103 protein-coding genes, 1 tRNA gene and 1 pseudogene (1 of these 105 running past the window's edge) are annotated in these 115,343 nt (G+C 66.3%); 61 read left to right on the top strand and 44 right to left on the bottom strand.

Going from position 1 to position 115,343, the window contains the following annotated elements:
• Positions 1-85 precede the first annotated feature (85 nt).
• Positions 86-469 (top strand): glycine zipper 2TM domain-containing protein, encoded by a 384-nt coding sequence (locus NFE57_RS08600; protein WP_252135156.1) that lies wholly within the window; start codon positions 86-88, stop codon positions 467-469.
• 226 nt (positions 470-695) lie between these two features.
• Here the strand turns inward: NFE57_RS08600 and NFE57_RS08595 are convergent, their stop codons facing one another.
• From NFE57_RS08595 to NFE57_RS08565, 7 genes are all read right to left on the bottom strand, one after another.
• Entirely contained in the window at positions 696-1,394 is a 699-nt protein-coding gene (locus tag NFE57_RS08595) for a head GIN domain-containing protein (RefSeq protein WP_252135155.1), read from the bottom strand.
• 201 nt (positions 1,395-1,595) lie between these two features.
• The gene (locus tag NFE57_RS08590; RefSeq protein WP_252135154.1) at positions 1,596-2,339 is read right to left on the bottom strand and encodes a head GIN domain-containing protein; all 744 of its coding nucleotides are present in this window, start codon (positions 2,337-2,339) and stop codon (positions 1,596-1,598) included.
• 115 nt (positions 2,340-2,454) lie between these two features.
• Entirely contained in the window at positions 2,455-3,000 is a 546-nt protein-coding gene (locus NFE57_RS08585; RefSeq protein ID WP_252135245.1) for a CarD family transcriptional regulator, read from the bottom strand.
• 202 nt (positions 3,001-3,202) lie between these two features.
• On the bottom strand, positions 3,203-3,631 hold the full coding sequence (locus NFE57_RS08580) for a DoxX family protein (protein ID WP_252135153.1): 429 nt from the start codon (positions 3,629-3,631) through the stop codon (positions 3,203-3,205).
• Between the two features lie 40 nt (positions 3,632-3,671).
• Positions 3,672-4,013 (bottom strand): ferredoxin FdxA, encoded by a 342-nt coding sequence (gene fdxA / locus NFE57_RS08575; protein ID WP_252135152.1) that lies wholly within the window; start codon positions 4,011-4,013, stop codon positions 3,672-3,674.
• 63 nt (positions 4,014-4,076) lie between these two features.
• Positions 4,077-4,382: an RNA-binding S4 domain-containing protein gene (locus NFE57_RS08570; protein ID WP_382280059.1), complete on the bottom strand. Its 306-nt coding sequence runs from the start codon at positions 4,380-4,382 to the stop codon at positions 4,077-4,079.
• On the bottom strand, positions 4,375-6,903 hold the full coding sequence (locus NFE57_RS08565) for a helicase-related protein (protein WP_252135151.1): 2,529 nt from the start codon (positions 6,901-6,903) through the stop codon (positions 4,375-4,377). Before NFE57_RS08565 ends, NFE57_RS08570 begins: the two co-directional genes overlap by 8 nt.
• Positions 6,904-7,126: 223 nt before the next feature.
• On the opposite strand from NFE57_RS08565, the gene NFE57_RS16670 reads away from it, so the two are divergent.
• On the top strand, positions 7,127-8,590 hold the full coding sequence (locus tag NFE57_RS16670) for a peptidoglycan DD-metalloendopeptidase family protein (RefSeq protein WP_502802725.1): 1,464 nt from the start codon (positions 7,127-7,129) through the stop codon (positions 8,588-8,590).
• Between the two features lie 3 nt (positions 8,591-8,593).
• On the opposite strand, the gene NFE57_RS08555 is transcribed toward NFE57_RS16670, so the two are convergent.
• Both NFE57_RS08555 and NFE57_RS08550 read right to left on the bottom strand, forming a co-directional pair.
• Positions 8,594-9,289: an RlmE family RNA methyltransferase gene (locus NFE57_RS08555; RefSeq protein WP_252135150.1), complete on the bottom strand. Its 696-nt coding sequence runs from the start codon at positions 9,287-9,289 to the stop codon at positions 8,594-8,596.
• Positions 9,290-9,302: 13 nt separating this feature from the next.
• A complete protein-coding gene (locus tag NFE57_RS08550) occupies positions 9,303-10,274 on the bottom strand; it encodes a Ppx/GppA phosphatase family protein (protein WP_382280124.1) in 972 nt (323 codons plus the stop codon).
• Between the two features lie 262 nt (positions 10,275-10,536).
• Here NFE57_RS08550 and NFE57_RS08545 point away from each other — a divergent pair.
• From NFE57_RS08545 to NFE57_RS08510, 8 genes are all read left to right on the top strand, one after another.
• A tRNA-Gln gene (locus tag NFE57_RS08545) sits at positions 10,537-10,610 on the top strand.
• A 179-nt stretch (positions 10,611-10,789) separates the two neighbouring features.
• Positions 10,790-11,848, top strand: coding sequence for a LacI family DNA-binding transcriptional regulator (locus NFE57_RS08540; RefSeq protein ID WP_252135149.1), 1,059 nt, complete (start codon positions 10,790-10,792; stop codon positions 11,846-11,848).
• A gap of 241 nt (positions 11,849-12,089) precedes the next feature.
• The gene (locus tag NFE57_RS08535; RefSeq protein WP_252135148.1) at positions 12,090-14,981 is read left to right on the top strand and encodes a TonB-dependent receptor; all 2,892 of its coding nucleotides are present in this window, start codon (positions 12,090-12,092) and stop codon (positions 14,979-14,981) included.
• An 85-nt stretch (positions 14,982-15,066) separates the two neighbouring features.
• Positions 15,067-17,058 carry a glycoside hydrolase family 3 protein gene (locus NFE57_RS08530; RefSeq protein WP_252135147.1) on the top strand — a complete coding sequence of 664 codons (1,992 nt, stop codon included), beginning with the start codon at positions 15,067-15,069 and terminating at the stop codon, positions 17,056-17,058.
• Between the two features lie 19 nt (positions 17,059-17,077).
• Entirely contained in the window at positions 17,078-18,580 is a 1,503-nt protein-coding gene (locus NFE57_RS08525) for a tryptophan halogenase family protein (RefSeq protein ID WP_252135146.1), read from the top strand.
• A 113-nt stretch (positions 18,581-18,693) separates the two neighbouring features.
• Complete coding sequence (locus tag NFE57_RS08520) at positions 18,694-19,371, top strand: DUF6445 family protein (protein WP_252135145.1); 678 nt, start codon at positions 18,694-18,696, stop codon at positions 19,369-19,371.
• A gap of 95 nt (positions 19,372-19,466) precedes the next feature.
• Positions 19,467-20,822: a glycoside hydrolase family 30 protein gene (locus tag NFE57_RS08515; protein ID WP_252135144.1), complete on the top strand. Its 1,356-nt coding sequence runs from the start codon at positions 19,467-19,469 to the stop codon at positions 20,820-20,822.
• A gap of 5 nt (positions 20,823-20,827) precedes the next feature.
• The gene (locus tag NFE57_RS08510; RefSeq protein WP_252135143.1) at positions 20,828-22,132 is read left to right on the top strand and encodes an MFS transporter; all 1,305 of its coding nucleotides are present in this window, start codon (positions 20,828-20,830) and stop codon (positions 22,130-22,132) included.
• On the opposite strand, the gene pepN is transcribed toward NFE57_RS08510, so the two are convergent.
• Positions 22,068-24,665, bottom strand: coding sequence for an aminopeptidase N (gene pepN / locus NFE57_RS08505; protein WP_252135242.1), 2,598 nt, complete (start codon positions 24,663-24,665; stop codon positions 22,068-22,070). The two genes, NFE57_RS08510 and pepN, sit on opposite strands and share 65 nt — an antisense overlap.
• 101 nt (positions 24,666-24,766) lie before the next feature.
• On the opposite strand from pepN, the gene NFE57_RS08500 reads away from it, so the two are divergent.
• Positions 24,767-25,606, top strand: a complete 840-nt coding sequence (locus NFE57_RS08500; RefSeq protein ID WP_252135142.1) for a Rossmann-fold NAD(P)-binding domain-containing protein — start codon at positions 24,767-24,769, stop codon at positions 25,604-25,606.
• Here NFE57_RS08500 and NFE57_RS08495 read toward each other — a convergent pair.
• From NFE57_RS08495 to NFE57_RS08485, 3 genes are all read right to left on the bottom strand, one after another.
• Positions 25,516-26,457, bottom strand: coding sequence for a DMT family transporter (locus tag NFE57_RS08495; RefSeq protein ID WP_252135241.1), 942 nt, complete (start codon positions 26,455-26,457; stop codon positions 25,516-25,518). The two genes, NFE57_RS08500 and NFE57_RS08495, sit on opposite strands and share 91 nt — an antisense overlap.
• Before the next feature lie 126 nt (positions 26,458-26,583).
• Positions 26,584-27,612, bottom strand: a complete 1,029-nt coding sequence (locus NFE57_RS08490) for a threonine aldolase family protein (protein WP_252135141.1) — start codon at positions 27,610-27,612, stop codon at positions 26,584-26,586.
• A gap of 73 nt (positions 27,613-27,685) precedes the next feature.
• On the bottom strand, positions 27,686-29,800 hold the full coding sequence (locus NFE57_RS08485; RefSeq protein WP_252135140.1) for a transglycosylase domain-containing protein: 2,115 nt from the start codon (positions 29,798-29,800) through the stop codon (positions 27,686-27,688).
• Positions 29,801-30,012: 212 nt separating this feature from the next.
• On the opposite strand from NFE57_RS08485, the gene NFE57_RS08480 reads away from it, so the two are divergent.
• The gene (locus NFE57_RS08480; RefSeq protein WP_252135139.1) at positions 30,013-30,600 is read left to right on the top strand and encodes an NADPH-dependent FMN reductase; all 588 of its coding nucleotides are present in this window, start codon (positions 30,013-30,015) and stop codon (positions 30,598-30,600) included.
• A 122-nt stretch (positions 30,601-30,722) separates the two neighbouring features.
• A complete protein-coding gene (locus tag NFE57_RS08475; protein WP_252135138.1) occupies positions 30,723-31,430 on the top strand; it encodes a helix-hairpin-helix domain-containing protein in 708 nt (235 codons plus the stop codon).
• A gap of 29 nt (positions 31,431-31,459) precedes the next feature.
• Here NFE57_RS08475 and NFE57_RS08470 read toward each other — a convergent pair whose 3' ends face one another.
• Positions 31,460-31,960 (bottom strand): MarR family winged helix-turn-helix transcriptional regulator, encoded by a 501-nt coding sequence (locus NFE57_RS08470; RefSeq protein ID WP_252135137.1) that lies wholly within the window; start codon positions 31,958-31,960, stop codon positions 31,460-31,462.
• Positions 31,961-32,042: 82 nt separating this feature from the next.
• Here NFE57_RS08470 and hppD point away from each other — a divergent pair, with 82 nt between their 5' ends.
• Positions 32,043-33,101: a 4-hydroxyphenylpyruvate dioxygenase gene (gene hppD, locus NFE57_RS08465; RefSeq protein WP_252135136.1), complete on the top strand. Its 1,059-nt coding sequence runs from the start codon at positions 32,043-32,045 to the stop codon at positions 33,099-33,101.
• A 161-nt stretch (positions 33,102-33,262) separates the two neighbouring features.
• Entirely contained in the window at positions 33,263-34,543 is a 1,281-nt protein-coding gene (gene hmgA / locus NFE57_RS08460; RefSeq protein ID WP_252135135.1) for a homogentisate 1,2-dioxygenase, read from the top strand.
• A gap of 180 nt (positions 34,544-34,723) precedes the next feature.
• On the opposite strand, the gene purD is transcribed toward hmgA, so the two are convergent.
• The gene (purD, locus tag NFE57_RS08455) at positions 34,724-35,995 is read right to left on the bottom strand and encodes a phosphoribosylamine--glycine ligase (RefSeq protein ID WP_252135134.1); all 1,272 of its coding nucleotides are present in this window, start codon (positions 35,993-35,995) and stop codon (positions 34,724-34,726) included.
• On the opposite strand from purD, the gene xseA reads away from it, so the two are divergent.
• From xseA to NFE57_RS08425, 6 genes are all read left to right on the top strand, one after another.
• On the top strand, positions 35,994-37,376 hold the full coding sequence (xseA, locus tag NFE57_RS08450; protein WP_353653889.1) for an exodeoxyribonuclease VII large subunit: 1,383 nt from the start codon (positions 35,994-35,996) through the stop codon (positions 37,374-37,376). The genes purD and xseA overlap by 2 nt on opposite strands.
• A gap of 34 nt (positions 37,377-37,410) precedes the next feature.
• On the top strand, positions 37,411-37,611 hold the full coding sequence (locus tag NFE57_RS08445) for a DUF2093 domain-containing protein (protein WP_119035761.1): 201 nt from the start codon (positions 37,411-37,413) through the stop codon (positions 37,609-37,611).
• Positions 37,608-38,504, top strand: a complete 897-nt coding sequence (locus NFE57_RS08440; protein ID WP_252135132.1) for a M23 family metallopeptidase — start codon at positions 37,608-37,610, stop codon at positions 38,502-38,504. The genes NFE57_RS08445 and NFE57_RS08440 overlap by 4 nt, the downstream gene beginning before the upstream one ends.
• A 287-nt stretch (positions 38,505-38,791) precedes the next feature.
• On the top strand, positions 38,792-41,845 hold the full coding sequence (locus tag NFE57_RS08435) for a TonB-dependent receptor domain-containing protein (RefSeq protein WP_252135131.1): 3,054 nt from the start codon (positions 38,792-38,794) through the stop codon (positions 41,843-41,845).
• A 292-nt stretch (positions 41,846-42,137) separates the two neighbouring features.
• Complete coding sequence (locus NFE57_RS08430) at positions 42,138-45,242, top strand: TonB-dependent receptor (RefSeq protein WP_252135130.1); 3,105 nt, start codon at positions 42,138-42,140, stop codon at positions 45,240-45,242.
• 74 nt (positions 45,243-45,316) lie between these two features.
• On the top strand, positions 45,317-46,747 hold the full coding sequence (locus NFE57_RS08425; protein WP_252135129.1) for a tetratricopeptide repeat-containing sulfotransferase family protein: 1,431 nt from the start codon (positions 45,317-45,319) through the stop codon (positions 46,745-46,747).
• 94 nt (positions 46,748-46,841) lie between these two features.
• Here the strand turns inward: NFE57_RS08425 and clpB are convergent, their stop codons facing one another.
• Complete coding sequence (gene clpB, locus NFE57_RS08420; RefSeq protein WP_252135128.1) at positions 46,842-49,421, bottom strand: ATP-dependent chaperone ClpB; 2,580 nt, start codon at positions 49,419-49,421, stop codon at positions 46,842-46,844.
• A 75-nt stretch (positions 49,422-49,496) separates the two neighbouring features.
• Positions 49,497-51,146, bottom strand: a complete 1,650-nt coding sequence (locus tag NFE57_RS08415) for a M28 family metallopeptidase (RefSeq protein WP_252135127.1) — start codon at positions 51,144-51,146, stop codon at positions 49,497-49,499.
• 159 nt (positions 51,147-51,305) lie between these two features.
• Between NFE57_RS08415 and NFE57_RS08410 the strand changes: the two genes are divergently transcribed.
• Both NFE57_RS08410 and NFE57_RS08405 read left to right on the top strand, forming a co-directional pair.
• Positions 51,306-54,161 (top strand): M16 family metallopeptidase, encoded by a 2,856-nt coding sequence (locus tag NFE57_RS08410; protein WP_252135126.1) that lies wholly within the window; start codon positions 51,306-51,308, stop codon positions 54,159-54,161.
• An 18-nt stretch (positions 54,162-54,179) separates the two neighbouring features.
• Positions 54,180-54,482, top strand: coding sequence for a hypothetical protein (locus NFE57_RS08405; protein ID WP_252135125.1), 303 nt, complete (start codon positions 54,180-54,182; stop codon positions 54,480-54,482).
• Between the two features lie 70 nt (positions 54,483-54,552).
• Here NFE57_RS08405 and hisN read toward each other — a convergent pair whose 3' ends face one another.
• On the bottom strand, positions 54,553-55,338 hold the full coding sequence (gene hisN / locus NFE57_RS08400) for a histidinol-phosphatase (protein ID WP_252135124.1): 786 nt from the start codon (positions 55,336-55,338) through the stop codon (positions 54,553-54,555).
• A 188-nt stretch (positions 55,339-55,526) separates the two neighbouring features.
• Here hisN and NFE57_RS08395 point away from each other — a divergent pair, with 188 nt between their 5' ends.
• Together NFE57_RS08395 and NFE57_RS08390 are read left to right on the top strand one after the other, a co-directional pair.
• Positions 55,527-56,084, top strand: coding sequence for a peroxiredoxin (locus NFE57_RS08395; protein WP_252135123.1), 558 nt, complete (start codon positions 55,527-55,529; stop codon positions 56,082-56,084).
• A 60-nt stretch (positions 56,085-56,144) separates the two neighbouring features.
• Positions 56,145-57,224 carry a GGDEF domain-containing protein gene (locus NFE57_RS08390; RefSeq protein ID WP_252135122.1) on the top strand — a complete coding sequence of 360 codons (1,080 nt, stop codon included), beginning with the start codon at positions 56,145-56,147 and terminating at the stop codon, positions 57,222-57,224.
• A 488-nt stretch (positions 57,225-57,712) separates the two neighbouring features.
• Here the strand turns inward: NFE57_RS08390 and NFE57_RS08385 are convergent, their stop codons facing one another.
• Positions 57,713-58,354 carry a YbhB/YbcL family Raf kinase inhibitor-like protein gene (locus tag NFE57_RS08385; protein WP_252135121.1) on the bottom strand — a complete coding sequence of 214 codons (642 nt, stop codon included), beginning with the start codon at positions 58,352-58,354 and terminating at the stop codon, positions 57,713-57,715.
• 211 nt (positions 58,355-58,565) lie between these two features.
• Positions 58,566-59,123 carry a hypothetical protein gene (locus tag NFE57_RS08380; protein ID WP_252135120.1) on the bottom strand — a complete coding sequence of 186 codons (558 nt, stop codon included), beginning with the start codon at positions 59,121-59,123 and terminating at the stop codon, positions 58,566-58,568.
• A gap of 129 nt (positions 59,124-59,252) precedes the next feature.
• On the opposite strand from NFE57_RS08380, the gene ung reads away from it, so the two are divergent.
• The 4 genes from ung (at position 59,253) to murA (ending at position 62,665) form a co-directional block, all read left to right on the top strand.
• On the top strand, positions 59,253-59,960 hold the full coding sequence (gene ung / locus NFE57_RS08375) for a uracil-DNA glycosylase (protein WP_252135119.1): 708 nt from the start codon (positions 59,253-59,255) through the stop codon (positions 59,958-59,960).
• 320 nt (positions 59,961-60,280) lie between these two features.
• On the top strand, positions 60,281-60,718 hold the full coding sequence (locus tag NFE57_RS08370) for a phasin family protein (protein ID WP_252135118.1): 438 nt from the start codon (positions 60,281-60,283) through the stop codon (positions 60,716-60,718).
• A 264-nt stretch (positions 60,719-60,982) separates the two neighbouring features.
• Positions 60,983-61,318 carry an ATP-dependent Clp protease adapter ClpS gene (gene clpS / locus NFE57_RS08365; protein ID WP_252135240.1) on the top strand — a complete coding sequence of 112 codons (336 nt, stop codon included), beginning with the start codon at positions 60,983-60,985 and terminating at the stop codon, positions 61,316-61,318.
• 63 nt (positions 61,319-61,381) lie between these two features.
• Positions 61,382-62,665, top strand: coding sequence for a UDP-N-acetylglucosamine 1-carboxyvinyltransferase (gene murA, locus NFE57_RS08360; RefSeq protein WP_252135117.1), 1,284 nt, complete (start codon positions 61,382-61,384; stop codon positions 62,663-62,665).
• A gap of 183 nt (positions 62,666-62,848) precedes the next feature.
• On the opposite strand, the gene NFE57_RS08355 is transcribed toward murA, so the two are convergent.
• The 7 genes from NFE57_RS08355 to NFE57_RS08325 all read right to left on the bottom strand — a co-directional run bounded on the left by NFE57_RS08355 (position 62,849) and on the right by NFE57_RS08325 (position 67,558).
• Positions 62,849-63,637 carry a DUF2189 domain-containing protein gene (locus NFE57_RS08355; protein WP_252135116.1) on the bottom strand — a complete coding sequence of 263 codons (789 nt, stop codon included), beginning with the start codon at positions 63,635-63,637 and terminating at the stop codon, positions 62,849-62,851.
• Between the two features lie 82 nt (positions 63,638-63,719).
• A complete protein-coding gene (locus NFE57_RS08350) occupies positions 63,720-64,361 on the bottom strand; it encodes a MarC family protein (RefSeq protein WP_252135115.1) in 642 nt (213 codons plus the stop codon).
• Positions 64,358-65,236 (bottom strand): bifunctional methylenetetrahydrofolate dehydrogenase/methenyltetrahydrofolate cyclohydrolase FolD, encoded by an 879-nt coding sequence (folD, locus tag NFE57_RS08345; protein WP_252135114.1) that lies wholly within the window; start codon positions 65,234-65,236, stop codon positions 64,358-64,360. Before folD ends, NFE57_RS08350 begins: the two co-directional genes overlap by 4 nt.
• Complete coding sequence (locus tag NFE57_RS08340; protein WP_252135113.1) at positions 65,233-65,535, bottom strand: DUF167 domain-containing protein; 303 nt, start codon at positions 65,533-65,535, stop codon at positions 65,233-65,235. The genes folD and NFE57_RS08340 overlap by 4 nt, the downstream gene beginning before the upstream one ends.
• A complete protein-coding gene (locus tag NFE57_RS08335) occupies positions 65,532-65,837 on the bottom strand; it encodes a YggT family protein (protein WP_252135112.1) in 306 nt (101 codons plus the stop codon). Before NFE57_RS08335 ends, NFE57_RS08340 begins: the two co-directional genes overlap by 4 nt.
• Before the next feature lie 80 nt (positions 65,838-65,917).
• Positions 65,918-66,817: an acetylglutamate kinase gene (argB, locus tag NFE57_RS08330; RefSeq protein WP_252135111.1), complete on the bottom strand. Its 900-nt coding sequence runs from the start codon at positions 66,815-66,817 to the stop codon at positions 65,918-65,920.
• Between the two features lie 51 nt (positions 66,818-66,868).
• A complete protein-coding gene (locus NFE57_RS08325) occupies positions 66,869-67,558 on the bottom strand; it encodes a queuosine precursor transporter (protein WP_252135110.1) in 690 nt (229 codons plus the stop codon).
• Between the two features lie 173 nt (positions 67,559-67,731).
• On the opposite strand from NFE57_RS08325, the gene NFE57_RS08320 reads away from it, so the two are divergent.
• Both NFE57_RS08320 and NFE57_RS08315 read left to right on the top strand, forming a co-directional pair.
• Positions 67,732-68,994: a NupC/NupG family nucleoside CNT transporter gene (locus NFE57_RS08320; protein ID WP_252135109.1), complete on the top strand. Its 1,263-nt coding sequence runs from the start codon at positions 67,732-67,734 to the stop codon at positions 68,992-68,994.
• A 4-nt stretch (positions 68,995-68,998) separates the two neighbouring features.
• Positions 68,999-69,349: a DUF3147 family protein gene (locus NFE57_RS08315; RefSeq protein ID WP_252135108.1), complete on the top strand. Its 351-nt coding sequence runs from the start codon at positions 68,999-69,001 to the stop codon at positions 69,347-69,349.
• Positions 69,350-69,353: 4 nt separating this feature from the next.
• Here the strand turns inward: NFE57_RS08315 and NFE57_RS08310 are convergent, their stop codons facing one another.
• A complete protein-coding gene (locus tag NFE57_RS08310) occupies positions 69,354-70,223 on the bottom strand; it encodes a 3-hydroxyacyl-CoA dehydrogenase NAD-binding domain-containing protein (protein ID WP_252135107.1) in 870 nt (289 codons plus the stop codon).
• Between the two features lie 123 nt (positions 70,224-70,346).
• Here NFE57_RS08310 and NFE57_RS08305 point away from each other — a divergent pair, with 123 nt between their 5' ends.
• The gene (locus NFE57_RS08305) at positions 70,347-71,462 is read left to right on the top strand and encodes a DUF1176 domain-containing protein (RefSeq protein ID WP_252135106.1); all 1,116 of its coding nucleotides are present in this window, start codon (positions 70,347-70,349) and stop codon (positions 71,460-71,462) included.
• Between the two features lie 199 nt (positions 71,463-71,661).
• Here NFE57_RS08305 and egtD read toward each other — a convergent pair whose 3' ends face one another.
• The 8 genes from egtD to pabB form a co-directional block, all read right to left on the bottom strand.
• Entirely contained in the window at positions 71,662-72,642 is a 981-nt protein-coding gene (gene egtD, locus NFE57_RS08300) for an L-histidine N(alpha)-methyltransferase (RefSeq protein ID WP_252135105.1), read from the bottom strand.
• Positions 72,639-73,892 carry an ergothioneine biosynthesis protein EgtB gene (egtB, locus tag NFE57_RS08295; protein WP_252135104.1) on the bottom strand — a complete coding sequence of 418 codons (1,254 nt, stop codon included), beginning with the start codon at positions 73,890-73,892 and terminating at the stop codon, positions 72,639-72,641. Before egtB ends, egtD begins: the two co-directional genes overlap by 4 nt.
• A 26-nt stretch (positions 73,893-73,918) precedes the next feature.
• Positions 73,919-74,485 carry a cob(I)yrinic acid a,c-diamide adenosyltransferase gene (locus NFE57_RS08290; RefSeq protein WP_252135239.1) on the bottom strand — a complete coding sequence of 189 codons (567 nt, stop codon included), beginning with the start codon at positions 74,483-74,485 and terminating at the stop codon, positions 73,919-73,921.
• A 111-nt stretch (positions 74,486-74,596) separates the two neighbouring features.
• Positions 74,597-74,824, bottom strand: a complete 228-nt coding sequence (locus tag NFE57_RS08285) for a twin transmembrane helix small protein (RefSeq protein ID WP_252135103.1) — start codon at positions 74,822-74,824, stop codon at positions 74,597-74,599.
• Between the two features lie 80 nt (positions 74,825-74,904).
• Positions 74,905-75,564, bottom strand: a complete 660-nt coding sequence (gene msrA, locus NFE57_RS08280; RefSeq protein WP_252135102.1) for a peptide-methionine (S)-S-oxide reductase MsrA — start codon at positions 75,562-75,564, stop codon at positions 74,905-74,907.
• 87 nt (positions 75,565-75,651) lie between these two features.
• Complete coding sequence (locus NFE57_RS08275) at positions 75,652-75,789, bottom strand: hypothetical protein (RefSeq protein ID WP_252135101.1); 138 nt, start codon at positions 75,787-75,789, stop codon at positions 75,652-75,654.
• A 276-nt stretch (positions 75,790-76,065) separates the two neighbouring features.
• Positions 76,066-77,268 carry a pyridoxal phosphate-dependent aminotransferase gene (locus NFE57_RS08270; protein ID WP_252135100.1) on the bottom strand — a complete coding sequence of 401 codons (1,203 nt, stop codon included), beginning with the start codon at positions 77,266-77,268 and terminating at the stop codon, positions 76,066-76,068.
• A gap of 33 nt (positions 77,269-77,301) precedes the next feature.
• Positions 77,302-79,068 carry an aminodeoxychorismate synthase component I gene (gene pabB / locus NFE57_RS08265; protein WP_252135099.1) on the bottom strand — a complete coding sequence of 589 codons (1,767 nt, stop codon included), beginning with the start codon at positions 79,066-79,068 and terminating at the stop codon, positions 77,302-77,304.
• An 82-nt stretch (positions 79,069-79,150) separates the two neighbouring features.
• Here pabB and NFE57_RS08260 point away from each other — a divergent pair, with 82 nt between their 5' ends.
• A complete protein-coding gene (locus tag NFE57_RS08260; RefSeq protein ID WP_252135238.1) occupies positions 79,151-79,810 on the top strand; it encodes an MBL fold metallo-hydrolase in 660 nt (219 codons plus the stop codon).
• Between the two features lie 108 nt (positions 79,811-79,918).
• Here the strand turns inward: NFE57_RS08260 and NFE57_RS08255 are convergent, their stop codons facing one another.
• Positions 79,919-80,356: an MAPEG family protein gene (locus NFE57_RS08255; RefSeq protein ID WP_252135098.1), complete on the bottom strand. Its 438-nt coding sequence runs from the start codon at positions 80,354-80,356 to the stop codon at positions 79,919-79,921.
• 205 nt (positions 80,357-80,561) lie between these two features.
• Here NFE57_RS08255 and rpmF point away from each other — a divergent pair, with 205 nt between their 5' ends.
• The 6 genes and pseudogenes from rpmF to NFE57_RS08225 form a co-directional block, all read left to right on the top strand.
• Positions 80,562-80,741, top strand: coding sequence for a 50S ribosomal protein L32 (gene rpmF / locus NFE57_RS08250; protein ID WP_252135097.1), 180 nt, complete (start codon positions 80,562-80,564; stop codon positions 80,739-80,741).
• A 36-nt stretch (positions 80,742-80,777) separates the two neighbouring features.
• A complete protein-coding gene (gene plsX / locus NFE57_RS08245; protein WP_252135096.1) occupies positions 80,778-81,809 on the top strand; it encodes a phosphate acyltransferase PlsX in 1,032 nt (343 codons plus the stop codon).
• Positions 81,806-82,777, top strand: coding sequence for a beta-ketoacyl-ACP synthase III (locus NFE57_RS08240; RefSeq protein WP_286207742.1), 972 nt, complete (start codon positions 81,806-81,808; stop codon positions 82,775-82,777). The genes plsX and NFE57_RS08240 overlap by 4 nt, the downstream gene beginning before the upstream one ends.
• Positions 82,778-82,875: 98 nt before the next feature.
• Positions 82,876-83,175 carry an integration host factor subunit alpha gene (locus NFE57_RS08235; protein ID WP_252135095.1) on the top strand — a complete coding sequence of 100 codons (300 nt, stop codon included), beginning with the start codon at positions 82,876-82,878 and terminating at the stop codon, positions 83,173-83,175.
• The gene (locus NFE57_RS08230; RefSeq protein WP_252135094.1) at positions 83,172-83,546 is read left to right on the top strand and encodes a MerR family transcriptional regulator; all 375 of its coding nucleotides are present in this window, start codon (positions 83,172-83,174) and stop codon (positions 83,544-83,546) included. The genes NFE57_RS08235 and NFE57_RS08230 overlap by 4 nt, the downstream gene beginning before the upstream one ends.
• 177 nt (positions 83,547-83,723) lie before the next feature.
• A pseudogene (locus tag NFE57_RS08225) lies at positions 83,724-84,086 on the top strand (integrase core domain-containing protein); the annotation flags it as partial.
• Between the two features lie 78 nt (positions 84,087-84,164).
• Here the strand turns inward: NFE57_RS08225 and NFE57_RS08220 are convergent.
• A complete protein-coding gene (locus tag NFE57_RS08220; RefSeq protein ID WP_252135093.1) occupies positions 84,165-85,316 on the bottom strand; it encodes a hypothetical protein in 1,152 nt (383 codons plus the stop codon).
• A gap of 382 nt (positions 85,317-85,698) precedes the next feature.
• Here NFE57_RS08220 and rpoB point away from each other — a divergent pair, with 382 nt between their 5' ends.
• Positions 85,699-89,850 (top strand): DNA-directed RNA polymerase subunit beta, encoded by a 4,152-nt coding sequence (gene rpoB / locus NFE57_RS08215; protein WP_252135092.1) that lies wholly within the window; start codon positions 85,699-85,701, stop codon positions 89,848-89,850.
• A 94-nt stretch (positions 89,851-89,944) separates the two neighbouring features.
• Positions 89,945-94,222 (top strand): DNA-directed RNA polymerase subunit beta', encoded by a 4,278-nt coding sequence (rpoC, locus tag NFE57_RS08210; protein ID WP_252135091.1) that lies wholly within the window; start codon positions 89,945-89,947, stop codon positions 94,220-94,222.
• 195 nt (positions 94,223-94,417) lie between these two features.
• On the opposite strand, the gene NFE57_RS08205 is transcribed toward rpoC, so the two are convergent.
• From NFE57_RS08205 to modA, 3 genes are all read right to left on the bottom strand, one after another.
• Positions 94,418-95,041, bottom strand: a complete 624-nt coding sequence (locus NFE57_RS08205) for an ATP-binding cassette domain-containing protein (RefSeq protein WP_252135090.1) — start codon at positions 95,039-95,041, stop codon at positions 94,418-94,420.
• Entirely contained in the window at positions 95,031-95,723 is a 693-nt protein-coding gene (gene modB / locus NFE57_RS08200; protein WP_252135089.1) for a molybdate ABC transporter permease subunit, read from the bottom strand. The genes NFE57_RS08205 and modB overlap by 11 nt, the downstream gene beginning before the upstream one ends.
• A 142-nt stretch (positions 95,724-95,865) precedes the next feature.
• A complete protein-coding gene (gene modA / locus NFE57_RS08195) occupies positions 95,866-96,633 on the bottom strand; it encodes a molybdate ABC transporter substrate-binding protein (RefSeq protein ID WP_382280012.1) in 768 nt (255 codons plus the stop codon).
• Between the two features lie 305 nt (positions 96,634-96,938).
• Between modA and ruvA the strand changes: the two genes are divergently transcribed.
• From ruvA to NFE57_RS08125, 15 genes are all read left to right on the top strand, one after another.
• The gene (ruvA, locus tag NFE57_RS08190; RefSeq protein ID WP_252135088.1) at positions 96,939-97,532 is read left to right on the top strand and encodes a Holliday junction branch migration protein RuvA; all 594 of its coding nucleotides are present in this window, start codon (positions 96,939-96,941) and stop codon (positions 97,530-97,532) included.
• A gap of 112 nt (positions 97,533-97,644) precedes the next feature.
• Positions 97,645-98,679: a Holliday junction branch migration DNA helicase RuvB gene (ruvB, locus tag NFE57_RS08185; protein WP_252135087.1), complete on the top strand. Its 1,035-nt coding sequence runs from the start codon at positions 97,645-97,647 to the stop codon at positions 98,677-98,679.
• Positions 98,680-98,734: 55 nt separating this feature from the next.
• The gene (locus NFE57_RS08180; protein ID WP_252135235.1) at positions 98,735-99,202 is read left to right on the top strand and encodes a YbgC/FadM family acyl-CoA thioesterase; all 468 of its coding nucleotides are present in this window, start codon (positions 98,735-98,737) and stop codon (positions 99,200-99,202) included.
• Complete coding sequence (gene tolQ, locus NFE57_RS08175; protein ID WP_252135086.1) at positions 99,199-99,891, top strand: protein TolQ; 693 nt, start codon at positions 99,199-99,201, stop codon at positions 99,889-99,891. The genes NFE57_RS08180 and tolQ overlap by 4 nt, the downstream gene beginning before the upstream one ends.
• A gap of 3 nt (positions 99,892-99,894) precedes the next feature.
• Complete coding sequence (gene tolR / locus NFE57_RS08170; protein WP_252135085.1) at positions 99,895-100,338, top strand: protein TolR; 444 nt, start codon at positions 99,895-99,897, stop codon at positions 100,336-100,338.
• A 16-nt stretch (positions 100,339-100,354) separates the two neighbouring features.
• A complete protein-coding gene (gene tolA, locus NFE57_RS08165) occupies positions 100,355-101,236 on the top strand; it encodes a cell envelope integrity protein TolA (RefSeq protein WP_252135084.1) in 882 nt (293 codons plus the stop codon).
• Positions 101,237-101,249: 13 nt separating this feature from the next.
• Positions 101,250-102,641 carry a Tol-Pal system beta propeller repeat protein TolB gene (gene tolB, locus NFE57_RS08160; protein ID WP_252135083.1) on the top strand — a complete coding sequence of 464 codons (1,392 nt, stop codon included), beginning with the start codon at positions 101,250-101,252 and terminating at the stop codon, positions 102,639-102,641.
• An 83-nt stretch (positions 102,642-102,724) separates the two neighbouring features.
• Positions 102,725-103,249, top strand: coding sequence for a peptidoglycan-associated lipoprotein Pal (pal, locus tag NFE57_RS08155; protein ID WP_252135082.1), 525 nt, complete (start codon positions 102,725-102,727; stop codon positions 103,247-103,249).
• Between the two features lie 147 nt (positions 103,250-103,396).
• Positions 103,397-104,293, top strand: coding sequence for an SPFH domain-containing protein (locus NFE57_RS08150; protein WP_252135081.1), 897 nt, complete (start codon positions 103,397-103,399; stop codon positions 104,291-104,293).
• A gap of 6 nt (positions 104,294-104,299) precedes the next feature.
• Complete coding sequence (locus tag NFE57_RS08145) at positions 104,300-104,509, top strand: type II toxin-antitoxin system antitoxin (RefSeq protein WP_252135080.1); 210 nt, start codon at positions 104,300-104,302, stop codon at positions 104,507-104,509.
• Positions 104,506-104,769, top strand: a complete 264-nt coding sequence (locus NFE57_RS08140) for a hypothetical protein (RefSeq protein ID WP_252135079.1) — start codon at positions 104,506-104,508, stop codon at positions 104,767-104,769. The genes NFE57_RS08145 and NFE57_RS08140 overlap by 4 nt, the downstream gene beginning before the upstream one ends.
• A 71-nt stretch (positions 104,770-104,840) precedes the next feature.
• Entirely contained in the window at positions 104,841-106,058 is a 1,218-nt protein-coding gene (locus NFE57_RS08135; RefSeq protein ID WP_252135078.1) for a M20 metallopeptidase family protein, read from the top strand.
• A gap of 107 nt (positions 106,059-106,165) precedes the next feature.
• On the top strand, positions 106,166-106,921 hold the full coding sequence (locus tag NFE57_RS08130) for a DMT family transporter (RefSeq protein ID WP_353653885.1): 756 nt from the start codon (positions 106,166-106,168) through the stop codon (positions 106,919-106,921).
• A 21-nt stretch (positions 106,922-106,942) separates the two neighbouring features.
• Positions 106,943-107,065 carry a hypothetical protein gene (locus tag NFE57_RS16765; RefSeq protein WP_353653883.1) on the top strand — a complete coding sequence of 41 codons (123 nt, stop codon included), beginning with the start codon at positions 106,943-106,945 and terminating at the stop codon, positions 107,063-107,065.
• On the top strand, positions 107,062-107,544 hold the full coding sequence (locus NFE57_RS08125; RefSeq protein ID WP_252135077.1) for a GNAT family N-acetyltransferase: 483 nt from the start codon (positions 107,062-107,064) through the stop codon (positions 107,542-107,544). Before NFE57_RS16765 ends, NFE57_RS08125 begins: the two co-directional genes overlap by 4 nt.
• Before the next feature lie 21 nt (positions 107,545-107,565).
• On the opposite strand, the gene ppa is transcribed toward NFE57_RS08125, so the two are convergent.
• On the bottom strand, positions 107,566-108,105 hold the full coding sequence (gene ppa / locus NFE57_RS08120) for an inorganic diphosphatase (RefSeq protein ID WP_252135076.1): 540 nt from the start codon (positions 108,103-108,105) through the stop codon (positions 107,566-107,568).
• Between the two features lie 83 nt (positions 108,106-108,188).
• On the bottom strand, positions 108,189-110,111 hold the full coding sequence (locus NFE57_RS08115) for a M61 family metallopeptidase (protein ID WP_252135075.1): 1,923 nt from the start codon (positions 110,109-110,111) through the stop codon (positions 108,189-108,191).
• Positions 110,112-110,318: 207 nt separating this feature from the next.
• Here NFE57_RS08115 and hisS point away from each other — a divergent pair, with 207 nt between their 5' ends.
• The 5 genes from hisS (at position 110,319) to NFE57_RS08090 (ending at position 115,182) form a co-directional block, all read left to right on the top strand.
• The gene (gene hisS, locus NFE57_RS08110; protein ID WP_252135074.1) at positions 110,319-111,650 is read left to right on the top strand and encodes a histidine--tRNA ligase; all 1,332 of its coding nucleotides are present in this window, start codon (positions 110,319-110,321) and stop codon (positions 111,648-111,650) included.
• Positions 111,647-112,720 (top strand): peptide chain release factor 1, encoded by a 1,074-nt coding sequence (prfA, locus tag NFE57_RS08105; RefSeq protein WP_252135073.1) that lies wholly within the window; start codon positions 111,647-111,649, stop codon positions 112,718-112,720. The genes hisS and prfA overlap by 4 nt, the downstream gene beginning before the upstream one ends.
• On the top strand, positions 112,713-113,564 hold the full coding sequence (gene prmC / locus NFE57_RS08100; RefSeq protein ID WP_286207741.1) for a peptide chain release factor N(5)-glutamine methyltransferase: 852 nt from the start codon (positions 112,713-112,715) through the stop codon (positions 113,562-113,564). Before prfA ends, prmC begins: the two co-directional genes overlap by 8 nt.
• A 257-nt stretch (positions 113,565-113,821) precedes the next feature.
• Positions 113,822-114,571, top strand: a complete 750-nt coding sequence (locus tag NFE57_RS08095; RefSeq protein WP_252135071.1) for a DUF4167 domain-containing protein — start codon at positions 113,822-113,824, stop codon at positions 114,569-114,571.
• Between the two features lie 182 nt (positions 114,572-114,753).
• Entirely contained in the window at positions 114,754-115,182 is a 429-nt protein-coding gene (locus NFE57_RS08090; RefSeq protein WP_252135070.1) for a CBS domain-containing protein, read from the top strand.
• Here NFE57_RS08090 and NFE57_RS08085 read toward each other — a convergent pair.
• Positions 115,170-115,343 carry the final stretch of a lipopolysaccharide biosynthesis protein gene (locus NFE57_RS08085; RefSeq protein ID WP_252135069.1) on the bottom strand. Its footprint extends 1,263 nt past the window's final position, so 174 of the gene's 1,437 nt are visible here — the last part of the coding sequence; its start codon lies beyond the right edge, outside the window; the stop codon is at positions 115,170-115,172. The genes NFE57_RS08090 and NFE57_RS08085 overlap by 13 nt on opposite strands.

The following is a 115,343-nucleotide window of genomic DNA, read 5'->3' as shown; positions in this document are numbered from 1 at the left end:
TAACGCGGGCATTCAGGACCGGCTCAAGCCCGAGCAGCGATAACCGCGCCATCGCCTGGGACACGATGATGCAAGGAGAACAACAATGCTGAAGAAGCTCAAGATCATGTCGCTGGCTGGCGCGGCCATCGTGATGGGGGCGATGACGCTGGTGCCCGCGACGCCTGCGGAGGCGCAGTCGCGCCATTCCCAGTATCGCGGCCATGATTACGATCAGCGCTATCGCGGCCACAATTATCGCAACCACGACCGGCGCGATTATCGCCGCCACGCCAGCCGCCGCGCGTATCAGCGGTGCGACAAGGGCGACGGCGGAACGGTGATCGGTGCGATCGCGGGCGGGCTGCTCGGCCATGAGGTCGTGGGCCGTCGCGGCGACAAGACTCTCGGCACCGTGCTCGGCGCCGGCGCCGGCGCGCTCGCCGGCCGCGCGATCGATCGTGCCGATAACCCCCGGTACTGCCGTTAAGCGCCGATAATCCCGGATACTGCCGCGAAGCGGCAGCCGCCTTCCCTCTCGTAGCGTAACGAGGGCAGGGGCCGGTTTCCGAAAGGAGGCCGGCCCCTGATTCGTCGGGTCGCCGCCGTGGCCGCGCCCGTGGCGGTACGCGAAGCGTAGCGACCCACCGGCCGGCGGGTCGGCCGAGCCGAACCCGTCCGACGGCGGCTTTATCGTCGTTTGTTGCTGCGTCCGCTTACTGCGTCCCGCACACCACCGGCGCATGCCCCTGTGCGGGGCGAACGGTACATGCGGGCTTGCCGTCGACGACGACCCGGCCCACCCCGGTCGCGGTGACGTCGGCGGTGTAGCGCGCGGCGACATGCGCCTCGCCCGCGCCGTCGGTGCGGATCACGAGATCGTCGACCGCAAGCCCTGCGGCGTCGATCGCAGCCGGGCCGTTGCTGGTGAGGCGCGCTTTCGCGGCAACGCCCGAGAGCGTCAGCGCGCCGGTGCCGATCACGCGCGCATCGAGCTGGCGCGCGTCGAGCCCGGTGGCGGCAATGGACCCGGAACCGGTGACCGTCAGATCGAGCGCCTGGCCCTTCATCCTCTCGATCGACAGCCGCCCGCCGCCGTTGACGAACACGCTGCGCAGCGACGGTGTCGCCAGCGTGACGACGGGTACCGATGCCGCGGCCGCACCGCGCTCGCCCCAGCCGTTGGGGCTCATCGAGACCAAGAGCGTGTTGCCGTCGACACGGACGTCGACCTGGTCGATCAGCCCGCGCTCTCCTTCCGCGCGGGCGCGGGGCGACCCGCCGACCGCCAGCCGAACCTCGAACGGCCCGCTGACGCGCACGCGATCGAAGCTGCCGATCGTATAGCTGCGCTCGGCCGCGGGGGCCGGCGCGGCGGCGGCAAGCAGGATCAGGGCGAGAAGGGCGTGGCGCATGGCATGGGCATCGCACCTTCGCGCCGCGCCGCGCAAGCGCGTTTCGGAAATCGTATCGAGCGCGGCGCGTAACTCAGATCCGTTCGCCCTGAGCTTGTCGAAGGGCCGTTCTTTCTTTCCACGACGCCGAAAGAGAGATGGTGCTTCGACAAGCTCAGCACGAACGGATTGGATGGCGATCTTGATTTTCAGCGTGATGCTCTAACCGCAGCGCACGTTGCCCGAGCCCATTTTGGTGATCTCGCATTTGGCGCCGCCCCCGATCTCGACGTCACCAGACCCCATCACCGATACCTTGGCGGTGCCGCTGACATTGGTCTCGATATCGCCCGAGCCCCGCACCGAGATATCGGCGGTCGCGGCGGTGAGCCGCTTGGCGTCGATATCGCCCGATCCGGCGATGTGCATCTTCGCCTCGCCGGTGGTGCCGGCGGCGGTGATGTTGCCCGAGCCGGCGATCGAGAATTGGCTCGCCCGGGCGTTGATGGCGCCGATCGTCATATCGCCCGAGCCCGCGGTCGAGGCGGCGAACGTGTCGGCCTCGACCCGATCGACCGCGAGGTCGCCCGAGCCCGTGATCGACGCGCCACGGATCGCGGGCATCGTCACCATCACCTTGACCGCGCGGCCCTTGTCCCCGCCCCAGGAGACGCTGTTGCCGCGGCGCCCGATCTTGAGCGTGTCGCCGTCGCGGGCGATCTCGAGCCGGTCGAGCAGATCGGACGGCCCGGTCGCCCGGACCGTAAAGGTGCCGCCGACACGGACATCGACATCGTCCGATCCACGCAGATCGACCTGATCGAAGCCGGTGATGGCATAATTGCGTGCGGTGCCGTTATCCTGCGCGGCGATCGATTCGCCCCCGGCCGTGACATTGTCATTGGCATCCGATGGGCCCGAGCAGGCGATCAGCGGAAGCATGGCGAGAAGCGGCAGCAGGCGCATGGGGTCTCTCCGATGGTTGTGTATTGTACACATAATACACCAGAAAAGCGCGCGCAAACAAAAAGGGCGACCCCCGAAGGGGCCGCCCTGTCTGGTGTGGATGCGACCGAACGCCTCAGGCGTCGGCGGCTTCCTGTTCCTTGGCTTTGTTGTGGATCGCGGCGGCCTTGCGCAGAATGTCGAGGATCTTTTCCTGCGCGGTCGGCTCGTCGACCTCTTCCATCGCGGCGAGTTCGCGCGCGAGGCGGCTGGTCGCGCCTTCGAAAATCTGACGCTCCGAATAGCTCTGCTCGGGCTGGTCATCCGCGCGGAACAGATCGCGGACCACTTCGGCGATCGATACGAGATCGCCCGAATTGATCTTCGCTTCATATTCCTGCGCGCGGCGCGACCACATCGTACGCTTGACGCGCGGCTTGCCCTTGAGCGTGTCGAGCGCTTCCTTGAGCGTCTTGTCGCTCGAAAGCTTGCGCATGCCGATGCTCTCGGCCTTGTTGGTGGGCACCCGCAGCGTCATCTTCTCTTTTTCGAAGCGGAGCACATAGAGTTCGAGCTGCATGCCGGCGATTTCCTGGCGCTGCAGCTCAACCACACGGCCGACACCGTGCTTGGGGTAAACGACATAATCTCCGACATCGAACGACAGCGCCTTGGCGACCATATTGTGCAAGCCTTTCCATGGATTCGACCCCGCACGGGGCAGCCCATCGGCACGAAGCCGGTCGGCGCGGGCGGGGGAAGGGTGAGCGTCTCCAGGCGGAGCGCGGCACAGACCGCCTCCGGTGACTCATTATATAACACACTCGCAATATAATTACCAGTGGAACGTCTATACGAACACGACCCCCGTCATGTTCCGCGCCTCAATCGTCTGCAACCGGCGGTGTCACATTCTTGCTGCGCGCAGCATCGAGGCTCCAAGGCCCCGGTCCGGCGAAGACGAGATAGAGGAAGACGAAGCAATAGAGCACCGCCGCATCGCCGCCATTGTTGACCGGGAAGAAGTTCTGCGGGGCATGGACGGTCCAATAGGCGACGGCCATTGTCCCCGACGCGACGAACGCGGCGGGGCGCGTGAACAGGCCGAGCGCGATCAGCAGCCCGGCCGCGATCTCGATGGCGCCCGCATAGGCGCTCATATTGTCGAGCGAGAGCCCCGAGCCCGCCCGATCGCCGCCGGGAAAGCCCAGGAATTTCTGCGTGCCGTGTTCGAGGAAGATCAGCCCGCTCACGATCCGCAGGATCGCGTGGGCCACGGGTTCCCAGCGTGTGGGCAGCGTCGGTGACGGCATCTTCACTCTCCCCCTTAGGCGAGGGTGAGCCCCTCGCGGCTTAGTCGCCGGCGCCGGGCTCGGGCGAGAAATACTTCTCGAACTTGCCCTCTTCGCCCTTGTGTTCGTCGGCGTCGGCCGGCGTCTGGTCGGCCTTGCGCGAGACGTTGGGCCATTGCGCGGAGAAAGTGTTGTTGAGTTCGAGCCATTTTTCAAGCCCGCTTTCGGTATCGGGCAGGATCGCCTCGGCCGGGCATTCGGGCTCGCACACACCGCAATCAATGCATTCGCTGGGATTGATCACCAGCATGTTCTCGCCTTCGTAGAAACAATCGACCGGGCACACCTCGACGCAATCCATATATTTGCAGCGGATGCAGGCGTCGGTGACGACGTAGGTCATTGCCGGAATACTCCTCAGGAAGGCCCCATTTTACGTTGCTGCTATGCCGCTGGCCAGCGCGCGTCAATGACCCGGCGCTTGCTGCGAGACGTTCGCAGGCGTGAGGTCTTCGTAGCACGTCCGGGCTTCGGATGCAGGCCCGCGTCGCGCGGGCAGCGCCACCACGCGGACCACGCGAATTTCCCCACGCGGAGTCGGGAAGGTCAGGATATTGCCGATGCGCACGGGCGCTGCGGCGCGCGCGACCGGCCGCCCGTCGAGCCGCAGATGCCCGCTCGCGGCGATCGCACCGGCGACCGAGCGGGTCCTGGCGATGCGCACGAACCACAAGAAGCGATCGAGCCGCATGGCCAGTGCCGCGTCAGCCACCGAGCCTGCCCCAGTCGGCGAGCACGGCGAAGGCGTTGTCGGGGCGCGGCTGGACGCGTGGGCGCGGGGCGACGCGCGGCCGCCCGTGCCATGCCCAGCGCGCCGTGCCGTCCTTGGCGGGCGCAGTGCGAAAACCGAGCTGCGCCATCAGCTTGGCAAAGGTCGCCGCGGTCACCCCCATCGAGGTCGCCAGCGCCGGATCGGGTGCGAAGGGTGTGCGGCCGGTGCGGGCATCGTGCGCCGCGCGCGCGATACGCTCGACCAGATCGACGCGCACCGCCTGCGCGCCGATCGTGCGGAACCCGGCGATTTCGGCACGCGGCAGCACCGTCGCGCCGGCGGGCGGCAGCGCTGCCGATAGCGTGCCGTCACGCGCCGCAAGCAACGCTTGCCGCCAGCGCGCACCTGCCGGCTTGAGCAACCGCGTGTCGAACAGGTCGAGCGTGCCGAGCGTGATACCGGCGCTGCGCAGCCGCTTGCGTTCGGGTGGGGCCAGCGCCTCGATCGCGTCGGCGATCGGCATGCGTGGCGCGATCCCACCCGCCTCGGCAAGCGCCGCCGCGACGACGCGCAACCCCGGCGAGGCCGCGGCATCGCTTGCCAGCGCTTCGAGCCGGGGCAGCACGCCCGCGCGGCGGGCGACCTGCGCGTTGACCCAGCCTTCGAGCCGCGCGCGCACCGCGTCCGCCAACGGCCGGTCGAGGCAATCGAGCGCGCGATCGAGCATGACGCGCGGCCGCGTCAGCGCGGTGCCGGGCGCCAGCGTCGCGACCGTGATCCCATTCCAATCGATCGCCGGGGGATCGGCGATCAGCGCCAGCGCGGTATCGGGCGCGTCGGCCAGCGCCTGCCCGCGGCGCGCTCGCTCGCCCGTCAGCCGTTTCTCGGCCGCGGCGAGCAACAGCTTCTTGTCGGCATGGCGCGCATCGGGCGCGACGACGAAACGGAAGCCATCGAGCCGCCCGATCGGATGGTCCTCGACCAGCACCTCACCGGTCGCATCGACCACCACCGGCAGCGCAGAAACATCGGCGCCGATCTGACGCATCAGGATCGTGGTGCGCTTGTCGACGAAACGCTGCGTGAGCGACGCATGCAGCGCATCGGACAGCCGTTCCTCGATCGCGCGGGTACGCTCGGCCCAACGCGCCGGATCGGCCAGCCAGTCGGCGCGCTGCGCGATATAGGCCCAGCTGCGCGCGCTCGCGATCCGCCCCGCCAGCGTTTCGACATCGCCCTGCACATTGTCGAGCCGGGCGATCTCGGCGGCGAACCATTCGTGCGGAATATGGCCGCTGCCTTCGGAAAGATGGGTGAACAGCCGGGCGATGAAGCGCGCATGCGGCTCGACGCCGACTTTGCGGAAATCGGGCACGCCGCACGCCGCCCACAGCCGCGCGGTCATCGCCGGTGCGCGAGCGCGATCGCGCACCCACGCCTCGTCGGCGAGCCGCTTGAGGATCGTCAGATCGAGCGCTTCGGGCGCGGCGCGCAGCCGGATGTGGCTGGGGCTGGCCTCGAGGCTCGCGATCAGCGCGTCGATGCTCGCCATGTCGGGGCTGCCTTCACGCCAGTACACCGTCTCGAGCCTGGGGAAATGATGCCCCTCGATCGCGGCGATTTCCTCGGGGGTGAAGGCACCCGGCCCCTCGGTAGCAATGCTTCCGAAGCTGCCGTCGCGTTGATGCCGCCCCGCGCGCCCCGCGATCTGCGCCATCTCGGGCACGGTCAGCCGGCGCTGGCGGTGGCCGTCGAACTTGCGCAGGCTGGCGAAGGCGACATGCGCGACATCCATGTTGAGCCCCATGCCGATCGCGTCGGTCGCGACCAGATAATCGACCTCGCCGGCCTGGAACATCGCGACCTGCGCGTTGCGCGTGCGCGGCGACAGCGCGCCCATTACCACCGCCGCGCCGCCGCGCAGCCGCCGCAGCATCTCGGCGACGGCGTAGACTTCCTCGGCCGAGAAGGCGACGATCGCCGAGCGCTTGGGCAGCCGTGAGATCTTGGTCGCGCCGGCATAAGAGAGCGTCGAGAAGCGCGGCCGGTTGATGATCTCGGCTTCGGGGACGAGCGATCGCACGATCGGGCGCAGCGCTTCCGAGCCGAGGATCATCGTCTCGTCGCGGCCGCGCGCATGGAGCAGCCGATCGGTGAAGACATGCCCGCGCTCGGGACCGGCGGCGAGTTGCGCCTCATCGAGCGCGACGAACCCGACGTCGCTGGTGTTTGGGTTGGCGCTCCCGGCCTGCCGGCCTTCGCGCAACGGCATCGATTCCGCGGTGCACAGGAACCAGCGCGCCTGCGGCGGAACGATCTTCTCCTCGCCGGTGATGAGCGCGACCTGATGCGCGCCCTTGATCGCGACGACGCGATCGTACACCTCGCGGGCGAGCAGCCGCAGCGGAAAGCCGATCATGCCGCTCGAATGCGCACACATCCGCTCGATCGCGAGATGGGTCTTGCCGGTATTGGTCGGCCCGAGCACCGCAGTGATCGCGCCGGAAGAGATACGCGTCATGATCCGCGCAATGTCGGGCGGAGCCTTTCAAAGCGCAACCGATAATCCGCGCGCGCGGCTGATTGCGGTGCATTCGGCGCGGTCCAGCCTTGTGCGACAACGGTTCGCCGCACCGCGGACTCGCCCCGGCTCGGGTTAATTTGACTTTAGGACATCGGCGCCACAACCCTCGCACCGGGTGCCGGGGGTTTTTGCGCGGCATATCGCATAGGGGCAGCGCGCCTTGTTTCTGCGCAGCGATTCAGATTTGGTGGGCGGCGGCGGCGCAGCGGCGCTGACCTATGCCATGCCCGCGCGCGGTGGCATTGCGGCGGTCGCCGATCGCTTGCGTGACATCGACTGGACCCCTGATCTCGGCGCGCGGATCGGGAGCCTCGACTGGTGTCGCGGCGCCGCGACCTGCCTCGCGCTGTGCACCGTCACCTGGATGCTCGGCCCCAGCCTCAACGCACCGATCATCGGCGCCGCGCCGCCGCCGCTCACTGGGCAGCAATGGGATGAGGCGCGCGCGCAATCGATCGCGCCGCTCGCCTGGGGGGCGGCGACCGGGCGGCGGATGGCGGCGACCGATCTGGTCATGCCGCTGGCCGCGACCCCCGAACGCCCGATCGTCGAACTGACCGCGACCATCGGCAGTGGCGACAGTTTCGGCGGCGTGCTCCAGCGCGCCGGTGTCGGCCGCACCGAAGCCGCGCAGGCGGCCGATCTGGTCGCGCGGGCGATCAGCCTCGGCGATCTCAAACCCGGCACGCGGATCGAGCTCACGCTCGGCCGCCGCCCGACCAAATCGGTGCCGCGTCCGCTCGAACACCTCGCCTTTCGCGCCCGCTTCGATCTCGCGCTGGCGGTCAAGCGCGTCGACGGCGCGCTGACGCTCGACAGGCAGCCGATCGCGATCGACCGCACCCCGCTGCGGGTACGCGGCCGGGTGGGGTCGAGCCTGTACCGGTCGGCGCGTGCCGCGGGCGTTCCGGCGTCGATCGTCGAGACCTATATCAAGGCGCTCGCGACGCGGGTCTCGGTCGGGCGCGATATCGGCGCCGACGACAGGTTCGACCTGATCGTCGAGCGCGAACGGGCGGCAACCGGCGAACAACGGCTGGGGGCGCTCGCCTTTGCCGGGCTCGACCGGCGCGGCAAGGATGTCGCGCTGGTCCGCTGGACGGTCGACGGCCGCGACCAGTGGCTCGACAGCGACGGCAAGGGCGCCCACACCACGCGCGCGGGCGGCTTGCCGGTTGCGGGCCGCATCACCTCGAGCTTCGGCCCGCGCCGGCATCCGATCCTCGGCTATACCAGGATGCACGCCGGCATCGACATCGGCGCGCGCTACGGTGCGCCGATCCACGCGGCCACCGATGGCGTCGTCACCTTCGCCGGGCGCAACGGCGGCTATGGCAATTTCGTGCGGCTGAAGCATAGCGGCGGGCTGACCACGGCTTATGGGCATATGAGCCGGATCACGGTGCGCGTCGGCGCGCATGTCCGCGCCGGGCAGGAAATCGGCAAGGTCGGCTCGACCGGCCTTTCGACCGGCCCGCACGTCCATTACGAAGTGCTCAGGAACGGTCGCCCGGTCAACCCGAACACGCTGTCGATCGCGAGCGTCACGCAGCTTTCGGGGAGCGCGCTTCGGGCGTTCAAGGCGCGGGTCTCGGCGTTGCGCGCGACGGTGCCCGACGCCTGATCGTCAGGCCGCGGGATCGTCGGCGGTGTCCGTGACAGGGCGTCCCTTGAAGCCTTGCGCGACGACATACCATTCGGACGATTCCTTGCGGCTCGCGGGCGGCTTGGCGTGCTTGACGGTGGTGAAGTTGCGCTTGAGCTCGGCGACGAGGCTGCTGTCCGCGCCCCCCGCCAGCACCTTGGCGACGAACGCCCCGCCCGGCCGCAGCACATCCGCAGCGAACCACGCGCCCGCCTCGACCAGTGCCATCGTGCGAAGGTGATCGGTCTGCTGGTGGCCGACGGTATTGGCCGCCATGTCCGACAGCACCAGATCGGGGGGGCCGCCGAGCGCCTCGGTGAGCAGGTCGGGCGCGCGGTGGTCCATGAAATCGAGTTGCAGGATGGTGACGCCGTCGATCGGATCGACGGGCAGCAGGTCGATCCCCACCACCGTGGCCTCGGGGCGCTTGCGCCGCACGACCTGGCTCCAGCCGCCCGGCGCGATGCCGAGGTCGATCACGCGCCGGACGCCCTTGAGCATCCCGAAGCGCTCGTCGAGTTCGATCAGCTTATACGCGGCGCGGCTGCGATAGCCTTCCGCCCTGGCGCGGCGGACATAGGGATCGTTGAGCTGGCGTTCGAGCCAGCGCGTCGATTGCGCGGTGCGCCCGCGCGCGGTTTTCACGCGCTGATGCCCGCCGGGGCCGCCTCGGCTCATGTCATGTCCTTCATCAAGAGTCGTTGCGCATCAGGCGGCGCAAGATGCCTTCGCGAATCCCCCGATCGGCGACGCCGAGCCGCTCGGCCGGCCACAGATCGAGCACCGCTTCGAGAATCGCGCAGCCCGCCACCACCAGATCGGCGCGATCATAGCCGATGCACGCGACGGTGGCGCGTTCATCGAGCGACATACCCGACAGATCGGCGCTGATCTGCCGCATCGCCTCGGCGGGGACGATCAGCCCGTCGATTGCCGAGCGATCGTAACGATCGAGTTTCAGGAACACGCTTGCCAGCGTCGTCACCGTCCCGCTGGTGCCGAGCAGGCGCCGCGAGGTGCCATGCCCATCGGGCAGGCGCGCGGCGAACGGCGCCATCGATTCGGCGACGATCGCACGCATCCGGGCATAGGCGGCGAGCCGGGCGGCCGCGCTGTCGGCCTCGCCGAAATGTTCGGTCAGCGAGACGACGCCCCATGGCGCCGAATGCCAGTCGATCACGCGCGGCATCGGCTCGCTGGTGTCGATCAACACCAATTCGGTCGAGCCGCCGCCGATATCGAACACCAGCGCGGCGCCGTCCCCGGGCTCGATCAGGACATAGCAGCCGAGCATCGCGAGCCGCGCTTCCTCTTCGGGGGAGATGATGTCGAGCAGGATTCCGGTTTCGGCCTCGACGCGCGCGATGAATTCGGCGCCGTTGGCGGCACGGCGGCAGGCCTCCGTTGCCACCGATCGCGCCAAGGTGACGCGGCGGTGGCGCAATTTGTCCGCGCACACCGCGAGCGCGGCGATCGTGCGATCGATCGCGGCGTCGCTGATCCGGCCGGTGCTCGCGAGACCCTCGCCCAGGCGAACGATTCGCGAAAAGGCATCGATGACGGTGAAGCCATCGCCCTGCGCCCGCGCGATCAGCAGGCGGCAATTGTTGGTGCCGAGGTCCAGCGCAGCATAATGCTGCGGGCGCGCGCCATTGGTGCGCATCGGTCTGCCGGACGAGCGGGACGTGCCGCCCCGCTGGTACGGCATGTTGGCGGGTCGATCACCCATGCCGTCACTCACTTCTTATGTTCTTCCGTCGCGGCGCAAGGCGCGCCGTTCGGTGCTTGACGCCGAGGGTAGCGGAACCGCGCCCACCCGGCAAGCGAGCGCCGTGCGTGAAACCCATCGGATGCCGACCATCGCACGACGTGGCCGACTGGGCCCTTGACCCCAGGAAAACCGCCGCCTATTTCGCGCGGCCTGTTGCCCCGTCGTCTAACGGCAAGACTACGGACTCTGACTCCGTCAATCGTGGTTCGAATCCACGCGGGGCATCCAGCCAGCGTTGGATCAGGATGGAAGCGACTCGCGAAGCTCGTTCGCGGCGCCATCGCCTGTGCCGAGCCAACAGCGCCGGACGAAATGTGGCTTTATGCGCGCGCTGCGATATAGCGCGAGTCACGCGAGCGATGGCCCTACCGCGCGCGCATCCGTAGATGCATAGTGTTGATTGGTTGATGGACATAGCACCGAAGCGCAAGCCAACGATCGACGATGTCGCAGCGCTGTCGAGGGTCGCGCGGGTCACCGTCTCGCGCGTCATCAACGGCGAACCTGGCGTTCGCGCCGCGACGCGGCAACGCGTCCTCGATGCGATTGCCCAACTCGGCTACAAGGTCAATGTCCAGGCACGCAACCTTGCCGCGGGCAACAGCCGGCAAATCATGCTGGTCCACGAATCGGATGTCGATGCCGAGCCGAATAGTTATTATTTCTCCGGGCTGGAACTGGGCGCGCTGACGGGCTGTGCACGCCACGGTTATCAGCTCGCTGTACAGGCGATCGACCCGCACAAGGACGGCGGACGACGGCAGATTCAGGAGCAGATCGATAGCGGCCGGTGCGACGGACTGATCCTCACGCCCCCATTCTCAGACCGTTACGATCTCGTCGAAGCGCTGATCGAATTGCACTGTCCGGTTATCTGCATCGCGGCCGGCGCTGCGGTTCGCGCGATCGCCGCGTCGATCGGAATCGACGACGAGCGTGCCGGCTACGATATGGCGCGCCATCTGCTTGCCCTTGGCCACCGGCGGATCGGCTATATTCACGGGATCGAGGGCCATGAGTCCGCCGAAGGCCGCTACGCCGGGTTTGCCCGGGCGCTGCGCGAAATGGGGATATCCCCCGACCCGGAGAGCGTCGCGCGGGGAAACTTCACGTTTCGCTCGGGGATCGACGGCGCCGAGCATATTCTGGCGGGCAGCGGCGTCACCGCGATCATGTGCGCCAATGACGATATGGCCGCGGGCGCGCTGCTGACGTGTCACAAGCGCGGGCTTGCCATACCGGGGGACGTGTCGGTGGTGGGTTTCGATGACACGCCTGTGTCGGATATCGTCTGGCCGCCGCTTACGACGGTACATCAGCCGATCAAGGAAGTGGGCAGGCAGGCCGCGATCGCGCTCATCAAGCACATCGAGGTCGGCGCGGGCGCTGCCGGTTACCGCTACGATTTCATCGCGCATCGGATCGTCGAGCGTCAGTCAGCCGGGCCGCCGAGCCGCCAAGGGTGACGTCTCGCCGGGCCGCGGCATTGCCTTCTTGTCGTGCGCCAAAGGCCAGGTGTGGCGCGGATGCATCGGTTGCGCGCGTCGTTGCGCCGAGGTGCTTTCATGGTTGCGTTGCGGTGCATCCACCTCTATCAATGGAAGCGCTTCCATTGCGATCCTTGGCGCGTAAAGAAGGGTGCACGGAGCCAACGAGTTGGAAAGACAAGCGGTTCTTGGGGGGAGCCGCTCATGGGAGGGGGGTTCGATGGAGAATCGATTCAAACGCGGCGATGCGGACGGCCTTGGTGTCGCGAGCAGATTGTGCCTGACGGCATCCATGCTCGCGCTCGGCGCCACATTGCCGGTGATGGCGTTCGCGCAGGCAGTTCCATCGGCGCAACCCGATACATCGAGTGACGGCCAACAGCCGGATCAGGCGCAGGCTAGCGATCAATCGAATGCGATCGTCGTTACGGGCATTCGCGCGGGTATCCGCGATTCGATCGACATCAAGCGTAATGCGATCTCGATCGTCGAGGCGGTGTCGGCCGAGGACATCGGCAAGCTGCCCGACGTCTCGATCGCCGAATCGATCGCGCGGCTTCCCGGCCTTGCTGCGCAGCGCGTCAACGGCCGCGCGCAGGTCATCTCGATCCGCGGGCTCGCGCCCGATTTCACCACGACGCTGCTCAACGGGCGCCAACAGGCGAGTTCGGGTGACAACCGCGCGGTCGAATTCGACCAATATCCGTCCGAATTGCTCTCCAGCGTGGTCGTCTACAAGACGCCCGACGCCGGCATCGCGGGCATGGGCCTGTCAGGCTCGGCGGACCTGCGCACGGTGCGGCCGCTCGAATTCGGCAAGCGCGCGATCGCGCTCAACCTGCGCGGCGAGATGACCGAGGGCGGCCGGCTCAACCACGACGTCCGCAACTGGGGCTGGCGCGGCAGCGCGAGCTATATCGATCAGCTCGCGAACGACACGATCGGCATCGCGATCGGCTATGCACATCTCGATCAGCCGTCGAAGAACATGCACTACAAGGCCTATGGCTACGAGGCGTTCGGCTTTGCTGTCAGCCCGGACAGCGCCGACGATGCGTTGATCCTCAACGGGCAGGAAGCGTTCGCGACCTCGCGGCTCAACAAGCGCGATGCCGTGATCGGAATCCTCGAATGGAAGCCGTCGGATGCCGTCCACTCGACACTCGACCTCTATTATTCGCATTTCGACCAGAAGGAGACGATGCGCGGTGCGCAATGGTTCTCCAACCCTTATGCCGACGGGCTGACCTTCACCGACGTCTCAAGGGTGGAAAATGGCGGATCGCCGTTCGCCGATGCCGGCACCGCGCACAATGTCGCGCCGATCTTGCGCAACGATTACAACACCCGCACCGACAAGCTCTTTTCGGCGGGGTTGAACAACGAATTCCAGCTCGACGACCGGACCCGGTTCGTCGCCGATCTGTCCTATTCGACCAACGACCGGCGTGAGCAGATTCTGGAAACCTATGCCGGTTACGGCCTCGGCGTTGGCGGGGTTACCCCGGCGACGCCCGATGTCGGCCGGACCTTTGACGATTTCGGCTTCCAGGTCCCCGACGATGGTTTCCCGACCTATTCGAAGGGTCTCGATTACGCCGACGCGACGCAGGTGTCGCTTGGCGATCGCGCGCCCTGGGGCGGATGGGGGCATGATGGCGCGATCCGCTTCCCCGTCGTCAAGGAGAACGTCTGGGCGCTCGATCTGAGCCTCGAGCACAATCTCGACGGCGTCATCAGTGCGATCTCGGCGGGGGTCAATTTCACGCATCGCGACAAGCGCAAGCGCGTCGACGACAATGACGTGTTCCTCAAGAACGGCCGCCAGCAGGTGCTCGTCGATCCGCAATATCTGGTCGATCCGACATCGCTCGATTACGTCGGCTTCGGCGATGTGCTGAGCATCGATCTCGATCGGGCGTTCGACCAATATTATGTCACCGCGCCGATCCGCGACTCCAATTATTTCGACAAGAACTGGGATATCGAGGAGGAGGTCATCACCTTCTTCACGAAGGCCGATATCAATTGGGGCAATCTGCGCGGCAATGTCGGCGTGCAGGTCGTCAGCCAGACGCAGAAATCGACGGGTGTCGTCATCAACGGGCTCGAACCGGGCCAGCCAATCGTCCCGACCAAGGTGTTCAAGCGCGACCAATATGTCGACGTGCTGCCCAGCCTCAACCTCATCTACGATCTCGGCCACGGCCACCGGCTGCGCTTCTCGGCGTCGAAAACGATGGCGCGGCCGCGCATGGACGATCTGCGCGCGAACGTGACGCCCGGCTTCGATGCGATGGTGTGTAGCGCGCAACCCTGCGCACCAGGCACCGTGGTCCATCCCTGGTCGGGCAGCGGCGGCAACCCGCACCTCAAGCCCTGGCGTGCCGAGGCGCTCGACGTCGCCTATGAATGGTACATCAATCCGACGACCTATCTGTCGGTCGCGGGCTTCTACAAGCATCTCAAGACGTACATCTACACCCAGACGCTGCCGTTCGACTTCACGGGTATTCCGCTGCCCGACACGGCATCGGCGATCCCGCCCGGCGTGATCATCGACCCGATCGGCCAGCTCAGCCTGCCGGCCAACGGGAAGGGCGGCAATCTCAAGGGGCTTGAGTTCAGCGGCGCGATCGATTTCGGGACGTTGTGGAAACCCATTGCGGGGCTCGGTTTCCAGGGCAGCCTGTCGCTCACCGAATCGAACCTCAATCCCACCTCGGGCACCGATCCGGTGAAGATCCCCGGCCTGTCGGACGTCGTCTACAACCTCACCGGCTATTACGAACGCGGCGGCTTCCAGGCGCGGATCAGCCAGCGCTATCGCTCGAAGTTCAAGGGCGAGGTGGTGCAATTGTTCGCGACGCGCGGTTTCACCGAGATCCTGCCCGACAAGCAGGTCGACGCGCAGATCGGCTATACCATCCAGAGCGGCACGCTCGAGGGGCTGGGCATCCTGCTTCAGGTCACCAACCTCACCGATTCGCCGTATCGGACGCGGCTGGGGCTCGACAGCGGCGGGACGCACACCGCCGACGGCAAGTCGCTTCTCGAAACCTACGAAAAGTACGGTCGCGAGTATCTGCTCGGGGTGAACTACCGCTTCTGATCGTGCCAATCGGAGCGCCGAATGCGCCGGCGGCTTTCACCGCCGCCGGCGGCTCGGTCGCGCGGGCGATAAGGGATGGGATGAGATGATGAGACGCGCCCTGCTGGTTTCGGCCGTGTCGATGCTATGGCTCGCGGGGTGCGCGCCGCTCGCCGGGCCGGGCCATATGGCGATGCCGACGGCTACGTCGAGCGCCGACTGGCCCGCGCACCACAGCCCGATCGGGCTCGATCCGGCGATCGAAAAGCGCGTGGCGACGATCGTGGCCGGGATGACGCTCGAACAGAAGATCGGCCAGATGACGCAGGCCGATATCCGCTCGATCACGCCTGCGGACGTGAAACGCTATTATGTCGGCGCGGTGCTCAACGGCGGCGGCGCCTGGCCCGGCATGAACAAACATGCGACGCCCGCCGAGTGGGTCGCGTTGTCGGACGCCTATTACACGGCGTCGATGGCGACCGATATGAAGGTGCCCGTGCCGGTGCTCTGGGGCACCGATGCCGTCCACGGCCACAACAATGTGATCGGCGCCACGCTGTTTCCGCACAATATCGGGCTCGGCGCGGCGCACGATCCCGAGTTGATCGCCCGGATCGGCCATGCCACCGCGAAGGCGGTGCGCGCGACCGGTATCAATTGGGCGTTCGCGCCGACGGTGGCGGTAGCCGAGAACCAGCGCTGGGGCCGCAGCTACGAAAGCTGGTCGAGCGATCCAGCCCTCGTCGCGCGCTATGCGGCGGCGGCGGTGCATGGGCTCCAGGGCGATCTCGCGGGCGACGAGCATGTCATCGCGACGGCCAAGCATTTCCTTGGCGATGGCGCCACCTGGCACGGGATCGACCAGGGCGAGAGCCGTATCCCGCGCAAGCAGATGATCGCCGAACAGGCCGCCGGCTATTATGCCGCGCTCGACGCGGGCGTGCAGGCGGTGATGGTCTCGTACAGCAGCTGGAACGACATCGCCGCGGGCACGGATTACGGCAAGATGCACGCCAGCCACACGTTGCTGACCGATGTCCTCAAGAGCCGGCTCGGCTTCGACGGCATCGTCGTCTCCGATTGGAACGCGATCGAACAGGTGCCGGGCTGCACCGTCGATCACTGCCCGCAGGCGATCAATGCCGGGATCGACATGGTGATGGTTTCCGACAAATGGCAGCCGTTCATCGCCAATACCGTCGCCGATGTGCGTGCGGGGCGGATCGCGATGGCGCGCATCGACGATGCGGTGACACGCATCCTGCGCGTCAAGCTGCGCACGGGGCTGTTCGATCGCGCGCCCTCGGCCGGCCGGTACAGCGGCAAGGCCGATGCGCTTCAGGCACGCGCATTGGCACGCGAGGCGGTGCGCAAATCGGCGGTGCTGCTCAAGAACGATGGCGCCGTGTTGCCGCTCGCGCGCAAGGGGCGGCTGCTCGTCGTCGGCAAAAGTGCGGACAGCTTCGCCGATCAGTCGGGGGGGTGGTCGATCACTTGGCAAGGCACCGACACCACCAATGCCGATTTCACGACCGGCGAGACGCTGCTGGGTGCGTTGCGCGCAGCCTGGGGCGCGGATAACGTCGTTTATTCGCCCGACGGCAGCGGGGTCGATCCGTCGCAATTCGCCGCGGTCGTCGCGGTCATCGGCGAACATCCCTATGCCGAATATACCGGCGACATCCGCTATCCCGCGACGATGCAGCACAGCGCGCGCTATCCCGAGGATCTCGCGGTGCTCCGGCGGGTCTCGGGCAAGGGCGCGCCGGTGGTGTCGGTCTTCTATTCGGGGCGTACCGTCTACGCGAACGACCTCATCAACCTCTCCGACGCGTTCGTCGCGGCCTTCCTTCCGGGCAGCGAGGGGGGCGGCATTGCCGATCTGATCCTGCGCAAGGCCGATGGCGCGATCGACGCGAATTTCAGCGGGCGGCTCTCGTTCGCCTGGCCCGGCTCGGCGTGCTCGATCGGTGACGGGCCAGGCATGGCGGTTCAGTTTCCGCGCGGCTATGGTTTGCGTTATGGAGAGGGGCGGCGCACCGGCGTGCTGCCGTTCGCCGCCGCGCCGGATGGCTGCGCGACGGCGGCGCATTGACGCCGGCGGTGGGGCGGTGATGAAGCAGCTCGAACGGATATTGATCGTCGGCGGCGGCTCCGCGGGATGGATGGCGGCAGCGTTGCTGTCGAAGCTGTTCCAGGGCCTGTATACGATCGAGCTTATCGAATCGGAGGAGATCGGCACCGTCGGCGTCGGCGAAGCGACGATCCCGGCGATCAGGAAGTATAACGAGCTGCTGGGCCTCGACGAACACGAGTTCCTGAAACAGACGCAGGGCACCTACAAGCTCGGGGTCCAGTTCAACGGCTGGCTCGGCGACGGCACGAGCTACATGCACGGCTTCGGCGTCATCGGCCAGGATCTCGAATGGCTGCGCTGCCACCAATTCTGGCTCAAGATGAACAGCCTCGGCCGGGCGCAGGATTTCGCGGGCTTCTCGATCAACACCGCCGCCGCGCTTCAGAACAAGTTCCTGCGTGCCAGCCCCGATCATCCCGAATCGCCGCTCGCGCATATCGCGCACGCCTATCAGTTCGACGCGACCAGCTATGCCCGCTTCCTGAAAGGCTATGCTCAGCAACGCGGCGTCATCCGGCGCGAAGGGCGGATCGTCGATGTGACGCTGCGCAGCGATGGTTTCGTCGATTCGGTGACGATGGCCGACGGCACGGTCGTCACGGCGGATTTCTTCATCGATTGCTCGGGGTTTCGCGGGCTCATCATCGAACAGGCGATGCAGACCGGTTTCGACGATTGGTCGCACTGGCTGCCGTGCGATCGCGCGATCGCGGTGGCAAGCGGACGCGCCCGCAATTTCACGCCCTATACGATGGCGACCGCCCGGCCCGCCGGCTGGCAGTGGCGGATTCCGCTCCAGCATCGCACGGGCAACGGCCATGTCTATTCCAGCCAATATATGGACGATGACGAGGCCGAGCGGATCCTGCTTGCCAATCTCGACGAGCCGCAGCGCGGCGACCCCAAGCGGCTGCGCTTCAAGGCGGGCAAAAGACGCAAGGCGTGGAACCGCAACTGCCTTGCGCTCGGGCTTGCCGGCGGGTTCATCGAACCGCTCGAATCGACGAGCCTCCACCTCGTCCAGTCGGCGCTGATCCGGCTCGTCCGGCTGCTGCCCGACGCCGGTTTCGATGCCGCCGGCGTCGATGAGTTCAATCGCCAGTCGGACTTTGAATATGAACGCATCCGCGATTTCATCGTCCTCCATTACAAGGCGACGAAGCGCGACGACACGCCGTTCTGGCGCTATTGCCGCGACATGGAGGTGCCCGCGACGCTCCAGCGCAAGATCGATCTGTTCGCCGCCAACGGGCGCATCTTCCGCGAGGATGAGGAATTGTTCGCCGAGGAAAGCTGGATTCAGGTGTTTCTCGGACAAGGCATCGTTCCGCGCGGTTACGACCCGCTGGTCGACATCAAGAGCGAGGAGGAGATCGCGCGCTATCTCGGCAATATCGAGCAGGTAATCGGCAAATGTGTCGCGGTGATGCCGAGCCACGAGGAATATATCGCACGCATGTGCCCCGCAGCGCCGGGCTGAAGAGCGATGGCGGCCGCCAGCCGGTTCTCTCCTTTGCGGAAGCGTTTGGGCATCGCCGGTGCGGATCGAGTCTATGGTGGTGCGCTGGCGGCGCCCGTCGATAGCGCTCCGGCATGACGGCGTCGAAAACCCATGTCGAGGCGATCGGCAAAGAAGGTCAACCGATCGTCATCATCGATGGCTTTGCGCCGCATCCCGATCGCCTCGTCGCGGCGAGCCGGACGCTCGATTTCGCTCCCTACGGAACCTTCTATCCGGGGGTGCGGGCGCCGGTGCAGCAAGGCTATTTCGAGGGGCTCGATATTGTGCTCCCGCCGATTCTGCGCAACGTGTTCGGCGCGACCGAGCATGTCGCGTTCCGCCGGGCGCTGTATTCGCTCGTGACCACGCCGCCGCACGCGCTCAGCCTTGCGCAGCGGATCCCGCATATCGACGACGTCGAGGAGGGGATGATCGCGATCCTGCACTATCTCGGCCACGAGGATCTTGGCGGGACGAGCTTTTACCGCCATCGCAGCACCGGCTTCGAGACGATCAATGCCATGCGCCATCGTCGCTACCTCGACGCGTTGCGCGACGATTTTGCGCGTCTGGGTGAGCCCGCCGCCGCCTATATCGATGGCGATACGCCGATATTCGAACGCATCGCCACCGTCCGCCCGCGCTACAATCGTGCGGTGATATACCGCAGCAGCCTGCTTCATTGTGCCAGCCTGCCCAACGACGTGACGCTTTCCGCCGACATCGACTCGGGCCGCCTGACGGTTGCCAGCTTTCTCATCGCGCGATGATGCGCTCCACCAAGCGAGGAAACGACATGCCCATCCGACCGATCCTCTTTTGTGCGGCGTTGCTTCTCGCGGGCTGCGCGACGGTGAAGCCTCCTATGGCGACCGACAGCGTCTCGGTGTGGCTGACCACGCCCGATCAGGCGGCGTTGCTTGCTGCGCAGCCGCCGCTCGAATGGCAGGAGGGGGCCGCGACCGGGGCGGGGGTGACAGTCGATGCCACGACCCGTTTCCAGCCGATCGTCGGTTTCGGGGCGGCGATCAGCGATGCCTCGGCCTATCTCATCCAGCGCAAGCTTGATCCCGCGCAGCGTGCCGCGCTGCTCGGCGACTTGTTCGGCCCTGCCCCCGGTCTGTCGCTGTCGTTCACCCGCCTCACGATCGGTGCCTCCGATTTCTCGAGTCACCATTATAGCTATGACGATATGCCAAAGGGCGAGACCGATCCGGCGCTTGCCCATTTTTCGATCGCGCCCGCACGCGTCGATGTGCTGCCGACCGCACGTGCCGCGCTGGCGATCAACCCCGACCTCAAGGTGATGGCGACGCCGTGGAGCCCGCCGGGGTGGATGAAGACGACCGATTCGCTCATCACCGGGACGCTCCGCGAACAGGCATATGGTCCGTTTGCCGCCTATCTTGCCCGTACGGTGCAAGCCTTCGCGGCCGAAGGCGTGCCGGTCGATTATCTCAGCCTCCAGAACGAGCCCGATTTCGAGCCCGATAGCTATCCGGGCATGCGACTGAGCGCGGCGCAGCGCGCCGAGATCGTGGCCGATCATGTCGGCCCGACATTCGCTGCGATGGGGCTGAAAACCCGGATTCTCGAATGGGATCACAATTGGGATCAGCCGCAGCAGCCGACCGAGATGCTCGCGCATCCAGGTGCCGCGCGCTACGTCGATGGGGTCGCCTGGCATTGCTACAACGGCACGGTCGACGCGCAGAGCGTCGTGCATGATCGCTTCCCCGACAAGGCGGTGTTTTTCACCGAATGCTCAGGCGGCGAATGGTCGCCGGGTTGGGCCGAGGCATGGCCGTGGATGATGCGCAACCTCATCATCGGCACGACGCGGCACTGGGCGCGCGGCGTCTTGTTGTGGAACCTCGCGCTCGACGAAAAATACGGGCCGCATCTCGGCGGTTGCGGCGATTGCCGCGGCGTCGTCACCATCGACAGCAAGAGCGGGGCGGTCACGCGAAACCCCGAATATTATGCGCTCGGTCATGTCAGCCGCTTCGTGCGCCCCGGTGCCCGCCGCATCGCCTCGACAAGCACCGATCCCGACATCGAAAGCGTCGCCTTCGTCAATCCAGACGGCGCCCGCGTGCTTGTGGTGTTCAATGGCGGTGCGGCACCTGAGACCGTCTCGATCGTCGTTGGCGGCCGCCATGCGCCCTATCGCCTGGCGGCGAACGCCGCCGCTACCTTCGTGTGGCGCGGCGCACGGTAACGATCATGCGCCGGCGCAACATGGCGGCGTTTGCGACGGTCACCACGCTGTTCTTTGCGTGGGGGTTCATTTCGTCGAACAACGATCCGCTGCTGGTATCGCTGCGCCTGATTTTTGACCTCAGCTATACCGAGGCCTTCGTCACGCAGATCGTCTTTTCGGTGGCGTTCGGGCTGATGTCGCTGCCGGCGGCGGCGATCAGCAACCGGATCGGGCCGGTCAACACCGTTCTGGCGGCGCTGGTGACGATGATCGCGGGCTGCCTGCTGCTGTGGCCGGCGGCGGTGGCGGATGCCTATATCCCCATCCTCGCGGCACTTTTCGTGCTTGCGATCGGGATTACCGTGCTTCAGGTCGCGAGCAATCCGCTCGCCGCCGCGCTCGGCAGCGCCGAATCGAGCCATTTCCGGCTCACGCTCGCGCAGGCGCTCAATTCGCTGGGGGTCGTCGTGGGCGCCAATTACGGCGCGCGGCTGTTGCTCGGCCGGGAAGCGGCACGCCATACGCAACCGGGGACGTTCGATGCCGCCAGCCGTGCGCGCGGGCTTGGCGATATCGTCGAGGCTTATGCCTTCATCGCGATGGCGCTGGCGGTGCTGTTCATCTTCATCTGGTGCCAGCGGCACAGGATCGAGATGGCGATAACCGGCGGCGGCGTCGCACGATCCGAAGGGTCGGTTCTGGGGGCGTTCAAATCGCGCTGGGCGGTGTTCGGCGCGATCACGATCGGCCTTTATGTCGGCGCGGAAGTATCGGTTGGCGGCATCATGATCAACTTCCTCGGCCAATCGTCCACGCTGGGCCTGCCGTTTGCGCAAGGCGCGCGCTACCTTGCCTATTTCTATTGGGGCGGCGCGCTCGTGGGGCGCTTCGTCGGCAGCTATGCGCTCACGCGGGTGCCCGCCGCGCGGCTGCTCGCGGGCTGCGGGCTGGCGGCGGCCGGCCTGTGCGGGCTCGTGGTCCTCGCGACGGGGCCGATCGCCGGATATGCCGCACTTGCGATCGGGCTCTTCAATTCGATCATGTTTCCAACGATCTTCTCGTTGACGCTCGAACGCGCCGCCGTGTCGCGATCATCGGTGTCGGGGTTGTTGTTTCTCGCGACATCGGCCGGCGCGGTGTTGCCGATCCTCGTCGGGATGATGGCCGACACGGCGGGGCTGGGCCTTGCTTTCGCCGTTCCGCTGGTCGGCTATGCGTTGATCACGGCCTTTGCGGTCACCGCTGGCGCGGGCGGAAACCGTCTCAGGTGTCGAGGCTCTTCACTGCCTGTTCCAGCACATCCTTCGACAGGCCCGGCGTCGCGATGATCCGTTCGAGCTCGGCGCGCATCAATTGGGCGCGGGGCTCGTCGACACGCCGCCAGCGGCCGAGCGGGGGGAGCAGCCGGGCTCCGGTCTGCGGGTTGAGCTTGTCGAGCGCGATCAACTGGTCGGCGATGAAGCGATAGCCGCGCCCCGAACCATGGTGGAACGCCCGTTGGTTGACTGCGAACGCGCCGAGCAGCGCGCGCGCGCGATTGGGATTGGCGAGGGTGAAATCGGGGTGGCGCGCCAGATCCTCGACCATCGCCACGGTGTCGTCGCGCGTCGACAGCGCCTGGGTCGAAAACCATTTGTCGAGCACCAGCGCGTTCTGAGAATAGCGGTTGTAGAAGATGTCGAGCGCGGCGACGCGCGCGTCCGACGTGCCACCCGCAAGCGTCGTCAGCGCGGCCTGCCGGTCGGTCATATTGTCGGTCCCCTCGAACTGCGCGAAGGCGAGCGCGGCGCCCGCCTGCGGATCGGCGGCGGCGATATAATCGAGCGCGACGTTGCGCAGCCGGCGGCGGCCCTTGGCGGCGGGGGTGTAGACATAATGTGCGGCGGCATGGTCGGCATAGGCCGCGCGCCACAGCGGCTCGAGCGCGGTGCCGAGATCGCGGCGCAGCGCGGCGCGCGCGCGGAACACCGCCTCGGGATCGACGACCGCAAGCTGGTCGCCGATGAAATTTTCCGACGGCAGCAACACCGCCTCGCCGACAAAGGCGGGCTCAAGCGTGGCATCGGCCAGCGTCTGGCGGACCGCCGCGATCACCGAGTCGTGATCGGCGCGGCCGTGGCGCACGGCGGCGACCAGCGTGTCGAGCATGAGTTGCTGCATCGCTTCGTAGCGTGCGAACGGATCGTCATCATGCGCCGACAGCAACGCGAGATCGGCGGCACTGCGGCTCGATTCGACGATGACGGGGGCGGAGAAACCGCGGTTGATCGACAGGACAGGGCGCTCGGCAAGCGCCTCGAACACGATCTCCGCGGCGGGTGAATCGAGCAGGATCAACCGTTCGTCGGTGAGCGGCTGGCCGGTCTCGGCGCCGAACAGCCGGAGCCGGAGCGGTAGCACCATCGCCTGTTTGTCGGGCTGGCCGGGGGTCGCGGGGACGTGCTGCTGCAAGGCGAGCGTCGCGCGACCGCCGTCGGGCGCAGGGGCAAGCTCGGCGACGACCCGCGGGGTGCCTGCCTGACGGTACCAGAGCCGGAATTGCGCGAGATCGACACCGCCCGCCTGCTCCATGCAATCGACGAAATCGTCGCAGGTCGCCGCGGTGCCGTCGAACCGGTCGAAATAGAGATCGGTCGCGGCGCGAAAGCGCTCGGGGCCGAGGATCGTCGCCATCATGCGGATGACTTCGGCGCCCTTGTTGTAGATCGTCGCGGTGTAGAAATTGGCGATCTCAAGATAGGCGTCGGGGCGGATCGGGTGCGCGAGCGGCCCTGCATCCTCGGGGAATTGCGCCGCGCGCAACACGCGCACATCCTCGATCCGCTTGACCGCCGCCGAGCCCTGATCGGCCGAGAAGCTCTGGTCGCGATAGACGGTGAAGCCTTCCTTCAGCGAGAGCTGGAACCAGTCGCGGCAGGTGACGCGGTTGCCCGACCAATTGTGAAAATATTCGTGCGCGACGACGCCCGCGATCGCATCGTAATCCTGGTCGGTCGCGGTATCGGGATCGGCGAGGATGTAGCGCGAGTTGAAGATGTTGAGACCCTTGTTCTCCATCGCGCCGAAGTTGAAATCGTCGACCGCGACGATGTTGAAGGCGTCGAGATCATAGTTGCGGCCATAGACGGCTTCGTCCCACGCCATCGCGGCCTGGAGCGCGTCGAGCGCATGGCCGGTCTTGGGCAGATCGGCCTCGCGCACCCAGATCGCGAGCGCGACCTCGCGGCCCGACTGCGTGGTGAAGGTGGCGCGGTTGGGCACGAGATCGCCCGCCACCAGCGCGAACAGATACGATGGCTTGGGGAAGGGATCGTGCCATTCGGCCCAGTGCCGGCCGTCCTCCAGATCGCCCGAGGCGATCGGATCGCCATTGGCGAGCAGCACCGGATAGCGCGCCTTGTCCGCCGTCATCCGCACCGTGTAGCGTGCGAGCACGTCGGGCCGATCGGGGAAATAGGTGATGCGGCGGAAACCTTCGGCCTCGCATTGCGTGCACAGCAGCCCTCCGCTCGCATAGAGCCCCATCAATTGCGTGTTGCGCGCGGGCGCGATCACGACCTCGGTTTCGATCGTGTGGGCGTCTCCCTCCAGCGGGACGACCAGCGTCGCGCCGTCGAGCCGCCAATCGTTGATCGCGACGCCATCGACCGTCACCGACAGCGGCACCTGCCCGGCGCCGTCGAGCTTCAGCGGGCGATCGTGCGCGCCCGCGCGCGTCACCGTCAGCGTAGCGCGCACACGCGTTTCGGCCGCGTCGAGATCGAAATCGAGGGCCAGTTCAGGGACGTGCCAATCGGGCGGCTGATAGGCCTCGCGGCGGGTGACGGCGGGCAAAGCGGGCGTGTTCTGGGTGTCGAGCATCATGGTTACCTACATGGTGACGCCTGCCGGGCGCCATCCTTTTTGGTGGGCACCGCGCACGCGTTTCGACAAGCCCGGGGCAAACGGGGTAGGAGCGTGGCATGCCTCGCCTTATGATCTTCGGCTTCGGCTATACCGCCGCCCACCTCGCCGCGCGGCTGCGCGCACGGGGCTGGCAGGTGATCGGCACGACGCGCGATGGGCGCGGCGATACGATCGCGTTCGGGGATGAGGATCGCGTGCGTGCCGAGATCGCGGCGGCGACGCATCTGCTGTCGTCGGTGCCGCCTGCGGGGGGCGGTGATCCGGTGCTCCTCCTTTATGGTGCCGCGCTGCACGCGCATCGCGGCTGGTGCGGCTATCTTTCCTCGACCGGCGTGTACGGCGATGCCGGCGGCGCATGGGTCGACGAGAGTGCGGCCATCGGCACCGGACGACGCAGCGCGCGGGCCGAGGCCGATGCGGCGTGGCTCGCGCTGGGTGCGCGCGTGTTCCGGCTGCCGGGCATTTACGGCCCCGGCCGGTCGCCGCTCGATCGGGTGCGTGCAGGCACAGCGCATCGCGTGGACGCGCCCGGCCAGGTGTTCAGCCGCATCCATGTCGAGGACATCGCGCGCGGTGTGATCGCGGGGGTCGATGCGCCGGCGGGCGCCTATAACCTCGCCGACGATCTGCCCGCGCCGCAAAACGATGTGTTGGCCTTCGCCGCGCGGTTGCTCGGCGTCGCGCCGCCCGATGTCGTTCCGCTCGACCGATTGTCGCCGGCGGCGCGGGGTTTCTATGCCGAGAACCGCCGCGTCGCGACGGGCAAGGCGAAACGCGTGCTCGGCTGGGCGCCCGTCTTTGTCGATTACCGTGCGGGCCTGCGCGCTCTCAACGCGACCACCAGCCCGATCAGCGTCAGTACGCCGCCGCCGAGCGCGAGCGGGGTCCAGCGATAGCCCTCGAAGGCGGTTGAGAACAGCATCGCGATCACCGGGATGAGCACGCTCGAATAGGCCGCCTTGACGGGACCGATCACGCGGATGATGCCGAAATAGAGCTTGAAGGCGAACGCGGTCGCGAGCACGCCGAGATAGAGGATGCCCACGATATAGCCGAGCCGCAGCTCGATCACCGGCGGCCCCGCCATCGTCCACGCCAGCGCGCCGTCCAGCGCCGCGCCGATCAGCATCGCCATCGCGAGCATCGCCACCATCGGATAGGCACGCGCGGTTTCGGTCGCCTGCAGCACGTTGGCGACCGAGGCGCCGAACAGCGCCACCATGGTGAAGCCGATCCCGATCAGCGCTTCGTCGACCCCGCTGGGATCGACGCGGGCTTCGTGGAGGAACAGCAGCGTGACCCCCGCCATCGCGATCCCCGATCCGATCAGCAATTGGCGCCCCAGCCGTTGGCCGAGAAACACCCGGCCCATGATCGCATTGGGGACGATCAGCAGCGCGAACAGCACCGCGACCAGCCCCGAGGTGATATGCTCCTCGGCGCGGTAGACGAAATTGTAGTTGATGCAGAACTGGCTGAGCGCCAGCGCGATCGCGAAACCCCAGCCGCGCGCATCGAAATCGAACCGTTCGCCGCGGATCAGCGCCCAGACCAGCATCGTCAGCCCGGCAGCGATAAAGCGATAGGTGACCGACCAACTCGCCGGCACGACCGCGAGCTGATCGGCGATCACGATCCACGTCGCGCCCCACAAAAGCGTGACGATGCCGAACGGAATCAGGATCGCGAGCCGGGTCGATTGGGGACGTGCGGGGGCTGCCGGCGTGGGGGTGGGGGCGGGCGGCACCGGTTCGCGATCGGTTCGATCCAGGCGGAACACTGATTTTCCTTTGCTCGGCCCGCGGGGCGCGGTGCACCGGTCGGGAGGATGGGATGTAGGGTGTCGTGTCGCTTTCGCGAACCACCCTTCTCCTTATGCGGTCACAAGCTGGGGTGATGGGCCGAGCGCGGTGATCGCCTGCGCCAGCGGCCGGATCGCGGCGTCGCTCTGGTCCCACGACACCACCAGCCGCACCTCGCCCGGCGCCCAATCGTAGAAATCGAACCCCAGCGCGCGCAGGCTGGCGGCCTCGGCGGGGGTCATCCGCAGGAACACCTCATTGGCCTCGACCGGATAGACGAGGCGATCGGGCGCGGCGGCGGCGAGCAGTGCCGCGCCGGCATTGGCGGCGGCGGCATTGGCGCGCCACACATCGCCATCGAGCATCGCGAGGATCTGCGCGGCGAGATAGCGACCCTTCGATAAGAGCAGCCCCGCGCGCTTGCGGCGATAGAGCGTCGCTTCGGCGAGCGCGGTATCGAAGAAGATCAGCGCCTCGGCCGACATGCCGCCATTCTTGACGAAGCCGAACGACAAGGCCGTAACGCCCGCGCGCCACGTCAGCTCGGCGGGCGTGCAGCCGAGATGCGCGAGCGCGTTCGCAAAACGCGCGCCATCCATGTGCAGCCCGAGCCCGTGCCGGGTGCACAGCGCGCCGATCGCAGCGACCTCGGCGGGAGTATAGGCCAGCCCGTATTCGGTCGCGTTGGTGATCGAGACGGCGTGCGGCTGCGCCTGATGAACGTCGTCGCGCACGCCATCGAGCGCGGCCTTGATCGTCGCGGGGGTCAGCTTGGCGCCGGGGCCATCGGCGAGCCGCAGCTTGGCGCCGTGGGTGTAGAATTCGGGCGCGCCGCATTCGTCATTCTCGATATGCGCGTCGCGGTGGCAGATGACGCTGCCGTGCGGCGGGCACAACGCCGCGAGCGCGAGGCAATTGGCCGCGGTACCGCTGGGCACCCACAAGGCGCGGACCTGGGTGTCGAACAGCGCCGAAAAGCGGTCGTCGAGCTGCGCGCTCCAGCGGTCGCCGTCATAGGCGGTGTCGAGCGTGTTGGCCGCCGCCATCGCGGCGAGCACCGGCGGGCAGACGGGGGCGGCGTTGTCGGAGAAGAAACGCATGGCCGGGGATGTGCGGCCACGCGGCGCGCGCGTCAACCGGTCGCCACGTGCACCGGGGACGGACGCCCGAAAATTATTGTGCTGGCCCCGTGCCTTCCTCGGGCCGCCGCGCGCGGTCGCGCACCGGTGGCGGCGGGGGCGGGGTGGGCGTCAGCTCGATCCGCCCGTCCCCGCCGATCGAAAGGTTGAGCCCGACGTCGCCGATCTGGCCCTGAATTTGCGCGGTAGGCGGCACGAGATCGATCGTCGCGTCGATCAGATTGCCGACCGGGTCTTGCTCTTCCTCGGCGAGCACCGGCGCGGGGGGTGCGGCCGGCCGGCCGACGCCAAGCGCGTCGCCCATGAAGTCGCGCCAGATGCCCGCCGGCACGCCGCCGCCATGCAGCCCCGGATTGGGCGAATTATCGTCATTGCCCACCCACACGCCGGTGACGAGCCCGTCGGCAAAGCCCACGAACCAGGCATCGCGATTGTCCTGCGTGGTGCCCGTCTTGCCGAAGGTGTCGACCGCGAGCTGCGCGTTGCGGCTGGTACCGTGATCGACCGAGGCTCGCAGCAATGTAAGCATCTGGCGCCGGGTTTTTTCGGGCAGCTCGCTCTGCCCGCCGGTCAGCCGTTCGATCCAGCCCTTCGCCCGCGTATCGGCGATGCCGCGCGCCGATACCGGATAGGCGCCCGCGGCGATCGCGGCGAACGCCGAGGTCAGTTCGAGCACCGAGACATTGGCGGTGCCGAGCGCGATCGTCGCCTCGTTGGGGATCGGGGTCGAGATACCGAGATCGCGCGCCGCGCGGATCACGTTCCTGACGCCCACGTCCTGCGTCAGCCGCGCGGCGGCGACGTTGGAGGAGATCGCGAACGCGGTGCGCAAGGGAATCTCGCCGCGATATTTGCCGTTGTCGTTCTTGGGCGACCAGTCGGCGATCGTGATCGGCTCGTCGGCGACCAAGCTATCGGGCGTCATCCCGTAACGCAGCGCGGCGAGGTAGACGAATAGCTTGAAGGTCGATCCCGGCTGGCGGCGCGCCTGCGTGGCGCGGTTGAACGGGCTGTCGGCATAGGATTTGCCGCCGACCATCGCGACCACGCTGCCGTCGGGCTTCATCGCCACCAGCGCGACCTGCGCCTGGCGCAGCCCGGCGCGGCGCACCGCGCGTTCGGCGGCGCGTTGCAGCCGCATGTCGAGCGTGGTGCGCACCGTCATCTCGGCGCGGACCTCGCCGGCATTGTCGCGCGCGGCGGGCAGCACCCAATCGGCGAAATAGGTGCCGTTGGGAAGCTGGGGGGTCTTTTCGACGCTGAGCACCGCGGGCCTCGCGGCCTGCGCCTCGGCAGGGGTGATGAACCCGGCGGCCTCCATCGCGCCCACCACCAGTTTCTGCCGCGCGCGCGCGCCGGCGAGGTTGCCGGTGGGGGCCAGCCGCGACGGCGCCTTGACCAGCCCCGCGAGCATCGCCGCCTGCGCGATCGTCAGATCCTTGGCGTCGCGGCTGAAATAATGGTGCGCGGCGGCGTCGAGCCCGTAGACATTGTCGCCGAAATAGACGTTCGACAGATAGCGCGACAGGATCTCGTTCTTGGTCAGCCACGCCTCGAGCCAGAACGAGATCAGCGCCTCGCGCAGCTTGCGCCCGGCGTTGCGATCCGAATCGAGAAAGGCGTTCTTGGCGAGCTGCTGGGTGATCGTGCTGCCGCCCTCGACCACGCCGCCAGCCATGAAATTGTGGATCGCCGCGCGCGCGATGCCGCGCGGGTCGATCCCCCAATGGCTGTAGAAGCGCCGGTCCTCGATCGCAAGAAAGGCCTCGCTGACGTGCGGCGGCAAGGCCTCGGCATCGACCGGGTCGCCGATGATCGACCCGCGCCGTGCGATCGGGGTGCCGTCCTCCGCCAGCAGCGTGATCGAGGGCGGGGTGGGCGGTTCGAGCGATTTGGAAAGCGGCGCGGTGATCGCGAGCCAGGCGATCAGCAGCACGAGCACGATGATGCCGACGCCCAGCCCACGCATGATCCACCGGCCCCAGCGGATACGGCGCGGGCGCGCGGCGATATCGTCCGCGGCGTCATCGACATCGGCGTCGAACGGCCAGAAATCGGGATCGGCAAACGCGGCGGGATCGGCCTCGCGATCGGCTTCAAGCGCCTCGCCGGGGCGTCGGGGATAGGGCGGATAAGGATCGTCGCGCATGTCGGGTCGGTACAGTCCCCACCATCAGGCGGATAGCTGTATTACTATGCTAAAACAGCGTTTGCAATCCGCGTATCGGCCTGAAAGCCGATCCTGTACAGCATCGCGACGGCCGCGCCACCGAAATCGCGGCGGCTGGGGATCGCCGCCATTGAGGCGCGGCGCCGGGCGGGCTATCGCGGTCGCCGTCGCTGCGCACCCGAAGGACCATGATGCCCGATCATACCGCCTCCACCCGCCCGCTCGTCGTCGGCATCGGCGGGGTGATCGGCGGGACTTCCTCGACCGAGCGCGCGCTGGCGATCGCGCTCGACGCGGCGGCTGAGGAGGGGTTTCGCACCCGGATGTTCGGCGGTGAGGATATGGCGCGGTTGCCGCTCTACAACCCGCGCGCAACGACGCGGACCGACGACGAGCGCGCGTTCGTCGATGCGGTGCGCGATGCCTCGGCGATGATCATCGCCAGCCCCGGCTATCACGGCAGCATCTCGGGCGTGGTCAAGAACGCGCTCGATCTGCTTCAGGAAACCGCGCGCGACGAACGCCCCTATCTCGCCGACATGCCGGTCGGGCTGATCACCACCGCGCACGGCTGGCAGGCGACCGGCAGCACGATCGCGGCGTTGCGCTCGATCGTCCATGCGCTGCGCGGGTGGCCGACGCCGTTCGCCGCCGCGATCAACGTGCGCGCGACCTCGTTCGGCGATGACGGCGTGTGCAGCGATCCGGCGGTGCACGAGCAATTGGTGCTGATCGGGCGGCAGGTCGCGCGCTTCGCCCCGCTTGCGGGGGCGCGCTGACCCGGCGCCGCGCGTCGGCGCGAAATCGGATGCGGCGGCGCTGAAATCCGCCGATTGGGTTGGCACGCGCGCCCACACGCGGCTATGCTCGGGCGTTTCACACACCAAAGACGGGATCGGTCATGGATAACGGTATCGGCGCGCCTGACGCGATCGGCGCGATCACCGCGACGCAATTCGTGCTGGTCGCCGTGTTCGTGCTCGTGCTGCTGGTGGCGGTCGCCATCTGGCTGGGGGCGAAGCGCCGCCGTGCCGAGCGTCGCGCGCAGGAAGAAGCCCATGCGCGCCGCGAGGCCGCCGCCGCGCCGCCGTCGGTCGCGGAGACGCCCCGCGTCCGCGCGGTGCCGCCAGTGGCGCCCCCGCCACCCCCGCTCGGGGCCGACGAACCGATCCCGGCAAGCGCGCCGCTGGCGGCCAACCCCGCCGCGCAAGCCGCCGATGGGCGGGTCGTGCCGGCTGCCGAGGTCGAACCCGAGCCCGAACCCGAACCTGCGTCGGTTGCGACGCCCGAGCCGAAGCCCGTTCCCGCGCCAGCACCTGCACCGGCACCAGCGCCAGAGCCCGCCGCTGCGCCAGCCGAGGATCTGGCGGCGGTGCCGGTGACGACGATCAAGGGGCTTGGCCCCAAGGTTGCCGAGCGGCTGGCCGAGCACGGCATCACCCGCGTCGATCAACTCGCGGCGCTGTCCGAGGCGGAGGCGACCGCGCTCGATGCGCGGCTGGGCAATTTCACCGGGCGGATGAAGCGCGACCGCTGGCTCGAACAGGCGCGCCTGCTCGCCGCGGGCGATCGCGCCGCGTTCGAGGCGACCTTCGGCAAATTGGGATAAAGGCCCCGGCCCGCGCGGGCGGCAGCCGGTCAGGCGGTCGCCGCCTCGCGGGCCTTGCGCTGTTCCTCTTCCTCGGCGAGTTCGAGCGCGATGGCGTCGATCCGCCGCAGCATCGCGACGAAGCGCTCGCTCTCCTCGGGCGCGAAATGCGCGAAGATCCGTTGCTCGATCCCGAGCGCCTTGGGGGCAATCGTGGCGTGGAGCGTGCGCCCCGCTTCGGTCAGCACGAGATGATGCGAGCGGCGGTCGCCTTCGTTGGCGAGCCGGTCGAGCAGCCCACGGTTGACGAGCGCGATCGCGGCGCGGCTCACCGTCACCTTGTCCATCCGCGTGCGCTGGCAAATCTCGCCCTGCGTGATCCCGCCGGTTTCGGCGATCACCGCGACCAGCCGCCATTCGGGGATCGTGAGCCCGAACAGCGCATCATAGGTGCGCGCGATCAGGTCGCTCACCAGATTCGAGGTGAACGACATCCGATAGGGGATGAAATGATCGAGGGCGAGCGCCCGGCTGCCGCCTTTGAGAGACATGGCGGCGACCCTAGCGGTTGACACTCATTTATCAATCGCCGAGAATTAGTATCAACAGATACTATTTTTCGGGAAGCGATCCATGACCCCCCCTGCCAATCCGCTCGGCCTCGACGGCTTCGAATTCTGCGAATTCACCTCGCCCGATCCCGATACGCTCGCGCAGCAATTCGAGGCGCTGGGCTTCGTCGTCAGCCACAAACACCCCACCAAAAATGTCGTCCGCTACAAACAGGGCCATATCAATCTGCTGCTCAACCGCGAGCAGAGCGGCCACGCGGCCGATTTCCGTGCCGAGCACGGCCCCTCGGCGACCAGCATGGCGTTTCGCGTCGCCGATCCCCAGGCAGCCTATGCCCATGCGATCGCGGCAGGCGCGACCGCGGTCGATGCCGGGCGCGGCATTCTCGGCGATGGGGCGTGCGCGATCGAGGGGATCGGCGGTTCGTATCTCTATCTGGTGAAGGCGGGGGCGGATCTGTACGCCGATTGGCACGAAGTGCTCGGCTGGCAGGAGGCCGAAGCCGAGAATGCGGTCGGGCTCGAATTGCTCGATCACCTGACGCACAATGTGCGGCGCGGCGAGATGCGCACCTGGTCGAGCTTTTACGCCAAATTGTTCGGCTTCGAGGAACAGAAATATTTCGACATCAAGGGTAAGGCGACGGGGCTGTTCAGCCAGGCGATGATCGCCCCCGACGGCGCGATCCGTATCCCGCTGAACGAAAGCCAGGACGAGAATTCGCAGATCGAGGAATTCCTGCGCGATTACAAGGGCGAGGGTATCCAGCATCTCGCGCTCACCACCGCCGATATCTACACGACGGTCGAGAAGCTGCGCGCGCGCGGGGTAAAATTGCAGGACACGATCGAGACCTATTACGAACTGGTCGACAAGCGCGTCCCCGGGCACGGCGAGGATCTCGAACGGCTGCGCAAGAACCGCATCCTGATCGACGGCAATGTCGGCGACGAGGGCATTCTGCTCCAGATCTTCACCGAAAATATGATCGGCCCGATCTTCTTCGAGATCATCCAGCGCAAGGGCAATGAAGGCTTTGGCAACGGCAATTTTCAGGCGCTGTTCGAGAGTATCGAACTCGATCAGATCCGGCGCGGGGTGGTCTCGGTCGACGGGTGAATCGTGTCCCCTTTGAGGAACGTCCCAATGATGCCATTCCTCGTCATGCCGGACCTGTTCCGGCATCCAACCTTCCACGAGCGCCCGCGCTTGAGGCACGTTGGACCCCGGAACAAGTCCGGGGTGACGGACGGTTTTGTGCGGGGCCTAGGGAGCAAGTGATGAGCGACTATATCCCCGGCTTCGGCAACCATATCTCGACCGAGGCGGTGGCCGGCGCGCTGCCGATCGGGCAGAACGCGCCGCAGCGCCCCGCGTTCGGCCTCTATACCGAGCAATTGTCGGGCACCGCCTTCACCGCGCCGCGCCATGAGAACCGCCGCTCATGGCTCTATCGGATGCGTCCGACCGCCGAGCATCCGCCATACACGCGCTATACCGGCGCCCCCGATTTCGCGCCCGGCACGATCGACACGCCGCTCGCGCCCAATCGCCTGCGCTGGGACCCGCTGGCACTGCCCGAAGGCGGCGTCGATCTGATCGACGGCATGACGACGATGATGGCCAATCGCGACCCCGCCAGCCTCGAGGGCGTCGCGCTCCACGTCTATGCCGCGACCCGCGACATGACGGCACGCGTGTTCGTCGATGCCGACGGCGAATTGCTGTTCATCCCCGAGCACGGCCGGCTCGAATTGCTGACCGAGCTTGGCCGGATCGCGGTCGCCCCCGGCCAGATCGCGCTGATCCCGCGCGGGGTGCGCTTTCGCGCCTTGCTCCCCGATGGCGCGGCGCGCGGCTATGTCGCCGAGAATTACGGCAGCCTGTTCCGCCTCCCCGATCTCGGGCCGATCGGCGCCAACGGGTTGGCCAATCCGCGCGATTTCGAAACCCCGGTCGCGTGGTTCGAGGATCGCGACGCGCCCACCGAGGTGATCCAGAAATTCCTCGGGCGCTTGTGGACCACGACGCTCGATCATTCGCCGCTCGATGTGGTCGCGTGGCACGGCAATCTCGCGCCGTGGCGCTACGATCTCGATCGGTTCAACACGATCAACACCGTCAGCTTCGATCATCCCGATCCGTCGATCTTCACCGTTCTCACCTCGCCCAGCGGCGTGCCGGGGCGCGCCAATGCCGATTTCGTGATCTTCCCGCCGCGCTGGATGGTTGCCGAACACAGCTTCCGCCCGCCGTGGTTCCACCGCAATGTGATGTCGGAGGCGATGGGACTGATCCGTGGCGCCTATGATGCCAAGGCCGAAGGCTTCGCGCCGGGCGGGATATCGCTCCACAATATGATGTCGGGCCATGGCCCCGATGTCGCGAGCTGGCGCGCGGCGAGCGAGGCCGATCTTGCGCCGCACAAGATCGAGGGCACGATGGCATTCATGGTCGAAAGCTGCTGGCCCTACGCACCGACGCGCTTTGCGCTCGATCGCGCCCAACCCGATTACGACGCCGCCTGGGCCGATTTCCCCAAGGCCAGGCTGCCGGGGTGAACGGCTGACCTTCGATCATCACGGCGATGGAGATAGCGAGACGCACGCTTTCCGTTCGCCCTGAGCTTGTCGAAGGGCCGTTCTTTCTTTTTTACGGCGTCGCAAGAAGGGCGGTGCTTCGACAGGCTCAGCACGAACGGTGTGGGGAAAGCGCAACATCGCGCTGGCGATCGAGCGCCGTCATCCCTGCCGTTCGAGTTCGCGCCAGCCGATGTCGCGGCGGCAGAAGCCGTCGGGAAAGTCGATCGCATCGACGCCCGCATAGGCCGCGTCGCGCGCCTGTTGCAGCGTGTCGCCGGTCGCCGTCACCGCGAGCACGCGCCCGCCCGCAGCGACGAGCGCGCCGTCCTCGGCGGCCCGCGTGCCGGCCTGGAAAACGCGCGCGCCGGTCGCCTCGGCCGCGTCGATCCCGGCGATCGCGCCGTCCTTTCTGGGCGTGCCGGGATAGCCCTCGGCGGCGATCACCACGGTCATCGCGTGCCGATCGGAGAAGCGCGGCGCGGGGTGATCGGCCAGCCTGCCCTCGGCCGCCGCGAGCATCAGATCGAGCAGATCGTCCTCGAGCCGCATCATCAGCACCTGCGCCTCGGGATCGCCGAAGCGGGCATTATATTCGATCAGCTTGGGCCCCTCGGCGGTCAGCATCAGCCCGGCATAGAGCACGCCCGTGAACGGGCAGCCCTGCCGCACCATTCCAGCGAGCGTCGGCCGCACGATCTCCTCGATTGCGCGCGCCTCGAGGTCGGGGGTCAGCACCGGGGCGGGGCTGTACGCGCCCATCCCGCCGGTATTGGGGCCGGTATCGCCCTCGCCGACGCGTTTATGGTCCTGCGCCGATCCGAACGGCATCACCGTGACGCCGTCGGTAAGGATGAACAGGCTGGCTTCCTCGCCTTCGAGGAATTCCTCGATCACCGCTTCGCCGCCGACGCGGCCGCCCGCGATCAATGCGTCGATCGCGGCCTCGGCCTCCTCGCGGGTCTCGGCGATCGTCACGCCCTTGCCCGCGGCGAGCCCGTCGGCCTTGATGACCACCGGCAGCGCGAAATCGTCGAGCGCCGCGCGCGCGCCGTCACGCGACGTGACGCGCTCGAACCGCGCGGTGGGAATGCCCTCGCGCGCGCACAATTCCTTGGTGAAGCCCTTCGATCCTTCGAGCCGCGCGGCATCGCGGCCGGGGCCGAACACCGCGATCCCCATCGTGCGGATATTGTCGGCCAGGCCATCGACCAGCGGCGCCTCGGGGCCGATCACGACCAGCCCGATCGAATGACGCAGGCAGAAATCGATCACCCCGCGGTGGTCGGCGGGGTCGATCGCGGCTAGGTCGGCATGCTGCGCGATTCCCGGATTGCCGGGCGCGGCGTAGAGCTTTTCGAGCCCCGGCGATTGTGCCAGCCGCCAGGCAAGCGCATGTTCGCGGCCACCGGCGCCGAGCAACAGGACATTCATGAGCGATTTTTCCCGAGACGAAGAGACAGCAAGGCTCGTAGCCGACGAGCGGCCCGGGGACAACGCCGCGCCGATGAGCGTGGCGGCGCTGTCGGGCGCGCTCAAGCGGCTGGTCGAGGGCGAATTCAGCCATGTCCGGCTGCGCGGCGAGATCTCGGGCTACAAACGCGCCGCCTCGGGCCACGCCTATCTCAGCCTCAAGGATGAGAGCGCGGTGATCGACGGCGTGATGTGGAAGGGGCAGGCCGCGCGGCTGGCGTTCGCCCCGCAGGACGGGATCGAGGTGATCGTCACCGGCCGGGTCACGACCTATCCGGGGCGCTCCAAATACCAGATCGTCATCGAGACGATGGAGCTGGCGGGCGAAGGCGCGCTGATGGCGCTGTTCGAGAAGCTGAAGGCACAGCTCGACGCCGAAGGGCTGTTCGCCAAATCGCGCGCGCGCCGCCCGCTGCCGTTCCTGCCCAAGGTGATCGGCGTCGTCACCTCGCCCACCGGCGCGGTGATCCGCGACATCCTCCACCGGCTCGACGATCGCTGCCCGAGCCACGTCGTGCTGTGGCCGGTGCAGGTGCAGGGGCCCGGCGCGGCGGCGCAGATCGCCGGCGCGATCCGGGGGTTCGATGCGCTGGAGGCGGGCGGCCCGGTGCCGCGCCCCGATCTGCTGATCGTCGGGCGCGGCGGCGGCTCGATCGAGGATCTGTGGGCGTTCAACGAGGAAGTCGTGGTGCGCGCGATCGCCGCGTGCGGCATCCCGATCATCTCGGCGGTCGGGCACGAAACCGATACCGGCCTTTCGGATTACGCCGCCGATCTGCGCGCGCCGACCCCGACTGCCGCTGCCGAACTCGCGGTGCCGGTGCGCGCCGACCTGGCGGCGACGCTGACCACGCTGGGCTTGCGTGCCGAACGCTGCGCGCGGCGTTATGCCGAGCGCGGGCGCGAGCGGCTCGAGGCGCTGGTGCGGCTGCTGCCCAAGCGCGATGCGCTGCTCGGGCCGCAGCGCCAGCGGCTCGACGAGGCGGCCGGGCGGCTCGCGCGCGGGCTCGAACATCGGCTGACGCGCGCGCGCGGCCAGCTCGATCGCACCACCGGCGCGCTGCGGCCTGCGATGCTCGACCAACGGCTGGCGAGCGCGCGCGACCGGTTGAACCGTACCGGGCGGCTGCTCGAATCGCTCGATCCCGATGCCCCGCTCAAGCGCGGCTATGCCCGCGTATCGGCGCGGGTGAACGACGCGGTCGTCGGCTCGACCACCGCGGCGCGCGCAGCGGGCGCCGTAACGTTGCACTTCGCCGATGGCACGGTCGACGCGCGGGTTGAGCGCGGCGGCGCCAAATCCTATGCTGCAGCAAAGCCCGACCAGCCGTCTTTGCTGTGACCATGCGGGCGCATTGCCAAGCCGAGGATTGTCCATGTTGATGTCGAACACCGCCCGCGCCGCCCGGCTCCATTATATGGCCAACGGCTTTCGCGTGCTGAGCCCGGGCGATCATGTCGTCTGCGCGGTGTCCGGCGCGGCGATCCCGCTCGACGATCTGCGCTATTGGAGCGTCGCGAAGCAGGAACCCTACGCCTCCGCCGAAATCGCGACTCAGGCCGCCATCGCGGCATGATCCGCGCGGTCCGGCCGGGCGCGCTCGTCGCGCTCGCGGCGCTGGCGAGCTGCGTCGGCCCGCCCGCAGCCATGTCGCCGCCGAAACCGAGCCCGCCGCCGCCGCCCGCACTCGTGCCGCTGCAGCCTGCCACCTTCGAGATTGAGGGCGCGGTCGAACAGGGCGGGGCGCTGGTCGGCACCGCGCCGGTGGGCACCGCCAGCCTTACCTTCGATGGCACGGCGATCCCGATGGCGCCCGATCGCACGTTCCTGGTCGCTTTCGATCGCGATCATGGCCCCAGCGCGCTGCTGGTCGCGACGCTGTCGGACGGTCGCCGGGTCAGCAAGGCGCTTACGGTGGCGCCGCGCGGCTGGGATATCTCGCGGCTGGGCAGTCTGCCCAAATATCCCGTGCCCAGCGCCACCTTCCAGCGGCTGCGCCCGACCGAACTCGCGCAGATCGCCGCCGCGCGCGCGACCGATCATGCGAGCGACGGGTGGCGGCAGCGCTTCATCTGGCCCGCGACGGGGCGCATCTCGACCAATTTCGGATCACAGCGCATCTACCAGGGCGGCGAGAAGGGCGCGTACCATTCGGGCACCGATGTCGCGGTGCCCAGCGGCACGCCGATCGTCGCCCCCGCCGACGGCGTGGTGATCCTCGCCACCGATCAGCCCTTCACGCTCGAAGGCTATTTGCTGATGATCGACCACGGCATGGGGCTCAACAGCGCGTTCCTGCATCTGTCGGCAATCACCGTGAAGGTGGGCGATCGCGTCCGCCAGGGGCAGGTGATCGCGCGCTCGGGCGCCAGTGGTCGCGCGACCGGGCCGCATCTCCATTGGGGCCTCAAATGGCGCGACGCCCGACTCGATCCGGCGCTGCTCACGGGGCCGATGCCCGGCGGCTGAACCGCGCGGTCGACCGCCGGAAGGCACACCGCTTGCAAACTTTTCTATCGCAATTAGGTTCCGCTACTTGCGGCGAAACGGTGTGAACACAAGACATTACGCTTGCGAAACCGTATTAGTGTTGCATGTCGGTGACACTCTGGTGCCGAACAGCAAAGGAGGCCCCGGCACGATATTTACACGCTCATTTTACGAGCGCAGGCCACGCACAACGTGCCGCCCCGCGTTCAAACGACGGGGGCGATCTGGGGGGTGCACGCATGGTGCAATAAACAGGGAGACCCCTAGTGCTTCGATCGTCTCGTCATCGCGCGACATGCTTCTATTCAGGCGTTGCGCCGATCGGTCTGGTGCTTGCCTCGCTGGCGAGCCCGGCTTTTGCTCAGGACAACCAAACCACTACCCAGGCCACCACGCCGCCTGCCGCCGACACGAGCGCGCAAGAGGCTGAAGAAGCGCCGGTTCAGGACATCATCGTTACAGGATCGATCCTCAAGACCGATGCGGCAACGCCCTCGCCCGTCACTACCATCACCGTCGAGAATCTCGATCGGCGCGGGATCAGTACGACGCAGGATGCGCTCCAGTCGCTGGCGGCGAACAACGGCCCGGCACTGACCAATTCCTTTTCGGCCAACGGCGCGTTTGCGGGCGGTGCCTCGGCGATTTCGCTGCGCGGCCTGAGCACCAATTCGACGCTGGTGCTGTTCGATGGCATGCGCGCGGCTTATTATCCGCTCGCTGACGACGGCACCCGCAATTTCGTCGATCTCAACACGATCCCCGACGACATTATCGATCAGGTGCAGGTCGTGCGCGACGGCGCGTCGTCGACCTATGGCGCCGATGCGATCGCGGGTGTGGTCAACATCATCACCAAGCGCTCGTTCAAGGGGATCACGGGCCGCGCCGAAGGCGGCATCTCCGATCGTGGCGACGCCAGCCAATACCGGCTGAGCCTGACGGCCGGCGTCGGCGATATCGATAAGCAGGGCTATAACGCCTATCTCAGCGGCTTTTATTACCGCAGCGAGCAATTGTTCAATCGTCAGCGACCCTATCCGTACAATTCGGACGATTTGCGCAACGTCTGCAACGAGGGCACGTGCGGGCCGAACAATGTTATCGACGGGCTCGACGGCGACGGCAATTATCCGGGTTTCAGCGCGAACACGACCAATACCGGCAGCACGCTCTACGCCGCGCCGTTCGATCCTGCGACCGGGCTCGCGGTGGGCCGGTATCAGATGCTCAATGCGACGGCCGGTTGTCCGCGCGGATCGGCTTATGATCTGACGCCGGGCGATCTGACCGACAATCCGTTGGCGCCGACCACCGTATGCCAGGAGGATCTGACGCAGAATTACGGCGTGATCACACCTGAGATCGAACGGTTCGGCTTTTCGGGCCGCGTCACCGCGAAGGTCGGCGATAGCGGCGAAGCCTATGGCGAGTTCAATTTTCTCCAGACCGACGTGTCGTATGACGGCCTGCCGACGACGATCCGTGGCAACGCCCCGGCGCCGTTCTATTTCCCGCGCTACAGCACCTCGTCGAACATCGCTTATTATGGCGGTAACACGATTCTGCAATTGCCGGTCTATGTCTGTCCGCGCGAAACGCAGGGCGCGTGCACCGCGGCCAACGGCACGCTCAATCCGAACAATCCCTTCGCCGCCCAGGGGCAGACCGCGGCGGTGATCGGGCGCCTGCCCAATATGACCGAACACGATGAATCGCGCACCCGCGCCTATCGCGTCGCGGCAGGCATCAAGGGCGATCTGTCGGATCGGTGGCGCTACAATTTCAACGCCACCGCGATGCACATGGATCTGCGGCGCAAGAGCGACGGCTATGTCTACATCCAGCATCTGCTCGATGTGATCGCCGACGGCAGCTACAATTTCCTTGATCCTGCGGCGAATACCCAGGGCGTACTCGATTATCTCGCGCCTACCGCACTGGCGACCTCGACGTCGGATCTCGTCCAGGCCGAAGGCACGGTGACGGGAGACCTGCTCCAGTTGCCGGGCGGGCCGCTCCAGTTCGGCGCCGGCGTTTCGGTGCGCTACGAGGCGGTCGATTCACCGAGCATCAACTCGGATATCAACGGCGGCACCGAACGTTATTATCGGCTCAACGGCTTCGCCACCAAGGGGCATCGCACGGTCTATTCGGCCTTCGCCGAACTGAACGCGCCAATCCTCGATCCGGTCTCGATCAACGTGTCGGGCCGATATGATCGTTATTCGGGCGGGATGGACAATTTCTCTCCGAAGATCGGCGTCAAATTCACCCCGATCCACCAGGTCGTGCTGCGCGGCACCTATTCGCGCGGCTTCCGGGTGCCGAGCTTCGGCGAGGCGGACGCGACCTTCCCGACGACGGGCTATGTCACCGCGTCGCGCGGGATCTATCCCGATTCGTATCTCGCGCAATATGGTTGTTCGAGCGAGCCCAATGATTACAACACCAACTGTCCGACCTATGTCCGCACGGCGACCTACGGTCTGACCACGCTCGGCAATCCCGATCTCAAGCCCGAGAAATCGCGTAGCTGGACGGTGGGGGCGCTGATCGAGCCGATCCCCGGCGTGTCGTTTACGGTCGATTATTACAACATCAAGAAGACCGGGGCGATCAGCGCTCCCAATTTCGCTCCCGCGATCGCGGCCTATTATTCGGGGCAGGCGATTCCCGCCGGCTACACGGTCATCCCCGATGCGGCGGATACCAACACGCCGAATGCCTTGCCCCGGATCGCGTTCGTCCAGGCCGCTTTCATCAACGCCAACACGATCAAGTCCCAGGGTCTCGATTTTTCGGCCAGCGTCGATCTGCCGATCACCGATGGTTTCCGGATCAGCAGCCAGGCCGAGGCGAGCTACATCCTCAAGCTCTCGACCACCTTCCCTGACGGAACGGTCGAGCGCTACGATGGCACGCTGGGCAATTTCAACCTGACCTCGGGCTCGGGAACGCCCAAATGGCACGGCTATTGGCTGACCACGCTCGATTTCACCGGTTTCCAGCTCAGCGGTACCGCGAACTATTTCGGCGGCTATGATCTGTCGGCGATGGATCAGGGCGGCGCCTACAAGGATTGCGGCCTCAGCGACGGCAGCGTTCCGTGTCGTGTTGCCGATTACGTGACCTTCGATCTCACCGCGCAAATCCCGATTACCGACAAATTCACCTTCTACACGACGGTGCTCAATGTGTTCGATGATCTGCCGCCGCTCGATCCGGTTACCTATGGTGCGCATCTCTATAATCCGGTTCAGGGAGGTACCGGAATCCTGGGGCGCTACATCAAGGCTGGCGCGAAGTTCAGCTTCTGATCTGGATGCGCGGGGCGGCTCCACAGGTCGCCCCGAGTATCGTCCAAGTAACAAAATTACGTCCGAGGCCCATCGTTCTGGCCTCGTCTAACACGACTGTGGCTTTTCCGTTACAGACCCAAGCAAAGTCCGGGCCTAAAGCTGAATGCTGCCTTTACAGCACGGCGGAACCGCTCCATCCATCGCAGCCATGTCTCTGGGAACCGCAAAAATGCGGATAAGGGGGCTTGGCACACACCGGGGGGTCTTCGCCGACAGGTGAAGCGTGTCCGGTCAAGCGAGGGATCTATCTGTGACCACCATCACCACGCACAACACGCGGAAGAAACTCCGCGCCGGTTCGGCTCTGCACGCGCTTGCGCTGCTCGGGGCGGGCTTTGCTGTCACTGGGGCGTTCAGCGCGCCCGCTGCCGCGCAAGATTATACCACCGGTGCGCTGGTCGGCACGGTCGTCAATCCGGATGGCAGCCGTGCGAACGCGGGCACTGTCAGCGTCACGTCGCAAACCCAGGGTTTCACCCGCAACGCTACAGTGTCGGCCGATGGTACATTTCGTATCCCGGCGCTGCCGGCGGGCACGTATAATGTTAAGGTTTCGGTCGCGGGGCAGCCGGATTTGGAAGATGACGGGATCGTCATTAATCCCGGCGCCAACAATACCTATACCTTTGCTGTCGGCAGCGCGTCCGGTGAGAATAACGAAATTCTCGTACTTGGAACGGCTGTCCGCGGGAATGACTTTGGAAGCAACACCGGAGGTCTAACGATCAGCGACGTCTCCGAGTTGTTGAACACGACGCCGATCGCTCGCAATCAGACCGCATTGATCTTGCTGTCACCGGGTGTTAACCAAGGTGATACGGTGTTCGGTAATCTCGCGTCGATCGGTGGCGCGACGGTGGCCGAGAACGCCTATTATGTTAACGGCCTTAATGTTACCAATTTCCGTAATTTTGTAGGATCGAACAACCCTCCCATCGAGTTTTACCAGTCACTTGATGTGAAGCTGTTCGGCTATAGTGCCGAATACGGTCGGGCACTTGGCGGCTTCACCACGACGGTGACGAAATCGGGTTCGAATGATTTTAGTGCCGGCGCGGTTGTGGCATATAGCCCCGATGGCGTGCGGAGCGATTCTCCAGATACTTATTCTGCTTATAATCAGACCGATTTCTCGGAAGATTTGGAAGCGAATTTCTATTTAAGTGGTCCTATCATTAAGGACCGCCTGTTCTTCTATGGGCTGTACAATCCGAATTATACGAAAACGGCGGATAGCAGCATCACTGGAGGCCTTCGCACTACCGCCACCAATTCTTCTCCTTTCTATGGCGGGAAGTTGGACTTCCTGATCGCTGACGGTCATCGGCTCGAAGGGACATTTTTCCGCAATCATTCCAAGACTACGCGTCGGTATAACCGTTTCGATCCTACCACTTTTGAAGTTGGCGACTCGATTGGTACGGCGGTTTCCGAGTCGGGTGGTAATAACTTCGTTGGAAGTTACACCGGTCAGTTTACCGATTGGCTGACTCTATCGGCGTCTTATGGTCAAAGCCACGACGATCAGGCCGGATATACTGTTCCGGAAACCTCTTACGTTGCCAGCACGCGGACAGGTACGTCAACAATCGCTCATGGGACAACAACAGCGAACTATACGGACAAGGATGTTCGCAAATTTTTCCGGGCGGACGGTGATATATATGCGACCCTTCTTGGATCGCACCACTTCCGTTTCGGCTACGAGCAAGAGAATCTTACGTCGACGACTGATACTCGTTACGCTGGAGGCTATCGGTACAATCTGACAGCGAACTATGTGCAGCGTTATTATTACGAAAATGTTGGCACATGGCATTCGAAAAACCAGTCATTCTATATCCAGGATAGCTGGTCGCTGATGAACGATCGTCTCAATTTGCAGCTCGGTGTGCGTAACGATCGGTTCTCTAATGATGCGTTGAATGGCGACACCTACTTCAAGTCCGGTAGCCAGTGGGGGCCGCGTCTTGGGGCATCGTTCGACGTATTCGGGGATAAGCGTACGGCAATCCGGGCGTCATGGGGGCGCTATTTCCTGCCCGTCGCGAGCAATACAAACATCCGCCTGGGTGGCGCGGAGCTCTATTATCAGCAGCGCTTCGCGTATCCTACGGGAGTCAGCTCCGCGGTATTTGACCAGTACGGTCTTGTATCAGGTCTGACGTTCGACAACCTTGGCAATATTCAAGGCCTGACAACGCCTATCGGTTCCAGCACTGACCCCTGTCCGACCGTGGGGCCGGATGCGGGTACCAATACCTGCTATTCGACCACGTCGGACGGGATTCTGGGGCCGACGGATACGCTGGTGTCGTCGTCGTTGCAGCCCAGCTACAGTGACGAATGGACGGTGGGCATTCAGCAGCGGTTGGGGGATTGGGACCTCAGCGTCACCTATATCAATCGTCGTCTCGGACGTACGCTTGATGACGTGGCCATTGATGCGGCTGTCCTGAAATATTGTGATGCCAAGGGTATCGCCGGATGCGATTCGGTTTTCTCTGGGTTCCACCAGTACGTTCTGGCCAACCCGGGTTCGGACATCACCGTGCGCCTTGATGGTGACTGCTCGATTGCGGGCCAGTGCGATGTCGTCACGCTGGCGGCGGCCGATCTCGGCTATCCGAAGGCCGTTCGCAATTATGACTCGGTCCAATTCCAGTTCAGCAAGGCGTATAGGGATGGTTGGGCGCTGGGTGGTTCGTATTCGTTCACCCGCTTGCGTGGTAACTATGAAGGAGCCGTCAAGACCGAGATTGGTCAGGACGATGCCGGCTTGACGCAGGATTTCGATCAGCCCGGCTTGCTTGATGGCGCTACTGGTGTTCTCGCTAATCAGCGCGCCCATGCCTTCAAACTGTTTGGCACGTTTGAAGTGGCAAACGGGTTCCGTCTGGGGTTCAACGCGCTCCTCGAAAGTCCCCGTAAATTCTCGTGTTATGGGACGCATCCGACAGATTTCTTCGCGGCGATCTATCAAAACGCGAGCTATTATTGCCGCAACGCCGAGTTCTCGGGCAATACGTCGATTGTCACCAACCATCCGGGAAATGCTCTCGGACAGAATGGTATCGTTCGTTACCTGGTCCCGCGCGGCACGGCATTTAAGAGCGATTGGCGCAGGCAGATTGATGTTAACGTTCAGTATGATATCAAGGATCTGCCCGGTAGCTTTGTCAGCATGGATGTGTTCAATCTGTTCAACTTCCAGTCGAAGCTGGACTACAACGAATTCGGCGAAAATGCCGATGGTACGGTGAACGCCAATTATGGTGATCCGATTTCGTATCAGACGCCGCGTTATGTGCGCTTCACCATCGGTGTCCGTCTCGGTGGGAAGGCTAGAGACTGATTGATTGAATATCGGCGTAGAGCCAATAGGAGGACGGCACCTGCGGGTGCCGTCCTTTTTATTAGGAAGCGTTGATGATCGATGTTCCAACCGCGCTCGCTGGCCTCAAATCGGCACTGGATCGTCGCGATCGTCGAGAGGTGAATGCGGCGGCTCGAAACTTGATCCAGGCGCAAGCGCCGATCGGCAGCCAGTGGCGCGGCATTGCGATGGTACTGCTCGAGAATGGTGAAATGGCTGATGCACGGCGTGCCGCGGACCTGTTGGTCCGCGCGGCGGGTGGCAGTACGGTCGCACGCTTCGTTCAGGCGGCAGTCTACGCTCGTTCGGGGCGGGTGGCGGACGCGCATGCGATGCTGCGAAGTCTACCGGACGATGTTCCTGATCCGCTGGGGAATGCCTATACGCGTGGCACACTAGCGACGAACGTCGGGGCCATTGAGGAAGCGCGGGAGCAACTGATGCGCGCGATCACGCTGGCTCCAAAATCCGGACAGAGCTGGCTGGCGTTGGCGATGCTCGGAGGTATGCCTCCCGAGACGGGCTGGCTTATGGCAAGTTTGCGCGACACCATGGTCGACGCAGACCCAGGGGAGCGGGGCGCCTATTTTTTTGCGCTTGGCAAATTTATGGAGGAGCAGCGTGAGTATGACGACGCTTTCCATTGCTATGCTGCGGGGGCGGCTACCGAAGCAAAAGTGCGTGGTACCGACTTTGCTCTTGCAGACCAGACCGGACGGGAATGGAAGAATGTGGCGATCGAGAAGATCGCTCGTTTCTCACCCCCTGCCGGGCGTCCGATTTTCGTTACGGGCTTGCCGCGATCGGGCACAACACTGGTCGAGCAGATTTTGACGGCGCATAGTCTGGTCGATGGGGGCGAGGAGCTGAACCTTTTCCGTCACTTGATTGCAGAGATCGGTGGCGATCATACAAAAGCTGTTGCGCGCATGACGCCTGAAAAAAGTGATGGGCTTGTGCGTCTTTACGAACATCTCATGGCACAGCGATTTCCTGGACAGGGTCGCGTTATTGATAAGAGTTTGCTTGCAAGCCGCTATATGGGCTTGCTGACGGGCCTATTTCCGTCAGCACCGATCATCTGGCTGCGTCGAGACCCTCTCGACAATGCATGGTCAATGTTTCGAACCTACTTTCGTACTGGCCTCGGCTGGACGTTCGACCTCAAGAAAATTGCGGCGCAAATGCGGTTGGAGGATGCTCTGTTCGTACATTGGGTGCGCTTGCGGCCGCATCAGATCTTGCGGGTTGACTATGCAGAACTCGTGACGGCCCCGGAGCAAGTGATACCGCGTATCGTTGCTCATTGCGGCCTCAATTTAGAGGCGGCGCAACTGGAGCCGCACCGAAGTGTACGGCCGGTGGTTACTGCAAGTGCGGCCCAGGTTCGGCAACCGATCAATGAGACTGGACTCGGTGTTGCTGATCCTTATCGTCATCACCTTCAGCCTTTCATCGACGCATATTTCGAATCCGCCTCCTAGAACGAAGCCCGGCTATTCGAACCGGGCTATGTCCTTTCGCTTTGATGGCCGTGGTTTCGGAGGCGCAGGGTGTTCGAGTACGCTCGAAATCGGTCTACGTAACCCGCAACGCCAGCTTCCCGTCGCCCTCGTCGACATGTACCGCGGCACCGTCCTTGACGTCGCCGCGCAGGATGAGGTCGGCGAGCGGGTCTTGCAGGTAGCGCTGGACCGCGCGTTTGAGCGGGCGTGCGCCATAGACCGGATCATAGCCCACGCGGCCCAGCCACGCGCGCGCGGCATCGGTGAGCTGAATCGTGATCTTGCGATCGGCGAGCAGCTTGCCGACGCGGCCGATCTGGATGTCGACGATCGGGCCCATATGCGCCTGCCCCAAGCGGTGGAACAGGATGATCTCGTCGAGCCGGTTGAGGAATTCGGGCCGGAAATGGTTGCGCACCACCTCCATCACCTGTGGCTCGACATCCTCGACCGACTGATCGTCGGCCATCGTCGACAGATATTGGCTGCCCAGATTCGAGGTCAGGATGATGAGCGTGTTCGAGAAATCGACCGTGCGGCCCTGTCCATCGGTCAGCCGGCCGTCGTCGAGCACCTGGAGCAGCACGTTGAACACGTCGCCATGCGCCTTCTCGACCTCGTCGAACAACACCACCTGATACGGGCGGCGGCGTACCGCTTCGGTTAGAACGCCGCCTTCCTCGTAACCGACATAGCCCGGCGGCGCGCCGATCAGGCGCGCGACGGCGTGCTTCTCCATGAACTCGCTCATGTCGATCCGCACCATCGCATTGTCGTCGTCGAACAGGAATCCGGCGAGCGCCTTGGTCAGTTCGGTCTTGCCAACCCCGGTCGGCCCGAGGAACAGGAACGAGCCCAGCGGGCGGTTGGGGTCTTGCAGCCCCGCGCGCGCGCGGCGCACCGCGGTCGAGACCGCGCGCACCGCATCAGCCTGGCCGATCACGCGCTTGCCGAGCGCCTCTTCCATCGCGAGCAGTTTCTCGCGCTCGCCCTTCATCATCCGATCGACCGGAATCCCGGTCCAGCGGCTGACCACCGCGGCGATATCGTCGTCGGTCACTTCCTCGCGCAGCATCGCGCCCTTGGTCGCCCCCTCGGCCTCGGCGAGTTGCTTCTGAAGCTGGGGGATGGTGCCGTAAGACAGCTCGCCCGCGCGCGCGAGATCGCCGCCGCGCTGCGCCTGATCGAGTTCGAGCCGCGCTGCGTCCAGTCGTTCCTTGAGCTTGGCCGCGCCTGCGATCTTGTCCTTCTCGGCCTGCCAGAGCGTGGTCAGTTCGGCCGATTGCTGCTCGAGATTGGCCAGCTCGGCCTCGAGGCGTTCGAGCCGGTCCTGCGATGCCTGATCGCTCTCGCGCTTCAGTGCCTCGCGCTCGATCTTCAACTGGATGATCCGGCGGTCGAGGGTTTCGATTTCCTCGGGCTTGCTCTCGACTTCCATGCGGATGCGGCTCGCGGCCTCGTCCATCAGGTCGATCGCCTTGTCGGGCAGGAAGCGATCGGTGATGTAGCGGTTGGAGAGCGTCGCCGCGCTCACGATCGCGCCGTCGGTGATCCGCACGCCGTGGTGCAGTTCGTATTTCTCCTTGAGGCCGCGCAGGATCGAGATCGTGTCCTCGACCGTGGGCTCGCCGACGAATACCGGCTGGAAGCGCCGCTGGAGCGCGGGGTCTTTCTCGACATGCTTGCGATATTCGTCGAGCGTGGTCGCGCCGACGCAGTGCAGTTCGCCACGCGCGAGCGCCGGCTTGAGCAGGTTCGACGCATCCATCGCGCCTTCGGATTTGCCCGCGCCGATCAGCGTGTGCATCTCGTCGATGAACAGGATGATGCTGCCGTCGCCCGCCCGCACCTCGTCGAGCACGCCCTTGAGCCGTTCCTCGAACTCGCCGCGATATTTGGCGCCCGCGATCAGCGAGCCCATGTCGAGCGCCATCAACTGGCGGTCCTTCAGCGTATCGGGCACGTCGCCATTGGCGATCCGCAGCGCCAGTCCCTCGGCGATCGCGGTCTTGCCGACGCCGGGTTCGCCGATCAGCACCGGGTTGTTCTTGGTGCGGCGCGCGAGGATCTGGATCGTGCGGCGGATTTCCTCATCGCGGCCGATGACGGGATCGAGCTTGCCGCTGCGCGCATCCTCGGTCAGGTCGCGCGCGAATTTCTTGAGCGCGTCGTAGCGATCCTCGGCCGACGCGGTGTCGGCGGTGCGCCCGCCGCGCAAGTCGTTGATCGCGGCGTTGAGCGCCTCCGGGGTCGCGCCCGCGGCCTTCAATGCCTTGCCCGCCGCGGTGTTGAGCGACAGCGCGAGCGCGACCAGCAGCCGTTCGACGGTGACGTAGCTGTCGCCGGCTTTCTGCGCGATCTGCTCGGCGGAATCGAGCACGCGCACCGCATCGTTATTGAGCCCCGGCGATTGCTGCGCCCCCGATCCCGACACCGCCGGGATTTTGGAGAGCGCCAGATCGATCTCGCTCACCGCCTTGCGCGGATCGCCGCCCGCCGCCTGGATCAGTCCCGCCGCCATGCCGGAATCGTCTTCGAGCAGCGCCTTCAACAGATGTTCGGCCGTGATCTGCTGATGGTTCATGCGGATCGCGACGGTCTGCGCCGATTGCAGGAAGCCCTTGGCGCGGTCGGTGAATTTCTCGAGGTTCATGCCTTACCCCTTATGGTCGGTCACCGTTCAGATAGTGTTGCCCATATGCAACACAAGGCTTGGGCGGCGCCGGGGCTATTTTTGCGCCGGCTCCGCCTTCGCCGCCTCAGGCGCGAACAGATTGCCGAAATAATCGCCCTTGTACCAAAGCGGCGGGGTGTCGGCATCGGCCATCGCGCGCGTGATGCGGTAATTGGCCTCGGCGAAGCGCGCGCCCGCCTGCCAGTCGATCGGCTGGTTCAGATCGTCGCCGGGATGGTGGTAATTGCCGCCGAGGAAGCTCTCCCACGCCTCCTTGCCGCCATTGCCGTACCCGGTGGCGAGGAACACCGCGGGCACGCCCTGCTTCACGAACATATAATGGTCCGATCGCGTGAAAATCCCCTGTTCGGGCATCGGATCGGCGATCAGCGTCACCCCCATCGGCGCGACGGCCTCGGCGACCAGCGGCCCCAGTGTCGAATGGTCGGCGCCGAACGCGATCACGTCCTTGAACGGGTAGAGCAGCAGCGGCATGTCGAGATCGACATTGCCGACGATCCCGGTCGCCGGAACGGTCGGATGCCGCGCATAATAATCGGCGCCCAGCAGCCCCTTTTCTTCCCCCGTCGAGGCGAGGAACACGATCGAGCGGCGCGGCTTCTCGTCCGATTGCGCGAATGCGCGCGCGACCTCGAGCATCGTCGCGATGCCCGCGGCATTGTCGAGCGCCCCGTTGTTGATCCGATCCTTGTCGGGGGCGTCGCCGGGCTTGGCATCGGCAATTCCGATATGGTCGAGATGCGCCGACAGCACGACATATTGGTTCTTGAGCGTGGGATCGCTGCCCGGCAGCATCGCTGCCACATTGGGGCTGGTGATGGTTTCGACGCTACTGCTCGATTGCAGCCGTGCGCTGGTCTTGAGCGCGAACCCCCTGGGGCGTGCGCCGGGCTTGTCGGCGGCCTTGAGCACCGCATCGAGCGATTGCCGCGCGCCCGCGAAGATCGCCTGCGCGGCCGAGGTGTTGAGCGTGCCCTGTCCGCGGATGCGCGGCGCCGCGACGAACGGCACGCCGTCGCGCGATACCCAGGTGTAACGCGCGCCCTCGGCATAATGGCGCATCATCGACCAGGGGCGGATCTTCTGCATCTTGAGCGTCGGCAGCGTCAGGAACCCGATCGCGCCGCGCGCCTCGGCGGTTTCGGCCTTGGACGAATTGAGATGTGCGCCCTCTTCGCTGCCGATCCCGTCGGGATAGCCCGACAGCGCGACGACGATCTTGCCGGTCACGTCGAGCCCGCGATAATCGTCGATCCCCACCGCCTTGTCGGCGATGCCATAGCCCACGAATACCAGCGGCGCGGACAGGTCGACCGCACGCTCAAGCGCGTTGGGGGTGATGATGACATCGTCGCCTTGCGCAAACATATGTGCCGGGGCGGGGCCGGTGATGGTGAGCGAGGCGGGGGTCGCGCCGGGGCTCGTCTTCTGGAAGGTGATCCGCTGATACCAGTCGCCATCGTCGCCCGCCGGGGTCAGCCCGATCGCATCGAACTCGCTGGCGACGTAGCGCGCGGCGATGTCGTACCCGCGGCTGCCGATGTCGCGGCCCTCAAGCAGATCGTCGGCGAGGAATGCGACATGCGCGCGCACACTTGCCGGGGAGAAGACCGGATCGGCGGGGGCGTGCGCAAACGCGGCGCCGGCGGTGCAGGCGAGCAACAGGACGACAAAGCGATTCATGGAGCATCCTCGATAAAAGCAAGGGCGTGATGCGCCGGGTGTAGCGGTCACGTCATACAGTGCAAGCGTTGAACCGGGCGGGCGCGCCGATCGGCGGTTGCGCCCCGATCGCGAGGTGCTACACCTCGCTATATCACTATCGCGGGAATGATCTTTTTCATGAAAACCAGTCTCTTCCTGTGCGGGGCCGCGCTGTGTGCGCTCACGCTGCCCGCCACGGCCGCGCCGGTTGCCCCCGCGCAAACCGCGCCCGCCGTCGATGCCGCGGCGCCGGTTTCGGCGCTCGTCGCCCAGGTCGACATCCCCTATGAAAGTTTCACCCTCGCCAACGGGCTGCACGTCATCGTCCATACCGATCGCAAGGCGCCGATCGTCGCGGTGTCGGTGTGGTACGACGTCGGCTCGAAGAACGAACCGCAGGGCAAGACCGGTTTCGCGCATCTGTTCGAGCATCTGATGTTCAACGGCTCGGAAAATGCGCCGGGCGATTTCTTCAAGCCGCTGAAGGAAGTCGGCGCGATCGATGCCAACGGTACCACCAGCTTCGATCGCACCAATTATTTCGAGACGGTGCCCACCCCCGCGCTCGATCGCGCGCTGTTCCTCGAAAGCGATCGGATGGGGCATCTCACCGGCGCGATCACGCAGGCCGTGCTCGACGAGCAGCGCGGCGTCGTCCAGAACGAGAAGCGTCAGCGCGACAACCAGCCCTACGGGCTGTTCCGCTACAAGCAGGTCGAAGGGCTGTTCCCCGCAGACCATCCCTATGGCCACACCACGATCGGCTCGATGGCCGATCTCGACGCGGCGAGCCTCGCCGACGTCAAGCAATGGTTCCACGATCATTACGGGCCCAACAATGCGGTGCTCGTGCTCGCCGGCGATATCGACGTCGCCACCGCGCGCGCCAAGGTCGAGAAATATTTCGGCGATATTCCGCGCGGGCCGCAGAATGTGCACCCGAGCGCCCCGATCCCCACGCTGCCCGCGCGCAAGGACGAGGTGATGAAGGATCGCGTCGCGGCGACGATGCTCACGCGGATGTGGGCGGTGCCCGGCGTGACCAGCGACGATATGGCGCCGCTCGATGTCGCTGCCGGGGTGCTCGGCGGGCTCGATTCGTCGCGGCTGACCGACGCGCTGGTGCGCAAGGAAAAGCTCGCGGTGCAGGTCGGCGCCTATAACCAGTCGCTCGCGCAGCTCGGCATTTTCGTGATCCAGGTGATCGTGCGGCCCGGCGCCGATGTGGCGGCGACGAGCAAACGGCTCGATCAGATCGTCGCCGATTTCCTCAAGACCGGCCCGACCGAAGACGAGGTCAGGCGCGTCGTCACGCAGCAGGTGTCGGAGACGATTGCGGGGCTCGAATCGGTCGGCGGGTTCGGCGGCAAGGCGGTCGCGCTGGCGCAGGGCGCGCTCTATGCGAACGATCCCGGTGCCTACAAAAAGGATCTCGAAAAGCTGGCTGCGCAAACCCCCGCGACCGTCCGGGCGGCCGCCGCCAAATGGCTGGCACGCCCGGCTTATGCGCTGACGATCGCACCCGGCGCGCGCGACGCCTATCAGGAGGCGACCGCCCCCGCCAAGATCGCGGCCGAGACCGCCGCCAAGGCCGATAGCGATCAGCAAACGGTCAAGGGGACGCGCGGGGCGCTGCCCCATGTCGGCACGGTCGCCGATCTGGTGTTCCCGACCGTCGAGCACGCCAAACTCGCGAACGGGATTCCGCTGGTCTACGCACATCGCGAGGCGGTGCCGATCACGCTGGCGACGATCAGCTTCGATGCCGGCATGGCGGCCGATCCGGCGCAAGCGCTCGGCACGCAGGCGCTGACGCTGGGGATGATGGACGAAGGCACCACGAGCCTCGACGCCACAAGGCTCGCCGAAGCGCAGGAGCGGCTCGGCGCCGACATCTCGACCGGCGCGGGCGCCGATCGCACCTATGTCGGCATCTACACCCCGACCGCCAACCTCGCCCCCGCGCTCGACCTGTTCGCCGACGTCGTCCAGAATCCGGCCTTCGCTCCGGCCGAGGTCGAACGCGTCAAAGGCCAGCAACTGGCGGCGATCGCGCAGGAAATGACGAGCCCGCAAGGGTTGGCCGCCCGCGCGCTGCCGCCGCTCGTGTTCGGCGCGGCGAACCCCTATGCCAAGCAGCAGGGTGCGGGTGACCCCGCCGCGGTTGGCAAGCTGACGCGCGACGATCTGGTCGCCTTCCAGCAGGCATGGCTGCGGCCCGACAAGGCGACGATCTTCGTCGTCAGTTCGGCGCCGCTCGCGACCGTCAAGGCGGCGCTCGACCGGCGTTTCGGCCGCTGGACGATGCCCGGCGCGCCGGGGACGAAGGATTTCACTTCGCCGGCCACGCAAGCCGCGCCGAAAATCGTGCTGATCGATCGGCCCGATTCGCCGCAATCGCTGATCCGCGCGGGTGAACTGACCGGGCTCAAGGGCACCGACGACATGCTCGCTTATAACGCCGCCAACGATACGCTGGGCGGCAATTTCCTGTCGCGGATCAACATGGATCTGCGCGAGGCGAAGGGCTGGTCCTACGGTGCGAGCGGTACCTTCCAGACGCTCGAACATGCCGCGCCCTATATCATCAACGCGCCCGTGCAGGCCGACAAGACCGGCCCCGCGATCGCAGCGCTGCAAACCGAGCTGAAGGGCTTCCTCACCGATCGCGGGGTCACGCAGGCCGAGTTCGATCGCACCGTGACGGGAACGATTCGCGAGCTGGCGGGCGGCTTCGAAACATCGAGCGACGTGCTGCGTGCGATGCAGAATATCGAATTGTACGACCGGCCCGACGATTATTATGCGACCCTGGCCGAGCGCTTCCGTGCGCTCAGTGTCGGGCAGCTTGACGCTGCGGCACGCAGGGTTCTCGATCCGGACAGGTTCGTCTGGGTCGTGGTCGGCGATGCCGCCAAGGTTCGGCCGCAGCTTGACAGCCTCGGTCTGCCGGTTGAGGTCGTCAAGGCACCGGCCGCGCCCGGCGGCCAGTAAGAGCAGGAGAAACCTTCAATGGCGGACGTCGATGGCACCTGGGATTGCGTCACCAAATCGCCTTTGGGCGATCAGAAATCGACGCTCACCGTCAAGAGCGACGGTGGCACCTTCACCGGCACCAATACGGGGAGCCTCGGATCGGCCGACATCACCGACGGCACGGTGAACGGCAATACGATCGCGTGGACGATGAACATGACCGTGCCGATGCCGATGACGCTCGATTGCGAAGCGACCATCGACGGCGACACGCTGACCGGCACGGTCGGCGCGGGCGCGTTCGGCAGCTTCCCGATGACGGGCACGCGCGTTAGCTGACGCGCGCATTATCGGCGACCAACACAAGGCCCGCCCCGGTTACGGTGGCGGGCCTTTTCGTATCTGTGTGTCAGCCGTGGCCGCGACAGGCGAGCATGTCGATGATCTCGTCGACCCGTGCCGGATCACCCACGGCGATCACTTCGCCCTTGCTGGCGGCGGTCAGCGGATCGCCCTGCCAGTCGCACATCCGCCCGCCCGCGCCCTCGACGATCGGTGCCAGCGCTGCAAAGTCGTGGAGCTTGAGCCCCGCTTCGACCACCACGTCGAGCCAGCCGCTCGCGACGCAGGCGTAATTGTAGCAATCGCCGCCCAGCACGGTGCTGCGGACCGCCGCATCGAGATGCTCGAAGGCGTGGAGCTGGCCATCGTCGAACAGCGCCGGCGAGGTGGTGGCGAGCAGCGCATCGCCCAGCGTGGCGCACGCCCGCGTTGTGGCAGGGGCATCGTTGAACGTCGTCGCGCGGCCCACCGCCCCGGTCCAGCGTTCGCGCGCGATCGGCTGGTCGATCACTCCGATCATCGGCCAGCCATCGGCCACCAGCGCGATCAGCGTGCCGAAGATCGGGCGGCCCGAGATGAACGAGCGCGTGCCGTCGATCGGATCGAGTACCCATTGCCGCCCGCTGGTGCCCGCGCGAACGCCATATTCCTCACCGACGATCCCGTCGGCGGGGCGCTCGGCCTCGATCAGCGCGCGCATCGCTGCTTCGCCGGCGCGATCGGCCAGCGTCACGGGCGACGCGTCGTCCTTGATCTCGAGCCCGTGGGGCGCGCGAAAATAGGGGCGGATCGCCACCGCGGCCGCATCGGCAAGGCGGTGGGCGAAGGCGATATCATCATCGGCTACACGCATCGGGCTGCCCTAGGCAGGGGGCGTCCAAACGGCAATGGGCATCGGCGGTCGAGGCACTCGCGCGATGGGGATCGCGCCGGATGACGCCGCGCTGCGGCATGTCGCTTCTATCCAATCGCTTTGGGGGGTGATTGAACAAGACGGGCACGAAGCGTATTGAGATCGGGGGCCTGCCGGGAGAAGAACCGATGCGTTTTACCGTTGCAGCACTGGCCGCATTGCTGGTCGCGTTTCCCGCCGGCGCCGCGCTCGATCCGGGGGCGCGTGCCCCCGATTTCACGACTCGCGGCGCAATCGCGGGTGAGGTCGTCACCATCCACCTTGCCGATCAGCTCAAGAAGGGGCCGGTCGTGCTGTACTTTTTCCCGGCCGCGTTCACGTCGGGGTGCAACGCCGAGGCGCATGCCTTTGCCGAGCGGATCGGTGATTTCACCGCCGCCGGCGCGACGGTGATCGGCATGTCGGCGGATGATGTCGAGACGCTCGCCAAATTCTCGACCCAGAAATGCGCGGGCAAGTTTGCGGTCGCCAGCGCCGGGCCGCGCGTCGTGGCGGGCTATGATGTCGATATCGGCAAAAAGGTCGCGATCAACGGTGCGGCGCCGCGCCAGATCACCAGCCGGACGAGTTATGTGATCGCGCCCGACGGCAGGATTATCTACGCGCATTCCGAATCCGCGCCGGACGGGCATATCAGCGGGACGCTCGCGGCGGTGAAGGCGTGGCGGGCGGCACATCCGCGGTAAGATTCTTTTTATTTCAATGATGTATCGGTAGTTGATTGTCCTGACGCCTGGGGGGTGGGAATGGCATCGCATGTGTCGGGGAGCGGCCGGCAGCAACCGGCGGACGGCGCGGTGGGGCGCGCCACGCCCGCCGAGATGTCGCGCGATTTGTACAGGCGGATCGGGGCGTTTCTCGACAACCACCGGCTCGGTGCCGATCCGGTCACCTACAGTTTCGTCTATCGGGTGCTGAACGAGCCGCAGGGGCCGCTCGCGCGCGCGGTGGCCGGGCTCGTCGACGGCGGTGTCCGGCTGACCGTGGCCGATATCGCCTCGCTCGGCGGATCGGTGGGCGGATCGGTGGGCGGGGCGCCCCCGGCGGCGCCCGCCGGCGACGAATGGGTGGCGCGCGCGCAACTGCAGATCGAAGGCGTCGAACATATCGTCCGCACCGTGCAGGCGGAGGCGAATGCCTTCGCCACCACGATTGCCGCCGGCGCCGATGCGCTCAGCGAGGTACGCGATGTCAGCCCGGTCACCGAAATCGTCGCGGTCGCGCGCGCGATGGTTGCGCGGACGCGCGCCGCCGAAGCGCGGCTCGACGACGCGACGCGCGAGGCGCAGGTGCTGCGCTGTGCGCTCGAGGAGGCGCGCGCCGATGCCCAGCGCGATCCGTTGACGGCTTTGCCCAACCGGCGGGCGCTCGAGGAACATTATCGGCCCCCCGGTGAGACCGGGCCGGCGCTTTGCCTCGCGATGTGCGACATCGATCATTTCAAGCAGGTCAACGACCGGTTCGGCCACGCGGTCGGCGATCGCGTATTGCGGGCGATCGCCACCGCGCTCAGCGCTGTGTGTGTCGATCATCTCGTGACACGTTATGGCGGCGAGGAATTCGCGGTGTTGTTCACCGGCGTGTCGCTCGCCGAGGCAGAGGCGCTGCTCGATCGCGCCCGCGCCAGCGTTGCCGGCAAGCGCTATCTGCTGCGCGAAAGCGATGCGCCGCTGGGCGCGATCACCTTTTCCGCCGGGCTCACGCTCGCCGGTGCCGGGGAGGCGCTGGGCACCGTGCTGGGTCGCGCGGACCGGCTGCTTTATGCCGCCAAGGCCGCGGGCCGCAATCGCGTCCACGCTGCGGCAACCGAGATTGCCAACAGATAGCGAATTTCACACCGCATATCTGGCGCGCTGCGCCAATGTGGCGCGATGCCGAATCTCGTGCGACGTAATTTCAATAACTTATGAAGTTGGCACACCCCTTGCGATGAACAGGGCATGATCGATCGGCCTTTCCGATCGAGCCCAGGCAAGGAGTATTATCATGATGTTTCGTCTCGAATCCGCGCAACGCTTCGCCATCTCGCTGGTCGGTGCGTTCGTCTTCGCCGCGCTGATGATCGGCGCTGCCGTGCCCGTCGTGCCGATCGCCTGAATCGGAACGCTTTTCCGGACGTGTTCAAATGCGTAGTTTTCTGATCGCTTTCGCCTCGTTTGCGGCGACAACCCTGCTGATCGCCGGTTGCGCCGCCGGGATCACCGGTCTGGCCTAGCGTGATTTCGAGCCAGATGGAATCATCTGGCGACTCGGCAATCGCGGCAAACAAAAGATCATCCAGAGTCGGTCCGATTCTGTTGGAACCGGACCGACGTTAGCCGCGCCCCGCCGAGGCCAGCCCCGTCACCGCGGGCGACGTGCCGATCGGCCGCGGTTCGCCGCGCGAATAGGTGCCGATCAACAAGCCCGCCGCCAGCACGTGCCCGCGCATCGCCTTGACGAGCGCGGCACGGCGCGGGGTTTCGCCGGGATCGGGGGTATCGTCGTCGAGCGCGAAGAGCTGGAACGCATAACGGTGCTCGCCGTGCCCGGTCGGCGGATCGGGCGGCAGCCAGCCCTCCCCAAAGAACGAATGCCGGCCGACATCGCGGCCATCGGCTTCGCCCGCGCCGTCGGCGGTGATCGCGCCCTCGGCGATCCGGTGTTCGTCGGGCGGCAGATCCCAGACGATCGCATGGACGAGCGGCGCCGGCGTCGGCGCGTCGGCATCTTCGACGATCAGCGCGATCGCCGCGGTCGCGGGCGGCAGCGCGCCCCAGACGAGCGGCGGCGACACCCCCGCACCATCGGCGGTGAAGCGTGGCGGTAGCCGGCCTTCATTGGCGAAGGCCGGGCTCATCAGGTCGATCGTCGCCAATTCCACCCCGTCGCTGAGCTGGACGATCGCGAGCTTGTCCGCGCCCGCGCGCATCCCCCGCATCGCCGTACCAAGCCAACGGGGAACATGTTCGAGCATCGGTCGGCACTCCACAGACACCAGTGGAGGCCAGTGAAGCACACCCGCGCGCGGGCTCCAAGCCGCCGGCGCGCGCTCGGCATCCGCGACCTCGAAACACTCAGTTGGTCAGAGTGATTTCGAGCCAGATGGAATCATCTGGCGACTCGGAAATAACGGCAATCAAAAGATAATCCAGGGGCGATCCGGTTCCTTTAGAACCGGATCGACGCTAGGAGGGCGGGCCGAGATCGAGCACGAAGATCGGCCCGAATTCGAGTGTCTGCTTGCCCGAGGCGAGGTGCATCGACACCGCCAGCTCGCCGGCGGCGTAATCGCGATCGGCGACGCCTTGCAGATGATACATCGTCCAGTCGGGCGTGATGTCGACCGCACCGCCGAAAATCCCGGTATAGGGTGCCCTGGCGAGCTGGACGCCGTTGTTGGGCAGATGCGCGCCGCCGCCGGCGGCCTCGCTTCTGGCGGCGCGCGCATAGAAAGCGAGTACCAGCCGATCACCCTTCGCCACCGGTCTGTCGATCGGGTCGGAAAGCGAGATCGACCACGGCTGCGCGCTGCCACCGGGAATCTGGACGCGCAGCGCATGGCCTCCCTGCACCTTCTTGTCGGCCACCACGCGTGCGGGTTCGGGCGCGTTATAGACCTGGAAAGCCTGCGGGTTCGGGTTGTTGATGATCTTGTCGGCGATGTCGCCGGCCTGGTCCTGCGCCGGCAGCGCCACCGCGATCAATGCGACGGGCGCCGCCAGCATGGCGAACGTGACGTTCATGGGCACCCCCTCGGTCCGGCGCGTTCTCGCGACGCTGCCGAAGCAGGCAGGCTATGGCGGTGTAGCGCGACGGTCAAGCAGTGCGCCCTGCGTTGACACGACCCGCGCCTTTCGGACATGCCCCTGAACGTGACGGAACGTGGCATCAACCTTCATCCGAGCTGGCTCGCGCCGCTCGCGAGCGAGTTCGACCAGCCGTATATGGCGGCGCTCCGGCAGTTTCTCGTCGCCGAGAAGGCGGCGGGCAAGCACATCTTTCCGCGCGGGTCCGAATGGTTCCGCGCGCTCGACCTGACCCCGATCGAGCGCGTCCGCGTCGTCATCATCGGTCAGGACCCGTATCACGGCCCCGGCCAGGCGCATGGCCTGTGCTTTTCGGTCAAGCCCGGCGTCCGCGTGCCGCCCAGCCTCGTCAACATCTACAAGGAGCTCGAGGCCGATCTCGGCATCGCCCGTGCGCGCCATGGCTTTCTGGAACATTGGGCCGAACAGGGCGTGCTGCTGCTCAATGCGGTGCTGACGGTCGAGGCCGGCCGCGCCGCCTCGCATCAGGGGCGCGGCTGGGAACGCTTCACCGATACGGTGATCCGGCTGGTCAACGCGCGCGAGACGCCGGTCGCGTTCCTGCTCTGGGGGGCATATGCGCAGAAAAAGGCGGCGTTCGTCGATTCGGTGGATAAAGGCGGCCGCCATCTGGTGCTCAAGGCGCCGCACCCGTCGCCGCTATCGGCGCATAATGGCTTCTTCGGCTCGCGCCCGTTTTCCAAGATCAATGCCTTCCTGGAAGCGACCGGTCAGCCGCCGATCGACTGGGCACTGCCCGAAAGCGTCGGTTGAACTGAGGCGGGGCCGGTACGGCCCCCGCGCGCGATCAAGATCCCTCGCGCCTTGTTGCGACGCACAATTTTCGCTTGAAAAGTGTTTCCGGCATGCTTATTGTGCAATGCAGCAATCGATGAGAAGGAGGCCCGATGGCCCGCAAGGATCCCTCGTCCAGGCAGACCACAGGTGCACCCCGTCCGGCCGCAAAGCGTGCGTCGGCGCCCAATAAGCGCCCCGTGCCCGCGCCGGCGACATCGCTCCCCACGGTTGCCGCGACGACTAACGAATCATCTGTATTCCCCGCGACCGCGGCCGCTCACAAGGAAACCGAACCGATGGAAAACACCGTGAAGAACGCCACCGCCCAGGCCCAGACCCTGTTCGCCGATTTCAACGATCGCGCCAAGGCAGCGGTCGAGAAGAGCACGAAGCTGTTCGAAGAGGTCAATGATTTCACCAAGGGCAATATCGAGGCGATCGTCGAATCGTCGAAGATTGCCGCCAAGGGCTTCGAGGCGATCGGCCAGGACAGCGCCGAATATGGCCGCAAGTCGTTCGAGGACGCTACCGCCACGCTGAAGCAGTTCGCCGCCGTCAAGTCGCCGGCCGAATTCTTCAAGCTCCAGAGCGATTATCTCCGCTCGGCGTTCGATGCGGTGGTGGCCGAAACCTCGAAGAAGACCGAGGCCGTGCTCAAGCTGGCGGGCGACGTTGCCCAGCCGCTGTCGAGCCGCGCCGCGGTTGCCGCCGAGAAGATCAAGCTCGGCGCCTGATCCGTCTCCCGATATCGGGCTCGGCTTACGCTGAGCCCGATCGCGGCTCCGGCCCGTTCGCTTGCTCATCGCCCGCGTAATGTTTGGGCCGGTGGTGTGGGTGAACGGGCCGGGGACGCTTCAGGGCGGCTGCCGAATCGGCGGTCGCCCTTTTCGTCGGGAATGACGAAAGAGGGTGAACGTCGCCCACTGCCCCTTGCCCTTCCGCCTCGGCTTGCCATATTTTCAGCCTGCATGATCGACCATTCCAACACCCCCCGGGCGATGGCGTCGCCGCCCGACGATGACCATGACGAGGACGGCGGCTCAGGCACCGGCCTTGCCACGCGCACGCTCACGCGGACGCGCCAGCCGACGCCGTATCGCGTGTTGATGCTCAACGACGATTACACGCCGATGGAATTCGTCGTTCTGTGCCTCCAGCGCTTCTTCCGCATGTCGATCGAGGAAGCGACGCGGGTGATGCTCCACGTCCACCAGCGCGGGGTGGGGGTGTGCGGCGTGTTCACCTATGAGGTCGCCGAGACCAAGGTTGGCCAGGTGATGGATTTCGCGCGCGAGAACCAGCACCCGCTGCAATGCACGCTCGAAAAGGCGTGATGCGCGCCTGAGGCGTCCATCACGGTCATTGCCGCTGGGCGGGACAGGCTCTAAAGCCCGCCAATGGACCGCATCCTTATCCGCGGAGGCCATCGCCTCCAGGGCCGCCTCCCGATTTCGGGTGCCAAGAACGCCGCGCTGACGCTGATGCCGTGCGCGCTGCTTACCGAGGAACCGGTGACGCTGCGCAATCTGCCGCGCCTCGCCGATGTCGACAGTTTCGGGCATCTGCTCAACCAGCTCGGCGCCTCGACCCATACCGAGGGCGCGCGGCCCGAGGATTTCGGCCGGGTGATGACGATCCGCGCGGCGCGCCTCACCGCGACCCACGCGCCCTATGACATCGTGCGCAAGATGCGCGCCTCGATCCTCGTCCTCGGCCCGCTGATCGGGCGCGCGGGTGAGGCGACGGTGTCGCTTCCCGGCGGCTGCGCGATCGGCAACCGTCCGATCGACCTCCATTTGAAAGCGCTCGCGGAATTGGGCGCCGAAATCGAGGTCACCGCGGGCTATGTCAAGGCGATCGCACCCGGCGGGCGGCTCGCGGGCGGCTGCGTCACCTTCCCCGTGGTGTCGGTCGGCGCGACCGAGAATGCGCTGATGGCGGCTGTCGCTGCCCGGGGCGGCAGCCGCATCGAAAATGCGGCGCGCGAGCCCGAGATCGTCGATCTGTGTAAAATGCTCGTCGCGATGGGTGCCTCGATCGACGGGATCGGTTCCGAAACGCTCGAGATCGAGGGCCGCGACCGGCTCTACGGCACGACCTACAGCGTGATGCCCGATCGTATCGAGGCGGGCAGCTATGCCTGCGCGGCGGCGATCACCGGCGGCAGCCTCGATCTGATCGGCGCGCATGCCGCCGATATGCGCGCGACGCTCCAGACGCTCACCGAGGCGGGCGTCACCGTCACCGAGCACAAGAACGGCATCCTTGTCGAAGCGGCGGGCGGGCTCGGCCCGCTGACGCTCTCGACCGCGCCTTATCCGGGTTTCGCGACCGACATGCAGGCGCAGTTCATGGCGATGCTGTGCAAGGCCGACGGCGCGAGCGTGCTCACCGAGACGATCTTCGAGAATCGCTATATGCACGTGCCCGAACTTGCGCGCATGGGCGCCGATATTCAGGTCCGCGGCCGCACCGCCGTGGTGCGCGGGGTGGATAAACTGGTCGGCGCGCCGGTGATGGCGACCGATCTGCGTGCCTCGATGAGCCTGATCCTCGCCGGGCTCGCGGCCGAGGGCGAGACGCACGTCCAGCGCGTCTATCACCTCGATCGCGGTTACGAACGGCTTGAGGAAAAGCTCTCCGCGGTGGGCGCGGATATCGAGCGCGTCTCCGACGGCTGAGGATTTATAGCCGTTGTTTCAGGGCCCTCTGAAACAGCGGCGGCACCGGCCCGCTCCCCCGCCCCACCTCCCAAGACATTATGCTGAATGGGAGGCGGGGCGGGGTGCACCCCACAAAGTATTACTTTGTGGGGACCCGGTGGGGGAGCGGGCCGGTGCCGCTTCCACGTCAGTGGAATCGGTTCACCGCTCCACCAGCCGCGTATAAAGGTGCCAGGTCGCGTAGCCGAGCACCGGCAGCACCACCGCCAGCCCGATGAACACCGGAATCGCGCCGATCACGAGCAGCGCGACGACGATCAGCCCCCAGCGGGTGATCGTGCCGGCATTGGCCCGCGTTGCCCGCAGCGACACGGCGATCGCGCTGTCGGCTTCGACCGCCTTGTCGACCACCATCGGCGCCGCGACCAGCGTCGTCGCGATCGTGACCGCGGCGAGAACGGCGCCCGCGACATTGCCCAGAACGATCATCGTCCAGCCTTCGCGCGTGGTGAACAGCGCGGTGAGGAAGCTGCCGATATCGGCCGGCGCCAGCGCGCCCAGCGTCAGATCGTAGACCAGCCACGCGACCCCGAGCCAGATCAGGAAAAGCATGACGAGCCAGATCGTCAGCTCGACGATCCCGCGCCGTCGTTCGCGGAGCGGATCGAGGAAGTGCGTCCAGTTCGCCTCGCGCCCTTCCTCGCGGCGGCGCGCGAGTTCGTAAAAGCCCGATGAGACGATCGGCCCGAGGATCGAGAGCCCGGCGACGAGCGGAAAGAACAACGGCAGCAGCCGCGAATCGAACGTGATCGCCGCCGCGATCAACCCGATCAGCGGATAGAGCAAGGCCGCGAACAGGATGTCGCCGCGCATCGATCGGAAATCGTTCCAGCCTTCACGCAGCGCCCAGCGCAGGTCGTCGCCGTCGATCTGGTGGATGCGCGTCTCCGCCGCATCGGGGGCGGGGGTCGATTGAGCGAGCGTCGTCATTGGTGCCTCTCCCGAAGCCCAGCCCTCCCGCACCGGCGATCATATACTCTTTTGCCCGCCGAGGCGAGGGCGGCCGCCCGCGTCAGGCGTTGCCGAAGCTTGCGATCAGGCCGTCGATGACGAATTGTGCCGCCAGCGCGGCCAGCAACACGCCCAGCAGTCGCGTGATGACCGCCTCGATTTTCGCGCCAAGGATGCGCATCAGCGGCCCAGCCAGCAGCAGCGCGGCGAGCGTGAGCAGCAGGATCACGCCCATCGCGGAGAGGATCACCAGCGTGTGCGGGATACCCTGCCCCTGCGACATCAGCAGCATCACGCTCGCGATCGATCCCGGCCCGGCGATCATCGGCATCGCCATCGGGAAGATCGAGACGTCCTCCACCTCGGGGGTATCGATGATCTTCTGCGCGCGATCCTCGCGGCGCTGGGTGCGCTTCTCGAACACCATTTCGAGCGCGATCAGGAACAGCATGATCCCGCCCGCGATGCGGAAACTATCAAGGCTGATGCCGAGCGCGCGCAGGATATCGTGCCCGAACAGCGCGAACACGACCAGGATCAGCGCCGCGACGCCGACCGCGCGGATCGCCATCGCGCGCCGGTGCGCTGCGCTCGCGCCCGCGGTCAGCCCGGCATAGATCGGCGCGCAGCCCGGCGGATCGATAACGACGAAGAAGGTGATCAGCGCCGAGACGAACAATTCGGTGAGCGCCGCGATGCTCATCCCAGCGCGTGCCGGTCATAGGCGATGCCCTCGCGCCGGCACGCCGAGACCAGCGTGTTGCGCATCAGGCACGCGATCGTCATCGGGCCGACCCCGCCCGGCACCGGGGTGATCGCGGCCGCATGGCTCGCGGCGCCGTCGAAATCGACATCGCCCACCAGCCCGTCCTCGGTGCGGTTGATGCCGACATCGATCACGACCGCGCCCGGCTTGATCCACTCGCCCTTGACGAGCTGGGCCACGCCGACCGCGGCGACGACGATATCGGCGCGGTGGATCACGCCGGCGAGGTCGCGGGTGCGCGAATGCGCGACCGTGACGGTGCAGCTTTCCTTCACCAGCAGCGCCGCCATCGGCTTGCCGACGATGTTCGACCGGCCGACGACCACCGCATCCTTGCCCGCGAGATCGCCGAGCTGGTGCTTGAGCAGTATCAGGCAGCCCAGCGGCGTGCACGGCACGAAACCCTCAAGCCCGGTCGCGAGCCGCCCGGCATTGACCGGGTGGAAGCCGTCGACATCCTTGTCGGGATCGATCCGCGTGATGATCGCGCGGTCGTCGATGTGCTTGGGCAGCGGCAATTGGACGAGGATGCCGTCGACCGCGGGATCGGCGTTGAGCGTATCGACCAGTGCGATCAGCTCGGCCTGGCTGGCGGTCGCGGGCAGGCGGTGCTCGAACCCCTGCATCCCCGCCGCTGCGGTCGCCTTGCCCTTGGAGTGGACATAGACCGACGAGGCCGGGTCTTCGCCGACGAGCACCACCGCAAGCCCCGGCTTGCGCCCGGTCTTGGCGGTGAACGCCGCTGCCTGTTCGCCCACGCGCGCGCGCAAGCCCAGCGCGAATGCCTTTCCGTCGATGATCTCTGCCGTCATGTCTGCGCCCCATAAAGGCTCGCGGCGATTCCCGCCAGCGTGTCGGGATCGCCCGTGATCGCCAGCCGCTTGAGCCGCCCGGTGTCGCCGCCGATCAGCGCCACGTCGCGCTTGGCGACCTTGAACGCCTTGGCGACGAACGCGATCAGCCGTTCGTTGGCGGCGCCGTCCACCGGCGGGGCGGCGATGCGGACGCCGAAATGGTCGGGCCCGTGCGTGCCCCAGCCGTCACGCGATGCGCGCGGGGTGGCGCGCACCGCCAGCGCGATTCCCGCTTCGGTCGCGCGCCAGCCGCTCAATAGGTGACGGGCGCGATCAGCGACATCGCGAGATTGGGCAGCACCACCGCCTGCAGGATGTAGATGATCAGCAGCACGACCAGCGGCGACAGATCGAGCGCGCCGAAATCGGGCATGATCTTGCGGATCGGGCGATACAGCGGGTCGGTCATCTTTTCGAGCGCGTACCACACCGAGCGGACGAGCTCGTTGTGGAGGTTGATGACGTTGAACCCGATCAGCCAGGACATGATCGCCTGGACGATGATGATCCACCACAGGATGTTGAGCAGAATCGTCAGGATCTGAAAGACGGCGATCAAGCGGGCCTCCGCAGGCATGAGGAAAGGGGAGTGGTTACAGGAAAGCGGCGCGGGGCAACAACCCCTGTCCGCCCCAACGCCTATTTCCCGATCAGGGTACCCGCGCCGCGGCGGGTGAAGATTTCGAGCAGCATCCCGTGCGGGATCCGCCCGTCGAGGATGACGGCGGCCTCGACCCCCGCCTCGACCGCGGCGACGCAGGTATCGACCTTGGGGATCATCCCGCCCGAGATCGTGCCGTCGGCCTTGAGCGCGGCGATCTTCGCCTCGTCGAGATCGGTCAGCAATTCGCCCGCTTTGTCGAGCACGCCGGCGACGTCGGTCAGCAGGAAGAAGCGCTTGGCCCCCAGCGCGCCCGCGATCGCGCCCGCCATCGTGTCGGCGTTGATATTGTAGGTCGCGCCGTCCGCGCCCAGCGCCACCGGCGCCACCACGGGAATGAAATTGTCCGCCGCGAGATTGGTCAGGATGCGCGGATCGACCTGCACCGGATCGCCGACGAAGCCCAGATCGACATGGCGTTCGATCCCCGAATTGGGGTCGGGCTCGGTGCGCCGCACCTTCTCGGCGATGACGAGGTTGGCGTCCTTGCCCGACAGCCCCACCGCGCGCCCGCCCAGCGCCGCGATCCAGCCGACGATCTCCTTGTTGATCTTGCCGGCGAGCACCATTTCGGCGACCTCGGCAGTGGCGGCGTCGGTGACGCGGAGACCGCCGACGAAGTGCGATTCGACCCCCAGCCGCTTGAGCATCGCGCCGATCTGCGGCCCGCCGCCATGAACCACGACCGGGTTGATCCCGACCGCCTTCAACAGCACCACGTCCTCGGCGAAATCGCGCTGCGCCTCGGGATCGCCCATCGCGTGGCCGCCATATTTGACGACGAAGGTCTCGCCCGCATAGCGCTGGAGATAGGGCAGCGCCTCGGTGAGCGTTTCGGCCTTGGCGAGCAAGGCGGGGGAGGGCGTATGATCGGTCATGCGCGCTCCCATAGCGTGGCGGTCACGCCAGCGAAAGCATCCGCGCTTGCGTCACGCTTCGACCCGAGGAGAACCATCGAGCCGCCGTCCGATCGCGACGAACAGATAGATCACCGGCGGCACCAGCACCGCGGAGAGCACCACCTTGGCGAGCATCTGCCCGGCGAGCAATTCGCCGATCGGGAACACGCCCGCAAAGGCAATCGTGACGAACAGCAACGTGTCGACGATCTGGCTGAGGATGCTGGCGAGCGCGGCGCGCAGCCACAGCAGCCGGCTGCCCTCGTGCCCCTTGAGCGCCGAGAAGATCGTGACGTTGAGCGTCTGCGAAATCCCATAGGCGACGATCCCGCCGGTCCAGATGCGCCAGGTGCCGCCCAGAATGCGCTGGATGGCGTCGCGATTCTCGGGCTGCATCGCCGGCGATGCGGGCAGCGCGTGGACGATCACCGACAGGATGATCGATACGATCAGCGGCACGAAGCCGATCAGCACCAGCCGGTTGGCGAGGGTGCGCCCGTGCAGCTCGGCGACCGCGCTCGAGGTGACGACGAGCAGCAGGAACGCGAAGATCCCCGCTTCCACCGCCAGCGGGCCGATGCCGAACAGGTTGCCCAGTTCGGATACCGGCCCCAGCGATACCTGCTTGTTGCCGAGCACGCCTGCGATGCAGACCATCCCGCCGTAGAAGATCGAGAAAGCGAAAAGCGATCGTGGGATCGCGGGCGCGGATTGGCTCATGGCGCGCGATGCTAGTCAAAAGAATCGCGATGCAAAAGCACCTTGTACGCCGCGGGGAAACGGGGGAGGCGAGCACACGATAGGTCTAGCGTCGCGCCGAACGTCGTGTCATCGTTGCCGTCGCGCAGCCGGGGGCCGCGTGCTCCTGATCGTAAGCGCGGAACTGCCATCGCATGACACGAATCCTGATCGGCATCGCCGGCATCCTGCTCATCCTCGGGATCGCCGTCGCGCTCTCCACCGATCGCCGCGCGATCCGCCTGCGCGTCGTCGGCGCCGCGTTCGCGCTCCAGGTCGGGATCGCGGTGCTGGTGCTCTACGTGCCGTGGGGCAAATCGGTGCTCGCCTTTCTGTCGGGCGGGGTCTCCAATCTGCTCGGCTATGCCAAGGCCGGGGTCGATTTCATCTTCGGCCCGCTCGCGAGCCCCGACATCGGCGGCAACAGCTTCGCGATCGCCGCGCTGCCGGTCATCATCTTCTTCGCGAGCCTCGTCTCGATCCTCTATTATCTCGGGATCATGCAGCTCGTCGTGCGCTGGATCGGCGGCGGGATCGAGAAAGTGATCGGCGTCTCCAAGGTCGAATCCTTGTGCGCGGCGGCCAACATCTTCGTCGGCCAAAGCGAATCGCCGCTCGTCATTCGGCCCTATCTGGCCGGCCTCACGCCAGCGCAATTGTTCACGGTGATGACCAGCGGCATGGCCGGGGTCGCGGGGACGATCCTCGCGGCCTATGCCTCGATGGGCATCCGCATCGATTATCTGCTTGCCGCCTCGTTCATGGCGGCGCCCGGCGGCATCCTGATGGCCAAGCTCATCATGCCCGATACGCCCGCCGATACCGATGGCGAGCTGCCGCTGGGCGACCATCCCGAGGATGAAAAAATCGCGCTGGCCGATGCGACGCACGATGAGGAAAAGCCCGCCAACATCATCATGGCCGCCGCGCAAGGGGCGCAGACCGGGGTCAAGCTCGCGGTCGCGGTCGGCGCGATGGTGCTTGCCTTCGTCGCGCTGGTCGCGCTCGCCAACGGGCTGCTCACCGGGGTGGGCAATCTGGTGGGGCTGCCGGGGCTGACCTTTCAGGGGCTGCTCGGCATGGTGTTCAAGCCGGTCATGTTCCTGCTCAACATCCCCTGGCACGAAGCGGGCGCGGCGGGCGGCTTCTTCGGCGAGAAGATCGTGCTCAACGAATTCGTCGCCTATATCGATCTCGGGCAGGTGCAGGATACACTCAGCCCGCGCACCGTCGCGGTCGTCACCTTTGCGCTGTGCGGCTTCGCCAATTTCTCGTCGATCGCGATCCAGATGGCGGTGACCGGCGGGCTCGCCCCCAACCAGCGCCCGATGATCGCCAAGCTCGGCATCCGCGCGCTGATCGCGGGCAGCCTCGCCAATCTGATGTCGGCCGCGCTCGCGGGGCTATTGATCGCGTGATGTCGTGCTGTTCCTGATCGTCAAGGCATTGGTATCGGGCGTGATCATCGCGCTCGTCTCGGAAATTGCGAAACGGCAGCCGGCGTTCGGCGCCCTGATTGCCTCGCTGCCGCTGGTGTCGATTCTGGGCATGATCTGGCTGTGGCGCGCGCGGCCCGACGCCGAGAACATGGCCCAGCACGCCGCCGCAACCTTCTGGTACGTGTTGCCGTCGTTGCCGATGTTCCTGCTGATACCGGCCTTGTTGCGGCACGGCGTACCGTTCTGGATCGCGCTGCTCGCCGGCTGCGTCCTCACCATCGCGCTTTACGCGGCGATGATGTGGGTCGGCCCCCGGTTCGGGCTGCGGCTCTAGATACTCACCGCGTCGGCACCGGGGTATCGCCCGCATAATCGTAGAAGCCCCGCTTGGTCTTGCGGCCGTACCAGCCCGCCTCGACATATTTGACGAGCAGCGGCGCGGGGCGGAATTTGGGGTCGCCGGTGCCGTGGAACAGCACTTTGGTGATCTCCAGACAGGTGTCGAGCCCGATGAAATCGGCGAGCGTGAACGGCCCCATCGGATGGTTGAGCCCCAATTGGCACGCGGCGTCGATATCGGCGATCGTCGCCACGCCCTCGCCGAGCGCGAAGCACGCTTCGTTGAGCATCGGCATCAGCACGCGGTTGACGATGAAGCCGGGCGCGTCGTTGGCGTGGACGACGCGCTTGCCGAGCGCGGCGGCATAGGTCTCGACGATCTTGACGGTGTCGTCGGCGGTGGCGAGCCCGCGGATCACCTCGATCAGCCCCATCAGCGGCACGGGGTTGAAGAAATGCACGCCGATGAAGCGCCTGGGATCGGGCGAGGCCTGCGCGAGCCGCGTGATCGGGATCGACGAGGTGTTCGATGCCAGCACCGCCTGATGCCCGAGTACCTTGCCGACATCGGCGAAGATCGCGCGCTTGATTTCTTCGCGCTCGGTCGCCGCCTCGATCACCAGCCCGCAGGTCGACATGCCGGTGACGCCGTCGATCGGCTCGATCCGGGCGAGCGTCGCGTCGCGCGCCTGCGCGTCGATCTTTTCCTTCTCGACCAGCCGGCCAAGCTGCTTCGCGATCCCGGCCTTGCCCGCCTCGGCGCGGTCCTTCGAGATGTCGGTCAGGAGCACATGATACCCCGCCTGTGCGGAAACCTGCGCGATCCCCGCGCCCATCTGCCCCGCGCCGATTACGCCGACTGCCTGCATCTCGCTGTTCCCCTGATCCAAAAACTTCCCTGCTGGAGGCGCTCTAGAGTTTATTCCACTGGCGTGGAAGCGGCGCCGGCGCCGCCCCTGTTTCAGCGACACTGAAACAGATAAGACGAGATCATGAAATCGATCGCCGCGCTTGCTCTCCTGTCCGCTCTCGCCGCCTGTTCGGGTTCCACGCCCGGCAACGAGGCCATGCCGACGGCCAAGGCCGACACCGGCGCCGCCGCCGCGCCGTCGCCCGCCGATGCGCCCGATAGCCACGCCCCACCGCGTCCCGCCGCGCCGCGCACCTTCGCCGACTGGACGGTCGCGTGCGACAATGGCGGCGAATGCTCGATGGCCTCGCTCTCGCCCGAGGATGGCGATTTCTACGCGGTCAACCTCGCGCTGACCCGCGAGGCCGGGCCCGACGGCACGATCGCGGTCGCGCTCATGGTCAATCAGGATGGCGTGATCCCGGCCAGGCTCGTGGTCGATAATACCCCGGTGGGCGATGCGTTCCCGGCGGTGAAAGACGGCAGCACGATCGTGACCGGCAATGCCGCCACCGCGATCGCTTATGCGCTGGCCAACGGCAAGCAACTCACGGTGCGCGATTCGCACGGTGCGGTGCTCGCCACGCTCTCGCTCGCGGGGGCGTCGGCGAGTTTGCGCTATATCGATGCCGAGCAGCATCGCGCGGGCACCGTCACCGCGATCGTCGCCAAGGGCAACCAGCCCGCGAGCGCGGTGCCCGCGGCGCCTGCGCTGCCGGTGATCGTCGCGCCGCCCGTCGCCACCGGCAGTGCGCAGATCGGCGCGACGATGGCGGCCGACCTGAAACAGCGCGCGGGCTGCGACGGTACGCTGGTCGCCGATATCGAACCCGAAGCGCACCCGCTCGGCGACGGCGCGACGCTGGTGCTCGTGCCGTGCAGCCGCGGCGCCTATAATTTCAGCTCGGTCATGTTCGTGCTCAAGGACGGCAAGCCTGCCCCCGCCCGGATCGATGCCGCCTCGGGTTTTTCGGAAACCGATGCGCCCGCCGACCTGCCCGAGGTCGTCAACCCCAGCGTCTCGGGCGGCGTGGTGTCGAGCTACGCCAGAGGGCGTGGTCTGGGTGATTGCGGGGTCGAACAGGATTTCGTCTGGGATGGCCGCATGTTCCGCCTCGCGCAGGAAGCGGCGATGGGCGAATGTCGCGGCAACCCCAATTTGCTGACGACCTGGCGTACGCAGGTGGTGCGGCGGTAGGAGTCTGTTTGAGAAATCGCGGAAGAGCGATTTCCGAGGCGGCACCGGCCCGCTCCCCCACCCCACCTCCCATTCAGTATACTGCCGTTGGGAGGTGGGGTGGGGGTGTTACCCCACAAAGTATTACTTTGTGGGGACCCCGTGGGGGAGCGGGCCGGTGCCGCCGCAATGCGCCGGAAGGCGCATTGCCAAACGCGCCCTAAGGCGCTTTCCTGCGGGGCCGCGCCTCGGCGAGCAGCAATGCGAAGCGATCGTCGGCGTCGGTCCATTCGGCCACCGGGGTCCATTCACCCGCGAGCAGCAGCATCCGTGCGTCGCGGGGGCCGTATTTGTGGCTGTTCTCGGTGTGGATCGTCTCGCCTGCCGTCATCGCGAAATCATGCCCGTCGATCGTGAAATTGACGTCGCGCGTCGCCTCGAGGTGCATCTCGATCCGGGTCAGCGTCTCGTTCCAGATCGCACGGTGGCGGAAGGCATCGACCGGAATCGTGCCCCCAAGCTCGCGGTTGATCCGGTCGAGCAAATTGAGGTTGAACGCCGCGGTGATCCCGGCCGCGTCGTCATAGGCGGGCACCAGCACGTCCTCGCCTTTCACCCGATCCATCCCGATCAGCAGCAACGCGTCGTCGCCAAGCGATTCGCGCATCGCGCGCAACAGATCGACCGAGGTGCGCGGCACGAGGTTGCCGATCGTCGAGCCGGGAAAGAAGCCGAGCTTGGGCAGGGCGCGGATCGCGCGCGGCAGCGTGATCGGCTCCATGAAATCGGCCTCGACCGGGATCACCGGCACCGCAGGGAATTCCTTCGCGAGCGTGGCTGCCGAATCGCGCAGGAAATCGCCCGAAATGTCGATCGGCACATAGGCCGCGGGCGCGATCGCGCGCAGCAGCAGCGGGGTCTTGGCCGACGATCCCGATCCGAACTCGACCACCGCGCGGCCCGGCCCCACTTTGGCGGCAATGTCGGGCCCGCTCGCGGTGAGAATGCCCGTTTCGGTGCGGGTCGGATAATATTCGGGCAGGTCGGTGATCGCCTCGAACAATTCCGAGCCGCGCCGGTCGTACAGCCAGCGCGCCGGCACCGCGCGCTGCGGCGCCGCCAGCCCCGCGAGCACATCGGCGCGGAACGCCGGATCGGCTGCAATCGTCTCGTGGTCCGCGATCGTGCGTTGCTCCGTCAAAGGTCCTTGGCCAGCCGCACCCCGGTGAATTGCCAGCGCTGATGCGGATAGAAGAAGTTGCGATAGCTCGCGCGGACGTGTCCGCGCGGGGTCGCGCATGAGCCGCCCTTGAGCACGAACTGCCCGCTCATGAACTTGCCGTTATATTCGCCGACCGCGCCCGGCGCGGGGCGAAAGCCGGGATAGGGGCGATAGGCGCTGCCGGTCCATTCCCAGACGTCACCGAAAAAGCCGGGTGCGGCCCCGGCGCGCGGTGCGACCGGCCCGACGGTATCGAGTTGGTTGCCGCTTGCCGGATCATGCCCTCCGGCGGCGGCCTCCCATTCGGCCTCGGTCGGCAATCGCGCACCGGCCCAGCTTGCATAGGCATCGGCCTCGTAGAAGCTGACATGCGTCACCGGCGCGGCGGGGTCGATGGGGTGCCGCCCGTCGAGCCCGAAGCGCGTCCAGCCGTCGCCGTGTCGTTCCCAATAAAGCGGTGCGGTGATCGCGTCGCGCTGCACCCATGCCCAGCCGTCGGACAGCCAGTGGCGTGGCTCGGCATAGCCACCGTCGGCGATGAACGCGCGCCACTCGCCGTTGGTGATCGTGCGGTCGGCAAGCGCATGGGGGTGGAGCAAGGCTTTATGGCGCGGTCCCTCGCAGTCGAAGGCGAACCCGTCGCCGTCATGCCCGATCTCAACCACGCCCTGGGCGCCGTCGATCCAGCGGATCGCGTCCGGCATCGGCACCGGATGCTGGCGCGTCGCCGGCCACAGCGCCGGTTCGATCGGGTTGCGACTGAACAGATGAAGGATGTCGGTCAGCAGCAATTCCTGATGCTGCTGCTCGTGATGGCAGCCCAGCGTCACCAGATCGCGCGCCTCGGCCCCGAGCCCCGGCAGCGCGGCGAGCAGCGCCGCATCGACATGGGTGCGATAGGCGAGCACCTCGTCGAGGCTGGGGCGGGTCACCATGCCCCGGCGGTCGCGCGCATGGCGCTGCCCCTCGGCTTCGTAATAGCTGTTGAACAGGAACGGAAAGCGCGCGTCGTACGGCGCATAGCCCGGCACGCCATCGCGCAGCACGAAGGTCTCGAAAAACCACGTGGTATGCGCGAGGTGCCATTTGGCAGGCGAGGCATCGGGCATCGACTGGACGGTGGCGTCCGCATCCGACAGCGGCCCGACCAGCGCGCGGCTGAGCGCGCGAATCGCCGCGAACCGGGTCGCAAGCGAAGGGGGGGCGGCGGAGGGAACTGGGTCGATCATCGTCTCGCGAGCAGGTGATCCTTGCTTTAGCGCGTCGCGCCGGGTTGCCAGAGAACGTCCTCGGTGCCCGCTTTGTTCATCACCCGCGCCGCGACGAACAGCCAGTCGGACAGCCGGTTGAGATAGGCGAGCGCCTGCGGGTTGATCGGCATCGCCGTCACCGCGGCGCGTTCGGCCCGGCGCGTGGTCGCGCGCGCGACGTGGAGCGCGGCCGCCGCGGCGGTGCCGCCGGGCAGGATGAAACTGGTCAGCGGCGCGAGCGCACCGTTCATCGCATCGATCTCGGTCTCGAGCCGCGCGACTTGCGAGGGGATGATCCGCAAGACCATTTCCGACGGTGTAAAATCCTCGCCCGGCGTGGCGAGATCGGCACCGAGGTCGAACAGGTCGCTCTGGATACGGATCAGCCCCGCGACGAGATCCGGCGCGCTGTCGGCCATCGCCACGATCGCAACGCCGATCGCGCTGTTGGTTTCGTCGACATCGCCGATCGCGATCATGCGCGGATCGTTCTTGGCGCGGCGCGAGCCATCGACCAGCCCCGTGGTCCCGTCATCGCCCTTGCGCGTGTAAATCTTGTTGAGCTTGACCAGTGCGACCACCCCTTTTCGCTACTGTAGTGGCCCGCGCTGCCGCCTGGCCACCCCTGCCATCTTGTGGCCGGGTGGGGGAGCGGGCCGGTGCGGTATACCTGCCAAAAACGCTCAGGTACGCCCGGCGGCGAAGAGGATCACCACGACGATCATGATCGCCAGCGCCTGAAAAAAGATACGAAACTGCATCATCCGGTTCGATTTCAGGCTCGACGGGCTCGGCTGGGTGCCGTCGAGGTCAGCCTGACTCGTCTTGAGGAAGGCGACAATGCCGCGGATGAGCGCGACCACCGTCGCGATCATCGCGGCGATAAGAAGGATGACGAGAAAGATGTTCATCGCGGCGATTTAGGCCTTCTTGGCCGCGCCCGCAACGGCGTTTGATCCACGGCGGTGAAGCGCGCTGCGTAGGCGCAGCACTACACCGCCAGCTTCGGAAACGCGGCGCGGAAGGCGGCGACCTTGGGCTTGTCCCAGCGCACGATATACGGGTTGGTCGGGTTCCGGCGGAAGAAATCCTGATGAACCGCCTCGGCCGGATAGAAGCCGCCGGTCTCGAGTCGCGTCACGATCGGCGCCTTGAACGCGTGCGCGCGCGTCAGTTGCGCGATGTAGGCCGCCGCCACCTTGTGCTGCTGTGGCGTCTGCGCGAAGATCGCCGAGCGATAGCTCGGGCCGCGATCGGGGCCCTGGCGGTTCAATTGCGTGGGGTCGTGCGCGACCGAGAAATAGACGCGCAGCAACGTGCCGTAGCTCACCTGCGCGGGATCGTAGATGATCCTGATCGCCTCGGCGTGGCCGGTCGCTTCGGTGCTCACCGCGCCATAATGCGCGGTCGCCTTGCTGCCCCCGGCATAACCGCTGACCACCGAGGTCACGCCTTTCACCTGTTCGAACACCGCTTCCATGCCCCAGAAACAGCCGCCCGCAAGCACCGCGGTCTGGAGATGTGGGGTGCGTGGCACATCGAGCGCGGGCGCAGGGATCGCCACCGCGTGTTCGGCGGCGGCGGGAACAAGCGGCAGTGCGATGGCGGCGAGGCCGCCCAGTCCCGCGAGCACGATCAAGCGGCGCAGCATGGGAACCCTCCTGCGGCGCGCGACTCGGCGCTCCGCTGGCCTGACGAGCCCCTATTCTAGCACATTTGCGGAGGCGTTATGCGCGCTTCAGCGCGCGGCGGGGGCCGCCGCTTCGGTGGGCGCGCTCGCGGGGTTGGCGAGGTGCAGCCCGGCCAGCCCAACCGCGCCCAGCGCGAACCCGCCAAGAAACTGCCAGAGGAAGCCCGATTTCAGGATGGTTCGCATCGTTCTTACCTTTTCTATCCATCCTGCGTCGCGCGGGTGCCCGCGAACGCGCCGGTGGCAAAGACCATCGCGAATCGGAGAATCCGACTCGCGATACTGGCAACCGGTGTGTCGCCCGGCGGCTTAACGCACGCTGGGCGATCCGTTCATCTGAGTGTCTGATCCGAAAATTCCGCCGAAGGCGGATTTTCGGATGGTTCGGTACCGGCCCGTTCCTCCACGGGGTCCCCACAAAGTATTACTTTGGGGGGGAGCGGGCCGGTGCCGGACTTCGAATCAGACTCTGAGCGCTGCGCACGCCGTCTGGATGCGCTCGCACGCTTCGAGCAGCAGCGCGTCCGAGGTCGCGTAGCTGATCCGCATCGCCGGCGAGAGGCCGAACGCGATACCGGGCACCACCGCCACCTTGGCCTCTTCGAGCAGATATTCGACGAACGTCGAATCGCTGTCGATCGTCACTCCCTTGGGAGTCGTCTTGCCGATCAGCTGCGACAGTTCGGGATAGACGTAGAACGCGCCTTCGGGCGTCGGGCAGGTGACGCCGTCGGCCTGGTTGAGCATCGACACGACGAGATCGCGACGCCCCTGGAACGCCTGCGCGCGCTCCTTGAGGAAGCTCTGGTCGCCGTTGAGCGCCGCCACCGCCGCCGCCTGCGCGATCGAGCACGGGTTCGAGGTCGACTGGCTCTGGAGCTTCGCCATCGCCTTGATCAGCCACGGCGCGCCGCCGGCGAAGCCGATCCGCCAGCCGGTCATCGCATAGGCCTTGGAACAGCCGTTGACCGTCAGCGTGCGCTCGTACAGCGCCGGGCAGACTTGCGCGATCGTCGCGAATTCGAACCCGTCATAGACGATATGCTCGTACATGTCGTCGGCGAACACCCACACCTGCGGGTGGCGCTCGATCACTTCGCCCAGCGCCTTCAGTTCGGCGGCGGTATAGCCCGCGCCGGTCGGGTTCGACGGAGAGTTGAGGATCACCCATTTGGTCCTGGGGCCGATCGCGGCTTCGAGCGCTTCGGGGGCCAGCTTGTAGCCTTGGTCGGCGCCCGCCGCGACGAATTTGGGCACGCCGCCGGCAAATTGCACGACATCGGGATAGCTCACCCAATAGGGCGCGGGGATCACCACCTCGTCGCCCGGATCGAGCGTCGCGACCATCGCGTTGAACAATGTGTGCTTGCCGCCGACGTTCACGCTGATCTGGCTGGCCTCATAGGCAAGCCCGTTGTCGCGCTTGAACTTGTCGGCGATCGCCTGCTTCAATTCGGCTGTGCCGTCGACATTGGTGTATTTGGTGCGCCCCGCGCGGATCGCCTCGATCGCGGCGTCCTTGATGAAATCGGGGGTGTCGAAATCGGGCTCGCCGGCGCCAAGACCGATCACATCGACCCCGGCGCGCTTCAGTTCGAGCACCTTGCTGGTGATCGCAAGCGTGGGCGACGGCTTGATGCGGCCGAGCGCGGCGGAAGTCTGCATGGCGTGAATGTCCCCTACAATAAGGCGGGGGCGCTATAGCCTTGCCTCGTTCGCAACTGCAACCGCCGGAATGAGCCCGCGCAGCGCATTGCCGATAAAGAAGCCGCCTTCGAGGTCGGCCGGGGTCAGATCGCCCTCGATCGCGCGCCCGGTATCGATCAGCTCGGCGCGCAGCACGCCGGGCAGCAGCCCGCGCGCCAGCGGCGGCGTGACGAGCGTGTCGCCGCGCGCGACGAACAGGCTGGAAAAGCTGCCTTCGGTGAGGAAGCCGTGCGCATCGACGAACGCGACTTCGAACGTGCCCGCGTTGGTGCGTGGCCTGTCATAGGCCGCGCGGTCGCTGGTCTTGTGGCGGCAGCGCACGTCGGTTGCCGCGAACGGCGCGGGAACGATGCCGACCGCGACCGGCCCGGCGGGTGCGGCGGGCAGGCGCGAGATCTGGATCGCGATCGCGCCGCTGGGGGCGAGCAACAGCCGGATACGCCGCGCCTCGCGCAGCCGGAAGGTTGCAGCCTGCAATTCGTTGCGTGTCGCATGGCGATCGAAGGTGATTCCGAATGCCTGCGCGCTTGCCTTCAATCGTTCGAGATGCCGGTCGAGCAGCGCGATCCCCGCGTGCGGATCGAACGCCATCGTCTCGATCAGGTCGAACCGGCGCTGGCCGGCCGTGACGAACGCGCCCTTGGCGAGGCATTCGGCCCATTCCTCGGCGGCATTCGAATCGGCGACCACCCCCGATCCCAGCCCCAACCGTGCGGTTGCGCCGCCGGGCACCATGTCGAGCGTGCGGATCGCGACGTTGAAGATCGCGTCGCCGTCAGCGCCGATCCGGCCGATCGCGCCGGTATAGGCGCCGCGGGGGCTCGCTTCGATCTCGGCGATCACTTCGCTGGCGCGGATCTTGGGTGCCCCGGTGATCGATCCGCACGGGAACAGCGCCGCGATCACGTCGACCGCGTCGCGCCCCTCGGCAAGGTCGGCGGCGACGTCGGACACCATCTGGTGGATCGTCGGATAGGTTTCGACCGCGAACAGCCGTGGTGCTTTGACGCTCCCCGGCCGCGCGACGCGGGTCAGGTCGTTGCGCAGCAGATCGACGATCATCAGGTTTTCGGCGCGCTGCTTGGGGTCGGCGGCGAGGCGTTCGGTGATCGCACGATCCTCGGCCTCGCTATCGCCGCGTATCGCGGTGCCCTTCATCGGCCGCGCCAGCAACCTGCCCGCATCGAGCCGGAAGAAGAGTTCGGGCGACAGCGACAGCAGCAACGTGTCGCCGGTATGCACCACCGCGCCATAGGGGGCCCGCGCCTGCGCGCGCAGCCGCGCATAGAGCGCCAGCGGATCGCCCAGAATCGCCACCTCGGCAGCGAAGGTGAGGTTGGCCTGATACAGATCGCCGGCGCGGATATAATCGAGCACGCGCGCGAATCGTGCCGCATAATCGGCGTCGCTGATCGTCGGCCGCGGCGCCGCGCACCACGCTGCCGCCGGATCGGGGAGCAGGCCGGCCACCCGATCGGCCGCGATCGCCTCGGCCCGCTCGAACAGCCCGAACCAGAGCAAAAGGCGATCGTCGCCGACCGCCGCGATCCGCGGCTCGATCCCGCTGCCCGCGCCATAAGCGAGATAGCCCGCCGCGTGCAGCCCGTCGCCCCGCGCCGCGCGCAGCGCCTCCAGCGCGGGGCGAATATCGGCGAGCTGGCGTGCCGCGATCACCCTCACGGGCGCGCGATATAGCGTCGCGCCGCCATCGGCAGCGTCGTCGAGCAGGACGAACGGAGGGGGGGCGTCGGCGAGCATCGTCGGTCCAGATGCACGCCAAGGGTGGGGTCGGGCAAGTCTCGTGCTTGGCATGATCGTCGCGCGTGCCTATTTCCCGGCGATGTCCCAGCCTCCGCTTCGCGCCGCGATCATCCCCGTCACCCCGCTCCAGCAGAATTGCACATTGCTGTGGTGCACCGAAACGATGAAGGGCGCCTTCGTCGATCCCGGCGGTGATCTGCCCAAGCTCAAGGCGGCGGCCGAGCAGCACGGCGTCACGGTCGAGAAGATCCTGCTCACCCACGGCCATATCGATCATTGCGGCGAGGCCAAGCCGCTCGCCGACGATCTCGGCGTGGCGATCGAAGGGCCGCAGGAGGAGGACCGCTTCTGGATCGCGCGGCTCGACGAGGACGGCCGCAATTACGGGATTCGCGGCGTCCCCTTCGAGCCCGCCCGCTGGTTGAACGACGGCGATCAGGTGACCGTCGGCAATCTCACGCTCGACGTCTATCACACCCCCGGCCACACGCCGGGCCATGTCATTTTCCACCACGCGCCCTCGAAGCTGGCGCTGGTCGGCGACGTGCTGTTCGCGGGCTCGATCGGCCGCACCGATTTCCCGCTCGGCAACCACCAGACATTGCTGCGCACCGTGGTCGAAAAGCTCTGGCCGCTGGGCGACGACACCGCGTTCATCCCCGGCCACGGCCCGTCGAGCAACTTCGCGCACGAACGCCGCCACAATCCCTTCGTCAGCGACGCGGCGATCGCGCGATAGGATTTTTGCGCGCGCCGTTCGTGCTGAGCTTGTCGAGGCACCGTATCTTTCCCCAGCGCGTGAGGAGAGCGGCCCTTCGCCAAGCTCAGGGCGAACGGAAGGGCAGGGTCACCCCCGCAGCGATTCGATCGGCAGCTCGATCTGCGTGCGCGGGGCGTCGTGGAAGGGCAGCAGCACCGCGTAAATGCCGAGCACCACGAGCAGCAGCATCGTGACGATCGTGCCGACCATCCGGCCGTAGCGCAGGCCTTCCATCCCCAGCGCATGCCCGACCCGTGCGATCAGGAACACCGCCGAGACCGCCCACAGCCAGATCGACGATCCCTGCGCAAACTCGATCAGGCCGATCAGGATGATGATAAAGGGCGCGTTCTCGACGAAATTGGCCTGCGCGCGCATCCGGGTCGCCAGCGCCAGATTGCCGCCGTCGCCGATGCTGACCGCGGCGGTGCGACGGACCGTGCCGATCCGCCAGGCGAGCCAGGCGTTGATCAGCGCCGCGCCGCCCGCGGTCACCAATGTCACCGGCAAGATGATCAGGGCCATGCCGTTTTCCCTCCCCATGTTGTCGCCCAGGGGGATCGCATGGCGCCGCGCGGCTTGCAACGCTGTTCAAAATCGGTATAGCGCCACGCTTCGCGATGCGTCTGGCCGTGGTGCCTTACCGCGGCCTTTCGGGGCCGTTGGTTGCTTCATGCCACGTTCGGGCCTATCGCGCCCCGGTAGCATTTACACGAAATAAGGTGCCGAAATGGCCGTCCCCAAGAGAAAGACCTCTCCTTCGAAGCGCGGCATGCGCCGTGCGCACGATTCGCTGACGCCGCACGCGTACCAGGAATGCCCGAATTGTGGCGAACTCAAGCGGCCGCACAATCTGTGTGGCGCCTGCGGCCATTATAACGGCCGCGAGATTCTGTCGGTCGAAGGCTAAGCGGCCTTTCCACGCCAACACAGGAGACCAGCGCGCGTGTCGACCAACTCCCGGATTGCCGTCGATGCGATGGGCGGCGACGAGGGGCTGGCGGTGATGCTCGCTGGTGTTGCGCGTGCGCGTCGCCGATTCGAAGGCATGAAGTTCATCCTCGTCGGTGACGAGGAGAAGATTCGTGCCGGTCTCGAGAATCACCCCAATCTGACGGCGCATTCGGAAATCGTCCATGCGCCCGACATGATCGGGTCGAGCGAGCGCCCGAGCCAGGCGATCCGCCGCGCCAAGACCACGTCGATGGGAATCGCCATCGATATGGTGAAGCAGGGCCGCGCGGGCGCTGCCGTCTCGTCGGGCAATACCGGCGCGCTGATGGCGATGGCCAAGCTCAGCCTGCGCACCATGCCGGGGATCGATCGCCCCGCGCTCGCCGCGATGCTGCCGACGCTGGGCGACAATGATGTCGTGGTGCTCGATCTCGGCGCCAACACCGAATGCGATGCGCGCAATCTTGTCCAGTTCGCGGTGATGGGCGCGGCCTATGCGCGCACCGCGATGGATCTCGCGCGGCCGCGCGTCGCGCTGCTCAACATCGGCACCGAGGATCAAAAGGGCACCGACACGATCCGCGATGCCGCCGCCGTGCTGCGCGGCGCCGATCATCTGCCGCTCAATTTCACCGGCTTCATCGAAGGCGACCGGCTGTCGCGCGGCGAAGTCGACGTGATCGTGTGCGACGGCTTTTCGGGCAATATCGCACTCAAGACCGCCGAAGGCACCGCGCGCTTCGTTGCCGATCTGCTGCGCCGCGCGTTCAGCAGTTCGACGCGCTCGAAAATCGGTTTCCTGATCTCGAAGCCCGCGACCGATCTGCTGCGCAACCGGCTCGATCCCAACAGCCATAATGGTGCGGTGTTCCTCGGGCTCAACGGGCTGGTCGTCAAAAGCCACGGCGGCGCGACCGAGTTGGGCGTCGCCACCGCGATCGGTGCGGCGGCCAAGATGGTGCGCGACGATCTCGCCCGTCGCATTCTCGAGGATCTCGGCAATATCCGGGCGGAGGCGGCATGACATTGCGCTCGGTCATCATCGGTACCGGCTCGGCGCTGCCCGCGCGGCGCGTCTCGAACGCCGAGCTTGCCGAAACCGTCGATACGTCGGACGAATGGATCGTCGAGCGGACGGGGATTCGATTCCGACACATCGCCGGCCCCGACGAAACCACGGCAACGCTCGCCGCCGATGCCGCCAAGGCGGCGCTCGCGGCGTCGGGGGTTGCCGCACACGATATCGATCTGATCGTGCTCGCCACCGCGACCCCCGATCAGACCTTTCCGTCGTCGGCGACCAAGGTCCAGGCGATGCTCGGCATCGCCGATTGTGTCGCGTTCGATGTCGCGGCGGTGTGCTCGGGCTTTCTCTATGCGATCCAGGTTGCCGATTCGATGCTGCGCGCCGGGGTTCACCGCCGTGCGCTGGTGATCGGTGCCGAAACCTTCAGCCGGATTCTCGATTGGGAAGATCGCGGCACCTGCGTGCTGTTCGGTGACGGCGCGGGCGCGATCGTGCTCGAGGCGCAGGATACCGGCGATGCGGACGGACGCGGTATTTTGACCACCCGGCTCCATGCCGATGGCCGCTACAACGACATGCTTTATGTCGATGGCGGCCCCTCGACCACGGGGACGGTCGGCAAGCTCCGCATGAAGGGGCGCGAAGTGTTCCGGCACGCGGTGGTCAACCTTGCCGCGGTGATGGAGGAATCGCTCGCCGCCGCCGGGCTCGGCGCTGCCGAGGTCGATTGGGTGGTGCCGCACCAGGCCAATGCCCGCATCCTCGATGCGACCGCGCGCAAGCTCGGGCTGGCGCCCGAGAAGGTGGTCGTTACCGTCGCCGATCACGCCAATACGTCGGCGGCTTCGGTGCCGCTGGCGCTCGATACGGCGGTACGCGACGGCCGAATCAAGCCCGGCGACGTGATCGTCCTCGAGGCGATGGGCGGCGGTTTCACCTGGGGGGCGGCGGTCGTCCGTTTCTGACGCGGGGCACTGCGCGCGTTAACCATAATAATGCCTCTTTCACGAGGCTTGTCGCCTGTGTTACTCATAACACCAGGGTGGTGGGGAGAAGCGATGTCATGAGTGATGCGGGAACGATGACCAGGGCCGATCTAGCCGATGCGATCCATCGGCAGGTGGGCCTGTCGCGTGCCGATTCGGCCAGAATGGTTGAAAACATTCTGGGGCGGATGTGCAACGCGCTCGCCGGTGGCGAGAACGTCAAGATTTCGGGATTCGGCACTTTCGTGCTGCGCGACAAGGGGGAACGGATCGGCCGCAATCCCAAGACCGGGGTCGAGGTGCCGATTGCACCGCGCCGGGTGCTGACGTTCCGGGCCAGCCAGATGATGCGCGACCGCATCGTCGCGGCGGGGTGACCCGGACGGTGGCCGGCACGCACGACAAGGCCGACACCGCATTCCGCACGATCGGGGAGCTTTCGCGGGAAACGGGGCTCCCCCAGCATATCCTGCGCTATTGGGAAACGCGCTTTCCCCAGTTGCGTCCGCTCCAGCGGGCGGGCAACCGCCGTTATTACCGGCCCGACGATGTCGCGCTGGTACGGCGGATCGACGCGTTGCTCAATCGCGAGGGCTATACGATCAAGGGCGTCCAGCAATTGCTTGCGAGCAAGGCTGCGACGCCCGCGGTCGCGGCCGATAGCGGGGCAGGCGCCGCGATCGACGCCGCGCCGTTGCGCGCGATCCGCGATGCGCTTGCAGAGGCCTTGCGCCGCGACGCGCTGTAAACCGGCGCCTAACTGTTTGATCCCACGGTTTGATGGTGCGCTGCTTTCGTTGGCATGGGCGGAAGCCTTGTAGGACAGGTATGTCACGGGAGCGCCACGACCATGCACGCCGTCCGAGCAGCAATACAGCGATCGCAAGCGTCGCTCGCGGCGGTGAGCCGAGCACTGGGGATCAACTTTCACGAGGATATCGCGGAGGTCCAGACCGCTGAAGGCAGGCTTTACCTGTTCGTCGGCATCGAGCATCGGCTCACCAAGCCAAGCCATCCTTGGACCAACGGGCAGGTCGAGCGGATGAACCGCACGATCAAAGATGCAACCGTCAAACGCTTCCACTACGCCAGCCATGGCGAATTACGGGTGCACCTCGCCGACTTTTTGGCGGCCTACAACTTTGCGCGCCGGCTCAAGACGCTCAGCGGCCTCACACCCTACGAATATATCGTCAAAACCTGGGCGTCAGAGCCAGAACGCTTCATCGTCAATCCAATCCGCCAGATACCGGAACTGAATGACTGGCGTCGGTCCGGTTCTCATTGAACCGGAGCGTCACTGGATTATCTTTTGTTTGTCGCAATTTCGGAGTTGCCAGATGATTCCATCTGGCTCGAAATCACTCTACCGCGTCAACGCAATCGCATGGGCATGTTCGCCGACGCGATCGTACATCCGGGCCGGGGCATCGAGCCAGAAGGGCTGCATCTTGGCGGAGCCCGGCTGGGCGATGCCGACGACATGGCTGGTCGCGGTCTGGCCGTGCTGGTCGGTCCCCCAGTGATAGAGCGCGTTGATCGCGACCAGCGGCACGAACATCGGCCGCCCCTGCACGGTGACGACGTTGACAGCTTCCTTGGGCAGCAGCGCGATCGCCCGCACCGTCCTGGTTTCGCCGGCGGCAAGATCGAACGCGGCGACGATCGGCGCCTCGACGGGGTCGTCGAGATAATCACGCAACTCGGCGTCGTGATGGTCGCCCGCGGTGAAAAGCTGCAACGCAATCCGCACGTCGCGCGCGGCAGCGTCGCCCTGGTTGCGCACCACCAGTTCGTAATCGACCGCGGCGCTGAGCACATTCATCCCCGCGCGCCGAGGACGGAAGCCCAGATCGAGCCGGGGCCGTTGGGCAGCGCGGGACGGCAACGGCGCGATCGGCTCGGCTGCGGTATCGGCTGCCGCGTCCTCGGCGTCAGGGCCGGCGCGACGGCGCGCCAGCCACAACCAGGCGAGCCCGACCACCACGATCGCGAGCAACACCAGCACCAGCGGCAGCAGCGATCGCCCGTTCGGGCCGTCGGGCGTGTCGGCCAGCGGTGTCGCGGTGGCGATAGGGGTCGGCACGGGTGAGGCGACGGGCGACGGCGCGGCGACCGGGATCGGGGCGGGCGTCGCTTCGGCCTGCGGCTCGGGGGGAGGCGTCGCGGTCGGCGCCTGCATGGGGGCCGCGGTCGCGCGCGGCGCCGGGGTGCGCTGTGGCAGCGGCGCCGCACTCGGCGTCGGCAGCGGCTGGATCATCAGCGGCGACGCGCGGGGCGTCGGGGCGGGTGGCGGCGTGGCGGTGGGCGCCGTGCTGGCGCGCGGTGTCGGCGCGGTGCGGGGTGTGTTTTGCGGTGCGCGCAGTCGATCGTTCGACGGCGGCAGGCTGAAATTCTCGAGGCCGGGAATGGTGTTCGGCAGCGTGGTTTCCGCCGGCGGGGTCTGCGGTGTCTGGGCCTGGTCCTGCGCACGCGCCGGCCCGCCGGCGAGCGCCAGCCCGACAAGGCCCGTGGCCACGAACGATCGGTGCGAAATCATCACATCCCCGGTGAACGGCCTCGCCTAGGCGCGTCAAGCTGAACGCTTGCCAACTGCGGCGCGCGCAGGGCGGCGGCTGCGCCGGAACGGGGCGAAGCCGCGCCGAAACGTGCGCCGATGTGGCGCAATTGACACGTTTGGTCTGCGTCCCTATATCGCCAGCCGTCGCAATCTCCGGGAAATGATGCGCCGTCGCGCAGCGCATCAGGCGGATAGGGGATCGCGGTTTCATACGACGCTTGAAAGCTGCCGTCTTCCGGCGAGGAAGGCGCGTGGCTTTTTTGGCGTCGTTTCGCGTGCACGCGTGCCGGCGAATCGGGCCGGCGACACGACGATTCTTTTTGTGAGGGCGAATCTCCACATGGCAACCAAGGTGATCGACGGCGGTACGCACAAGCGCCGCCTCCGCAAGGTGTTCGGCAACATCCACGAAGTGGTGCAGATGCCGAACCTGATCGAGGTTCAGCGCGAATCCTACGAACAGTTCCTGCGGTCCGATCCCGCGATCAGCTATGTCTCGGGGCTGGAAAAGACGCTGCGCAGCGTGTTCCCGATCCGCGATTTCGCTGGCACTGCCGAGCTCGATTTCGTCAATTACGAGCTTGAGCCGCCCAAGTTCGACACCGACGAGTGCCGCCAGCGCGGCATCACCTATGCCGCGCCGATGCGCGTGACGCTGCGGCTGATCGTGTTCGAGGTCGATCCCGATACCGAGGCCCGCTCGGTGCTCGATATCAAGGAGCAGGACGTCTACATGGGCGATATGCCGCTGATGACGTCGAACGGGACGTTCATCATCAACGGCACCGAGCGTGTGATCGTCAGCCAGATGCACCGGTCGCCGGGCGTGCTGTTCGATCATGATCGCGGCAAGACGCACTCGTCGGGCAAATATCTGTTCGCGGCGCGGGTGATCCCGTATCGCGGCTCGTGGCTCGATTTCGAGTTCGACGCCAAGGACATCGTCAACGTCCGCATCGATCGCAAGCGCAAGCTGCCGGTCACCGCGCTGCTCTACGCCCTCGGCCTCACCAGCGAGGAAATCCTCAATCACTTCTACAACCGTGTCACCTATGTGCGCGGTGAGGGCGGCTGGCAGATTCCGTTCGCGGCCGAGAACTGGCGCGGCGTCAAGCCGACCTACGACATCGTCGACGCCAAGACTGGCGAAGTCATGTTCCCGGTGGGCCAGAAGATCTCGCCGCGCGCGGCGAACAAGGCCGCCAAGGACGGGCTCGAAACGCTGCTGATCCCGACCGAGGAGATTTTCGGCCGCTATTCGGCGCTCGATCTGATCAACGAGACCACCGGCGAAATCTACATCGAGGCGGGTGACGAAGTGTCGCCCGAGAATCTCGAAAAGCTCGATGCGGCGGGCATCGATCGCATCGAATTGCTCGATATCGATCACGTCACGACGGGCCCCTGGATTCGCAACACGCTCAAGGCCGACAAGGCCGAGGAGCGCGAGCAGGCGCTTTCCGACATCTATCGCGTGATGCGCCCCGGCGAGCCGCCGACGCTGGAGACCGCCGAGGCGCTGTTCTCCGGCCTGTTCTTCGATCCCGATCGCTACGATCTGTCGGCGGTGGGGCGCGTCAAGCTCAACATGCGCCTCGATCTCGACGTCGAAGATACGGTGACGACGCTGCGCACCGAGGACATCCTTGCGGTCGTCAAGACGCTGGTCGATCTGAAGGACGGCAAGGGCGAGATCGACGATATCGATAACCTCGGCAACCGCCGCGTGCGCTCGGTGGGCGAACTGCTCGAGAACCAGTATCGCGTCGGCCTGCTGCGCATGGAGCGCGCCGTCAAGGAGCGCATGTCGTCGGTCGATGTGTCGACGGTGATGCCGAACGACCTGATCAACGCCAAGCCCGCGGTCGCCGCGGTGCGCGAGTTCTTCGGCTCGTCGCAGCTCTCGCAGTTCATGGACCAGACCAACCCGCTGTCCGAAGTCACCCACAAGCGCCGCGTCTCGGCGCTCGGGCCGGGCGGTCTGACCCGCGAGCGCGCGGGCTTCGAGGTCCGCGACGTTCACCCGACGCACTATGGCCGTATCTGCCCGATCGAGACGCCCGAAGGCCCGAACATCGGGCTGATCAACAGCCTCGCATCGTTCAGCCGCGTCAACAAATACGGCTTCATCGAGACGCCGTACCGCAAGGTCATCGACAACAAGGTGACCGATGACGTCGTCTATCTGTCGGCGATGGAAGAGCAGAAGCACACCATCGCGCAGGCCAATGCCGAGCTGAACGCCGAGGGCGGCTTCGTCGAGGAGATCGTCTCGTCGCGTCAGGCGGGCGAATTCCTGATGGCGATGCGCGACACGATCACGCTGATGGACGTCAGCCCCAAGCAGCTCGTCTCGGTCGCCGCCTCGCTGATTCCATTCCTCGAGAACGACGACGCCAACCGCGCGCTGATGGGTTCGAACATGCAGCGCCAGGCGGTGCCGCTGGTTCGGGCCGAGGCGCCGTTCGTCGGCACCGGCATGGAAGAGACCGTCGCCCGCGATTCGGGTGCGGCGATCGCCGCCAAGCGCTCGGGCGTGGTCGATCAGGTCGATGCCGCGCGCATCGTGATCCGCGCCACCGGTGAGGTCGATGCCGGCAAGTCGGGCGTCGACATCTACACGCTGATGAAGTTCCAGCGCTCGAACCAGTCGACCTGCATCAACCAGCGGCCGCTGGTGAAGGTGGGCGACGCGGTCAATGTCGGCGACGTCATCGCCGATGGTCCGTCGACCGAATTCGGCGAGCTGGCGCTCGGCCGCAACGCGCTGGTCGCGTTCATGCCGTGGAACGGCTATAATTACGAGGATTCGATCCTGCTTTCCGAGCGGATCGTGAAGGACGACGTCTTCACCTCGATCCATATCGACGAATTCGAGGTGATGGCCCGCGACACCAAGCTCGGGCCCGAAGACATCACCCGCGACATCCCCAATGTCGGCGAGGAAGCGCTGCGCAACCTCGATGAGGCGGGGATCGTCTATATCGGCGCCGAAGTGGAGCCGGGCGACATTCTGGTCGGCAAGATCACGCCGAAGGGCGAAAGCCCGATGACGCCGGAGGAAAAGCTCCTCCGCGCGATCTTCGGTGAAAAGGCGTCGGACGTGCGCGATACGTCGCTCCGCCTGCCGCCCGGCGTGTCGGGGACGATCGTCGAGGTGCGGGTGTTCAACCGCCACGGCATCGACAAGGACGAGCGCGCGATGGCGATCGAGCGCGAGGAGATCGAGCACCTCAAGAAGGATTCGGACGACGAACGCTCGATCCTCAACCGCGCCACCTGGAGCCGCCTCAAGGAAATGCTGCTCGGCCAGGTCGCGACCGCCGCGCCCAAGGGCATCAAGAAGGGCAGCGAGATCACCGTCGAGCTGCTCGACAGCGTCGATCGCCACGAATGGTGGAAGTTCGCGGTGCAGGACGACAAGGTCCAGGGCGATCTCGAAGCCGTCAAGGCGCAGTATGACGAGGCCGCCAAGCATATCCGCGAGAAGTTCGAGGATCGCCGCGAGAAGCTCGAGCGGGGCGACGAACTGCCGCCGGGCGTGCTCAAGATGGTCAAGGTCTTCGTCGCGGTGAAGCGCAAGATGCAGCCGGGCGACAAGATGGCCGGCCGCCACGGCAATAAGGGTGTGGTCAGCCGCATCCTGCCGCAGGAAGACATGCCGTTCCTTGCGGACGGCACGCCGGTCGATATCGTGCTCAACCCGCTGGGCGTGCCCAGCCGCATGAACGTCGGCCAGATTTTCGAGACGCATCTCGGCTGGGCGGCGCGCGAACTGGGCCACCAGGTATCGCAGGCGCTCGAGGAATGGCGTGAGGCCAATCCCGATCCGGCGCCGGGCGCGATGCCCGATGCGGTGAAGGCGCGGCTCAAGGAGATCTATGGCGATCACTATGCGGACGACATCGATTCGCGTGACCGCAACCAGATCATCGAACTGGTGCAGAATGTGGCGACGGGCATCCCGATGGGCACCCCGGTGTTCGACGGCGCCCGCGAAGGCGATGTGTCGACGATGCTGACGATGGCCGGGCTCGATCCGTCGGGCCAGTCGGTTCTCTACGACGGCCGCACCGGCGAACAGTTCGATCGCAAGGTGACGGTGGGCATCATCTACATGCTCAAGCTGCACCATCTGGTCGACGACAAGATCCACGCCCGCTCGATCGGGCCGTACAGCCTCGTCACTCAGCAGCCGCTGGGCGGTAAGGCGCAGTTCGGCGGCCAGCGCTTCGGTGAAATGGAGGTGTGGGCGCTCCAGGCCTATGGCGCCGCCTACACCTTGCAGGAAATGCTGACGGTGAAGTCCGACGACGTGGTTGGCCGCACCAAGGTCTATGAGGCGATCGTCAAGGGCGACGACACGTTCGAGGCCGGCATTCCCGAGAGCTTCAACGTGCTCGTCAAGGAAATGCGCAGCCTCGGCCTCAACGTCGAACTCACCACCGACGAGAGCGACGACGACGGACAGCCGGCGATCGCGGCCGAATGATCGGGTGAGCGCTGCCCTTCAAGGGGCGGCGCTCATCATCGCCCCCACGTCCCGCGCTCTTGTCCCGCGATTTTCCCTCAGAGGAAATTGAACCATGAACGAACTGACCCCCTTCGCCAATCAGGCCCAGAAGCCCGAGACCTTCGACCAGATTCAAATCGGCATCGCCTCGCCGGATCGCATCCGCTCGTGGTCGTTCGGTGAGATCAAGAAGCCCGAGACGATCAACTACCGCACGTTCAAGCCCGAGCGTGACGGCCTGTTCTGCGCGCGCATTTTTGGCCCGATCAAGGATTACGAATGCCTGTGCGGCAAGTACAAGCGCATGAAATACAAGGGCATCGTCTGTGAGAAGTGCGGCGTCGAGGTCACCGTCTCGAAGGTCCGCCGTGAACGGATGGGCCATATCGAGCTCGCCGCACCCGTCGCGCACATCTGGTTCCTGAAGTCGCTGCCGAGCCGCATCGGCCTGCTGCTCGACATGCAGTTGAAGCAGCTCGAGCGCGTGCTCTATTTCGAGGCGTATATCGTGATCGAGCCGGGGCTGACCCCGCTCGAAAAGTTCCAGCTCCTCACCGAGGATGAGCTGCTCGAAGCGCAGGACGAATATGGCGAGGACGCCTTCTCGGCCGGGATCGGCGCCGAGGCCGTGCGCATCATGCTCGAAAGCCTCGATCTCGAAGGCGAGAAGCAGCAGCTGCTCGACGAGCTCGCGGTCACCAAGTCGGAACTCAAGCCCAAGAAGATCATCAAGCGTCTGAAGGTCGTCGAGAGCTTCCTCGAATCGGGCAACCGCCCGGAGTGGATGATCCTCGAAGTCATCCCGGTGATCCCGCCCGAGCTGCGCCCGCTGGTGCCGCTCGATGGCGGCCGCTTCGCGACGTCGGATCTGAACGACCTGTATCGCCGCGTGATCAACCGCAACAACCGCCTCAAGCGGCTCATGGAACTGCGCGCGCCGGACATCATCGTCCGCAACGAAAAGCGTATGTTGCAGGAAGCCGTCGATGCGCTGTTCGATAACGGCCGCCGTGGCCGCACGATCACCGGCGCCAACAAGCGGCCGCTCAAGTCGCTGTCGGACATGCTCAAGGGCAAGCAGGGCCGCTTCCGCCAGAACCTTCTGGGCAAGCGCGTCGACTATTCGGGCCGTTCGGTGATCGTGACCGGGCCGGAACTCAAGCTGCACCAGTGCGGCCTGCCCAAGAAGATGGCGCTCGAACTGTTCAAGCCGTTCATCTACGCCCGGCTTGACGCCAAGGGCCTGTCGATGACGCTCAAGCAGGCGAAAAAGTGGGTCGAGAAAGAGCGCAAGGAAGTCTGGGACATCCTCGACGAGGTGATCCGCGAGCATCCGGTGATGCTCAACCGCGCGCCGACGCTCCACCGTCTGGGCATCCAGGCGTTCGAGCCGGTGCTGATCGAGGGCAAGGCGATCCAGCTTCACCCGCTGGTCTGCTCGGCGTTCAACGCCGATTTCGACGGCGACCAGATGGCCGTCCACGTGCCGCTGAGCCTCGAGGCTCAGTTGGAAGCGCGCGTGCTGATGATGTCGACCAACAACATCCTCAGCCCCGCCAACGGCAAGCCGATCATCGTGCCGTCGCAGGATATGGTGCTCGGGCTCTATTACATCTCGATGCTCAAGGAAGGCGAGCCCGGCGAGGGCATGATCCTCGCCGATCTGCAGGAGGTACACCAGGCGCTCAACGCCGGTGCGGTGACGCTGCACAGCCGGATCACCAGCCGCGTCCCGCAGACCGACGAGGAAGGGAATACCTACCTCAAGCGCTATGAGACGACGCCGGGCCGGATGCTGCTCGGCGAGTGCCTGCCCAAGAGCTTCAAGGTGCCGTTCGACATCGTCAATCGCCTGCTCACCAAGAAGGACGTGGGCGACGTGATCGACGAGGTCTATCGCCACACCGGCCAGAAGGAGACCGTGCTGTTCGCCGATGCGATCATGAGCCTCGGCTTCCGCCACGCGTTCAAGGCCGGCATCTCGTTCGGCAAGGACGACATGGTCATCCCCGCCGCCAAGGAAGCGATGGTCGAGGAGACGCGCGCGCTCGTGAAGGATTACGAGCAGCAATATCAGGACGGCCTGATCACCCAGCAGGAAAAGTACAACAAGGTGATCGACGCCTGGAGCCGCTGCGGCGATCAGGTCGCGAACGCGATGATGGACGAGATCAAGGCGGTGAAGCGCGATCCCGAAACGGGCCGCGAACTGCCGATCAACTCGATCTACATGATGGCGCACTCGGGGGCGCGTGGTTCGCAGGCGCAGATGAAGCAGCTTGCGGGCATGCGCGGGCTGATGGCCAAGCCGTCGGGCGAGATCATCGAGACGCCGATCATCTCGAACTTCAAGGAAGGCCTGACCGTCCTTGAATATTTCAACTCGACCCACGGCGCCCGCAAGGGCCTCGCGGATACCGCGCTCAAGACCGCCAACTCAGGCTATCTGACGCGGCGTCTGGTCGACGTCAGCCAGGATTGCACGATCGTCGAGGAAGATTGCGGCACCATCCGCGCGCTCGAAATGAAGGCAATCGTTCAGGGCGGCAGCACGATCGCGTCGCTCGGCGAGCGTATCCTGGGCCGCACCACGGCCGAGGATATCGTCGATGCCAAGTCGGGCGAGGTCATCATCGCGACGGGCACGCTGCTCGACGAGGCGATGATCGCGCAGATCGAGGCGATCGGCGTGCAGGGCGTCAAGATCCGCTCGCCGCTGGTGTGCGAGGCCAAGATCGGCGTGTGCGCCAAATGCTACGGCCGCGATCTCGCGCGCGGGACGCCGGTGAACATCGGCGAGGCGGTCGGTGTCATTGCGGCGCAGTCGATCGGTGAACCGGGCACCCAGTTGACGATGCGGACCTTCCACATCGGCGGCGCGGCGCAGCTCAACGAGCAGTCGAACCTCGAAGCGCCGTCGGACGGCAAGGTCGAGTTCCGCGATCTGCGCGTGATCGAGGATCAGCGCGGTCGTCGCGTGGTCACCAGCCGTTCGGGCGAACTGGCGATCCTCGACGAGGACGGCCGTGAGCGCGCGGTGCATCGCATCCCGTACGGCGCCTATCTGATGTTCGACGACGGCCATATCGTCACCAAGGGCGATCGCATGGCCGAGTGGGACCCGTTCACCATGCCGGTGATCACCGATACGCCCGGCACGGTGAAGTACCAGGATCTCGTCGACGGCAAGACGCTCACCGAGCAGGCCGACGAGACCACGGGCATCACCCAGCGCGTCGTCACCGAATATCGCGCAACCACGCGCTCGAAGGAAGATCTGCGGCCGCGGCTGACGTTGCTCGACAGCGAATCGGGCGAGGCGGGGCGCTATGTCCTCGCGGCGGGCGCGGTGATCTCGGTCGAGGATGGCGCCGAGGTCATGGCGGGCGACGTGCTCGCGCGTGTGGCGCGTGAAAGCGCCAAGACGCGTGACATCACCGGCGGTCTGCCGCGCGTGGCGGAGCTGTTCGAGGCGCGCAAGCCCAAGGAAAATGCGATCATCGCCAAGGTCACCGGCCGGGTGGTGTTCGGCAAGGACTATAAGGCGAAGCGCAAGATCGGCATCCAGCCCGAGGATGGCGGCGAGATCGTCGAATATCTGGTGCCCAAGTCGAAGGCGATCGACGTTCAGGAAGGCGATTACGTCAAGCGTGGCGACAATCTGATCGGCGGCAGCCCCGATCCGCACGACATTCTGGAAGTCCTCGGCATCGAGGCGCTCAGCGAATATATGGTCGCGGAGATTCAGGAGGTCTATCGGCTCCAGGGTGTGAAGATCAACGACAAGCACATCGAGGTGATCGTTCGCCAGATGCTGCAGAAGGTCGAGATCACCGACGGCGGCGACACCACGCTGCTCGCGGCCGAACAGGTCGATCGCGAGGAGATGGACGCGATCAACGCCAAGCTCGACAAGAAGCAGACGCCGGCGCAGGGCAAGCCGATCCTGCTCGGCATCACCAAGGCGTCGCTGCAAACGCGCAGCTTCATCTCGGCGGCGTCGTTCCAGGAGACCACCCGCGTCCTCACCGAGGCGGCGGTCCAGGGCAAGCAGGACACGCTGATCGGCCTCAAGGAGAACGTGATCGTGGGCCGGCTGATCCCGGCGGGCACGGGCGCGGGCATGAACCGCCTGCGCATCGCCGCCACCAGCCGCGACGCCGCGCTCCGGGCGCAGCAGCGCAAGCTCCAGGAAGCGCTCATCGCCGCCGAAACGGCGGAGCAGCAGCGCAAGGCCGAACTGGCGCAGGACCCGATCGACGCGATGGTCACCGCCGACGCGCTCGAAAAGGTCGAAGTGTCGGGCGACGGCAGCGACGAAGCCGCGGGCGATTACCTGAACAAGGAGTGATCCTCCGGTCGTTCAGCACAGCCTGAAACAAAGGAGCCGCCGTTCGGGATGGTCCGGGCGGCGGCTTTTTTTATGCGCACTCCGTTCGCCCTGAGCCTGTCGAAGCGCCGCTCCTTCTTCTCGGCCGGAAAGCGCAGGACGGTGCTTCGACAGGCTCAGCACGAACGGAGGAGAGGGCGTCAGCGGGAACCCGCCTCACATCCGCACGATCCGCGTCCCCAGCCGCTCGGCTTCCTCGGGGTCGTGCGTCACCATCAGGATCGGCAGCCGCACATGGTCGCGGATATGGAGGATCGCGCGCATGATCTCCTCGCGCCGCGCGCGGTCGAGCGACGACAGCGGCTCGTCGAGCAGCAGGAAGCGCGCGCCCGACAGCAAGGCGCGGCCGATCGCCACCCGCCGCGCCTCGCCGCCCGATAAGCTGCGCGGCCAGCGTTCGAGCAGATGCCCGATGCCCAGGAATTCCACGGTATCGCCGAAGCCGAGCCTTGCGCCGGGGTGGCAGCCATAGAGCAGGTTCGCGCGCACCCTTTTGTGTGGGAACAGCCGCGCCTCCTGAAAGACATAGCCCGCGCGGCGCGCCTCGGGGGGCAGGTCGATCCCCGCCGCGGCGTCGAACAAGGTCTTGCCGCTGACGCGCACATATCCCCAATCGGGCCGGAGCAGCCCCGCGATCATGTTGAGCACGCTCGTCTTGCCGATGCCCGAGGGGCCGAACAGCACCGTCAGCCCGCCGTCCACGGCGAACACCGTGCCGATCTGGACGTCGCCCAGCCGGCGCGTGACGTCGATCTCGAACGATAGCGGCTCAAAGGACATGGGTGCCCCGCCCGCTACGCCGCGCCAGTGCCTCGCTCGCGACCAGCGCGACCAGCGACAGCGCCACCGCGATCATCGCCAGCCGGAACACCTCGGCATCGCCACTGGGGCGCTGGAGCGCCGAATAGATCGCCAGCGGCAGCGTGCGGGTCTCGCCGGGCACGTTCGAGACGAAGGTGATCGTCGCGCCGAACTCGCCGATCGAGCGCGCGAAGCCCAGCACCAGCCCCGCGAGCACGCCGGGGATGCTGAGCGGCAGGGTCACGCTCCAGAACACCCGCGCCGGGCGCGCGCCCAGCGTGCGCGCCGCGCTCTCGAGCCGCCCGTCGACCGCCTCGATCGACAGTCGGATCGCGCGGACCATCAGCGGCAGTGCCATCACCCCCGCCGCGATTGCAGCACCTGTCCAGCGGAACAGCACGCTGGTGCCGAACCAGTCGGCGAGCAGCGCCCCCAGCGGCCCGGTCGGGGCGAACGCGATCAGCAGCAGCCAGCCGGTGACGACCGGCGGCAGCACCAGCGGCAGATGCACCAGCGCGTCGAGCAGGATTTTGCCGGGAAACCGCGCGCGCGCGAGCACCCACGCCAGCGCGAACGCCACCGGTAGCGTTGCCGCCATCGCCACCGCCCCGACCTTGAGCGACAGCAGGATGACGGTCCATTCGGCAGGCGTGAGCGTCATGGCGGCGTCATATTCCCCCCGGCGTCACCCCGGACGTGTTCCGGGGTCCAACGTCCCACACATCAAGGCGTCTCGCCTCTTGCCGCTCGTTGGATGCCGGAACAAGTCCGGCATGACGGTGAAGGCAATATGACGATCGTCGTCAACGCGGCGTGAAGCCGTAGCGCGCGAAGATCGCCTTGCCTTCGGCCGAAACGAGGAACCGCCGGAACCCCTCGGCATCGGGGCTGGTCGCGGCGGTCAGCCGCGCGATCGGATAGGTGATCGGCGGGTGGCTCGCCTCGGGGAACACCGCCACCACGCGCACCTTGGCCGAGGCGCGTGCGTCGGTCGCATAGACGATCCCGAGCGGCGCCGCGCCGCGCTCGACCAGTGCCAGCGCCGCGCGGACATTCTCGGCGGCAACGACCTGCGGTTGCGTCGCCTCCCACAGCCCAAGCTGCTCCAGCGCAGCCTTGCCATATCGGCCCGCGGGCACCGCGCTCGTATCGGCCATCGCCACCGGCTGCGACGCCAGCCGGTCGCGCAGCGCGGAGACCGGCCCCCTCGCGATATGCCGGTCGGCCGTCACGATCACCAGCCGGTTGCCGAGGAAGGTGGCACGGCTTGCGGGCACGATCAGCCCGCGCTGTTGCAGCGCATCCATCCATGCCTCGTCGGCGGAGACGAACAGATCGGCCGGCGCCCCCGCTTCGATCTGCCGCGCGAGTGCGGAACTGGCGGCGAACGATACCACCGGGCGCGGATGCCCCCTGGCCGCCCAGGCATCGGCGGCATCGGTCATCGCTTCCTGCAAGCTGGCGGCGGCAAGCACCAGCGGCGCGCTGGCCTCGCGCGCGCATCCCGCCACCGTGCCGAGCCCGGCCAGCGCGAGCATGGCGGTGAAGACGATCGCAATCCGCTGCCGCATGGTGTCTCGTGCCTTCGTCGAATCGGGCGCCCTTGGTACGCCAGAAGCGCGTGCCACCGCGACTCCCCCGTCACCCCGGCCGCGTTTTGGGGGGCAACGCGCCACGGGCGCTCCCGTCCGAGGCGCGTCGATACCGGAACCTGCCGCGTGCCGAAAACGCGAAAGCCCTTTCCTACAGCCGCATGTTCCTGTTACGTACCCGATATGCCGGCCGGTTTCGCTCCTGATGCTTCGCTTGTGTCGTCGCTTCCCCGCGGTTGGGCAGCGCGCATTGTCGTTTTCCCGGAACGTTCGGAACCTTTGCGGTGATCGCGCACCTCACCGGCACGCTCGCCAGCGCGTCGCTCGATCATGCGGTGATCGACGTGAACGGCGTCGGCTATCTGGTCGGCGCGTCGGGGCGCACGCTGTCGGCGTTGCCCCCGGTCGGCGGCGCGGTGACGATCCATACCGAGATGCTGGTATCGGCCGATGCGATCCGCCTGATGGGGTTCGCCGATGCCGATGAACGCGACTGGTTCCGGCTCCTGACGACGGTGCAGGGCGTCGGCGCGCGCGTCGCGCTCGCGATCCTCTCGGTGCTCGCGCCCGCCGAGCTCCACGCCGCGATCGCCAAAGGCGACAAGGCGATGGTCACGCGCGCCAATGGCGTCGGCCCCAAGCTCGCCCAGCGCATCGTCAACGAATTGAAGGACAAGACCGGCGGGCTCGCGCTCGGCGGCGCGTCGGGCGCTGCGGCTCCCACCGGCGCCGGTGCCGATGCCGTCTCGGCGCTGCTCAACCTCGGTTTCAAACCCGCCGAAGCCACCGCCGCCGTCGCCGCCGCCGAGGAGGAACTCGGCAATGGTGCCACGCTCGACGCGCTGGTCCGGCTGGCGCTCAGAAAGGCGGCGAAGTGATGTCCCCCTCCCGCTTGCGGGAGGGGCTAGGGGAGGGCATGCCCTTGACGGCGATGCCCAAGTCTAGCCTACACGCTCTCCCCCGACCTCTCCCACAAGCGGGAGGGGCGGGGTGACTGATACCGATCGCCTCCTGACCGCCGAGCGCAAGCCCGAGGATATGGATGCCGCGCTGCGTCCCAAAAATCTCGACGAATTCGTTGGGCAAAAGGGCGCGCGCGAGAATCTGCGCGTGTTTATCGAGGCGGCGCGCCGGCGCGGCGATGCGCTCGATCATGTGCTCTTCTTCGGCCCGCCGGGGCTCGGCAAGACCACGCTCGCGCAGATCATCGCGCGCGAGATGGGGGTGGGTTTTCGCGCCACCTCGGGCCCCGTCATCGCCAAATCGGGCGATCTCGCGGCGCTGCTCACCAATCTCGAGGATGGCGACGTCCTGTTCATCGACGAGATCCACCGCCTCGCGCCCGCGGTCGAGGAAGTGCTCTATCCGGCGATGGAGGATCGCGCGCTCGATCTGATGATCGGCGAAGGCCCGTCGGCGCGCTCGGTCCGGATCGATCTGCCGCGCTTCACGCTGGTCGGCGCGACCACGCGGCAGGGGTTGCTGACGACGCCGCTGCGCGACCGCTTCGGCATCCCGGTGCGGCTCCATTTCTATACGGTGGATGAGCTCGAACACGTCGTCACCCGCGCCGCGCGGCTGCTCGATCTCCACATCGCTCCCGATGGCGCACACGAGATCGCCCGTCGCGCGCGCGGCACGCCGCGCATCGCCGGGCGGCTGCTGCGGCGGGTGCGCGATTTCGCCAATGTCGCGGGCACCCCCAGCGTCGATGCCAAAGCCGCCGATGCCGCGCTCAACCGGCTCGAAGTCGATAGCCTCGGGCTCGACGCGATGGATCGCCGCTATCTCCACATGATCGCCGACATCTATCGCGGCGGTCCGGTCGGCGTCGAAACGCTCGCCGCCGGCCTGTCCGAGCCGCGCGATACGGTCGAGGAAGTGATCGAGCCCTATCTGATCCAATTGGGGCTCGTCGCGCGCACCGCGCGCGGCCGCTGCCTCAACGCGGCGGGGTGGAAGCATCTCGGCCTCAACCCACCCGAGGGCAGCCAGGACGGCCTGTTCGATCAGGCGGGCAAATAGGCGCGGCCAACACGGCTTGCACGCCCGCGCTGCGTACCGCTACAGGCCGGAGACGATGGTGAATCCGGCTGCTGATATTCCCCCACAGGGCCGTTTCGTCGGGCGCGAGCACCGGTTCGGCTGCCGCGTCTATTTCGAGGACACCGATCTGTCGGGGGTCGTCTACCACGCCAATTACCTGCGCTATATGGAACGCGCCCGCTCGGACATGCTTCGGCTCGCCGGGGTCGATCAGCGCGCGGCGTGGGAAGAAGGGCTGGGCGCCTATGCGATCAGCGAATGCACGATCCGCTACCGCGCCCCCGCCCGGCTCGATGATGCACTGGTGGTCGTCTCTCGGCTCGTCGCGTACGGCGCGGCTTCCTGTCGCATTCATCAACGAGTAAGGCGCGATACCCTGTTACTGGCGGATGCGTCGGTGGTGGCGGCATTCGTCGCACCCTCCGGTCGGCCGGTCCGGCAACCCAAAAAATGGCTCGACCTTTTCGAGAGCCTGATCGCAGCAGAGGAAGACAATCCTTGAACCTGTTCTTCAATACCGACGCCGCCACGCTGTCGCCGATCGCCTTGTTCCTCCAGGCCGATTGGGTGGTGAAAATCGTGATGTTCGGCCTGCTGGCCGCCAGCATCTGGGTCTGGGCGATCATTTTCGGTTTCGGCCGCCGCATCGGCCAGTTGCGCCGGACCAGCGAGAAGTTCGAAAGCGATTTCTGGAAGGCCGACGACATCGATGCCTTCCACCGGATGCATAAGGACAGCACGCTGCCGATCGCGCGGGTGTTCGGCGCCGGCGTCTCCGAATGGCGCCGCTCGACCGGGGGCAAGACGATCGACCGTGCGGGCACGCGCGAACGGCTCGCCACCGCGATGGGGGCGGCGATCGCAACCGAGATTGATCGGTTGTCGGATCGGCTGAACGTGCTCGCGACGGTTGGCTCGGTGGCGCCGTTCGTCGGGCTGTTCGGCACCGTCTGGGGCATCATGCGCGCCTTCACCGGTATCGCGCAGGCGCAATCGTCGAGCCTCGCGGTGGTGGCGCCCGGCATCGCCGAGGCGCTGTTCGCGACCGCGATCGGCCTGTTCGCGGCGATCCCCGCGGTGATCGCGTACAACCGCTTCGGCCACGGCATCAACCGCGTCGAGGCCCGGCTCAATCGCTTCGCCGATGGTTTCCACACCACGCTCAGCCGCCAGCTTGAGGGGCAAGGCTAGCCGATGGCGACGAACCTTCCCTCGCAGCGCGGCCGCCGGCGGCGCCAAAGCGGGCCGATGTCGGAGATCAACGTCACGCCGCTGGTCGACGTGATGCTGGTGCTGCTCATCATCTTCATGGTCACCGCGCCGCTGCTTACCGCGGGCGTGCCGGTGAACCTGCCAGACAGCCGCGCCAACCCGCTCGATCAGGATCAACAGCCGATCCAGATCGCGCTCGACCAGAGCGGACGCGTGTTCATCGACGAGGATGAGATCCCCGCCGACGTGCTGCCGGGCCGGCTCCAGCAGATCGCCGCCGGGATTACCGGCGATCAGCCGCCGCAGATCTTCCTGCGCGCCGATCGTGCGCTCGATTACGGTCGTGTGATGCGCGTGATGGGCGAATTGAACCATGCCGGGCTCAACCGCGTCGCCTTGGTGACGACGGGCGAGGAGCGCGAGTGACGGGACGGACGGCCTGATGGATCGTGCGGAGAAAACCGGGCTCGGTGTCGCGATTGCGGGGCATGCCGTGCTGTTCGGCCTGCTCTCGGTCGGGTTTCTGGCAACCCCCAATCCGTCGAAGCTCGCGTCGTCGCCGATGGATGTCGTGCTGACCGACAATATCGGGCTCGAATCGAGCGCGCCGACGGCGACGCCGCCGGCCGAATCGGTCGCGCCCGATCTCGGTGCGCCCGAAGACGCCGCGGCGCCCGCTCCGGCGGAGGCCGCACCGCAACCCTTGCCGCCGACGCCGCAGCCCGAGGCCGCGCCGCCGCCCAAACCGGCGCCGGTCGCCACGCCGCAGCCGCCCAAGAAGGTCGCGCCGCAAAAGCCCGAGCCCGCCAAGCCGACGCCGGCCAAGCGCGAGGCCGCACCGCCCGCGAAGAAACCGTCGACCGCCAAGGCGACCGGCAGCGACAGCGCGTCGACGCGCGATCGTCCGCGCGGGTCGCGGCTCGGGGATGATTTCCTGAAGGGTATTTCGGATCAGCCGTCCGACAGCAAATCGCAGACGCCGAGTGCCGCCAATGTCAGCCCGCAGGTGCTCGCCGGGCTCGAGGCCGCGATCCGGCGGCAGATCCAGCCGTGCGCCGATCGGCAGGTCAATCCGGGGCCGGGCGCGAACGAGATCGTCACCGTGCTCAACCTGCGGCTCAACCGCAACGGCACGCTGACGGCCGAGCCGCGCGTGGTCCGGCAGGAAGGTGTCAATTCGGGCAATGCGCGTTATGGGCCGCGCGTGATCGATTTGGGGATTGCAGCGTTCAAGGGCTGTTCACCGTTGAAGCTGCCTCAGGAATATTATCAGACGTCGAACGGCGGCTGGAGCAATCTCAACTACCATTGGCAGCTCCGCTGAGGAGAAGGGGATCATGAAGCACCATTTCCGATTTGGGCGCCTGTTTGCCGCGATGTGCGCCACGCTCGTCGCGCTACCGGCCGCTGCGCAACAGACGGCTGCGCCGCCCAGCGCCGCGTTTCAGCAGGATCAGCAGGGTGGCGCCCCGCTGGAGGTGAGCGTCACCGGCGGCATCTCGGCGCCGATGCCGATCGCGATCCCGCCGCTGCCGACCCCGCAGGTCGCCAGCACGGCCGCCGGCACTACCGACGTGCTCGGGCAGAAGCTCGCCGATGTGATCGCCGACGATCTCCGCAATTCGGGGCTGTTCTCGCCCGTTGGCCGCAATGCGTTGCGCGCGATCGGCTTTCCCGAAGTGACCGCCCCGGCGTTCGATTATTGGGCGGGTTCGGGCGCGCAGGCGCTCGTCCAGGGCTATATCCGCGCCAATGGCGACGGCACGCTGACGGTCGGCTGCTATCTCTACGACGTGTTTGCGCGCAACGAACTGACGCGTCAGGGCTTTGTCGTCGCCCCCGCGGACTGGCGCCGCGCGGCACACAAATGCGCCGATATGGTCTATACCCGCCTCACCGGCGAAGGCCCCTATTTCGACAGCCGCGTCGTCTATGTTTCGGAAACCGGCCCCAAGGGCAACCGGATCAAGCGGCTCGCGATCATGGATCAGGATGGTGCCAACCACCGCTTTCTGACCAATGGCCAGTCGATCGTGCTGACCCCGCGTTTCGCGCCGAACCAGCAGTCGATCGTCTATATGAGTTTCGCCGATCGGCGGCAGTCGATCTACGTCTACGACATCGGATCGGGCCGTCAGCGGCTGGTGGTATCGACGCCCAACCTGACCTTCGGGCCGCGTTTCTCGCCCGATGGCCGATATATCCTGTTTTCGATGGCGGTTGGCGGCAACACCGACATCTATCGGGTCTCGGCATCGGGCGGCCAGCCGCAGCGGCTGACGACCTCGCCGGGAATCGATACCGGTGGCAGCTATTCGCCCGACGGCTCCAAAATCGTGTTCGAAAGCGATCGCTCGGGCGGGCAGCAGGTCTATGTGATGGATGCCAATGGCGGCAACCAGCGCCGGATCAGCTTCGGCGGCGGGCGCTATGCGACCCCGGTGTGGAGCCCGCGCGGCGATCTGATCGCGTTTACCAAATTGGGCGGCACCTTCCGCGTCGGCATCATGTCGCCATCGGGCGGGGGTGAAAAGATCCTCACCGACGGCTGGCAGGATGAAGGGCCGAGCTGGTCGCCCAACGGCCGCGTGCTGATGTTCTTTCGCACCAGTCAGGGCGGCCGCGGCACCGCGGACCTGTGGTCGGTTGACCTGACCGGGGTCAATGAACGTAAGGTGCCGACGCCGCTTGATGGATCGGATCCGGCATGGGGCCCCTTGCGCCCCTGAAGCGTTGACATAGAGTTTGTGACAGGCAATGGCTTCCGCGATCGAAGCGGGGGCGTAACGACCAAGATCGAGGGAGAATCGTGATGGCCAGACTGACGACCACACTCATTATCGGCACCGCACTTATCGCGGTTGCCGGTTGTTCCAAGAAGCGTCCCGAGACGCTGCCGCCCGCACCTAGCGAGACGGCACCATCGTACACTGACACGACGAGCCCGACCGGCCCGTCGACGAGCGGCGTCGTGCCCGGCTCGGCGGCCGATTTCCAGCGGTCGGTGACCGCGGATACGGTGCATTTCGGGCTCGACCAATATGACATCGATTCGGAATCGCGCGCGATCCTCGACAGCCAGGCCGCCTGGCTGATGAAATACCCCAACGTCCGCGTGACGATCGAAGGGCATTGCGACGAGCGCGGCACGCGCGAGTACAACCTCGCGCTGGGCGATCGTCGCGCCAACGCGGCCAAGAACTATCTTGCGTCGCGCGGTGTCGACGCGTCGCGGCTGACCACGGTCAGCTACGGCAAGGAACGTCCGGTTGCGATGGGTTCGGACGAAGCGAGCTGGGCGCAGAACCGGCGCGCGGTAACCGTCGTTATCGGCTGATTCGAACGCTTTTGCGTTCCCAGAGGGCGCCGCCGGGACCGACGGGTTCCGGCGGCGTTTTCATATGGGCGGTCTTGCGACAAAATCGGTTTGCCAGCGCCATCGAAACAATATAATGATGATATCATCTTTTAAGGGGTGATCATCATGACGCAAGCGGTGTCCCAGATTCTCAATCGCTCGGCCGAGCAGCGCGTCTCGTCGTCGAACGGCTATGGCATGTTGGTGGTCGAGGTCGCGGCGATCGCCGCGGGCGTGTACGGCGCGACCTGGCTGCAAACGGCGCCCGCGATCGGCGGCGGTATCATCGCGGCCGCGGTGGCGGTGGCAGCGTTCGTCCTGATCGGCTTTTACATGATCCAGCCCAACCAGGCGGTCGCGATCACCTTGTTCGGCGCCTATAAGGGCACCGATCGCGCCTCGGGGCTGCGCTGGGTGCTGCCATGGATGATGCGCAAGAAGATGTCGGTGCGCGCCAACAACGTGATTTCGGACAAGATCAAGGTCAACGATCTGCGCGGCAATCCGATCGAAATGGCCGCGCAAGTGGTGTGGCGCGTTACCGATACGGCGCAGGCGCTGTTCGATGTCGATGATTACAAGGCGTTCGTGAACGTCCAGATCGAGGCGGCGGTGCGCACGATCGGCTCGCGCTACCCTTATGACGATTTCGAGCATCAGGAAGTCACGCTGCGCGGCAATCATGAGCAGATCGGCGGCGAATTGCGCGACGAACTGATCGCCCGGCTCGAGGTCGCGGGCATCACCGTTGACGAATGCGGCTTCACCCACCTGGCCTATGCGCCCGAAATTGCCGGGGCGATGCTGCGCCGTCAGCAGGCGCAGGCGGTGGTGGCGGCGCGCCAGACGCTTGTCGAAGGCGCGGTCGGGATGGTCGAGATGGCGCTGGCGCAGCTTTCCGCGAAGGATGTGGTCGAACTCGACGACGAGCGCCGCGCGTCGATGGTGTCGAACCTGATGGTGGTGCTGTGCGGCGACCGCGACGCGCAGCCGGTCGTCAACACCGGCACGCTCTATCAGTAGCGAATCGTGGCGGTCCCGGCGAAAAAAGCGTTTGCTCTGCGTCTCGATCCCGCGCTCCACGCGGCGATCGAGCGCACGGCGGCGGCCGATCTGCGCAGCGTCAACGCGCAGGTCGAATGCCTGCTGCGCGAGGCGCTGGCGCGGCGCGGCGTCAAACTGGCGGACCCCAGGCCTCCTCGGCGCGGCCGTCCGCCCAAACAGGAGCGGGAAGCATGAGTGCATTCAAACGTTGGGCCACGGTGCGCGACGGTTATTGGTTCGCCCCCAAATTGTTCGGGATCGGCGCCACTCCGGTGACGTGGCAGGGCTGGGCGTTGACGCTCGGTTTCGTGGTGCTGCTGATCGCCGCGATCCGGCTGCTGCCCAGCGATACGACGCGCATCATCGTCGCGGTGGTGCTGACGCTGACCTTCATCGTCATCAGCTGGCGCAAGACCGACGGCGGCTGGGGCTGGCACTGGGGGCTGCCCGATTGAACCGCTTTGCGTGGGCCCTTCGATCGGCCTAGCATCGCGGGCAACAGACCAGCTTGCCGGGAGTCGAAGCGATGAACGCGGAACTGAACACCGATTGGAGCGCCGCGGGCGAGGCCGAACTCGCTGATGTGATCGCGCTTCGTCGTGCGATCCATGCCGAGCCCGAGATCGGGCTCCATTGCCCGCGCACCACCGCCAAGCTCAAGGCCGCGATCGCCGATCTGCCGCTCGAGATTCGCGATGGCCCGTCGACCACCGGTTTCGTCGCGATCCTGCGCGGGCGCAGCGACAACGGCCGCACCGTGCTGCTGCGCGGCGACATGGATGCGCTGCCGATGCAGGAGGAAACCGGGCTGCCTTATGCCTCAACCGTGCCGGGCGCGATGCACGCGTGCGGGCACGATTCGCACAGCGCGATGCTGGTGGGTGCGGCGCGGGCCTTGTGCGCCCGCAAGGACGATCTGGCCGGTACCGTCGTGTTCATGTTCCAGCCCGGCGAGGAAGGGCATCACGGCGCCGAGTTCATGATCAAGGACGGGCTGCTCGACGATCCCGCGCCCGATGCCGCGTTCGCGCTTCACATCACCCCCAATGCGCCCGCCGGCGTGTTCGTCGGCCGGCCGGGCCCCTTGCTCGCTTCCGCCGACACGCTGATCGCGACGATCAAGGGGCGGGGTGGCCACGCCGCGATGCCGCACGATTGTATCGATCCGATTCCCGTGGCCTGCGAGATCGTCACCGCGCTCCAGACCTATATCGCGCGGCAGGTGCCCGTCACCGATCCGGCGGTGCTGACGATCGCTAGGATCGAGGCGGGCTCGACGCACAACATCATCCCCGGCGAAGCGAAGCTGCTCGGCACGCTGCGCACGCTGTCGGAGGAGACGCGCGCCAAGGCACAGGCGGCGTTCAGGCGCATCGTCACCCATATCGCCGCCGCGCACGGCTGTGAGGGCGAGTCGGTGATCGAGCAGGGCTATCCGGTGACGATGAACGACGCGCGCGCCACCGCGATGATGCAGGGCGTGGCCGAGCATCTCGGCGGCGAGCAGGGCTGGCACCGGATGCCGGCGCCGATGATGGGTGCGGAGGATTTCTCCTACGTGCTCCGCAAGGTACCCGGTGCGATGGCGTTCATCGGCGTCGCGCCCGTGGGCAGCAACCCGCTCACCAACCCGCCGCTCCACAACACGCGGATGACGATCGAAGAGGATGTGATGGCGCGCGGCATCGCCATGCATTGCGCCATCGCCGAACGTTTCCTTGAACAGGGGCTGGGCCAGAACTAGCACGCGCGATCAGATCCTAACCCCACGCGCCCTGCCGCCGGATGCCGTGGGGCTGCGGCCCCCACCATGACGATGCAGGAGCATGTGTTGCCGTCAGTCATCGTGCCATGACCGCGCCCGTACCGCCTGCGCGCGCCTTTGCCGTGGGCGTGCTCGGCATCGCCGTCTTCTCGTGCATGGACGCGCTGATGAAGGCGCTGGTGATCGCGATCGGGCTGTACGACACGATGTTCTGGCGCAGCATCATCGCGGCCGGGTTCACCGCCGCGCTGTGGTGCGCGCTGCACCGGCGCCGGCCGAGCCGCACGGCGTTACGCCTCCACCTCATCCGCGGTACGGTCTCCACGCTGATGGCGCTGCTGTTCTTCTGGGGGTTGGCCCGCGTGCCGATGGCGCAGGCGATCGCCTTGACCTATGTCGCGCCACTGGTCGCGCTCGGGCTGGCGGCGCTGTTGCTGCGCGAACATGTATCACGGGCCGCGATCGGCGCGTCGCTCATCGCCTTTGCCGGGGTCGGGCTGATCCTGATCGGGCAGTCGCGCGCGGCATTGGGGCACGATGCCTTCGTCGGTGCGATCGCGATCCTCGTCTCGGCGGTCTGTTACGCGTGGAACATCATCCTGATGCGCCAGCAGTCGCTCGCCGCCGCGCCGATCGAGATCATCTTCTTCCAGAGCCTTGTCGTTGCGGTGCTGCTGGCCCTGCCCGCGCCGTGGCTGGCCTCGCCGCTGCCGCTCGATCACGCGCCCGCGCTGATCCTCGCGGCCTTTCTCTCGACCGCGTCGCTCGGCCTGCTTGCCTGGGCCTATACGCATGCGCCCGCGAGCTACCTTGCGCCCACCGAATATACGTCGTTCCTGTGAGCAACGCTGTTCGGCTACACGGTGTTCGGGGAGCTGGTCTCGCTGTGGACGATTGCCGGTGCGGCGCTGATCGTCGCCGGCTGCATCGCCGCCGCCCGTCGCCGACCCCAGGCCTTTGCCGATCCCGAGCCGATGGTGCCATGACGCTGACGATCCGCCCCGCGACCCCCGATGACGTACCGACGATCCTGCTACTCGTGCGCGAGCTGGCGGTGTTCGAGCGCGCACCCGATGCGGTGGACGCCACCGAGCCGATGCTCGCCGAGGCGCTGTTCGGTGTGCATCCCGCCGCCGAAGCCGTGCTCGCGACGCGCGATGGCGTGGCGCAGGGCTTTGCGCTGTTCTTCCACAATTTCTCGACCTGGACGGGGCGGCGCGGGCTGTATCTCGAGGATCTCTACGTCACGCCCGAGGCACGCGGCGCGGGCGTCGGCACCGCCTTGCTGCGGCACCTCGCCGGGATCGCCCTCGATCGGGGCTGCGGCCGGTTCGAATGGGCGGTGCTCGACTGGAACCAACCCGCCAAGGCCTTTTACGCGCAGATGGGTGCCGAGCTGCTCGACGAATGGCGGATCGGACGCGCGGCGGGTGACGCGCTCGTCCGGCTTGCGGGCCGCGGCTGAGCGCGGCCCCGACTCACAAAATCAGGCGGCCTTCTGGCCGTTGGCGCGCTCGATCGCTTCGAGCACGATCCGCTTGGCTTCCTCGGCATCGCCCCATTTGCCGACCCGCACCCACTTTTCGGGCTCCAGGTCTTTGTAATGGGTGAAGAAATGCTCGATCTGCTGGAACACGATCTCGGGCAGATCGTCCTTCTCGCCAACATCGGTATAATAAGGGAAGGTCGCATCGACGGGGACGCAGATCAGCTTCTCGTCGCCGCCATGCTCGTCCTCGAGGTGGAGCACCGCGATCGGGCGCGCGCGCACGACACAGCCGGGCACGAACGGCGAGCGCGCGACGACCAGCGCGTCGATCGGATCGCCATCGGGCGACAGCGTGTGGGGCACGAAGCCGTAATTGGCCGGATAGCGCATCGGCGTATGGAGGATGCGATCGACGAACAGCGCGCCGGATTTCTTGTCGAACTCGTATTTCACGGGCTCGCCGCCGACGGGCACTTCGATGATGACGTTGAGGCTTTCGGGGGGATTGTCGCCGATCGGCACCATGTCGATACGCATTGGTTTTCCTCTTTGAACACACACGATAACCGGCCCGCTCCCCGCAAGGAGCGAGCCGCGAATATAACGACTGAAATGGCCCGTTAGGGGCGCGGTGCGAGCAGCCGGTCGAGCCCGGTTTCTCCCTTGCCCGTCTTTTCGAGGCGCGGATAGCGCAAGCCCTCGTGATAGTCGATGGCGATATCCTTGTAGAGATCGCCGGCTTTCACGAGCAGCCGGATCGGCGTTTTGTTCGTCTTGGCGTCGCGGATCGCATTGTTTAGCCGGTCACCCGAGAAGGCGGCGCCGTTCACCGCCGTGATCGCGTCGCCCACGTCGAGCCCCGCCTTGAACGCCGGGCTGTTCCAGATCACCGTCGAAATCGCGCCCTTATCGTCGGTGCCGAGCCCGAGCGAGTGGGTCGCGTCGATGCGACCATAGTTTTTCTGGATCTGTTTCAGATAGTTGGTCGGCTGATCGGTATAGACCAGTTTGTAGCCATTGTTGGTGAAGCCGCTGAGCGGCGCGCGGTCGCTGGTGTCGTTGAGCCGGGCGGTCAGCAGGCCGCGCCAGTCATAGGGCTGGATGGCGTCGAGCGTCGCGACCACATCGTCGAATGTATACGGCAGCACGCCCCAGTCACCGTCGCGCACGCCGAAGAACGCACGGGCGAAATCGTCGATCGATTTCTTGCCGCCGGATTGCTGGCGCAGGATCGAATCGACCTCCATCCACACCAGCAGCCCCTCGTTATAATAATCTTCGGAGCGCTGATAATTGGTCCAGCCCTTGGGCCGGCGCTGCGAGATGATCGGATCGTTGGTGGTATCGATCAGCGGCCGCCACGCGCGGCCCGGCGTATTGTCGTAATTCGCGGCGATATAGGCGTAGGCGTCGAGCGTATCCTGCTTCGACACCAGCCCCGAGCGCGCCTGGAGCACATAGCCCCAGAATTGCGTCTGGCCTTCATAGACCCACAGCCCCGAATCGCGCATCGGCACCGAATAATTGGGGGTCCACAATTCGGCCGGGCGACGGAATTTGCCGTCCCAGCTATGCGTATATTCGTGCGGCAGCAGGTTGCGCGCGGGCACCTGATTGTTCCAGTTGGTGAAATAGCCGGTGTCGACGCCGTTTTCCGAACTGCGGTGATGCTCGAGCCCGATCCCGCCGAGATTGTCCGAGATCGACAGCAGAAAATGGTAATTGTCATAATGCTGCGCGCCGAAGGTCTTCACCGCCTGCGTGACCAGTCGTTTGTGCGCGTCGATCTGCTCGGGGGTGGCCTTGAGTTCGTCGGGCGTGTCGGCGACGACATCGAGCGACACGCGTTCCGACAGCGGCCAGCTCCTGGTGTATTTGCCCGCAATCGTCGGCGAATCGATCAGCGTCTCATAATCGGTTTGCTGATAGGCATAGGTCGCGCCGGTCGCGGTTGCGGGCAGCCCCGAATAGGCGGTCCACCCGGTTGGGTACTTTACCGTCGCGGCAACCGGGATGCCCCGCGTGAAATAGCCCGCGGGATAGAAGCTCACTGTATTCCATTGCAGGCTCAGCATCTCGGGTGTCATCTGGATGCGGCCCTGATTGGGCTTGGTCGCCGACAGATAGGTGAAGCTGATCTCGATCGCCGCCGCACCCTCGGGCACGTCGATATGATAGGCGTACATATCCACCTTGTCGCGCGTCCACGGCAGCACCTTGCCGTTTGCGCGGAACACCAGCCCTGCAACCTTGTCGACCGGGCCCGAGGGCGAGTGATGCCCCGGCAGCCACTTCGGATAGAGCAGCGTGGTCGGCCCGGCCTTCGCCACGGGGATGCGCTGCGTCACCTTGAACAACCCTTGCGTGGGGTCGCTGGCGTCGACGTTGAGCGTGATCGTACCCGGATAGGGCGTGTCGACCGGGGCCGGGATGGTGTCGGCGAACGGTACCGGCTGCGGCTTTGAATTGGTGACCTGCGCGGCGGTGGGGAAGGCCGCGGTCGAGGCAAGCAGCGCCAGCGCGACAAGGACAGTACGAGACATGGAAGGCCTTTCGGCAGAAGGAGGATGCGACAGGCTTAGGATGCAGTGCGCTTAGGCGGCAACCCTCGAACCGTGCTTTTCCCGCGATCAGTGGCGTAATGCCAACACCTTGCGCCGCCCAAGCGGGTGTGTCCGCTACGCCTGGCCGCGGCGGCGTGACGAAAAGCTGGCGATTTGACGGCGCCTCGCATAGAGAACGCCGCGCTTATGGCTCGCATCGACACCCCCAATCGCATCCGCGGCACGCAGGATATTTTCGGCGAGGACGAGCGGCGTTTCGCGCGCGTCGTCGAGGCGTTCGATCGCGTCCGCCGGCTTTATTGTTTCCAGCGGCTCGAAATCCCGGTGTTCGAATCGACCGCGGTCTTCGCCCGGTCGCTCGGCGAGACCACCGATGTGGTCTCGAAAGAGATGTATACCTTCGAGGATCGCGGCGGCGATTCGATCACGCTTCGTCCCGAATTTACCGCAGGCATCGCGCGCGCCTTCGTCACCGAGGGCTGGCAGCAATATGCCCCGCTCAAGCTCGCGACCTCGGGGCCGGTGTTCCGGTACGAGCGCCCGCAAAAGGGCCGCTTCCGCCAGTTTCACCAGCTCGACGCCGAGATCATCGGGGCGCCCGAGCCCGCAGCCGATGTCGAACTGCTGACGCTCGCCGATCAATTGCTCCACGAATTGGGTATCGCCGAGGGGGTGACGCTCCAGCTCAATACGCTGGGGGATGCCGCAACGCGCGAGGCGTGGCGCGGCGCGCTGGTCGCGCATTTCGAGGCGCATCGCGGCGATCTTTCCGAAGACAGCCTCGCGCGGCTCGACAAGAACCCGTTGCGCATCCTCGATTCGAAAGACCCGCGCGATCGGCCGATTGCCGATGCCGCGCCCGATATCGATGCGCACCTCACCAGCGAGGCGGGCGCATTCTTCGAAGCGGTGACGCGCGGGCTCGATGCTGCGGGCGTCGCCTGGGCCCGCAACAGCCGGCTGGTGCGCGGGCTCGATTATTATCGCCACACCGCGTTCGAATTCGTCACCGATCGGCTGGGCGCGCAAGGCACCGTGCTCGCGGGCGGGCGCTATGACGGGCTGATCGAAAGCCTCGGCGGCCATCCCACGCCGGGCGTCGGCTGGGCGGCCGGGATCGAACGGCTGGCGATGCTGATCGACGCGCCGGAGCGTGAGGCCCCTTGGTTAGTCGTTGTGGTCGAAGACGACGATCTAAACTACGTGGGCACGCGGCTGCTCTCTGCGTTTAGGCGCCGTTTGAAGGTGCCGGTAGATATCGTGGCGACCGGATCGGTCAGGAAGCGGTACGATAAGGCGGTCAAGCTCGGGGCAAATGCCATTCTTTCTGTGAACGCGAACTTGTTGGCAACCGACGAATGCGCGCGAGCAAAACTCAGGGAAATTCCGGATCGAGTCGGTCTTGGTGGAACCCTGAGGGAAGAAATTCAGAACGCTGTCGATAGCGTCTATTCTATTTCTGGCTCGCAAAATGATCTCGTGTTCTTTCACGAGGTGGGGCTGCGGCCGAAATCGTGACCCATATCTCGCCCGAACGGATCGCGCAGATCGAGGCGCGGCGGGACGAGTTGCAGGCGCTGATGGCGACCGGCGATCTTCCCGGCGACCGCTTCGTTCAGGTCTCGAAGGAATATGCCGAGCTGGAGCCGGTCGCGGCCGCGGCGGGCGATGTCCGGCGGCTGCGCGCCGAAGCGGTTAGCCTCGAGCATATGACGACCGAGGCCGATGCCGAATTGCGCGCGATGGCCGCCGAGGAACTGGCCGACAATCAGGCCAGGCTCGATGTGGCCGAACGTGCGCTCGCGCTCGCGCTGCTGCCGCGCGACGCCGCCGATGAACGCGCGGCGATGCTCGAGATCCGCGCCGGCACCGGCGGCGATGAAGCCGCGCTGTTCGCGGGCGACCTGTTCCGCATGTACCAGCGCTATGCCGATGCGCGCGGCTGGAAGGTCGAATTGATCTCGGCTTCACCCTCGGATGCCGGAGGATATAAGGAAGTCGTCGCCAGCGTCGCGGGCTCGGGTGTGTTCGCGCGGCTCAAGTTCGAAAGCGGCGTCCACCGCGTTCAACGCGTGCCGGTGACCGAATCGGGCGGGCGCATCCACACGTCGGCGGCGACGGTCGCGGTGCTGCCCGAGGCCGAGGAAGTCGACGTTCATATCGACGACAAGGATCTGCGGATCGACGTCTATCGCTCGTCGGGGCCCGGCGGCCAGTCGGTCAACACCACCGATTCGGCGGTCAGGATCACGCATCTTCCCAGCGGGCTCGTCGTCATCCAGCAGGACGAGAAGTCGCAGCACAAGAACAAGGCCAAGGCGCTCCGCGTGCTCCGCACCCGGCTCTACGAGGCCGAGCGCGAACGGCTGCACGCCGAACGTTCGGGCACGCGCCGCGCGATGGTCGGCTCGGGCGACCGCTCCGAACGCATCCGCACTTATAATTTCCCGCAAGGCCGCGTCACCGATCACCGCATCAACCTGACGCTCCACCGCCTGCCCGAAATCCTCGAAGGCGAGATGGACGAGCTGGTGGGTGCGCTGATCGCCGAGGACGAGGCTCAGCGGCTGGCCGCGATCGATGGCTGAGCAATTCGCATCCTCCCCGCTTTTGGGGGAGGGTGTTGTGCGGCGCGTGCTGGCACGCGCCACCGCCGATCTTGCCGCGGTCTCGGATAGCCCCCGCCTCGATGCCGAACTGCTGATGGCGCACGCGCTCGGCATCACGCGTGAACGGCTCCTGCTCGGTCGACTCGACGATCCGGTGCCGCCCGCCTTCGCGGCCCTCCTCGCGCGCCGCCTGCAGCATGAACCGATCGCCTACATCACCGGTACCCGCGCATTCTGGACGATCGAGCTTGCGGTTGGCCCCGGCGCGCTGATCCCGCGGCCTGACAGTGAGACGCTGATTGAGGCCGCGGTTGAACATTTCGCCCGTCGCCCGCCTGCTACGATCCTCGATCTCGGCACCGGCCCCGGCACCCTGCTGCTCGCGGCGCTCGATCAATGGCCGAACGCGACCGGGCTCGGCGTCGATCGCAGCGGCGCGGCATTGGCGATGGCGCGTGCCAATGCGACGCGGCTGGGCAGCGCCGATCGCGCCCGGTTCGCCGAGGGCGATTGGGCGACGGGCATCGCCGGTCCATTCGATCTCGTCCTCGCCAACCCGCCTTATATCGGCACGGTGGAGGCGCTGCCGGCAGAGGTCCGCGAGTATGAGCCCGCCGCCGCGCTCTATGCCGGCACCGACGGGCTCGACGCCTATCGCGCGATCGTTCCCGATCTGCCGCGGCTGATCGCGCCTGGCGGCGTCGCGATTCTCGAGATCGGGCACGCACAGGCCGAGGCCGTCGGCGCGCTGGTCGGCGGGCTGGGGCGGACATGGCAATTGCGGCGCGATCTCGCGGGCAGGCCGCGCGCGATCGTTACTTGAAGGCTTGTTGATCGCTCCCCATATTTCCTCTTGGCGAGCCGTTCCGCGCGAGCTAAGGGTGAAGGCGGGGCTGGCACCTTCAACCATGTCGTTGAATAGAGGCCGTTGATCCACACCACCGTCATGAAGCCGCTGACGTCCGGCGGCCGTGGCAGCTTGATCGTGCTGCGTTAAGAGGCGCGATTCATGCGGGAAACGCGCATCCCGATGATTGCGCAGGACCAGGTTAGTTCACTGGACACAAGGACCATTAGACGTTGATGAACAATCGGCAGGTCGGCCGCCGTCGCGGTCGTGGCGGACAGCGTCCGCAGCAGGGCAATCCGCAAGGCGGCAATCGCATCGACAACCGCGCGCGAGGCAATGCGAATCAACTCTACGAGAAATACAAGAATCTGGCGCGTGACGCGCAGATGCAGGGCGATCGCGTCAACACCGAATATTATCTGCAATTTGCCGATCACTACTTCCGGGTGCTGAACGAGAGCCGGTCGCGCGCCGAGGAGAATCAGAACCAGAACCAGCGCCGTGGGCGCGACGATCAGGACGATGAATCCTATATCGAGGACGAGGGCGAGGAGCAGCGCGGCGACGACCAGCAGCGCCGCAGCGCTCGCCGCGCGCAGGACGACGATGGCGAGCGCCCGGATCGGCCGGACCGTCAGGAACGCGCCGATCGCCCCGAACGTCAGGAGCGCCGCCCGGTCCGGGCGCGTGACCGCGAAGAGAGCGCCGAGCGTGCGCAGCCGGAGGCCGCCGCGCCGGCGACCGCTGAGCCCGTGGTCGCGCCCGCGCAGGACGATGCACCGCCTGCGCCGCGTCGCCGGGGGCGTCCGCGTCGCGAAACCGTCGAGGCTGCCGATGCTGCGCCGGCAAACGAAGCGGCGGAGAGCGCCGCGATCGATGCCGATCGCCTGCCGCCGGCGCTGGGCGCCGACGAGGGCGAGGAAAAGCCGCGCCGTCGCCGCGGCCGCCCGCCTGCAAGCGAGGCGCTCGCCGCCGAGTGATCGGCCCCGCGAGGGTGATATCAAGGGCCGGCGCCATCGTGGAGCCGGCCCTTTTTCATTGCCGCGATCGCACGGTGGCTGGTTGTGGCGATTGCGCCCTGTCCGTGTCGTCCCGCTTCCCATATCGGTCCGCGCGTGAGAGACTTCGCCGTCGGATTCGGATGAGTGGAAGGAGACCAGCCATGACGATCGCAGCTATTCTGGCGGGCAAGGGGCACGAGGTGGTGACGGTCACCGCCGATCATTCGGTTGCCGACGCGCTGGCGGTGCTTGCCGATCGCCGGATCGGCGCGGTCCCGGTGATGGCCGACGATGGTGTCGCGGGGGTGTTTTCCGAACGCGACGTGATTCTCTGCCTCGCGCGCGAGGGCGCCAGCGCGCTCGACAAGAGCGTCGGCGAGGTGATGACCACCCCCGCGGTCATCGTGGCGCCGGGCGATCGCGCGCTGGCGGGGCTGTCGCTGATGACGCGGCGGCGCATCCGCCATCTGCCGGTGGTTGATGGCGGTCACCTTGTCGGCCTCGTCTCGATCGGCGATCTCGTGAAATATCGGATCGACAAGATCGAGGCCGATGCGGCTGCGATGCGTGACTATATTCAGTCGGTTTGAGCGGGGAGCCGCTTGCGGAACACCAGTGCGGTGAGTTCGGTGACCGCGTCGCGCGCGAAGAGCAGCATCCACGCGCCATAGAGCGCTGCGCCCGCCGTCACCAGGATCGCGAGATTGGCGACTGGCGCCAGCGGCGGCAGTACGCCTTTCAGCAGCGTCAC

Source organism: Hephaestia sp. MAHUQ-44 (assembly GCF_023806085.1).
Classification (GTDB): Bacteria; Pseudomonadota; Alphaproteobacteria; order Sphingomonadales; family Sphingomonadaceae; genus Sphingomonas.
The sequence above is the reverse complement of the archived record's forward strand: the minus strand, read 5'-3'. Positions and strand labels throughout refer to the sequence as shown.

Bases quoted from the DNA above. Each gene is read 5' to 3' on its own strand.
- NFE57_RS08600 (WP_252135156.1), top strand. From the start codon at position 86: ATGCTGAAGAAGCTCAAGATCATGTCGCTGGCTGGCGCGGCCATCGTG.
- NFE57_RS08595 (WP_252135155.1), bottom strand. From the start codon at position 1,394: ATGCGCCACGCCCTTCTCGCCCTGATCCTGCTTGCCGCCGCCGCGCCG.
- NFE57_RS08590 (WP_252135154.1), bottom strand. From the start codon at position 2,339: ATGCGCCTGCTGCCGCTTCTCGCCATGCTTCCGCTGATCGCCTGCTCG.
- NFE57_RS08585 (WP_252135245.1), bottom strand. From the start codon at position 3,000: ATGGTCGCCAAGGCGCTGTCGTTCGATGTCGGAGATTATGTCGTTTAC.
- NFE57_RS08580 (WP_252135153.1), bottom strand. From the start codon at position 3,631: ATGCCGTCACCGACGCTGCCCACACGCTGGGAACCCGTGGCCCACGCG.
- fdxA (WP_252135152.1), bottom strand. From the start codon at position 4,013: ATGACCTACGTCGTCACCGACGCCTGCATCCGCTGCAAATATATGGAT.
- NFE57_RS08565 (WP_252135151.1), bottom strand. From the start codon at position 6,903: ATGACGCGTATCTCTTCCGGCGCGATCACTGCGGTGCTCGGGCCGACC.
- NFE57_RS08555 (WP_252135150.1), bottom strand. From the start codon at position 9,289: ATGAGCCGAGGCGGCCCCGGCGGGCATCAGCGCGTGAAAACCGCGCGC.
- NFE57_RS08550 (WP_382280124.1), bottom strand. From the start codon at position 10,274: ATGCGCACCAATGGCGCGCGCCCGCAGCATTATGCTGCGCTGGACCTC.
- NFE57_RS08540 (WP_252135149.1), top strand. From the start codon at position 10,790: ATGGACATAGCACCGAAGCGCAAGCCAACGATCGACGATGTCGCAGCG.
- NFE57_RS08535 (WP_252135148.1), top strand. From the start codon at position 12,090: ATGGAGAATCGATTCAAACGCGGCGATGCGGACGGCCTTGGTGTCGCG.
- NFE57_RS08530 (WP_252135147.1), top strand. From the start codon at position 15,067: ATGATGAGACGCGCCCTGCTGGTTTCGGCCGTGTCGATGCTATGGCTC.
- NFE57_RS08525 (WP_252135146.1), top strand. From the start codon at position 17,078: ATGAAGCAGCTCGAACGGATATTGATCGTCGGCGGCGGCTCCGCGGGA.
- NFE57_RS08520 (WP_252135145.1), top strand. From the start codon at position 18,694: ATGACGGCGTCGAAAACCCATGTCGAGGCGATCGGCAAAGAAGGTCAA.
- NFE57_RS08515 (WP_252135144.1), top strand. From the start codon at position 19,467: ATGGCGACCGACAGCGTCTCGGTGTGGCTGACCACGCCCGATCAGGCG.
- NFE57_RS08510 (WP_252135143.1), top strand. From the start codon at position 20,828: ATGCGCCGGCGCAACATGGCGGCGTTTGCGACGGTCACCACGCTGTTC.
- pepN (WP_252135242.1), bottom strand. From the start codon at position 24,665: ATGCTCGACACCCAGAACACGCCCGCTTTGCCCGCCGTCACCCGCCGC.
- NFE57_RS08500 (WP_252135142.1), top strand. From the start codon at position 24,767: ATGCCTCGCCTTATGATCTTCGGCTTCGGCTATACCGCCGCCCACCTC.
- NFE57_RS08490 (WP_252135141.1), bottom strand. From the start codon at position 27,612: ATGCGTTTCTTCTCCGACAACGCCGCCCCCGTCTGCCCGCCGGTGCTC.
- NFE57_RS08485 (WP_252135140.1), bottom strand. From the start codon at position 29,800: ATGCGCGACGATCCTTATCCGCCCTATCCCCGACGCCCCGGCGAGGCG.
- NFE57_RS08480 (WP_252135139.1), top strand. From the start codon at position 30,013: ATGCCCGATCATACCGCCTCCACCCGCCCGCTCGTCGTCGGCATCGGC.
- NFE57_RS08475 (WP_252135138.1), top strand. From the start codon at position 30,723: ATGGATAACGGTATCGGCGCGCCTGACGCGATCGGCGCGATCACCGCG.
- NFE57_RS08470 (WP_252135137.1), bottom strand. From the start codon at position 31,960: ATGTCTCTCAAAGGCGGCAGCCGGGCGCTCGCCCTCGATCATTTCATC.
- hppD (WP_252135136.1), top strand. From the start codon at position 32,043: ATGACCCCCCCTGCCAATCCGCTCGGCCTCGACGGCTTCGAATTCTGC.
- hmgA (WP_252135135.1), top strand. From the start codon at position 33,263: ATGAGCGACTATATCCCCGGCTTCGGCAACCATATCTCGACCGAGGCG.
- xseA (WP_353653889.1), top strand. From the start codon at position 35,994: ATGAGCGATTTTTCCCGAGACGAAGAGACAGCAAGGCTCGTAGCCGAC.
- purD (WP_252135134.1), bottom strand. From the start codon at position 35,995: ATGAATGTCCTGTTGCTCGGCGCCGGTGGCCGCGAACATGCGCTTGCC.
- NFE57_RS08445 (WP_119035761.1), top strand. From the start codon at position 37,411: ATGTTGATGTCGAACACCGCCCGCGCCGCCCGGCTCCATTATATGGCC.
- NFE57_RS08440 (WP_252135132.1), top strand. From the start codon at position 37,608: ATGATCCGCGCGGTCCGGCCGGGCGCGCTCGTCGCGCTCGCGGCGCTG.
- NFE57_RS08425 (WP_252135129.1), top strand. From the start codon at position 45,317: ATGATCGATGTTCCAACCGCGCTCGCTGGCCTCAAATCGGCACTGGAT.
- clpB (WP_252135128.1), bottom strand. From the start codon at position 49,421: ATGAACCTCGAGAAATTCACCGACCGCGCCAAGGGCTTCCTGCAATCG.
- NFE57_RS08415 (WP_252135127.1), bottom strand. From the start codon at position 51,146: ATGAATCGCTTTGTCGTCCTGTTGCTCGCCTGCACCGCCGGCGCCGCG.
- NFE57_RS08410 (WP_252135126.1), top strand. From the start codon at position 51,306: ATGAAAACCAGTCTCTTCCTGTGCGGGGCCGCGCTGTGTGCGCTCACG.
- NFE57_RS08405 (WP_252135125.1), top strand. From the start codon at position 54,180: ATGGCGGACGTCGATGGCACCTGGGATTGCGTCACCAAATCGCCTTTG.
- hisN (WP_252135124.1), bottom strand. From the start codon at position 55,338: ATGCGTGTAGCCGATGATGATATCGCCTTCGCCCACCGCCTTGCCGAT.
- NFE57_RS08395 (WP_252135123.1), top strand. From the start codon at position 55,527: ATGCGTTTTACCGTTGCAGCACTGGCCGCATTGCTGGTCGCGTTTCCC.
- NFE57_RS08390 (WP_252135122.1), top strand. From the start codon at position 56,145: ATGGCATCGCATGTGTCGGGGAGCGGCCGGCAGCAACCGGCGGACGGC.
- NFE57_RS08385 (WP_252135121.1), bottom strand. From the start codon at position 58,354: ATGCTCGAACATGTTCCCCGTTGGCTTGGTACGGCGATGCGGGGGATG.
- NFE57_RS08380 (WP_252135120.1), bottom strand. From the start codon at position 59,123: ATGAACGTCACGTTCGCCATGCTGGCGGCGCCCGTCGCATTGATCGCG.
- NFE57_RS08370 (WP_252135118.1), top strand. From the start codon at position 60,281: ATGGAAAACACCGTGAAGAACGCCACCGCCCAGGCCCAGACCCTGTTC.
- clpS (WP_252135240.1), top strand. From the start codon at position 60,983: ATGGCGTCGCCGCCCGACGATGACCATGACGAGGACGGCGGCTCAGGC.
- murA (WP_252135117.1), top strand. From the start codon at position 61,382: ATGGACCGCATCCTTATCCGCGGAGGCCATCGCCTCCAGGGCCGCCTC.
- NFE57_RS08355 (WP_252135116.1), bottom strand. From the start codon at position 63,637: ATGACGACGCTCGCTCAATCGACCCCCGCCCCCGATGCGGCGGAGACG.
- NFE57_RS08350 (WP_252135115.1), bottom strand. From the start codon at position 64,361: ATGAGCATCGCGGCGCTCACCGAATTGTTCGTCTCGGCGCTGATCACC.
- folD (WP_252135114.1), bottom strand. From the start codon at position 65,236: ATGACGGCAGAGATCATCGACGGAAAGGCATTCGCGCTGGGCTTGCGC.
- argB (WP_252135111.1), bottom strand. From the start codon at position 66,817: ATGACCGATCATACGCCCTCCCCCGCCTTGCTCGCCAAGGCCGAAACG.
- NFE57_RS08325 (WP_252135110.1), bottom strand. From the start codon at position 67,558: ATGAGCCAATCCGCGCCCGCGATCCCACGATCGCTTTTCGCTTTCTCG.
- NFE57_RS08320 (WP_252135109.1), top strand. From the start codon at position 67,732: ATGACACGAATCCTGATCGGCATCGCCGGCATCCTGCTCATCCTCGGG.
- NFE57_RS08310 (WP_252135107.1), bottom strand. From the start codon at position 70,223: ATGCAGGCAGTCGGCGTAATCGGCGCGGGGCAGATGGGCGCGGGGATC.
- NFE57_RS08305 (WP_252135106.1), top strand. From the start codon at position 70,347: ATGAAATCGATCGCCGCGCTTGCTCTCCTGTCCGCTCTCGCCGCCTGT.
- egtB (WP_252135104.1), bottom strand. From the start codon at position 73,892: ATGATCGACCCAGTTCCCTCCGCCGCCCCCCCTTCGCTTGCGACCCGG.
- NFE57_RS08285 (WP_252135103.1), bottom strand. From the start codon at position 74,824: ATGAACATCTTTCTCGTCATCCTTCTTATCGCCGCGATGATCGCGACG.
- msrA (WP_252135102.1), bottom strand. From the start codon at position 75,564: ATGCTGCGCCGCTTGATCGTGCTCGCGGGACTGGGCGGCCTCGCCGCC.
- NFE57_RS08275 (WP_252135101.1), bottom strand. From the start codon at position 75,789: ATGCGAACCATCCTGAAATCGGGCTTCCTCTGGCAGTTTCTTGGCGGG.
- NFE57_RS08270 (WP_252135100.1), bottom strand. From the start codon at position 77,268: ATGCAGACTTCCGCCGCGCTCGGCCGCATCAAGCCGTCGCCCACGCTT.
- pabB (WP_252135099.1), bottom strand. From the start codon at position 79,068: ATGCTCGCCGACGCCCCCCCTCCGTTCGTCCTGCTCGACGACGCTGCC.
- NFE57_RS08260 (WP_252135238.1), top strand. From the start codon at position 79,151: ATGTCCCAGCCTCCGCTTCGCGCCGCGATCATCCCCGTCACCCCGCTC.
- NFE57_RS08255 (WP_252135098.1), bottom strand. From the start codon at position 80,356: ATGGCCCTGATCATCTTGCCGGTGACATTGGTGACCGCGGGCGGCGCG.
- rpmF (WP_252135097.1), top strand. From the start codon at position 80,562: ATGGCCGTCCCCAAGAGAAAGACCTCTCCTTCGAAGCGCGGCATGCGC.
- NFE57_RS08240 (WP_286207742.1), top strand. From the start codon at position 81,806: ATGACATTGCGCTCGGTCATCATCGGTACCGGCTCGGCGCTGCCCGCG.
- NFE57_RS08235 (WP_252135095.1), top strand. From the start codon at position 82,876: ATGAGTGATGCGGGAACGATGACCAGGGCCGATCTAGCCGATGCGATC.
- rpoB (WP_252135092.1), top strand. From the start codon at position 85,699: ATGGCAACCAAGGTGATCGACGGCGGTACGCACAAGCGCCGCCTCCGC.
- rpoC (WP_252135091.1), top strand. From the start codon at position 89,945: ATGAACGAACTGACCCCCTTCGCCAATCAGGCCCAGAAGCCCGAGACC.
- NFE57_RS08205 (WP_252135090.1), bottom strand. From the start codon at position 95,041: ATGTCCTTTGAGCCGCTATCGTTCGAGATCGACGTCACGCGCCGGCTG.
- modB (WP_252135089.1), bottom strand. From the start codon at position 95,723: ATGACGCTCACGCCTGCCGAATGGACCGTCATCCTGCTGTCGCTCAAG.
- modA (WP_382280012.1), bottom strand. From the start codon at position 96,633: ATGCGGCAGCGGATTGCGATCGTCTTCACCGCCATGCTCGCGCTGGCC.
- NFE57_RS08180 (WP_252135235.1), top strand. From the start codon at position 98,735: ATGGTGAATCCGGCTGCTGATATTCCCCCACAGGGCCGTTTCGTCGGG.
- tolR (WP_252135085.1), top strand. From the start codon at position 99,895: ATGGCGACGAACCTTCCCTCGCAGCGCGGCCGCCGGCGGCGCCAAAGC.
- tolA (WP_252135084.1), top strand. From the start codon at position 100,355: ATGGATCGTGCGGAGAAAACCGGGCTCGGTGTCGCGATTGCGGGGCAT.
- tolB (WP_252135083.1), top strand. From the start codon at position 101,250: ATGAAGCACCATTTCCGATTTGGGCGCCTGTTTGCCGCGATGTGCGCC.
- pal (WP_252135082.1), top strand. From the start codon at position 102,725: ATGGCCAGACTGACGACCACACTCATTATCGGCACCGCACTTATCGCG.
- NFE57_RS08150 (WP_252135081.1), top strand. From the start codon at position 103,397: ATGACGCAAGCGGTGTCCCAGATTCTCAATCGCTCGGCCGAGCAGCGC.
- NFE57_RS08140 (WP_252135079.1), top strand. From the start codon at position 104,506: ATGAGTGCATTCAAACGTTGGGCCACGGTGCGCGACGGTTATTGGTTC.
- NFE57_RS08135 (WP_252135078.1), top strand. From the start codon at position 104,841: ATGAACGCGGAACTGAACACCGATTGGAGCGCCGCGGGCGAGGCCGAA.
- NFE57_RS08130 (WP_353653885.1), top strand. From the start codon at position 106,166: ATGACCGCGCCCGTACCGCCTGCGCGCGCCTTTGCCGTGGGCGTGCTC.
- NFE57_RS08125 (WP_252135077.1), top strand. From the start codon at position 107,062: ATGACGCTGACGATCCGCCCCGCGACCCCCGATGACGTACCGACGATC.
- ppa (WP_252135076.1), bottom strand. From the start codon at position 108,105: ATGCGTATCGACATGGTGCCGATCGGCGACAATCCCCCCGAAAGCCTC.
- NFE57_RS08115 (WP_252135075.1), bottom strand. From the start codon at position 110,111: ATGTCTCGTACTGTCCTTGTCGCGCTGGCGCTGCTTGCCTCGACCGCG.
- hisS (WP_252135074.1), top strand. From the start codon at position 110,319: ATGGCTCGCATCGACACCCCCAATCGCATCCGCGGCACGCAGGATATT.
- prmC (WP_286207741.1), top strand. From the start codon at position 112,713: ATGGCTGAGCAATTCGCATCCTCCCCGCTTTTGGGGGAGGGTGTTGTG.
- NFE57_RS08090 (WP_252135070.1), top strand. From the start codon at position 114,754: ATGACGATCGCAGCTATTCTGGCGGGCAAGGGGCACGAGGTGGTGACG.